The sequence below is a fragment of the Enterobacter cloacae complex sp. HYC042_NIDB genome, from assembly GCF_056673315.1.
In genome coordinates this window covers 4517435-4632518 of record NZ_CP109650.1, presented here as the reverse complement: position 1 = coordinate 4632518, position 115084 = coordinate 4517435, and the positions used below count along the sequence as shown (strand labels likewise).

At 57.2% G+C, this 115084-nt stretch carries 107 protein-coding genes (2 of these 107 cut by a window edge); 47 read left to right on the top strand and 60 right to left on the bottom strand.

Annotation, left to right across the window (positions count from 1 at the left end; translation table 11 throughout):
* The 3 genes from OKF39_RS22225 to OKF39_RS22215 form a co-directional block, all read right to left on the bottom strand.
* Positions 1 to 82, bottom strand: partial view of an MFS transporter gene (locus tag OKF39_RS22225; RefSeq protein ID WP_028014749.1) — the 5' end (the start) only. 1241 nt of this gene lie to the left of the window's left edge; 82 of the gene's 1323 nt are visible here — the first part of the coding sequence; its start codon is at positions 80 to 82; its stop codon lies off the left edge, out of view.
* A gap of 261 nt (positions 83 to 343) precedes the next feature.
* A complete protein-coding gene (yhjD, locus tag OKF39_RS22220) occupies positions 344 to 1369 on the bottom strand; it encodes an inner membrane protein YhjD (protein ID WP_041911856.1) in 1026 nt (341 codons plus the stop codon).
* A 51-nt stretch (positions 1370 to 1420) separates the two neighbouring features.
* Positions 1421 to 2320: a LysR family transcriptional regulator gene (locus OKF39_RS22215; protein ID WP_028014747.1), complete on the bottom strand. Its 900-nt coding sequence runs from the start codon at positions 2318 to 2320 to the stop codon at positions 1421 to 1423.
* A 119-nt stretch (positions 2321 to 2439) separates the two neighbouring features.
* Between OKF39_RS22215 and OKF39_RS22210 the strand changes: the two genes are divergently transcribed.
* Positions 2440 to 3198, top strand: coding sequence for an SDR family NAD(P)-dependent oxidoreductase (locus OKF39_RS22210; protein WP_028014746.1), 759 nt, complete (start codon positions 2440 to 2442; stop codon positions 3196 to 3198).
* A 173-nt stretch (positions 3199 to 3371) separates the two neighbouring features.
* A complete protein-coding gene (locus tag OKF39_RS22205) occupies positions 3372 to 3974 on the top strand; it encodes a response regulator transcription factor (protein ID WP_049000475.1) in 603 nt (200 codons plus the stop codon).
* Here OKF39_RS22205 and OKF39_RS22200 read toward each other — a convergent pair.
* Both OKF39_RS22200 and OKF39_RS22195 read right to left on the bottom strand, forming a co-directional pair.
* Positions 3953 to 4291 (bottom strand): lysozyme, encoded by a 339-nt coding sequence (locus OKF39_RS22200; RefSeq protein WP_028014744.1) that lies wholly within the window; start codon positions 4289 to 4291, stop codon positions 3953 to 3955. The genes OKF39_RS22205 and OKF39_RS22200 overlap by 22 nt on opposite strands.
* A gap of 71 nt (positions 4292 to 4362) precedes the next feature.
* On the bottom strand, positions 4363 to 4902 hold the full coding sequence (locus tag OKF39_RS22195; protein WP_063155478.1) for a GNAT family N-acetyltransferase: 540 nt from the start codon (positions 4900 to 4902) through the stop codon (positions 4363 to 4365).
* Positions 4903 to 5049: 147 nt separating this feature from the next.
* Between OKF39_RS22195 and OKF39_RS22190 the strand changes: the two genes are divergently transcribed.
* The gene (locus OKF39_RS22190) at positions 5050 to 6642 is read left to right on the top strand and encodes an STY4199 family HEPN domain-containing protein (protein WP_041911859.1); all 1593 of its coding nucleotides are present in this window, start codon (positions 5050 to 5052) and stop codon (positions 6640 to 6642) included.
* 48 nt (positions 6643 to 6690) lie between these two features.
* On the opposite strand, the gene OKF39_RS22185 is transcribed toward OKF39_RS22190, so the two are convergent.
* The 3 genes from OKF39_RS22185 to OKF39_RS22175 form a co-directional block, all read right to left on the bottom strand.
* A complete protein-coding gene (locus OKF39_RS22185; RefSeq protein ID WP_028014741.1) occupies positions 6691 to 8340 on the bottom strand; it encodes an alpha,alpha-trehalase in 1650 nt (549 codons plus the stop codon).
* A gap of 183 nt (positions 8341 to 8523) precedes the next feature.
* The gene (gene gorA / locus OKF39_RS22180) at positions 8524 to 9876 is read right to left on the bottom strand and encodes a glutathione-disulfide reductase (RefSeq protein WP_479983359.1); all 1353 of its coding nucleotides are present in this window, start codon (positions 9874 to 9876) and stop codon (positions 8524 to 8526) included.
* A 71-nt stretch (positions 9877 to 9947) separates the two neighbouring features.
* On the bottom strand, positions 9948 to 10790 hold the full coding sequence (locus OKF39_RS22175) for a 23S rRNA (adenine(2030)-N(6))-methyltransferase RlmJ (protein WP_046889498.1): 843 nt from the start codon (positions 10788 to 10790) through the stop codon (positions 9948 to 9950).
* A gap of 179 nt (positions 10791 to 10969) precedes the next feature.
* Between OKF39_RS22175 and prlC the strand changes: the two genes are divergently transcribed.
* The gene (gene prlC, locus OKF39_RS22170) at positions 10970 to 13012 is read left to right on the top strand and encodes an oligopeptidase A (RefSeq protein WP_047367223.1); all 2043 of its coding nucleotides are present in this window, start codon (positions 10970 to 10972) and stop codon (positions 13010 to 13012) included.
* A gap of 7 nt (positions 13013 to 13019) precedes the next feature.
* A complete protein-coding gene (gene rsmJ / locus OKF39_RS22165) occupies positions 13020 to 13772 on the top strand; it encodes a 16S rRNA (guanine(1516)-N(2))-methyltransferase RsmJ (RefSeq protein ID WP_045259400.1) in 753 nt (250 codons plus the stop codon).
* Between the two features lie 61 nt (positions 13773 to 13833).
* On the opposite strand, the gene uspA is transcribed toward rsmJ, so the two are convergent.
* Positions 13834 to 14271: a universal stress protein UspA gene (gene uspA, locus OKF39_RS22160; RefSeq protein WP_003861223.1), complete on the bottom strand. Its 438-nt coding sequence runs from the start codon at positions 14269 to 14271 to the stop codon at positions 13834 to 13836.
* 283 nt (positions 14272 to 14554) lie between these two features.
* Here uspA and uspB point away from each other — a divergent pair, with 283 nt between their 5' ends.
* On the top strand, positions 14555 to 14890 hold the full coding sequence (gene uspB / locus OKF39_RS22155; RefSeq protein ID WP_003861224.1) for a universal stress protein UspB: 336 nt from the start codon (positions 14555 to 14557) through the stop codon (positions 14888 to 14890).
* A 43-nt stretch (positions 14891 to 14933) separates the two neighbouring features.
* Here the strand turns inward: uspB and OKF39_RS22150 are convergent, their stop codons facing one another.
* The 3 genes from OKF39_RS22150 to pitA form a co-directional block, all read right to left on the bottom strand.
* Complete coding sequence (locus tag OKF39_RS22150; RefSeq protein ID WP_479983358.1) at positions 14934 to 15341, bottom strand: hypothetical protein; 408 nt, start codon at positions 15339 to 15341, stop codon at positions 14934 to 14936.
* Positions 15319 to 15708 carry a polymorphic toxin type 44 domain-containing protein gene (locus OKF39_RS22145; RefSeq protein WP_479983357.1) on the bottom strand — a complete coding sequence of 130 codons (390 nt, stop codon included), beginning with the start codon at positions 15706 to 15708 and terminating at the stop codon, positions 15319 to 15321. The genes OKF39_RS22150 and OKF39_RS22145 overlap by 23 nt, the downstream gene beginning before the upstream one ends.
* A 173-nt stretch (positions 15709 to 15881) precedes the next feature.
* Positions 15882 to 17381, bottom strand: a complete 1500-nt coding sequence (gene pitA / locus OKF39_RS22140) for an inorganic phosphate transporter PitA (RefSeq protein WP_028014734.1) — start codon at positions 17379 to 17381, stop codon at positions 15882 to 15884.
* 228 nt (positions 17382 to 17609) lie between these two features.
* Here pitA and OKF39_RS22135 point away from each other — a divergent pair, with 228 nt between their 5' ends.
* Complete coding sequence (locus OKF39_RS22135; protein WP_395278870.1) at positions 17610 to 18806, top strand: BaiN/RdsA family NAD(P)/FAD-dependent oxidoreductase; 1197 nt, start codon at positions 17610 to 17612, stop codon at positions 18804 to 18806.
* A 53-nt stretch (positions 18807 to 18859) separates the two neighbouring features.
* On the opposite strand, the gene OKF39_RS22130 is transcribed toward OKF39_RS22135, so the two are convergent.
* From OKF39_RS22130 to OKF39_RS22110, 5 genes are all read right to left on the bottom strand, one after another.
* On the bottom strand, positions 18860 to 20533 hold the full coding sequence (locus OKF39_RS22130; RefSeq protein WP_479983356.1) for an integrin alpha: 1674 nt from the start codon (positions 20531 to 20533) through the stop codon (positions 18860 to 18862).
* A gap of 257 nt (positions 20534 to 20790) precedes the next feature.
* Complete coding sequence (locus OKF39_RS22125) at positions 20791 to 21834, bottom strand: fimbrial protein (RefSeq protein WP_049138168.1); 1044 nt, start codon at positions 21832 to 21834, stop codon at positions 20791 to 20793.
* Between the two features lie 11 nt (positions 21835 to 21845).
* A complete protein-coding gene (locus tag OKF39_RS22120; protein ID WP_479983355.1) occupies positions 21846 to 24353 on the bottom strand; it encodes a fimbria/pilus outer membrane usher protein in 2508 nt (835 codons plus the stop codon).
* Positions 24354 to 24390: 37 nt separating this feature from the next.
* A complete protein-coding gene (locus OKF39_RS22115) occupies positions 24391 to 25074 on the bottom strand; it encodes a fimbrial biogenesis chaperone (protein ID WP_041911869.1) in 684 nt (227 codons plus the stop codon).
* A 55-nt stretch (positions 25075 to 25129) separates the two neighbouring features.
* Positions 25130 to 25684: a fimbrial protein gene (locus OKF39_RS22110; RefSeq protein WP_028014728.1), complete on the bottom strand. Its 555-nt coding sequence runs from the start codon at positions 25682 to 25684 to the stop codon at positions 25130 to 25132.
* A gap of 576 nt (positions 25685 to 26260) precedes the next feature.
* Between OKF39_RS22110 and OKF39_RS22105 the strand changes: the two genes are divergently transcribed.
* Complete coding sequence (locus OKF39_RS22105; RefSeq protein WP_479983354.1) at positions 26261 to 27286, top strand: TerC/Alx family metal homeostasis membrane protein; 1026 nt, start codon at positions 26261 to 26263, stop codon at positions 27284 to 27286.
* A gap of 60 nt (positions 27287 to 27346) precedes the next feature.
* Here OKF39_RS22105 and OKF39_RS22100 read toward each other — a convergent pair whose 3' ends face one another.
* Complete coding sequence (locus OKF39_RS22100; RefSeq protein WP_028014726.1) at positions 27347 to 28009, bottom strand: HAD family hydrolase; 663 nt, start codon at positions 28007 to 28009, stop codon at positions 27347 to 27349.
* Positions 28010 to 28249: 240 nt separating this feature from the next.
* Between OKF39_RS22100 and OKF39_RS22095 the strand changes: the two genes are divergently transcribed.
* The gene (locus tag OKF39_RS22095; RefSeq protein ID WP_047367219.1) at positions 28250 to 28777 is read left to right on the top strand and encodes an NlpC/P60 family protein; all 528 of its coding nucleotides are present in this window, start codon (positions 28250 to 28252) and stop codon (positions 28775 to 28777) included.
* A gap of 5 nt (positions 28778 to 28782) precedes the next feature.
* Here the strand turns inward: OKF39_RS22095 and OKF39_RS22090 are convergent, their stop codons facing one another.
* The gene (locus OKF39_RS22090) at positions 28783 to 29577 is read right to left on the bottom strand and encodes an SDR family NAD(P)-dependent oxidoreductase (protein WP_088205117.1); all 795 of its coding nucleotides are present in this window, start codon (positions 29575 to 29577) and stop codon (positions 28783 to 28785) included.
* A 32-nt stretch (positions 29578 to 29609) separates the two neighbouring features.
* Complete coding sequence (locus tag OKF39_RS22085; protein WP_069733654.1) at positions 29610 to 30491, bottom strand: LysR family transcriptional regulator; 882 nt, start codon at positions 30489 to 30491, stop codon at positions 29610 to 29612.
* 99 nt (positions 30492 to 30590) lie between these two features.
* Here OKF39_RS22085 and OKF39_RS22080 point away from each other — a divergent pair, with 99 nt between their 5' ends.
* The 8 genes from OKF39_RS22080 to arnF all read left to right on the top strand — a co-directional run bounded on the left by OKF39_RS22080 (position 30591) and on the right by arnF (position 38787).
* On the top strand, positions 30591 to 31097 hold the full coding sequence (locus OKF39_RS22080) for a phenolic acid decarboxylase (RefSeq protein WP_059357264.1): 507 nt from the start codon (positions 30591 to 30593) through the stop codon (positions 31095 to 31097).
* A gap of 323 nt (positions 31098 to 31420) precedes the next feature.
* Entirely contained in the window at positions 31421 to 32560 is a 1140-nt protein-coding gene (gene arnB, locus OKF39_RS22075) for a UDP-4-amino-4-deoxy-L-arabinose aminotransferase (RefSeq protein ID WP_479983822.1), read from the top strand.
* A gap of 1 nt (position 32561) precedes the next feature.
* Positions 32562 to 33545, top strand: coding sequence for an undecaprenyl-phosphate 4-deoxy-4-formamido-L-arabinose transferase (arnC, locus tag OKF39_RS22070; protein WP_041911876.1), 984 nt, complete (start codon positions 32562 to 32564; stop codon positions 33543 to 33545).
* Positions 33542 to 35524 (top strand): bifunctional UDP-4-amino-4-deoxy-L-arabinose formyltransferase/UDP-glucuronic acid oxidase ArnA, encoded by a 1983-nt coding sequence (gene arnA, locus OKF39_RS22065; RefSeq protein WP_041911877.1) that lies wholly within the window; start codon positions 33542 to 33544, stop codon positions 35522 to 35524. The genes arnC and arnA overlap by 4 nt, the downstream gene beginning before the upstream one ends.
* On the top strand, positions 35521 to 36423 hold the full coding sequence (gene arnD, locus OKF39_RS22060; RefSeq protein WP_048960807.1) for a 4-deoxy-4-formamido-L-arabinose-phosphoundecaprenol deformylase: 903 nt from the start codon (positions 35521 to 35523) through the stop codon (positions 36421 to 36423). The genes arnA and arnD overlap by 4 nt, the downstream gene beginning before the upstream one ends.
* Positions 36420 to 38075, top strand: a complete 1656-nt coding sequence (arnT, locus tag OKF39_RS22055; RefSeq protein ID WP_479983353.1) for a lipid IV(A) 4-amino-4-deoxy-L-arabinosyltransferase — start codon at positions 36420 to 36422, stop codon at positions 38073 to 38075. The genes arnD and arnT overlap by 4 nt, the downstream gene beginning before the upstream one ends.
* Entirely contained in the window at positions 38075 to 38410 is a 336-nt protein-coding gene (gene arnE, locus OKF39_RS22050; protein WP_041911880.1) for a 4-amino-4-deoxy-L-arabinose-phosphoundecaprenol flippase subunit ArnE, read from the top strand. The genes arnT and arnE overlap by 1 nt, the downstream gene beginning before the upstream one ends.
* A complete protein-coding gene (gene arnF / locus OKF39_RS22045) occupies positions 38407 to 38787 on the top strand; it encodes a 4-amino-4-deoxy-L-arabinose-phosphoundecaprenol flippase subunit ArnF (protein ID WP_126345952.1) in 381 nt (126 codons plus the stop codon). The genes arnE and arnF overlap by 4 nt, the downstream gene beginning before the upstream one ends.
* Here the strand turns inward: arnF and acpT are convergent.
* The 20 genes from acpT to OKF39_RS21945 all read right to left on the bottom strand — a co-directional run bounded on the left by acpT (position 38744) and on the right by OKF39_RS21945 (position 55791).
* Positions 38744 to 39352 carry a 4'-phosphopantetheinyl transferase AcpT gene (acpT, locus tag OKF39_RS22040; RefSeq protein ID WP_028014714.1) on the bottom strand — a complete coding sequence of 203 codons (609 nt, stop codon included), beginning with the start codon at positions 39350 to 39352 and terminating at the stop codon, positions 38744 to 38746. The two genes, arnF and acpT, sit on opposite strands and share 44 nt — an antisense overlap.
* 2 nt (positions 39353 to 39354) lie before the next feature.
* Positions 39355 to 40584 carry a beta-ketoacyl-ACP synthase gene (locus OKF39_RS22035; protein WP_028014713.1) on the bottom strand — a complete coding sequence of 410 codons (1230 nt, stop codon included), beginning with the start codon at positions 40582 to 40584 and terminating at the stop codon, positions 39355 to 39357.
* A complete protein-coding gene (locus OKF39_RS22030; protein ID WP_028014712.1) occupies positions 40581 to 41312 on the bottom strand; it encodes a 3-ketoacyl-ACP reductase FabG2 in 732 nt (243 codons plus the stop codon). Before OKF39_RS22030 ends, OKF39_RS22035 begins: the two co-directional genes overlap by 4 nt.
* Entirely contained in the window at positions 41309 to 41782 is a 474-nt protein-coding gene (locus OKF39_RS22025; protein ID WP_045259387.1) for a hotdog family protein, read from the bottom strand. The genes OKF39_RS22030 and OKF39_RS22025 overlap by 4 nt, the downstream gene beginning before the upstream one ends.
* Positions 41779 to 42948, bottom strand: coding sequence for a beta-ketoacyl-[acyl-carrier-protein] synthase family protein (locus OKF39_RS22020; protein ID WP_063155489.1), 1170 nt, complete (start codon positions 42946 to 42948; stop codon positions 41779 to 41781). The genes OKF39_RS22025 and OKF39_RS22020 overlap by 4 nt, the downstream gene beginning before the upstream one ends.
* 1 nt (position 42949) lies before the next feature.
* On the bottom strand, positions 42950 to 43528 hold the full coding sequence (locus OKF39_RS22015) for a DUF3261 domain-containing protein (protein WP_479983352.1): 579 nt from the start codon (positions 43526 to 43528) through the stop codon (positions 42950 to 42952).
* Positions 43525 to 45849 carry an MMPL family transporter gene (locus tag OKF39_RS22010; protein ID WP_479983351.1) on the bottom strand — a complete coding sequence of 775 codons (2325 nt, stop codon included), beginning with the start codon at positions 45847 to 45849 and terminating at the stop codon, positions 43525 to 43527. Before OKF39_RS22010 ends, OKF39_RS22015 begins: the two co-directional genes overlap by 4 nt.
* Positions 45818 to 46423, bottom strand: coding sequence for an outer membrane lipoprotein carrier protein LolA (locus tag OKF39_RS22005; RefSeq protein WP_045631452.1), 606 nt, complete (start codon positions 46421 to 46423; stop codon positions 45818 to 45820). The genes OKF39_RS22010 and OKF39_RS22005 overlap by 32 nt, the downstream gene beginning before the upstream one ends.
* Complete coding sequence (locus OKF39_RS22000) at positions 46420 to 46842, bottom strand: acyl-CoA thioesterase (protein WP_248223807.1); 423 nt, start codon at positions 46840 to 46842, stop codon at positions 46420 to 46422. Before OKF39_RS22000 ends, OKF39_RS22005 begins: the two co-directional genes overlap by 4 nt.
* A gap of 3 nt (positions 46843 to 46845) precedes the next feature.
* The gene (locus tag OKF39_RS21995) at positions 46846 to 48537 is read right to left on the bottom strand and encodes a glycosyltransferase family 2 protein (protein ID WP_479983350.1); all 1692 of its coding nucleotides are present in this window, start codon (positions 48535 to 48537) and stop codon (positions 46846 to 46848) included.
* Complete coding sequence (locus tag OKF39_RS21990; RefSeq protein ID WP_136344104.1) at positions 48528 to 48881, bottom strand: ApeI family dehydratase; 354 nt, start codon at positions 48879 to 48881, stop codon at positions 48528 to 48530. The genes OKF39_RS21995 and OKF39_RS21990 overlap by 10 nt, the downstream gene beginning before the upstream one ends.
* A complete protein-coding gene (locus OKF39_RS21985; protein WP_479983349.1) occupies positions 48868 to 50229 on the bottom strand; it encodes a class I adenylate-forming enzyme family protein in 1362 nt (453 codons plus the stop codon). Before OKF39_RS21985 ends, OKF39_RS21990 begins: the two co-directional genes overlap by 14 nt.
* The gene (locus tag OKF39_RS21980) at positions 50222 to 50809 is read right to left on the bottom strand and encodes a COG4648 family protein (RefSeq protein ID WP_479983348.1); all 588 of its coding nucleotides are present in this window, start codon (positions 50807 to 50809) and stop codon (positions 50222 to 50224) included. Before OKF39_RS21980 ends, OKF39_RS21985 begins: the two co-directional genes overlap by 8 nt.
* Before the next feature lie 6 nt (positions 50810 to 50815).
* On the bottom strand, positions 50816 to 51067 hold the full coding sequence (locus tag OKF39_RS21975) for an acyl carrier protein (RefSeq protein WP_063944099.1): 252 nt from the start codon (positions 51065 to 51067) through the stop codon (positions 50816 to 50818).
* A gap of 10 nt (positions 51068 to 51077) precedes the next feature.
* Positions 51078 to 51335, bottom strand: coding sequence for a phosphopantetheine-binding protein (locus OKF39_RS21970; RefSeq protein ID WP_028014701.1), 258 nt, complete (start codon positions 51333 to 51335; stop codon positions 51078 to 51080).
* Positions 51316 to 52131: a lysophospholipid acyltransferase family protein gene (locus tag OKF39_RS21965; RefSeq protein WP_048960820.1), complete on the bottom strand. Its 816-nt coding sequence runs from the start codon at positions 52129 to 52131 to the stop codon at positions 51316 to 51318. Before OKF39_RS21965 ends, OKF39_RS21970 begins: the two co-directional genes overlap by 20 nt.
* Entirely contained in the window at positions 52128 to 52850 is a 723-nt protein-coding gene (locus OKF39_RS21960; RefSeq protein ID WP_041911891.1) for a beta-ketoacyl synthase chain length factor, read from the bottom strand. Before OKF39_RS21960 ends, OKF39_RS21965 begins: the two co-directional genes overlap by 4 nt.
* Positions 52851 to 52897: 47 nt before the next feature.
* Positions 52898 to 53962: a class I SAM-dependent methyltransferase gene (locus tag OKF39_RS21955; RefSeq protein ID WP_041911892.1), complete on the bottom strand. Its 1065-nt coding sequence runs from the start codon at positions 53960 to 53962 to the stop codon at positions 52898 to 52900.
* A 68-nt stretch (positions 53963 to 54030) separates the two neighbouring features.
* Positions 54031 to 54420: a hypothetical protein gene (locus tag OKF39_RS21950; RefSeq protein WP_028014697.1), complete on the bottom strand. Its 390-nt coding sequence runs from the start codon at positions 54418 to 54420 to the stop codon at positions 54031 to 54033.
* Between the two features lie 321 nt (positions 54421 to 54741).
* Positions 54742 to 55791 carry an AI-2E family transporter gene (locus OKF39_RS21945; RefSeq protein WP_041911893.1) on the bottom strand — a complete coding sequence of 350 codons (1050 nt, stop codon included), beginning with the start codon at positions 55789 to 55791 and terminating at the stop codon, positions 54742 to 54744.
* 145 nt (positions 55792 to 55936) lie between these two features.
* Here OKF39_RS21945 and OKF39_RS21940 point away from each other — a divergent pair, with 145 nt between their 5' ends.
* The gene (locus OKF39_RS21940) at positions 55937 to 57154 is read left to right on the top strand and encodes an MFS transporter (protein WP_041911894.1); all 1218 of its coding nucleotides are present in this window, start codon (positions 55937 to 55939) and stop codon (positions 57152 to 57154) included.
* 4 nt (positions 57155 to 57158) lie between these two features.
* Here OKF39_RS21940 and OKF39_RS21935 read toward each other — a convergent pair whose 3' ends face one another.
* Positions 57159 to 57716, bottom strand: coding sequence for a DcrB family lipoprotein (locus OKF39_RS21935; protein WP_028014694.1), 558 nt, complete (start codon positions 57714 to 57716; stop codon positions 57159 to 57161).
* A 72-nt stretch (positions 57717 to 57788) separates the two neighbouring features.
* Positions 57789 to 58454, bottom strand: a complete 666-nt coding sequence (locus OKF39_RS21930) for a 7-cyano-7-deazaguanine/7-aminomethyl-7-deazaguanine transporter (protein WP_028014693.1) — start codon at positions 58452 to 58454, stop codon at positions 57789 to 57791.
* Between the two features lie 167 nt (positions 58455 to 58621).
* Between OKF39_RS21930 and tusA the strand changes: the two genes are divergently transcribed.
* Complete coding sequence (gene tusA, locus OKF39_RS21925) at positions 58622 to 58864, top strand: sulfurtransferase TusA (protein ID WP_032653764.1); 243 nt, start codon at positions 58622 to 58624, stop codon at positions 58862 to 58864.
* A gap of 64 nt (positions 58865 to 58928) precedes the next feature.
* Here the strand turns inward: tusA and yhgN are convergent, their stop codons facing one another.
* Complete coding sequence (gene yhgN, locus OKF39_RS21920) at positions 58929 to 59522, bottom strand: NAAT family transporter YhgN (protein ID WP_003861574.1); 594 nt, start codon at positions 59520 to 59522, stop codon at positions 58929 to 58931.
* Between the two features lie 177 nt (positions 59523 to 59699).
* Here yhgN and asd point away from each other — a divergent pair, with 177 nt between their 5' ends.
* The 6 genes from asd (at position 59700) to glgP (ending at position 70411) form a co-directional block, all read left to right on the top strand.
* On the top strand, positions 59700 to 60803 hold the full coding sequence (gene asd / locus OKF39_RS21915) for an aspartate-semialdehyde dehydrogenase (protein ID WP_022649649.1): 1104 nt from the start codon (positions 59700 to 59702) through the stop codon (positions 60801 to 60803).
* 239 nt (positions 60804 to 61042) lie between these two features.
* A complete protein-coding gene (gene glgB, locus OKF39_RS21910; protein ID WP_479983347.1) occupies positions 61043 to 63229 on the top strand; it encodes a 1,4-alpha-glucan branching enzyme in 2187 nt (728 codons plus the stop codon).
* Positions 63226 to 65199 (top strand): glycogen debranching protein GlgX, encoded by a 1974-nt coding sequence (gene glgX / locus OKF39_RS21905; protein ID WP_028014691.1) that lies wholly within the window; start codon positions 63226 to 63228, stop codon positions 65197 to 65199. Before glgB ends, glgX begins: the two co-directional genes overlap by 4 nt.
* 17 nt (positions 65200 to 65216) lie before the next feature.
* Positions 65217 to 66512 (top strand): glucose-1-phosphate adenylyltransferase, encoded by a 1296-nt coding sequence (glgC, locus tag OKF39_RS21900; RefSeq protein WP_028014690.1) that lies wholly within the window; start codon positions 65217 to 65219, stop codon positions 66510 to 66512.
* Positions 66512 to 67945 (top strand): glycogen synthase GlgA, encoded by a 1434-nt coding sequence (gene glgA / locus OKF39_RS21895; RefSeq protein ID WP_041911898.1) that lies wholly within the window; start codon positions 66512 to 66514, stop codon positions 67943 to 67945. The genes glgC and glgA overlap by 1 nt, the downstream gene beginning before the upstream one ends.
* Positions 67946 to 67963: 18 nt before the next feature.
* On the top strand, positions 67964 to 70411 hold the full coding sequence (gene glgP, locus OKF39_RS21890) for a glycogen phosphorylase (RefSeq protein ID WP_041911899.1): 2448 nt from the start codon (positions 67964 to 67966) through the stop codon (positions 70409 to 70411).
* 35 nt (positions 70412 to 70446) lie between these two features.
* On the opposite strand, the gene glpD is transcribed toward glgP, so the two are convergent.
* A complete protein-coding gene (glpD, locus tag OKF39_RS21885; protein ID WP_041911900.1) occupies positions 70447 to 71955 on the bottom strand; it encodes a glycerol-3-phosphate dehydrogenase in 1509 nt (502 codons plus the stop codon).
* Between the two features lie 188 nt (positions 71956 to 72143).
* Between glpD and glpE the strand changes: the two genes are divergently transcribed.
* From glpE to OKF39_RS21870, 3 genes are read left to right on the top strand one after another with little or no spacing between them, the layout of a single operon-like run.
* Complete coding sequence (gene glpE / locus OKF39_RS21880) at positions 72144 to 72476, top strand: thiosulfate sulfurtransferase GlpE (RefSeq protein WP_028014686.1); 333 nt, start codon at positions 72144 to 72146, stop codon at positions 72474 to 72476.
* 47 nt (positions 72477 to 72523) lie between these two features.
* Entirely contained in the window at positions 72524 to 73354 is an 831-nt protein-coding gene (gene glpG, locus OKF39_RS21875; protein ID WP_048960715.1) for a rhomboid family intramembrane serine protease GlpG, read from the top strand.
* Between the two features lie 16 nt (positions 73355 to 73370).
* A complete protein-coding gene (locus OKF39_RS21870; protein ID WP_028014684.1) occupies positions 73371 to 74129 on the top strand; it encodes a DeoR/GlpR family transcriptional regulator in 759 nt (252 codons plus the stop codon).
* 61 nt (positions 74130 to 74190) lie between these two features.
* Here the strand turns inward: OKF39_RS21870 and malT are convergent, their stop codons facing one another.
* On the bottom strand, positions 74191 to 76896 hold the full coding sequence (gene malT, locus OKF39_RS21865) for an HTH-type transcriptional regulator MalT (protein ID WP_045259369.1): 2706 nt from the start codon (positions 76894 to 76896) through the stop codon (positions 74191 to 74193).
* A gap of 585 nt (positions 76897 to 77481) precedes the next feature.
* On the opposite strand from malT, the gene malP reads away from it, so the two are divergent.
* Entirely contained in the window at positions 77482 to 79875 is a 2394-nt protein-coding gene (gene malP, locus OKF39_RS21860; RefSeq protein WP_028014682.1) for a maltodextrin phosphorylase, read from the top strand.
* A gap of 9 nt (positions 79876 to 79884) precedes the next feature.
* Positions 79885 to 81966, top strand: a complete 2082-nt coding sequence (malQ, locus tag OKF39_RS21855; RefSeq protein WP_479983346.1) for a 4-alpha-glucanotransferase — start codon at positions 79885 to 79887, stop codon at positions 81964 to 81966.
* A 59-nt stretch (positions 81967 to 82025) separates the two neighbouring features.
* On the opposite strand, the gene gntT is transcribed toward malQ, so the two are convergent.
* The 3 genes from gntT to gntX all read right to left on the bottom strand — a co-directional run bounded on the left by gntT (position 82026) and on the right by gntX (position 84969).
* A complete protein-coding gene (gene gntT, locus OKF39_RS21850) occupies positions 82026 to 83342 on the bottom strand; it encodes a gluconate transporter (protein ID WP_048960500.1) in 1317 nt (438 codons plus the stop codon).
* A gap of 306 nt (positions 83343 to 83648) precedes the next feature.
* Complete coding sequence (gene nfuA, locus OKF39_RS21845; protein WP_003861601.1) at positions 83649 to 84224, bottom strand: Fe-S biogenesis protein NfuA; 576 nt, start codon at positions 84222 to 84224, stop codon at positions 83649 to 83651.
* 61 nt (positions 84225 to 84285) lie between these two features.
* Positions 84286 to 84969 (bottom strand): DNA utilization protein GntX, encoded by a 684-nt coding sequence (gntX, locus tag OKF39_RS21840; RefSeq protein WP_045259366.1) that lies wholly within the window; start codon positions 84967 to 84969, stop codon positions 84286 to 84288.
* Positions 84970 to 85005: 36 nt separating this feature from the next.
* Between gntX and bioH the strand changes: the two genes are divergently transcribed.
* Complete coding sequence (gene bioH, locus OKF39_RS21835) at positions 85006 to 85779, top strand: pimeloyl-ACP methyl ester esterase BioH (RefSeq protein WP_028014677.1); 774 nt, start codon at positions 85006 to 85008, stop codon at positions 85777 to 85779.
* A gap of 111 nt (positions 85780 to 85890) precedes the next feature.
* Positions 85891 to 86160 carry a YdgH/BhsA/McbA-like domain containing protein gene (locus tag OKF39_RS21830; protein ID WP_028014676.1) on the top strand — a complete coding sequence of 90 codons (270 nt, stop codon included), beginning with the start codon at positions 85891 to 85893 and terminating at the stop codon, positions 86158 to 86160.
* A gap of 33 nt (positions 86161 to 86193) precedes the next feature.
* On the opposite strand, the gene feoC is transcribed toward OKF39_RS21830, so the two are convergent.
* The 5 genes from feoC to greB all read right to left on the bottom strand — a co-directional run bounded on the left by feoC (position 86194) and on the right by greB (position 92211).
* On the bottom strand, positions 86194 to 86430 hold the full coding sequence (gene feoC / locus OKF39_RS21825; RefSeq protein WP_048960506.1) for a [Fe-S]-dependent transcriptional repressor FeoC: 237 nt from the start codon (positions 86428 to 86430) through the stop codon (positions 86194 to 86196).
* Positions 86431 to 86442: 12 nt separating this feature from the next.
* The gene (gene feoB, locus OKF39_RS21820) at positions 86443 to 88761 is read right to left on the bottom strand and encodes a Fe(2+) transporter permease subunit FeoB (protein ID WP_479983345.1); all 2319 of its coding nucleotides are present in this window, start codon (positions 88759 to 88761) and stop codon (positions 86443 to 86445) included.
* A 30-nt stretch (positions 88762 to 88791) separates the two neighbouring features.
* Positions 88792 to 89019, bottom strand: a complete 228-nt coding sequence (gene feoA / locus OKF39_RS21815; protein ID WP_006177893.1) for a ferrous iron transporter A — start codon at positions 89017 to 89019, stop codon at positions 88792 to 88794.
* 301 nt (positions 89020 to 89320) lie between these two features.
* Positions 89321 to 91651 carry a Tex family protein gene (locus OKF39_RS21810; protein WP_479983344.1) on the bottom strand — a complete coding sequence of 777 codons (2331 nt, stop codon included), beginning with the start codon at positions 91649 to 91651 and terminating at the stop codon, positions 89321 to 89323.
* A gap of 86 nt (positions 91652 to 91737) precedes the next feature.
* Positions 91738 to 92211, bottom strand: coding sequence for a transcription elongation factor GreB (gene greB / locus OKF39_RS21805; RefSeq protein WP_014885539.1), 474 nt, complete (start codon positions 92209 to 92211; stop codon positions 91738 to 91740).
* A 228-nt stretch (positions 92212 to 92439) separates the two neighbouring features.
* Between greB and ompR the strand changes: the two genes are divergently transcribed.
* On the top strand, positions 92440 to 93159 hold the full coding sequence (gene ompR / locus OKF39_RS21800) for an osmolarity response regulator transcription factor OmpR (RefSeq protein ID WP_001157751.1): 720 nt from the start codon (positions 92440 to 92442) through the stop codon (positions 93157 to 93159).
* Positions 93156 to 94502, top strand: coding sequence for a two-component system sensor histidine kinase EnvZ (envZ, locus tag OKF39_RS21795; RefSeq protein ID WP_028014672.1), 1347 nt, complete (start codon positions 93156 to 93158; stop codon positions 94500 to 94502). The genes ompR and envZ overlap by 4 nt, the downstream gene beginning before the upstream one ends.
* An 88-nt stretch (positions 94503 to 94590) precedes the next feature.
* Here envZ and OKF39_RS21790 read toward each other — a convergent pair whose 3' ends face one another.
* The 6 genes from OKF39_RS21790 to OKF39_RS21765 form a co-directional block, all read right to left on the bottom strand.
* Positions 94591 to 95733 carry an IS481 family transposase gene (locus OKF39_RS21790; protein WP_479983343.1) on the bottom strand — a complete coding sequence of 381 codons (1143 nt, stop codon included), beginning with the start codon at positions 95731 to 95733 and terminating at the stop codon, positions 94591 to 94593.
* Positions 95734 to 95882: 149 nt separating this feature from the next.
* Positions 95883 to 97502 (bottom strand): phosphoenolpyruvate carboxykinase (ATP), encoded by a 1620-nt coding sequence (pckA, locus tag OKF39_RS21785; RefSeq protein ID WP_028014671.1) that lies wholly within the window; start codon positions 97500 to 97502, stop codon positions 95883 to 95885.
* A 356-nt stretch (positions 97503 to 97858) separates the two neighbouring features.
* Positions 97859 to 98743, bottom strand: a complete 885-nt coding sequence (hslO, locus tag OKF39_RS21780; protein ID WP_161495995.1) for an Hsp33 family molecular chaperone HslO — start codon at positions 98741 to 98743, stop codon at positions 97859 to 97861.
* 18 nt (positions 98744 to 98761) lie between these two features.
* Positions 98762 to 99163, bottom strand: a complete 402-nt coding sequence (gene hslR, locus OKF39_RS21775; RefSeq protein WP_028014669.1) for a ribosome-associated heat shock protein Hsp15 — start codon at positions 99161 to 99163, stop codon at positions 98762 to 98764.
* The gene (gene yrfG / locus OKF39_RS21770; RefSeq protein WP_028014668.1) at positions 99160 to 99843 is read right to left on the bottom strand and encodes a GMP/IMP nucleotidase; all 684 of its coding nucleotides are present in this window, start codon (positions 99841 to 99843) and stop codon (positions 99160 to 99162) included. The genes hslR and yrfG overlap by 4 nt, the downstream gene beginning before the upstream one ends.
* Positions 99844 to 99910: 67 nt before the next feature.
* Entirely contained in the window at positions 99911 to 102046 is a 2136-nt protein-coding gene (locus OKF39_RS21765; protein ID WP_207119893.1) for an intracellular growth attenuator family protein, read from the bottom strand.
* A gap of 322 nt (positions 102047 to 102368) precedes the next feature.
* On the opposite strand from OKF39_RS21765, the gene nudE reads away from it, so the two are divergent.
* Positions 102369 to 102929 carry an ADP compounds hydrolase NudE gene (nudE, locus tag OKF39_RS21760; protein WP_028014666.1) on the top strand — a complete coding sequence of 187 codons (561 nt, stop codon included), beginning with the start codon at positions 102369 to 102371 and terminating at the stop codon, positions 102927 to 102929.
* Between the two features lie 79 nt (positions 102930 to 103008).
* On the opposite strand, the gene mrcA is transcribed toward nudE, so the two are convergent.
* Positions 103009 to 105561 carry a peptidoglycan glycosyltransferase/peptidoglycan DD-transpeptidase MrcA gene (gene mrcA / locus OKF39_RS21755; RefSeq protein ID WP_028014665.1) on the bottom strand — a complete coding sequence of 851 codons (2553 nt, stop codon included), beginning with the start codon at positions 105559 to 105561 and terminating at the stop codon, positions 103009 to 103011.
* 120 nt (positions 105562 to 105681) lie between these two features.
* Between mrcA and OKF39_RS21750 the strand changes: the two genes are divergently transcribed.
* The 12 genes from OKF39_RS21750 to trpS all read left to right on the top strand — a co-directional run.
* The gene (locus OKF39_RS21750; RefSeq protein ID WP_088205102.1) at positions 105682 to 106458 is read left to right on the top strand and encodes a type IV pilus biogenesis protein PilM; all 777 of its coding nucleotides are present in this window, start codon (positions 105682 to 105684) and stop codon (positions 106456 to 106458) included.
* Entirely contained in the window at positions 106455 to 106949 is a 495-nt protein-coding gene (locus OKF39_RS21745) for a PilN domain-containing protein (RefSeq protein WP_479983342.1), read from the top strand. The genes OKF39_RS21750 and OKF39_RS21745 overlap by 4 nt, the downstream gene beginning before the upstream one ends.
* Positions 106950 to 106952: 3 nt before the next feature.
* Complete coding sequence (locus OKF39_RS21740; RefSeq protein ID WP_479983341.1) at positions 106953 to 107408, top strand: HofO family protein; 456 nt, start codon at positions 106953 to 106955, stop codon at positions 107406 to 107408.
* Complete coding sequence (locus tag OKF39_RS21735; protein WP_199887122.1) at positions 107398 to 107802, top strand: HofP DNA utilization family protein; 405 nt, start codon at positions 107398 to 107400, stop codon at positions 107800 to 107802. Before OKF39_RS21740 ends, OKF39_RS21735 begins: the two co-directional genes overlap by 11 nt.
* Complete coding sequence (gene hofQ / locus OKF39_RS21730) at positions 107714 to 108952, top strand: DNA uptake porin HofQ (protein ID WP_048998972.1); 1239 nt, start codon at positions 107714 to 107716, stop codon at positions 108950 to 108952. The genes OKF39_RS21735 and hofQ overlap by 89 nt, the downstream gene beginning before the upstream one ends.
* Positions 108953 to 109238: 286 nt before the next feature.
* Positions 109239 to 109760, top strand: a complete 522-nt coding sequence (gene aroK / locus OKF39_RS21725; RefSeq protein ID WP_003861630.1) for a shikimate kinase AroK — start codon at positions 109239 to 109241, stop codon at positions 109758 to 109760.
* Between the two features lie 57 nt (positions 109761 to 109817).
* Entirely contained in the window at positions 109818 to 110906 is a 1089-nt protein-coding gene (gene aroB, locus OKF39_RS21720) for a 3-dehydroquinate synthase (protein WP_041911921.1), read from the top strand.
* 92 nt (positions 110907 to 110998) lie between these two features.
* Positions 110999 to 112300: a cell division protein DamX gene (gene damX, locus OKF39_RS21715; RefSeq protein WP_041911922.1), complete on the top strand. Its 1302-nt coding sequence runs from the start codon at positions 110999 to 111001 to the stop codon at positions 112298 to 112300.
* 67 nt (positions 112301 to 112367) lie between these two features.
* Positions 112368 to 113180: an adenine-specific DNA-methyltransferase gene (dam, locus tag OKF39_RS21710; RefSeq protein WP_028014659.1), complete on the top strand. Its 813-nt coding sequence runs from the start codon at positions 112368 to 112370 to the stop codon at positions 113178 to 113180.
* A gap of 41 nt (positions 113181 to 113221) precedes the next feature.
* Complete coding sequence (rpe, locus tag OKF39_RS21705) at positions 113222 to 113899, top strand: ribulose-phosphate 3-epimerase (RefSeq protein WP_023333698.1); 678 nt, start codon at positions 113222 to 113224, stop codon at positions 113897 to 113899.
* Positions 113892 to 114653: a phosphoglycolate phosphatase gene (gph, locus tag OKF39_RS21700; RefSeq protein WP_028014658.1), complete on the top strand. Its 762-nt coding sequence runs from the start codon at positions 113892 to 113894 to the stop codon at positions 114651 to 114653. The genes rpe and gph overlap by 8 nt, the downstream gene beginning before the upstream one ends.
* Positions 114646 to 115084: the 5' portion of a tryptophan--tRNA ligase gene (gene trpS, locus OKF39_RS21695; protein ID WP_041911924.1), read on the top strand. Its footprint extends 566 nt past the window's final position; the window shows 439 of its 1005 coding nt (coding positions 1-439); its start codon is at positions 114646 to 114648; the stop codon falls past the right edge of the window. Before gph ends, trpS begins: the two co-directional genes overlap by 8 nt.

The following is a 115084-nucleotide window of genomic DNA, read 5'->3' as shown; positions in this document are numbered from 1 at the left end:
GCGATGCGACGACAACTTTATTGCGCGAGTTTACCGGGACGTTTTCCGCACCAGAGTCGAGTGTTGTGGCTGTTGATTGCATAATATTTTCTTATTTTTTGTCGAACGAAAGGCCATATTACGCACAGCAAAAGCGACATTTCAATCTGTAACAAAATAGCTTCCTGATTATAAAATCAACAAAAAGCGGATAATGTTCAGGCCAGCCAAAATGCTTCCATGAAATGCTTCACGTTTTTTAAATATTGGTGGATAAAACTGGTTTTCGGTTAAATAAAAGTTACGGACTGGATTTATATGCTGAAATGATGAGTCGGGCTGAAATATCAGCCCGAGAGCGGAATTAACGGTGTGTTTTTCCGGGCATTCGCGTGTCGCCTTTGTACTCGGCGGTGGCAATCCACGCCGCGCAGAACAGGGTTAAACGCGCGAAGAAGTAGAAGAACGCCATCAGCCCCAGCACCGAGCCAAATGCCGCGCCGGACGGGGATTTCACCAGCGACGGCAGAGTGTAGGTCATCACGATCTTAATCACTTCAAAGCCGATCGCCGCAATCAATGTGCCGCGGAGCAGCGCCTTCTTACGCGGACGATGCCGAGGCAAGCGCCAGAAAATCCAGAAGAACAGCAGGTAGTTGGCGAAGATAGAAATCGCCAGTCCGATGCCGCGCCAGGCGGGCTTCAGCCATTCGATGTAATCAAGATAGAGCGCAGAAATAATCATCTGCTGCGCGGAGCCCGCCACGGAGGTAATGGAGAGCGTGACGACGAGCGCGATAAGCAGGCCAATCAGCGAAATAAAGTCGCGGAAATATTTAACCCAAATTTTCTCCTGATCCTGCGGTTTACGCTCCCACACCTCGCGCGACTGGGCGCGAATAGCTTCGCGGAGGTTGCCCATCCAGTTAACGCCGGAGTAAAGGGCGATGAGCAAACCGACGATGCCGACGGTGGTGCGCTGCTGAACGGCGGTGTTAATCGTGCTTTTCAGCGTGGTGGCAAGGGTTGGGTCACTGACGTTATTCAGGATCTTATTGAAAATATCCTGCAGCAGCGTTGGATGCGACGCGAGTACAAAACCGGCCGCAGCAAACGACACCATCAGGATGGGGATCATCGACAGGAACGAAAAATAGGTGATCGCGGCACCGAACTGGTTCCCCATGCGGTCATTAAAGCGCTCGGTCGCACGTATTAGATGCGCAACCATGGGAAACTGCTGAATTCTCTCCGCCAGGCTGGTGACGGTGCCCAGCGCCTTGCTGGCGGTACCAGGGGCTTTAGCCTCTTCCGGCTCGGTTTCCATCTTCTTGATGGGTTCATAATCTAAATGTTGGGTGGGTCGTTGCGGGTTATTTTCCGGCGTCACGCGTCTTTTCCTTTTTCGTTTGGCTGGATGTTATTGAATTATAGCTTGCGACTAGTCCACGTAAGCTTTTGTGAGTTCGGTTAGCCACTCCATAAACAGGTGAACCCGGCGAGAGAGGTTGCGCCGGTGGGGGTAAATCAGGGAGACAGGCATCGGTTCCGCGCGATACTGCGGGAGGATCTCAATCAGTTTCTTGGCGCGCAGCAGGTCGCGCACCCCAACGCGCGGGGCCTGAATGATCCCCAGCCCGGCAAGGCAGGCGGCCTGGTAAGTTTCCGTGCTGTTGACGGTTAGCACCCCGCCCGTTTTTATCCACTGCGTCGTGCTGCCGTTATAAAATTCAAAGCCCTGAGGGCGGCTTCCCAGCATCGCGGCATAATGAATCACGGCGTGCGAGCCTAAATCGTCCAGCGTGTCAGGGTAGCCAAAACGCGCCAGATAATCCGGGCTGGCGCAGTTTATCACCGACAGCTTGCCCAGCGGACGGGCTATCAGCCCTGAGTCCTTCAGGGAACCCACGCGGACCACGCAATCAAACCCTTCCCGGACCACATCCACCAGACGATCGCTGCTGCTGAGCTCCAGTTCGATACCCGGATACTGCTGTAAAAACGCAGGCAGTTTGGGGATGACGACATTTCGAGCAACGCCAACGGGCATATCCACGCGCAGCCTTCCGCTGATGCTGGAGGGATCGTGCTGAAACATACCGTCCAGCTCATCCAGGTTCGCCAGCAGATCTTTTGCCCGTTCGTAATAGACCATGCCGTCCTGCGTCAGGCTGACGCGGCGCGTGGTACGGTGCAGTAGCTGGGTGCCAAGCCGGTTTTCCAGTGCCTGAATTTGCCGGGAAACGCTGCCTTTAGGCAGCGTTAATGTCTCTGCCGCGCGGGAAAAACTCTCCAGTTCCGCGACGCGAACAAACAGCTGCATTGCGTGAATTTTATCCATAGATGAAGCTCATTGTTGTTTGCACTGAAACAGTGAAGCGTTATTACCCATCTTTATTGATCTTCTATCACCTAATAAGCTCTTTCTCAATCTCCATAACAGCCAAAACGAGGTTTATGATGACTGAACGTATCGCATTAGTGACGGGTGGTAGCCGCGGCTTAGGTAAAAACGCTGCGTTAAAGCTGGCTGCTGACGGCACGGGAATTATCCTGACCTACAATCGTAGCCAGCAGGAAGCGCTGGAAGTTGTGCGCGAAATTCAGGAAAAAGGCGTCAAGGCGGCGGCATTAAAGCTCAACGTCGGGGATATCGCCAGTTTCGAAAATTTTGCTCAACAGCTTCAGGAGATCCTGAAGAGCGTCTGGCAGCGCGAAACATTTGATTATTTATTAAACAATGCCGGAACGGGTTTATACGCACCCTATACCGAAACGACGGAAGCCCAGTTTGATGAGGCGCTGAACATTCACTTCAAAGGGCCTTTCTTCCTGACGCAGCGCCTGCTGCCTCTGCTTAACGACGGGGGGCGGATCCTCAATGTCTCCAGCGGACTGGCCCGCTTCACCCAGCCAGGCTCAGGAACCTATGCGGCCATGAAAGGGGCGATGGAAGTGCTCACCCGCTATCAGGCGAAGGAGCTTGGAGCGCGCGGTATCTCCGTCAATATTATCGCACCAGGCGCGATCGAAACCGACTTTGGCGGTGGGCGCGTGCGCGACAACGCGCAGCTTAACCAGATGCTGGCGTCGCAGACGGCGCTGGGGCGGGTAGGTTTGCCGGACGATATCGGGGATGCCATTGCGGCGTTGCTTAGCGATAAGCTTGGCTGGATGAATGCGCAACGTATTGAAGTATCAGGCGGTATGTTTCTGTGATGTCTGATGTTAAGGGGAGGGAACCCCTTAAGGAAATCCTTAATATGGATGTGTCAAAATGCGGGTAAATATAAAAACCACTGGCGGATTTGTAACCTCTCCATTCATTGAGTTTTTTCTTAAATAGCGCCTATGTAGAATCCCCCTTCGCTATTCTCAGAGGGAGAAATACGATGCGAGTAATCATGTTTGACAGGCAGTCGATATTTATTCATGGAGCGATACACGGTTTGCAGAAATTAATTCCTGAAATAAATATAACGGGGGCTTGTCAGGCAGACGATTTATGGACGCAAATATCCGCGTCACCGTCTGCTATCGTCATGATTGACGGCAATTTAATTCAGGATGAGGGGAGTTCTTTCCTGGATGAAATCATGCATCGCTTCCCGTTGGTACGGGTGATGATGGTTCTGGCAAAAAAAGAGACCCGATGGGTTGAACAACTCATGCAGCGAAACGTGATGGCTATTATCCCCCGTAACGCCAACCCTGAGCGGTTTGCCGCCGTGCTGGATTCCGTGTCCAGAGGGATGGTCTGCTTTCCCGCTGAGTGGGTCAGCCAGCAATCGTCAGCGCAGGCGTTACTTTCCTTAAGCGAGCGTCAGCGTGAGGTGCTGAAGCTGCTGGCGGCGGGCGAATCAAACAAAGAAATTGGTCGCAATCTCAACATCAGTGCGGCCACGGTAAAAGCGCATCTGGAAGCGCTTTTTCGCCGGCTGGAGGTAAAAAACCGAACCCAGGCAGCCATGTACTACACCCGGGCGACGGCCTGAAGCAGCGCTTTCGGGAGTGAAGACGTCACGCCGAAACTCAGTATCATCAGTACCAGCGCGTCATGCTGCTGCTGGGTTAATGGATGTATACACTTTTCCCGCAGCAGCGTTTCACACAGCTGAATATCTTCATGGAGTAAATATTCCGCCTGAAGAGGCGTGATAAGGCCGTGAAAATTTTCCCGTTCGCGGATCACATGCCCATAGCCGATAACCCATACACCCTTTTCATCACGATATTTCTCTAGTGAAAGCCCTTGATGTTTCTTTATTAATTCTATGGCGGCAGAAGATATATTTAGCGCATGACCGTTCATATTTGTTTCCTCTTAATGGCGATACTGTAGAGGAATCGCGGTATGAGCAATATCCGCCAAATGGCTGTTGATCAGGAATTATTGTTCAGGTATTCCTGCCGTAATAACCCAAATAACCAGTCATTTTGCCAGCGACCGGAAAGGTAATAGCTTTCACGTAGCTCGCCTTCCAGCTGGAAGCGAGCTTTTTCCAGCAGGCGCCTGGAGGCGACGTTTCCCGCGGTGACGGTGGCGGTGAGCCGACGAATACCGCCCTGATGAAAGGCGTAATCGCAAAGCGCCTGCAGGGATTCGAAGCCGTAACCTTTGCCCTGCGCCTCGGGGGCAAAAAGAAAGCCCACTTCGGCGCAATCTTCTTCCCGATGAATATACCCGGTAACGCCCAGCGGGGCCTGTGAGAGGGCATCACGTACGACGAGGCACAGCCAGTGCGCGCTGCCTGGCGTCCAGGGCGTCAGGCGCGAATCAAACGCCTCCCGGATCGCTGCGACGGAGCGGTTCTCCGCCACAAAGCGCATGACTTCGGGGTGTTGCTGCAACGCCAGAAAAAAGGGCCAGTCTTGCTCCTGCAGGGGCGAGCAGTTCAGGCGTGAGGTCATTAAAACTGGCATTAAGATTCTCCTGAAGCATTTTAAATGATTTTAGGGTTGTCACTTTATTTCAACAGAAAGTCAGGTATGGTTAAGCGCGTATAAATAAAAAGAAAAACGGCCGTTAGTGCCCATTCCGGATGTCTTCGCTGTCGCTTAAGGAAAACAATGACTCTCAGCACATCACATCATATCCGCGAACAGTTTGAACACTGTCTGGCGGTCATTCGCCAGGCGTCGGTGGAAATCTTGCTTCTTCTGAATGTACATGTTTCTGAGGGGAAAGATCCACGCTGGTTTCTGGAACAGCTGGACAGCGCGCGTTTAGGCCTCGGGGGATGGGCTACGGTTGCGAAGAAGCTTAACCTGAATGATGCCGAGATGTCGGAATTTACGCTGCAGCTGCGCCTGCTGCAGCAGCGCGTCCCGCAGTACGAAAGCGGGCAGGATGTCAGTGAAAACCAGCTTATTGCGGCGATGCGGTTTGTGACTACGCTGGAACATCTTCGTCTGCAGCAGCCGCTTCTGACCTACAGCACCGAGCTGGCCCCGGGAAGCGAACTCCAGCAACAGCAGGCGCACAAGCAGGTACGCGCAATTGAGTTAATGATTAAAGGCCTCATTCAGCAGGCCTGGCCCGATCAGGTGCGGCTCAATAATCATCTTAAAACCTTATTTAACGCTGACCGCGTACGGCGCTGGCTGAAGCATGGCGAAATCAACGATGTCCTGAGCGGCATGATGTTCAGTGAACTGGCGCAAATGCTGGTGGATAAAAAAGAGTTCAGCCGCTATTACGCCTCGCTGTTTAACGACCCGTCCATGCTGACGCTCCTGGTGGAGCCGCGCAAAACGCTGCAAACCTTCCTTGACGACATTCGACAAATTCGCAACAGCATTACGGTGCAGAAAACGTTGAGTTCGGCGCAAATTCAGCTGCTGGATAACTACTACATGCAGATCTCCCGTCCGGTTCAACGCGCGTTTGAGGAGGGGAGAACGCGCGTCAACCCGGCCGGATTCATGGCGGTGGATGCCAGCGAGCTGCACGCGTTCTGGGAAAAGGCGCAAAAAATGGATCGGGTTACCGGTGGGGATCTATTTGAAGTCCGCGACACGATTGAAAAGCCGACCCAGCGCGCCCCGCGCACGCCCGAACAGCGTGAGCAGCTTATCTCCGGTGCGCTATGGGGAGCGGTCGGCGTGATGGTGATTGCCATCGTGGTAGGCGGCTTCTGGCTGGTGACCAGCAGCAAACCGCAGCCTGCGGCCGAAAATACGGCGCAAGCGGCGGCTCCGCCGCAGGAGATGCGCGAAACCCCTTCTTCGCGCGAGACGCTGACGCGCATGGGAGTGACCTGGGACGAGAGTAATTTCCGTTCGGCGATTAACCGCAACGATACCCGCGTGGCGCTGCTCTTTTTGCAGGGTGGGATGGACTGGAAGCTGTCATGGACCGAAGAGGCGATGTCGGCAGGCTATGACGACGTTCTGGAGCTTATGCTGCGCTATCGGCAGAACATGGCAGAAGAGAAGCCGTGTCGTCGTTTCATCAATACGCTCAGCCACGCCATGTCAAACGGCGAGTCCCTGACGTCAATACGTAAAGAGTATCTGAAAGCGTTCTGCACCGTGCCGGCCGTGGTGAAGCGCCAGAAGCACGATCTTGAGATGGCAACGCGACGGGCGCAGTCACAGCCGGATGCCACCACGAAAAAATGGCAGTCTATTCAGACCGCCATTTATGAGGTGATTCGTTAAAGTTTTCACCCTCTCCCCAGAGGGGAGAGGGGCCAGATCGCACCCTTCTCAAGGCTCCCCATACAACCCAATCAACCGTCGCACCACGCCGTTCGTCCAGCCGAAGCCATCCTGTAGCGGATACTCCCCGCCGCCCCCTTCGCGCGGCGTACTGCTGGCGATGTGGTACTTCTCAATCAGCTTGTGGTGCGTCTTGTAGAAGTGGTTCACCGTATGCAGCCAGCTCCAGGCGATTTCATCCCCCAGCGAGTCGTTGCCGTACTGCTTGAACCCCTGGATCGCCATCCACTGCAGCGGCGCCCAGCCGTTGGGTTTATCCCACTGCTCGCCGGTTTCGTATTCGGTTGCCAGAATCCCACCCGGCGTCAGCAGACGCGCTTTTACCGCGTCAGATAAACGTTCTGCCTGCTCGTGCGTCGCCATTCCAACATACAGCGGCACAATGCTGGCGGCAGAAAACAGCGCCATCTGCTCGCGTCGCCAGTCGTAATCGCGGTAACAGCCACTCTCCTCGTCCCACAGATAGCGGTTCACCGCCGCGCGGCGATCGGTGGCCTTCTGGCGGAACAGCTCGGCCGTCTCTTTATCCCCTTTCGACGCCGAGATATTGGCAATCGCGCTCTCCAGCTTAAAAAGGAAGGCGTTCAAATCGATGGGGATAAATTGCGTCGTGCGAATGCTGGCGAGCCGCGCCGGATCGCGCAGCCAGCGGGAGGAGTAATCCCAGCCAGACGCTGCACCCGCACGCAGATCGCGATAGACCTCATTCGGCGGACGGCCCGAGTGGCGGGCGGTTTCCACGTCCTCAATCCACGATTCGTCGCGCGGGGTGTCACGGTCGTCCCAGTAGCGGTTCAGCAATGAACCGTCCGGCATGCGCACCGCGCTGCGGTAGGCCTGATTAAGCAGTAGCGACTCCGCGCCGTCCATCCAGAAGGCATGCTCCATTTTGAGGTGGTCGAGGTAACGCTTCGCGCCGCGCACGCCGTCCTCTTCAAACAGCTCCACCATCAGGGCAAAGACCGGCGGCTGCGAGCGGCTGAGATAATAGGTGCGGTTGCCGTTAGGGATATGGCCGTAGCGTTCGATCAGCCACGCGAAGTTATCCGCCATGCACTTCAGCAGATCGTTACGGCCACTTTCCGCCAGCCCCAGCATGGAGAAGTACGAATCCCAGTAGTAGGTCTCGCTGAATCGCCCGCCGGGCACGATATAGGCCTGCGGCAGCGCCAACAGGGACGACCAGGGAATATGGTCCTGCGGTTCGCGCGTCAGGACGGGCCACAGGCTATCAATGTGCTCTTTCAGCGACAGTCCGGGGTCGGAGACATATTCCGTGCTGTAGGTTTCAGGCAGCCAGAAGTGGTTCTCAACGAACTGGCGCAGGTCGAAATCCCGGTGCCGTCTGACCTTACGGTAGCGGATCAGAATATCCAGCGGATCCATCTTCGGCGCGCAGTCGGGGAAGGTTTTGCTGTCCGCAAACAGCCGCGTCGACTGGACGTGCTCGAACAGTTCAAGGTAGCGATCGGCGGGCGTCAGGGCATCGGAGGCGGGTAGCCCCTCGATCATTTCGGGTTCCGGCTCCGCCTCAATCATCTCATCCAGTTTTAACTCGCAGGGATCGGTCTCGTAGCGCAGCTCTTCTGCAATCTCGAATTCGATGTTCTCGGTAGCCTGTAGTTTCTGGTTGAACATGGTGATAGGGACCTCCGGTTGTGTATTCTGAAGACAGGTTTCTCCGGGCGTCCTATAAGCGTAGACATTCGCTTCGGTAGATGTGGAGGGATATGTGCGGTAGATCACTCTTTTCGGAGCATTCGTTTTGCAACGATTTATGTATGTGAATAAAAAAAGCCCCTCCGGAGAGGGGCTTCTGCATTATCGCATGGTGACAAACTCTTCCGCCGCCGTCGGGTGGATCGCCACGGTGTTGTCGAAGTCTTTCTTGGTCGCCCCCATCTTCAGCGCCACCGCAAAGCCCTGCAGGATCTCATCCATGCCGAAGCCGATGCCGTGGATACCGACAATCTTCTCTTCCGGGCCCACGCAGACCAGCTTCATGCGGCACGGCTGACGGTGAGAGGTGACGGCGGTATACATCGCGGTGAACGCGGATTTATACACTTTCACCTGGTCGTCGCCGTACTGCTCACGGGCCTGCGGCTCGGTTAAGCCGACGGTGCCGATTGGCGGGTGGCTAAAGACCACGGTCGGGATGTTGCTGTAGTCCAGATGCTCGTCCGGCTTGTTGTTGAACAGGCGCTCGGAGAGACGACGGCCCGCCGCAACGGCCACCGGCGTCAGTTCGACCGCACCGGTGTTATCACCGACGGCGTAAATGCCCGGTACGCTGGTGTTCTGGAACTTATCGACGACGATGTAGCCTTTTTCGTCGGTTTTCACGCCGGTCACCGCCAGGTTAAAGCTGTCGTTCGCCGGTTCACGGCCAATCGCCCAGATCAGGCAATCAACGGTCTGGCTGCGGCCATCTTCCAGCTCAAGGGTCAGGCTGCCGTCCGCGTTTTTCACTACCGCTTTTGGCACGGCGTTGGTGTGCAGGGTCGGGCCTTCGGCGTTCATCACTTCAACCAGCGTATCGACGATCAGCGGGTCAAAGCTGCGCAGCGGTGCGTGTTTACGCACGAACAGGTGCGCTTCTGCACCCAGGCCGTTAATCACGCCAGCCAGCTCTACCGCGATATAGCCCGCGCCCACCACGGCAACGCGTTTTGGCAGGGCAGGCAGCTCGAAGAATCCGTCGGAGTCGATACCGTATTCCGCGCCCGGAATATTCGGGTGGCTCGGACGTCCGCCGGTGGCGATCAGGATATGATCGGCGGTGATCGTCTCGCCGTTCACTTCGATCGTTTTCGCGTCCACAAAGCGGGCGAAGCCGTGAATCACGTCGACGTTATTTTTGCCCAGCACGTTGTCGTACGAGGTGTGAATGCGGTCGATGTAGGCGGTACGGCTGGCGATCAGCTTGTCCCAGTCGAAATTGTTGATGGTGGTGTCAAAGCCGTAGTCCGGACCGTACATATGGATCGCTTCACGAATTTGCGCCGCGTGCCACATCACCTTTTTCGGTACACAACCCACGTTCACGCAGGTGCCGCCCAGCGCTTTGGCTTCAATCAGCGCACATTTCTGGCCGTACATGGCCGCGCGGTTGATGGAGGCGATGCCGCCGCTGCCGCCGCCGATGGCGATGTAGTCATAATGCTTAGTCATAGCTTTTGTCCTTAATCGTGAATTGCCGCGATTGTATACCTGAAATCAATAGTTTCCACCGATGGCTGCAATTACTCCGGCACGATCCAGCTGACGGTGGCGTGGCCCGTTCCGGCTGGCACCAGCGTTTTGTGCAGCCACGGCAGCACGTTGTTCATTTGCGCTTCGAGCTTCCACGGCGGGTTAATGACGATCATGCCGGAAGCGGTCATGCCGCGCTGGTCGCTGTCCGGGCGTACCGCCAGCTCAATCTGCAGAATTTTACGAATGCCGGTCGCCTCCAGATCTTTGATCATGCGCTTGATCTGCGCGCGCAGCACTACCGGGTACCACAGGGCATAGGTTCCGGTCGCAAAACGTTTGTAGCCTTCGTTGATGCCGGTCACCACCGCCTGATAGTCGGTTTTGATTTCGTACGGTGGGTCGATCAGCACCAGGCCGCGACGGGAAACCGGCGGCAGCTTGGCTTTCAGCTGCTGGTAGCCGTCGGCTTTGTCGACGCGGGCGCGGCTGTCTTTCTGAAATTCCGAACGCAGCAGCGGGAAGTCGCTCGGGTGCAGTTCGGTCAGCTGGAGGCTGTCCTGCTCGCGCAGCAGCTGGCGGGCAATCAGCGGTGAGCCAGGGTAGTAGCGCAGCTGGCCGTTGCGGTTGAAGTGATTCACCACGCCAATGTAAGGCTCCAGCTCGGCGGGCAGGTCGTCCTGCTGCCAGATGCGGGCGATGCCCTCAAGATATTCGCCGGTACGCTCGGCATGCTCGCCGCTCAGCTGATAACGGCCCGCGCCCGCATGGGTGTCCAGATAGAGAAACGGCTTCTCTTTCTCTTTAAGCGATTCAATGATCAGGCTCTGAACGGTGTGTTTGAGGACGTCGGCATGGTTGCCAGCGTGGAAGCTGTGGCGATAACTGAGCATGGGTAATGGTATTCCGCTGAATTGACGATTTGCCACAGTTTACAGCAGAACGGCACAGATTACCCGCAGGCCCGGTAAGCGCAGCTATTGAAATCCTCTACACTTAACCCCATTACTGAAAACAATATGCACAGCGCCGGATGCGCGCTTCATTCACCTATTTCAACAGGACAGCGTTTATGACCAATCCATTACTGACGCCTTTTTCGTTGCCACCGTTTTCTAAAATCCTCCCTGAGCATGTGGTTCCAGCCGTTACCCAGTCGCTGGACAACTGCCGCGCGGCGGTAGAAAGCGTGGTTGCGCAGGGCGCGCCGTACACCTGGGAGAATCTGTGTCAGCCGCTGGCCGAAGTGGACGACGTGCTGGGGCGTATCTTCTCCCCGGTGAGCCATCTGAACTCGGTGAAAAACAGCCCGGAACTGCGTGAAGCCTACGAACAAACCCTGCCGCTGCTCTCTGAGTACAGCACCTGGGTCGGCCAGCACGAAGGGCTGTACAAAGCCTACCGCGACCTGCGCGACGGCGACCATTATGCCGAACTGAACACGGCGCAGAAAAAATCGGTTGATAACGCCCTGCGTGATTTCGAACTGTCCGGTATCGGTCTGCCAAAAGAGAAGCAGGTTCGCTACGGTGAAATCGCTGCGCGCCTGTCCGAACTGGGCAACCAGTACAGCAATAACGTCCTTGACGCCACCATGGGCTGGACGAAGCTGATTACCGACGAAGCAGAGCTGGCGGGTATGCCGGAAAGCGCACTGGCGGCGGCGAAAGCCCAGGCCGAAGCGAAAGAGCAGGAAGGCTTCCTGTTAACGCTGGATATCCCGAGCTATCTGCCGGTGATGACCTACTGCGACAACCAGGCCCTGCGTGAAGAGATGTACCGCGCCTACAGCACCCGCGCCTCCGATCAGGGGCCGAATGCCGGTAAATGGGACAACAGTCCGGTGATGGCGGAAATCCTCGCCCTCCGTCACGAGCTGGCTCAGCTGCTGGGCTTCGACAGCTACGCGGATAAATCCCTCGCCACCAAAATGGCCGAGAACCCGCAGCAGGTGCTCGACTTCCTGACCGATCTGGCCAAACGCGCTCGTCCGCAGGGTGAGAAAGAGCTGGCCCAGCTGCGCGCCTTCGCGAAAGCGGAGTTTGGCGTGGACGAGCTGCAGCCGTGGGATATCGCGTACTACAGCGAAAAACAGAAGCAGCACCTCTACAGCATCAGCGACGAGCAGCTGCGCCCGTACTTCCCGGAAAACAAAGCCGTCAACGGCCTGTTTGAAGTGGTTAAACGCATTTACGGCATTACCGCTAAAGAGCGTACTGATATTGACGTCTGGCATCCGGACGTGCGCTTCTTTGAACTGTATGACGAGAAAAACGAACTGCGCGGCAGCTTCTACCTCGATCTCTACGCGCGTGAGAACAAGCGCGGCGGGGCGTGGATGGACGACTGCGTGGGCCAGATGCGTAAAGCAGACGGTTCCCTGCAAAAACCGGTCGCCTATCTGACCTGTAACTTCAACCGTCCGGTAAGCGGCAAACCTGCGCTGTTCACCCACGACGAAGTGATCACCCTGTTCCACGAGTTCGGTCACGGTCTGCACCACATGCTGACCCGCATCGAAACCGCCGGCGTCGCCGGTATCAGCGGGGTGCCATGGGATGCGGTCGAGCTGCCAAGCCAGTTTATGGAAAACTGGTGCTGGGAGCCGGACGCGCTGGCGTTTATCTCCGGCCACTATGAGACCGGCGAACCGCTGCCGAAAGAGCTGCTGGATAAAATGCTGGCGGCGAAAAACTACCAGGCGGCGATGTTCATTCTGCGTCAGCTGGAGTTCGGACTGTTCGATTTCCGACTGCACGCCGAGTTCAGCCCGGAGCAGGGGGCGAAAATCCTCGAAACGCTGGCCGAGATTAAAAAACAGGTTGCCGTTATTCCAGGGCCAACCTGGGGCCGATTCCCGCACGCGTTCAGCCACATTTTCGCGGGCGGCTACGCGGCGGGCTATTACAGCTACCTGTGGGCCGACGTGCTGGCGGCGGATGCCTTCTCTCGCTTCGAGGAAGAGGGGATCTTCAACCGCGAAACCGGCCAGTCGTTCCTTGACAACATCCTGACCCGCGGCGGTTCTGAAGAGCCAATGGTGCTGTTCAAACGCTTCCGTGGCCGCGAGCCGCAGCTGGATGCGATGCTTGAGCATTACGGGATCAAAGGCTGATTGTTACGTGAAGATCTGCTTAGTGGATGAAACGGGCGCCGGAGACGGCGCCTTATCTGTTCTGGCGGCCCGCTGGGGGCTGGAGCACGATGAAGAGAACCTGATGGCGCTGGTAATGACGTCAGCACATCTCGAATTACGCAAGCGCGATGAACCGAAGCTCGGCGGGATTTTTGTCGACTTCGTTGGCGGCGCGATGGCGCACCGGCGTAAGTTCGGCGGCGGTCGCGGCGAAGCGGTGGCCAAAGCGGTCGGCATTAAGGGGAGCTATCTCCCGGACGTGGTGGACGCCACGGCGGGGCTGGGACGCGATGCGTTTGTGCTGGCGTCGGTGGGCTGTCATGTGCGGATGCTGGAGCGTAATCCGGTTGTCGCCGCGCTGCTCGACGACGGGTTGACGCGAGGCTATGCGGACCCGGAAATCGGCCCGTGGCTGCAGGAGCGTTTGCAGCTTATCCACGCGTCAAGCCTGACGGCGCTGACGGACATCACCCCGCGTCCGCAGGTGGTCTACCTCGACCCGATGTTCCCGCATAAGCAGAAAAGCGCGCTGGTGAAGAAAGAGATGCGGGTATTTCAGTCGCTGGTGGGGCCGGATTTAGACGCAGACGGCCTGCTGGAGCCGGCTCGTCAGCTCGCGACGAAGCGGGTGGTGGTGAAGCGCCCGGACTACGCGCCGCCGCTGGCGGACGTTGCTACGACCAACGCGGTGACCACGAAAGGGCATCGGTTTGATATTTATTCGGGGACGCCGGAATAAAAAAAGCCGGGTGGCGGCTTCGCCTTACCCGGCCTACTTTCAGTGCCGCTTTTTTTTGCACTTACTCGTCTTCTTCGTCGCGCAGCGGAACAATCAGCATGTCCACGTGAACGGTGTTAATCAGCTGGCGTGCTGAAGACATCAGCTTGCTCCAGAAGTCCTGATGGTGACCGCATACCACCAGATCCATATCGTATTTCTTAATCGCATCAACCAGCACCTGACCCAGGTCGCCGCTGCCGCTCAGGGTTTCGGTGATCGGATAGCCCGCGTTGGTGGAGAGCTCGCTCAGCGCGTGATGCGTTTCTTCAGAGATGCGTTTCTGCATATCGCCCAGATTGACGTCGATCAGACCGGTGTAGAGGTCGGAGTAATTCACATCAACGTGAATCAGGGAGACTTTCGCGTTGTAGGGACGTGCCATAGATACCGCTTTATCAACCAGCACTTTGCTCTCCGGGGAGAGATCTACCGCGATAAGAATGTGTTTGTAAGCCATAGTGTTACTCCTTCCTTAAGTTATCGATGACTAAATGGGAAAGCCGTCGTCTGATGCTTTCATTACGGCCCAGTTAAACATATTTTTCAAGCTTTGGTGTTGATAACGATTAACCTTGTGGCAAAAAAATTAACGGATCTCCTACACTATTTAATGAGCCGTTCGGATATTAAAACGCGAACCGGATCGACTTTTAGTCATTCTTTCACTGAACTGTCTGTCAGGGCATTGGGGTGCGGTAGCTCAGGAGCCTTGCTTCGTGGGCGGACGCCGGGGAGGATGTATGATTAGCACCGTCGCATTGTTTTGGGCGTTATGCGTAGTTTGCATAGTGAATATGGCGCGCTACTTCTCATCGTTACGTGCGCTGTTAGTGGTACTTCGTGGTTGCGATCCGTTGCTGTATCAGTATGTGGACGGTGGAGGGTTCTTCACCTCGCATGGACAGCCCAGCAAGCAGATGCGTCTGGTGGGGTATATCTACTACCAGCGCTACCGCGATCATCACGATGAAGAGTTTATCCGTCGCTGCGAGCGTCTGCGTCGTCAGTTCATTTTAACCAGCGCCCTGTGTGGGCTGGTCGTGGTCAGTATGATTGCGTTGATGATTTGGCACTGAGTACCTCAGCAGGCGGGGATAACCCCGCCTGCTTTCCTCTGGTTCAGGGCTTCACTGAGAACCGCAGATTGGAGATATTGGTCTCAATCGAAATAACCTTCCCGCTATAGGCGATATTAACGTGTCCGTTTGTATCAATGCTGGCCGCAGTGATTGTACCCGTACCTTCAATGACAGGATGCTTCATTGCCAACTGATGGATAATGTCGATGTCTTTTCCTGTTATCTTTTCCGAGAGATAGTAACGGTAGATTGTGGGTACGGTGGCGCCACCCTGATTGTTCACGGTCATATAGAGCCAGACGCTGTCAGATAATTTATAAACGCGTTGAAGTTTATCGCCCTCTTGCTGGTTGGGCTGGTGGTTGAGCCACACAAATCCAATGACCAGAGCCAGAAGCGAAACAGTAACAAGGCGATGAATCCATTTAGCAGCCGTTTTGAATGGCATACTCTATTCCTTCTCTGATATTGCGTTGGTCCGTTGGATCGTCCCCGTAAGGCGGCTTTTCGTGCCATTTTCCCCATTCAGGTTTTGACGTGCCAGCACGGCCTTGAGCCCAACCAGCGCCCATAAGAAGGATGTTTGCAGGTATGCCTGCTGCAGTTCCGGCGGCTCCGAAGTTGAAATTACCAAATGCAGCAAAATAAGGGTCGAATTTTTTGTAATCCCAGGGACCACCATTTCGGACTTTTTGGTAGAACCAGTAATACGTTGAGGGAGTGGCCATGTTACGCGACATGCCATGGAGACGTGCTTCACGCATATTATTTGCTATAACTATTGAGCCAGGTCCTGAAATTGGGACAGAAGCCATACATTCTCCTTTGCCTGGTTTTTCTTCTGGCCGTCATCATAGTGTTATTTTCGCAACTCTTTTGAGCAAAAAATGTTCAGAAAATCCTAATGTTATAAACTGTTGGATTGCAAATAACAGCCATAAAAAAAGCGGGTCAGTTTCCTGACCCGCTTTTTGTCGCCTTCAGCCAATCAAATCAGCTTCAGCGAAATCCAGTACAACCCGCCTGACAGCAGGATAGAAGCCGGAAGGGTAAACACCCAGGCCATCAGAATGTTGGTCACGGTTTTGCGCTGCAGACCGCCGCCGTCAACAATCATGGTACCTGCCACGGACGAGGAGAGTACGTGGGTGGTGGATACCGGCATACCGGTGTAGCTCGCCAGACCGATAGACACTGCTGCCGTCATCTGCGCGGACATACCCTGCGCATAGGTCATGCCTTTCTTACCGATCTTCTCGCCGATGGTGGTCGCCACACGGCGCCAGCCAATCATCGTACCGATACCCAGCGCCAGCGCGACGGCCATGATGATCCAGATTGGCGCGTACTCAATGGTATTGAGCATATCACTTTTCAGTTTCTTCAGCAGACGCTTGTCGTCACCATTCACCTCTGGCAGCTTCGCGACTTTATCGGTCACGTCGGAGATACAGAGCATGATACGACGCAGCTGACCACGCTGTTCAACGGCCAGTTTATCGTAGCTTTCGATGTTGCCCAGCATACCTTTGGCACGTTCCAGCGCGTTAATCGCGTTAGCCGGATGGCAGTGGAATTCGCCAGGCGCGGTGGTGGCACCGGCTTCCGGAGAAGGGATCAGCTGGTCAACGCCGGTCGCTTTTTTCAGCAGCTCAGGGTGCTGCTGGAAATAGGTTTCAACGTTGTTGACCGCATCACGGGTACGGGTGATTTCGTAACCCGAGGCGTTCATATTCACCACGAAGCCCGCCGGTGCGACACCGATCAGAACCAGCATCACCAGACCAATGCCTTTCTGCCCGTCGTTCGCGCCATGAGAGAAGGCCACGCCGATAGCAGAAATGATCAGGGCGATACGCGTCCAGAATGGCGGCTTTTTCTTGCCGTCTTTCTTCTCACGCTCTGCTGGCGTCAGGTGGATACGCGCACGTTTCTTCGTGTTGCTCCAGTAGCGACGCAGGATGAAAATCAATCCACCCGCAACCACCAGACCCACGATAGGGGAGACGATGAGAGAAGCGAAAATGCCCAGTACTTTAGGCAGATTCAGCGCATCAACAACCGATGTCCCGGTCATCAGGGCGTTGGTTAACCCGATACCGATAATCGCGCCAATGAGAGTGTGAGAGCTGGATGCAGGCAGGCCGAAATACCAGGTACCGAGGTTCCAGATAATGGCAGCAAGCAGCATTGAGAACACCATGGCGAGGCCATGACCGGAACTCACGTTAAGCAGCAGATCCGTTGGCAGCATATGCACGATCGCATACGCAACGCTCAGTCCGCCCAGGAGGACACCAAAAAAGTTAAATACCGCCGCCATAACAACCGCAAGCTGCGATCGCATTGCGCGAGTGTAGATAACCGTTGCTACTGCGTTTGCAGTGTCGTGGAAGCCGTTGATCGCTTCGTAAAACAGTACAAAAACCAGAGCAAGCAATAGTAAAAGCCCGGTATGTAAATCCAGGCCGGCAAACAAATGTAGCATAGGACGTTACGCCATTTTGAGGACATGAACGCGGCGCATTATCCAGGACAAATGCGCAACGGGCAAAGTGAAATATAGACTTTTTTTGACATACCACCTGATTTGGGAAAAGTGCCTGAAAGGATAATCGTTAAATTTCAATGGAATGGCTTTGTAATATCTTTTTACGCTGGTGTGACCACAGAGGAAACTTTACAATCCGCGGCAGTTAACGAAGAGGGTTTTGACGTGGAAAGGTTTGATGCCGTGGTTATTGGCGCCGGTGCGGCGGGTATGTTTTGTGCGGCGATGGCCGGACAGGCGGGTCGTCGCGTGCTGTTGCTGGACAACGGGAAAAAGCCAGGCCGCAAGATCCTGATGTCAGGCGGCGGGCGCTGCAACTTCACCAATCTTTATGTCGAACCCGCGGCCTATTTGAGCCAGAACCGTCATTTTTGTAAATCTGCGCTGGCGCGTTACACCCAGTGGGACTTTATCGACCTGGTGGGTAAGCATGGCATCGCGTGGCATGAAAAGACGCTCGGGCAACTCTTCTGCGACGACTCCGCGCAGCAAATTGTCGATATGCTGGTGGCCGAGTGCGAGAAGGGCGGCGTGGTCATGCGCCTGCGCACTGAAGTGCTGGAGGTCGCCCGCGACGAGCAGGGCTACACGCTGCTGCTGAACGGTGACACCGTCAGCGCCGATAATCTGGTCATCGCCAGCGGCGGTCTGTCGATGCCCGGGCTGGGCGCGTCACCGTTCGGCTACAAGATTGCCGAGCAGTTTGGCCTGAAGGTGCTGCCCACCCGCGCCGGGCTGGTGCCGTTCACGCTGCATAAGCCGCTGCTGGAGCAGCTTCAGACGCTGTCCGGCGTCTCTGTTCCCTCCGTCATTACCGCCGAAGACGGGACGGTATTCCGCGAAAACCTGCTCTTTACCCACCGCGGTCTCTCCGGCCCGGCGGTCCTGCAAATCTCCAGCTACTGGCAGCCGGGGGAATTTGTCTCGGTGAATCTGGTGCCGGACAGCGATCTGGACGCGTTCCTCAACGAACAGCGCGCCGCGCACCCGAATCAGAGCCTGAAAAATACCCTGGCGATGCAGCTGCCGAAGCGTCTGGTGGAGTGTTTGCAGGGGCTGGGGCAGATCCCCGACGTGTCGCTCAAGCAGCTTAACAGCCGCGAGCAGGATACGCTGGTGGATACGCTGACGAACTGGCGCGTTCAGCCAAACGGTACCGAGGGGTATCGCACGGCGGAAGTGACGCTGGGCGGCGTTGATACGAATGAGCTTTCTTCACGCACGATGGAAGCGCGTAACGTACCGGGGCTCTACTTTATTGGCGAGGTAATGGACGTGACCGGCTGGCTCGGCGGATATAATTTCCAGTGGGCGTGGTCGAGCGCCTGGGCGTGCGCGCAGGCGCTGCAAAATGCGCAATAAATTGCCGGGGAGTCTCTTCCCCGGCGGTGTTGCCCATTCAGATGATGTAAGCATTAATCCGGTATAGCGTAATCCGCAATGCGGAAGGTGACCTTACCCGTCCAGGTGTTATCACGGTAAGAACCAATGGCGAGACTGTCCTGAGTGAAGCCATTGAAGCTCCCGGCCGCAATGGACGCGCCGAATTTTTCATACTGATTTTTACCCCAGTAGACTTTCGCAACGCCTTCTCTCACCAGCGTATTAATATTGATCATGCCTTCTTCATCGTCAGCGTAGTCATCCAGGCTTTTACCGCCGTTGATGACGTACACGGCGCCCACCTGCGTGCCGCTGCCGTTTACCGCATTCGGATCGCCGATCACCAGGTCTTTTTTACCGTCGCCGTTCAAGTCCACATTACCGAGAATGCTGTTCCCGAACCCTGCCAGCTTGCTGCCAGGCCTTTCGGCGTAAATAGCATAGCCATCATGTACGCTAAATGTTTTGTTGTAGTTCAGCCGGGTGTGCGCCGCATCGAGGAACAGAGACGATGGCAGCTTACTGCCGTCGGCCTTACCTTTAATAATCCAGACCAGCCCGGAACGTTTTTTATCAATACCCATGTCGGCAGGGGCGCTAATCGCAAAAGCGTTAGCGTGAGCATTCAGGAAATTACCTAATGGCGTAATGGTGCCGTTATTGGGCTTATCCTGCGTATACGCGCTATGATCGTTACTTCCTTCACCTCCGCCGGACTGACCACCCAGGAACGCCGCCCCCATACCGTGAATGCGGGTTGCCTGCGTCGCGTTTAGCGAGGCGATGTCGAGATTCCCCTGGTTGAAGCTGCTGCCGTAGACGAGATAGGCCGTGCCGCGTCCATCAGTGCCGCTGTTCTCTGATTTACGGCCTTCATTGACCGATTCCGGGTCGACGATCAGGTAATCACTGAAGCCGTCGCCGTTAATATCCCCGACATCGCTGATCTGCTGCCCAAGGTTGTAGTTAAGGGGTTTATCCGGACCGTTGGTGGCGGTCATCTGCGGACGAATATAGGCACCGGTCGCGGCAGGGATCTCCCAGTCGCCCAGGTTGTTGCGCTTAATATCAATGTTCTGCCACTGATCGCCTGGCTTTTGAGCACCGTAGATAATGACGGCGCCGCCGCGTCCGCCCGTGCCTTCGATATCGCCGATAGCAAGATCGACCATCTTGTTAGCCACGGCAGAATTTTTATATTTAATTGGGCCTACCGCGGCGCCAAACCAGCCGCCGGTATTCGCATTGCCTGAAGAATTCACCGTACGGATGCGAATACCCAGGCGAGCGTCGCCGTTGTCGATATCATTGAGGTCAATCTGATTAGAAAGACGCGCGCCGGTACGGTGATGCGGTCCGCCCCAGATAATATAGACCTGATCATGCCAGTGGGAGGCGATGACTAAATCATCATATCCATCGCCGTTAATATCACCTATTTTACGTACCGCGACGCCCATCCATTTTGTCGTCACTGAGCCAGGCTTATTCGCTTTATTGCTGTGGATAATTTTAAGCGCGTTTTGCGGATCGAATTCACCTACGTTATTGACTTGCTGCATGGGTTTCCCACCGGAAGTCCCGAAAATGACGTACGCGATCCCTTTTGCGCCATCCCCCCAGGGAGCCGTAATGACAATATCTTCACCCGCGATATGCGAACCATTGTCCTTATCGGAAAACTTACCGATCGTGGTCATCGTCATACCGAAATAGTCTTTTTGTTTTTCACCCTTAATAGATACAGGGACAGAATAAGGCTCGATATCGCTAGCGATAACCTGTGATGCCGTGATGCCAGTACCTGATAAAGCTGCAACGCAAAGCGCTACACGCGTTTTCGTTTTGAGTTTCATAGTATATATCCTTATACAAATCCATTTTTCATACCCGGCAACTCATTTGTATAGCGCTATGTGTTGCCGGGAAATAAGAGGTTTCTACGCTGTATTAAGTTTTTTCTTTATTTAAACTCGAAATCCAGCGTGGATGTGGCTTCAAATTTTCCCGGTTGTGGAGACTTTTCTCCTTGTTGGACAGGTGTTGCTATAATAGTGACATTCCCCTCCTGCGTTGGTACGGCCGAACTGCTGCCATCAATTTTATTCCCGTTGTGTTCAAGTTTTATCCCTAAATCATTGCGCTCACCTTCATCATTATGGGTCTTGATAAAACCAGAGCCATTAAAATCGGACGCGCGGAACTTAATACTCACCTTGCTTTCATCTTCAGGATTTTTGCAAGTCACACGAATATCCACGTTTTTTTGCTTACCGGTGGCCTCGGGCTTAAATTCATTCGCGGTAATACTGCCAAACGGGACCTTGATGGTTTGCCCGTCATTAATCATGCATTGTGGTGGAATATCAATTGACAGTTGGAAATTAAGTGTGACAAAAGGTCTGGAGGTGTCATAACTCCCCGTCTGTTTTTTGGCAAAAATGGTCACTAATTCCTGCATAGGAATATCAATGCGGCCTGAAGGAAGCGGTTTAGTTAATTCCAGAGAGACAGTCCCGCTGGAGCCGGTTGCGAACAGAGTATGGTCGTTTTTATCATCACAGTTATTTGTCGCAGGACGTCCATTATCAACACCGGCGGTATTACTCAAATCAACCGGGATATACCGCAATTCATCCTCGCCACCAAGAACGACATTTATACCGATATTAATACCCTTTTCCGCATCCAGAGGATAATAGATAAAGTCTGCGTTACGTTTGCCGCCTCCTGTGCCCAGTTTCGTACTGGTAAATCGAAATAAGATACTTTCTGGCACGCTGGAGTCCTGACAGAGGCAGATACCATTAAAATTACCTTTATTATTCCATGTGGATTGGGTTGTGCCGGGTACGTCGTCGGCAGTAAGGTTTTCGATAATATCAAACTTGTGCGCCTGACCAGATACGGTTGATGTCGGCCAGCAGCTTCCTACAACATCAGCATAAGCTGGCGCGCCCATCAATCCCCCTGCTGCCAGGCACGCGAGTAACGTTAATTTTTTCATTTTTAATTCCTTTATTTATTAACGGATGATTTGCAGGTCTGCGTTAACTGCACAATTCCGCTAATCGTGGGTTCCTGGCCAGAAAGCTGATAGTGAACCTGGCAACGCTGATCGGGTTTCTTACCCCAGCTCACGTCTAACGTCCCTTTTTCTGCCATCCCGGTGAGGAATACGCTGCCTTCATCACCCACAATGCTGCTGGTGGTATTCTGAGAAACAATGGCACCGAACGGAACGGGTTTGCCCTGCGCATCTTTCAGCGTCATCATCAGGCGTTTACCCACCGCCGTGGTGAAACGTGCCCGAACGATAGCCCCCCGGGTGGGAACGACTTTATGGCTGTTACTTTCCAGCTCGACATCGTCAGGTAATGTATCGGGACGCAGCTGGATATTGCTCTCCTGATAAGGTGTCAGGTAAGGCACCACCGCATAGCCCCAGGGGTCGGTGCGCACGCCAGTGTGGTTACGGACGCTGACACCTGCGGCATCCGGCGCTTCAACCAGAGCGACCGTTTCACCCAGCGACTGCGCCAGCGTGACGCCATGAGGATGAACCAGCACGCCCCCGCGCAGGCTGTAATTCAGCCGCTGCGCGTCCCGGCTATAGCCATACCCGGCGCCAACCTGCGCATAGCGTCCGTTATAGCTAAGCGAGGCATCGCTGCTGTTTGCCTGGCTCCCTGGGTTGATATTCTGCTGTACGCTCCAGTTCAGGTTATTGTCCTCAAGGGCGCTGCCGCTCAGGGAAACACTGTGGCCTGGCGAGCGTTTTTCCGCCGCAGAGAAGGTGTAACCGGCACGCGTGGAGCGGAGCCATTTGTCCAGAGGGACGCTCACGCTCAGGCTGAACAGATTGTCCTGGTTATAGAGACGCTGGTTATCCTCTTTTGTCACGTTCAGATAGTGGTTGTAATTCAGGCTATAGCTGATCCCGTTCCAGCTGTTGCCATAGCCCAGCGTGGCGGAGGTCGTGCGTTTTTGGCTCGTGTGGTAGTCCTCGCTGACCAGCATGGCGGAGAGATAGCCGAGGTTTTCTCCCAGGTTTTGGTTTAGCGTCAGTTCTGTACGGCTACGGCGTCGATCCAGGCGCGAGGGTTGCGAGTGATAGCTGCTCAGGGTTTCACCGAGCGTGTAGAAATCGGACGTCGAGTAGCGATAGCCCGCAATCGCAACGTTAGTGCCGGTAGACAGCAAATTTTTGTTATAGCGCAGGCGTAGCGACTGTCCCCGGTTTTTCTCTGTCTGTTTAGTGGTGGCCCAGGCCTGGGTAATATCAAATGACAGTGCGCCAAAATCGCCCATGTTTTTACCCATGCCAAAAAGCAGGGACTGATATTGGCTGGCAGCCTGCATGCCTCCGTATATCGAGGTTTCCCACGGCAGACCGTAAATCAGGCTCCCTTGTGAAAACAGGGCATTCTCAGCATCGCTGCTGCTGGAACGATAGCTGCCGCTAATGACTTCATATTTGTATTGCCCTTCCCGCTGCATAACCGCTAACGACGCGTAAGGCACTAAAGAGACTTGTTCGCTGCCATCCGCCTCTTTCACCACAACTTTCAGCTCGCCGCTGCTGCCGAGGTAAAGATCGTTGATGACAAATTCACCGGGCGGGACATAGCTTTGATAAATGCTGTAGCCGTTCTGAAAAATAGTGATCTGGGCATTAGTACGAGCAATACCGCGGATCACCGGCGCATAGCCTCGCAGGCTGCCCGGAAGCATCTGTTCATCCGAGTAAAGCTGAACGCCGCGAAACGGGGTGCTATCAAAGACTTCTGCGGTAGAACTGTTATCCCCGACAATCAGCTGGCTATTCAGGGCGCTGATATCACGCTGCAGATAGGTATAAACCGATTCCCAGTGCCCAGCTTGTCCCTGGCTGTTACTCCAGGTCGAGAAATTGCGTAAACGCCAGGGTCCAACGTTCAGTCCCGGACGCAGGCTGAGGTACTGGCTATCGGTTCCCGTCCCGTTGTGCGAGGTCCACGTGGCGCCGCTGTAGTTGTAGCTGAGCATCAGGCCCGGAATACCCTGTTCCCGGCGCGCAGGATCGATGTAGCCGTGAGCGTGGCTGTCCAGGGCCGCCTGGGGAATGCTGAGCCTTAACGCCTGCTCGCTGAAGTCAAATTCGCTGCTTGCGAGAGGGATCGCCGACAGATTCGCGCAGCCCTGGGTATCGTCCCGGAGCAACGGGAATGCCGCCGTTTTAACACCAAACGACTGGAGCGTCTCCTCACTGAGGCACGGTGCGAGGATATTTTTATGCTGCGCGTTCTCTTCGAGTCGAAACGTGATATCGCGCGTGTCGAACATTTTATTGTTAAAAAACAGGTCAACACGATAAACGCCGGGTGTCTGGCTCTCTTTGTTCTCAAAGAGAGAAAGATCGACGGCGGTACGCGGCGCGCCACCCGTTTCCAGAAAGGCCGGGTCGAAGTAATCACTGGCGTATAATGCGCTGGGTAAAATCCAGGCAAAGCAAAGCGCTGGACGAATGCCCCAAAATATAGTCATGAAAAAATACCCCTGTGAGGTTATTGTTTTAAAATCATTATTCTATTTTTTGTGTGATTAACTGGCTGTTGCCGCCATAATCATTGATATATTTCCATTGCACGGTGGCATTGTTTTTCAAAAGCGTGTTCCTGAGCGTGAATGTTGTGCTGCTTTTAGGCGCGAGCATGTCAATCTCTGACCATGCTTTGTTATTGATCTTCACCTCCGCAAAGGAAATGTAATAAGACGAGTTGTTGCGTACAATGAGTTCGTTATTTTTAACAGACCATTGCACATTCTTACTAATATCCGTGGGTTCATCCATTAAATTTGACGGACGATAAAATAATTTGATCCGGGTATTTACCGCTATCTGCAGTTTATTAATATCCTCTCTGGAAGAGGAGGGGATCGATTTTACGTTGATCCAGAAAAGCGACTCGCGATCCTGCGGTAAAGGCGCGCCGTTATAGATAATACGTAGCGCGTTGGACTTACCTGCATCCATGCGAAAAAGCGGTGGCGTCACAATAAACGGGGCTTTGGTGCCCTGTGAATCTTTGCCCTGTACCCAGCTCTGTACCAGGAACGGGCTGGCAGTATTATTTCTGACTGTAATATTGCTCTCTTTCTTGTCCGCATGATATACCACCCGCGTATTGGATAAGGTCACACTGGCGTGTGACATACAAGAGCCAAAGAGCAGAGCCAGCAGCGTCAGATAGCGTTTCCTTAACATAAAACGTCCTTGCGTTCCGGGCTGTTATTCATTGCCCGGAACTGAGTTGAATGATTTATTTATAGATAATGGTGTAATCCGCAACCGCATCTGCCTTACCGGCGGTCACAGCATCCAGGGATGATTTATAACGGGCTGAATACAGCAGGGTGGCTGCCCCCGTGGTGCCATCACCGGTAATAGGAACAAATTTATTCGGGTTGTCGCCCAGTTTTAACGATGTTCCATCTTCATTCAGGAATTCAATACCCAAACCCGTTGCGGCGTCGCCACCGGTTTTAAGCGCGAGCAGATTATTATCATTAGCATCATAGGCACCGCCAAATCGTGCTCCGGCTGATTTAAGGACGGCGGTATCGCAGTTAGACAGTTCTATCTGGATACGGTGAATACCCGCAACGTCACCTTTTTCTTTAAATGCTGAAGACGAGATGGTACCCATATCGATCGTTGGGTTCCCCCCCTGACCGTTAATATCGACATCACAGGTGCTCGCGGTAATCATACCCGTGAATTCAATGGTCCCTGCGCCTTTACCTGGCGCTGCATGGCTGGAAGGACTGGCAATTGCAGCCAATAAAAATCCCATGGTAATAACGGATTTATTCATTTTTTAAAATATTCCTCAGTGTGTAAAAGGTAGAACAGTATTATTTCGGGTTAGTCACTCGAAAGCGTTGTTATGGTCACGGGATGTGGATATTCCGTTAATATGAAACATTAAGGTGGATATTCATCATCGCTTACCAGTCCATGTGAAAAACTTCCATCACAAGAAGTCTGAATATTTTTCTGGGTCAGGTTAACAAGCGTTTAAAAAAAATAAAGTGAGAACGTCATGATTTGTCTTTGGTTGTTTTAAAATCAATGATTTAGGTTGTTTTTATCAGGGTTTTATCAGCAATTCAGTGTGAGAATTTTACGGCTTATTTACTACTTGCCGTATGTCAGGTTCAGCTCAGATAATAAAACTTTCATAATAATGAAAGAATAATCTCCGGAAGAACACGTTGCCTTCCCGGAAGACGTAAGAGAAATCCTGGTACTTTTAACATCACATTTACATTGCCGGGCTGGCGTCAAGAAGTGTTATTATTATTCTCTTGCCCGGTGATACGGGCGTTTTCTTTTTTTTGTTGCAAACGTTGCCTCTGCCAGCGCGCAGATGAAGGTTAAGGATAGATTCATGGCTTCTGCTCATCTCGGTTTCCCGACTGAAACCGTTGTTGTCTTTGTGGTGATGGCCGTTGGGGCGATGTTTATCGACCTCTTCATGCACCGTCACGATAAACCTGTTTCGCTGAAAAGTGCGGCCATGTGGTCCGTTTTCTGGTTCTCGATGGCGATGGCCTTCGCCGGTTTTCTGTACATCCACCACGGCGCCGAGATGGCGAGCCTGTTCCTCACCGGTTACGCGCTGGAAGAGGTGCTCTCCATTGATAACCTGTTCGTGATGATGGCGATCTTTGCCTGGTTCGGCGTGCCGGATAAGTACCGTCACCGTGTGCTCTACTGGGGCGTGCTTGGGGCGATTGTCTTCCGCGGTATTTTCGTGGCGATCGGCACCAGCCTGCTGAGCCTGGGGCCTTACGTGGAGGTTATTTTTGCGCTGGTCGTCGGCTGGACGGCGGTGATGATGCTCAAGCGCAATGAAGAGAGTGACGAAGTGGAAGATTACTCGGGTCACCTTGCCTATCGCCTGGTGAAACGCTTCTATCCCGTCTGGCCCAAAATCAGCAGCAACGCGTTTATCCTGACGCAGAAAGAGGTGGATGCGGAGCTTGAAAAGCCGGAAAACCAGGACGTAACGGTTGGCCGCGTGAAGAAGGCGAAGCGCTATGCAACGCCGCTGCTGCTCTGCGTGGCGGTGGTGGAACTCTCTGACGTAATGTTCGCGTTTGACTCCGTACCGGCGATTATTGCGGTAAGCCGCGAGCCGCTGATTATCTACAGCGCCATGATGTTCGCCATTCTCGGCCTGCGTACCCTCTACTTTGTGCTGGAAGCGCTCAAGCAGTATCTGGTGCACCTGGAGAAAGCGGTGGTGCTGCTGCTGTTCTTCGTGGCGTTCAAGCTGGGTCTGAATGCGACCGATCACTTCTGGCACCACGGTTATAGCATTGGCGCGACGGCCAGCCTGTTTGTGGTGTTAGGCGTGCTGGCGCTGGGGATTATTGCGAGCGTGTTGTTCCCGGGGAAACGTGAGGTCTGATGCACCGCTTTTCTCCCTCTCCCTGTGGGAGAGGGCTGGGGTGAGGGCAACAGAACGCACCTAACCCTTAATCGGTGAATTCCGGCGCTTGCGTGGGTGATGGAAGTGCCGCCAGTGTGGATCCTGCGCCGCGGCCAGCAGTTCGTGGTCGCCGCGGGTGTCGCCCCAGGCTCGCAGATGATAGTCGTTCAGATCGCCATACACCTTCTCCAGCCTTGCCACTTTCTGGGCGCAGCGGCAGTTATTGCCCGTAATGCGTCCCGTCAGCTTGCCGTCCTTCACTTCCAGCTGCGTGCCAATCAGCTTAATGCCGAGCCTGTCCGCCCACGGCTGGAGCACCAGCGCCGGCGACGCAGAGCAGATCGTCACTTCCGCGCCGGAATTTACCTCAGCCGCCACCGCCAGAACCCCTTCGGGGCGCATCAGCTTGTTCCAGTATTTTTCGCAAAAGGCTTCCGCCTGCTGGCGTAGCCAGTGTTCGTCCACGCCCGTCAGGAACGTTTTAATCAGCACTTCCTTCAGCTCATCACGCGTCAGCTTGCGGCGCACGCAGTGGAGCGTGGGCAGCGCCATGCGCACCAGACGACCCGCAAAGTAGCGTTTCCCAAAGGCAAAACGCAGGAAAGGGATAAAGCTGTCGTGGTGCGTGAGCGTCCCGTCAAAGTCAAAGACAGAGAGCACGCTGGATTTCGCCACCGTCTCGTCGGCAATCATATTGGTCATAAATACGTCTTAGCTGAATTACACATTCTGTCGATCAGTTTACCTGCTTTATCTGAACAGTCCTTACATCACCACCCTTTTTTTTCTCAATCTTGCGATCTGAAAGTGAGTCCAATTTTGGCCTCAATAATGATTGGTGAAAAAGTGAGCAGTCTATATTATCGCCACATCGAAAGATATTTCGGGGGAACGTTGGCCTCCACAGGTAAGGAAAAATTCACTCTTAGCTCCTGTTTAGATATGACATTCAGATCGCTTATTTCAATCCTCACGTTAAGTTTTGCTTCGTTTTCCGCACTGAGTTTTCAGTTGCCCGCATCGATGATCTCCGCCGATAGCACATTTGCGGAATCGTCGGTGAAATCGGCCCTGCTTCACCAGGAGACAGGCCCACTCCGCTCCCGGATACTGGATCAATACCAGAAATGGAAAGGGACTCACTATCAGTGGGGCGGCACCACGCACCGCGGAGTGGATTGCTCCGCGCTTATGCAGCATCTGTTCAGCGATGCGGCGCATCTTTATCTGCCGCGCACGACGAGCGAGCAGATCCATCGCGGTGTACAGGTAGCGCAATATCGTCTGAAGGCGGGAGATTTGGTCTTCTTCCAGACGGGCCCGAACCGCAGGCACGTTGGCGTGTATATCGGTAACAGCCAGTTTATTCATGCCTCCAGCAGCCAGGGCGTAACGGTATCAACCCTGACTGATGACTACTGGCAGGATCGTTACATTACCGCCCGTCGTGTCGCGGGCAGCGCCGCCTGACGACATTAAATAATGTCATCCACCACGCCACCATCGACGCGCAATGCCGCGCCTGAGGTGGCGGAGGCCTGCGTCGAACAGACATAAATCACCATATTAGCCACCTCTTCAACGGTGGCGGCGCGCTGGATAACCGAGCTGGGGCGGTTGGTCATGACAAATTCTTTCGCCAGCTGCTCCAGCGATTTACCGGTTTTCTCGATCTCATCTTTCATCATTTCAGCGAAACCGTCGGACATCGTCGGGCCCGGCAGCACGCTGTTCACCGTCACACCGCTTCCCGCCACGAACTTCGCCAGCCCGCGCGCCAGCGAAAGCTGTGCCGTTTTGGTCACCCCGTAGTGGATCATGTCTGCCGGGATATTGCAGGCTGACTCGGAGGAGATAAACACCACGCGGCCCCAGCCTTTTTTCACCATGCCCGGCAGCAGGGCGCGGGAGAGGCGCACGCCGGACATCACGTTGGTCTGCCAGTAGCGCTCCCAGGTTTCATCGTCGGTGCCATAGAAATCCTGCGGGCCGTAAATCCCGGCGTTGTTCACCAGAATATCGACGTCGCTCGCGACCTTCAGCAGCGATTCAACCCCTTCCGCGGTGCTGAGATCGGCAATGGCGGCACGCACCTGCACGCCAGGCACAACCTGCTGCAGCTGCTGAATACCTTTGTTCACCGAGTCGGTGCTGCGGCCATTAACGATCACTTCCGCGCCGCTTTCTGCCAGGCCTCTGGCAATGGCAAACCCGATCCCGCCGGTTGAGGCGGTGACCAGGGCCACTTTCCCCGTAAAGTCGATTTTCATCATCAGCTCCTTATCGTTTTAACGTTCGGACCTTAAAGCGTAGCAGGTGATGATGACGGCTCCTGGCTAAAAAGGCGCAGCAGGGTTTCAACCTGCTCATCCAGCGGGGCGAGGGTGCGCTTCACGATCAGATGCAGCGGTGTGGCCCGACGAACGCCGTGGCTCAGCGGGAGGAGTTTCAGTACGCCTTGCTCCAGCTGGGGCTGAATGCGTTCCTCTGGCAGCCAGCCGTAGCCGACCTGCGAGACGACCGCCTCTATGGCAGCGTCGATGGTCGAGAACGTCCACGACTCGCCGGCAGCCCGCGTGGCGTTCTGGCTGTCCGCAATCTGGATTAGCGGCCACGGGCGCAGCATCTCATCATTCAGCGGCGCGTCGAGGCTAAAGAGGGGATGCCGGTGATGCGCCACGGCGACAAAGTCAATGTTCATCAGCCATTCGCCGAGCCCGGTAATGTCCTGGCGGCGGGTTAAAACCATCACATCGGCCTCGTTGTTCATGGCATCGGCGCGGGTATTTTCCAGCACCTCCGTGAGGCGGACCTGAGTTTGCGGATACTGCTGCTGGAACTGACGCAGAATGGCGAACAGGCGGCGGCGTGGGAAAATCGAGTCCACCACCAGGTCCAGCCGCGTGCGCATCCCGTTACGAAGGGTCGCCGCGCGCGTCTCGACATACGAAAACGCTTTCAGCAGCGGTTTCACCTGGCCGAGAAGCAGTTCACCGGCCGGGGTCAACACCGCCCTGCGCCCCTCCGGCGCCAGCAACGCCACGCCCAGCCGCTCCTGCAGCAGCGACAGGTTATAGCTCACCGAGGACTGACTGCGGTGGGTTTCTTCTGCAGCTTTGGCAAAGCTGCCCGCATCCACCACTTTTTCCAGTAAAGCCCACTGTTCCAGCGTCGTCTTGTGCATAATTTATCTAAAATTTGGATGAATTTGATTAAAACATAGCGTTATTCATTCATTTTTTGAAGACTTAAGATCGTCTCATCAAAACGAAGGAGACATCTTATGAACACATTCGACAAACACGACTTAAGCGGATTCGTTGGCAAACATCTGGTTTATACCTATGACAACGGCTGGAATTACGAAATTTACGTCAAAAACGAGACTACTCTCGACTACCGTATTCACAGCGGTCTGGTGGCGAACCGTTGGGTTAAAGATCAGCAGGCTTACATCGTGCGGGTAGGGGAGAGCATCTATAAAATCTCCTGGACCGAGCCAACCGGTACGGACGTTAGCCTGATTGTGAACCTGGGCGACAAACTGTTCCACGGCACCATCTTCTTCCCGCGTTGGGTCATGAACAATCCGGAAAAAACCGTCTGCTTCCAGAACGACCATATTCCGCTGATGAACAGCTATCGCGATGCGGGGCCGGCCTATCCAACAGAAGTGATTGACGAATTTGCCACCATCACCTTTGTACGCGACTGCGGTGCGAACAACGAAAGCGTGATTGCCTGCGCGGCCAGCGAGTTACCAGAAAACTTTCCCGATAACTTAAAATAAGCGCGACAGTTAACTAAAAAGAAAAGTTCCCGGTTATTTCTGCTTTTACAGAAATAACCGGTATTTTTTTTGTTTGTTGATGTTTGGTTTAAAATAACATTTTGTAAAAATTGAGTTTGATCACGAAATAAATAATTCATAATTACATAAGCTATTGTTTATAAATGAATTAATATTGATTTAGTTACATCTTAATTACGCATCTTAATTTTTCCCTAAGAAATGAACGATACCTTGATATGAGTTTATGGTTCGTTGAAATAAACGAAAAAGTAATTGGTTAATATCAAGCGCGTGCCATTCTTATTGCAAGGAAATTAATGATGAGTGATTTTTTGCCTTTTTCCCGCCCGTCGATGGGTAGTGAGGAATTAGCGGCGTTGCAGGAGGTTATAACCTCCGGCTGGATCACCACAGGACCTAAAAATCAGGAACTTGAAGCGGCATTTTGTCAGCTGACGGGGAACCAGCACGCGATTGCCGTCTGCTCGGCGACGGCGGGCATGCACGTCACGCTGATGGCGCTGGATATTGGTCCGGGCGATGAGGTCATTACCCCCTCTCAAACCTGGGTCTCCACGCTGAATATGATCGTGCTGCTGGGCGCCACGCCGGTCATGATCGATGTGGACAAAGAGACATTGATGGTGACACCGGAAGCGGTTGAAGCCGCCATTACCCCGCGTACCAAAGCGATTATTCCCGTGCATTACGCCGGCGCGCCGTGTGATATCGACGCCATTCATGCCGTCGGTGAGCGTCACGGTATTTCGGTGATTGAAGACGCGGCCCATGCCGCCGGAACGTACTATAAAAACCGTCACGTGGGCTGGAAAGGCACGGCGATTTTTTCCTTCCACGCCATCAAAAACATGACCTGCGCGGAAGGTGGTTTAGTCGTCACGGATAACGCCCGGCTTGCCGCGCGGATCCGCAGCCTGAAATTCCACGGCCTGGGCGTGGATGCCTATGACCGCCAGACGCACGGCCGCGCGCCGCAGGCCGAAGTGATCTCCCCGGGCTTTAAGTACAACCTCGCAGATATCAACGCCGCGCTGGCGCTGGTACAGCTGGGTAAGCTGAAAGAGGCCAACCTACGCCGCGAGGCAATCGCGCAACGCTACCTGCGCGAGCTTGCCGATACGCCGTTCCTGCCGCTGAGCATTCCGTCATGGCCACACGTTCACGCCTGGCACCTGTTTATTATTCGCGTTGATGAAGCGCGCTGCGGGATCTCACGCGACAACCTGATGGCGGCGCTGAAGGTGCAAGGCATCGGCACCGGCCTTCATTTCCGCGCGGCACACACCCAAAAATACTACCGCGAGCGTTTTCCTGATGTATCGCTTCCGAATTCGGAATGGAACAGCGCGCGTATTTGTTCTCTCCCTCTTTTCCCGGACATGACTCATGACGACACAACCCGCGTCATTACCGCGCTCCATCAGCTTGCAGGACATTGATATGTTCAGCGCACCGCCTGTACAAAAAGTTTCTGTGGTCATCCCAGTTTATAACGAGCAGGAGAGCCTGCCCGAGCTGATCCGCCGCACCACGGCAGCCTGCGATACGCTGGGCAAAGCCTATGAAATTCTGCTGGTGGACGACGGCAGCAGTGATGATTCCGCGCTGATGCTGACCGAAGCCGCCCAGGCCGAAGGCAGCCATATTGTCGCCGTGCTGCTCAACCGTAACTATGGCCAGCACTCCGCCATTATGGCCGGGTTCAGCCACGTTACGGGCGATCTGATTATCACCCTGGACGCGGATCTGCAAAACCCGCCGGAGGAGATCCCGCGCCTGGTGGCGAAAGCCGACGAAGGCTATGACGTGGTCGGCACGGTGCGTCAGAACCGCCAGGACAGCCTGTTCCGCAAGCTGGCGTCACGCACCATCAACCGCCTTATTCAGCGCACCACCGGTAAAGCAATGGGCGATTACGGCTGCATGCTGCGCGCCTACCGCCGCCATATTGTCGACGCCATGCTGCACTGCCATGAGCGCAGCACCTTTATTCCGATCCTCGCCAACACCTTTGCCCGCAAGGCAACGGAAATTCCGGTCCTGCACGCCGAGCGCGAGCACGGGGAATCGAAGTACAGCTTTATGCGTCTCATCAACCTGATGTACGACCTCGTCACCTGCCTGACCACCACGCCGCTGCGCCTGCTGAGCGTGTTCGGCAGCATCATCGCCCTGGCCGGTTTTACGCTGTCCGTCCTGCTGGTGGTGCTGCGGCTGGTCTTTGGCCCGCAGTGGGCGGCGGAAGGGGTCTTCATGCTTTTTGCCGTGCTGTTTATGTTCATCGGCGCCCAGTTCGTCGGAATGGGCCTGCTCGGTGAATACATAGGCCGTATCTATAACGATGTTCGCGCACGTCCGCGCTACTTTATTCAACGTGTTGTCCGTCAGGAACACAAAGCATCTCAAGAGGAAAACCACCCATGAAAGCCGTTGTATTTGCCTATCACGATATGGGGTGCGCGGGCACGCTGGCCCTGCTGGAAGCGGGCTATGACATTGCTGCAATCTTTACCCATCCGGATGCGGCGGGGGAGAATCACTTCTTCGGCTCCGTGGCGCGTATCGCCGCCGAGCGCGGTATTCCGGTGTATGCCCCGGACGACGTCAACCACCCGCTGTGGGTGGATCGCATCCGCGCGCTCGCGCCTGATGTCATCTTCTCGTTCTACTATCGCAACCTGATCTGCGACGAGATCTTAGGCCTGGCCGCAAAAGGGGCGTTTAACCTTCACGGCTCTCTGCTGCCCGCCTACCGTGGCCGCGCGCCTCTGAACTGGGTGCTGGTCAACGGCGAAACGGAAACGGGCGTGACGCTGCACCGCATGGTGCGCCGCGCGGATGCCGGGGCCATCGTCGCCCAGCAGCGCGTGGCAATCGACGCGGATGAAACCGCGCTTGAGCTGCATCATAAACTCTGCACCGCGGCGCAAAGCCTGCTGCGTGACGCGCTGCCAGCCATCCTCAACGGCACCTTCAGCGAGACCGAGCAGGACGAAAGCAAGGCCAGCTGCTTTGGCCGCCGCGCACCGGAAGATGGTCGCCTGGACTGGAATAAACCCGCCCGCCAGCTGCACAACCTGGTGCGCGCCGTGACCGACCCGTGGCCGGGCGCGTACAGCTTTGCGGGCGTAAGCAAATTTATCGTCTGGAAATCCCGCGTGCGTGACGATATCCCGGCCGCTAAGCCGGGCACCGTCGTCTCCGTCTCCCCGCTGATTGTGAGCTGCGGCGAGCAGGCGCTGGAGATCGTCACCGGGCAGACCGACAACGGCCTGTACGTTCAGGGCACGCAGCTGGCGCAGTCTCTGGGTCTGGTAGCCGGGGCGCTGATCACCAGCGCCCCGGTGGTTGCCATCAAGCGCCGCACGCGCGTGCTGATCCTCGGCGTGAACGGCTTTATCGGGAACCACCTGACCGAACGTCTGCTCAAAGACGATAACTACGAGATTTACGGTCTGGATATCGGCTCTGACGCCATCAGCCGTTTCCTCAACAACCCGCGCTTCCACTTTGTGGAAGGGGATATCAGCATTCACTCCGAGTGGATCGAATATCACATTAAAAAATGCGACGTGGTGCTGCCGCTGGTCGCCATCGCCACGCCAATCGAGTACACCCGTAACCCGCTGCGCGTGTTCGAGCTGGATTTCGAAGAGAACCTGAAGATCATCCGCGACTGCGTGAAATACGACAAGCGCATCATCTTCCCGTCCACCTCTGAAGTGTACGGCATGTGTACCGACAAAAACTTCGATGAGGATGCCTCCAGCCTGGTGGTCGGGCCGATCAACAAGCAGCGCTGGATCTACTCTGTCTCCAAGCAGCTGCTGGACCGCGTAATTTGGGCCTACGGCGAGAAAGAGGGTCTGCGCTTTACCCTGTTCCGTCCGTTTAACTGGATGGGTCCGCGTCTGGATAACCTGAACGCGGCGCGAATCGGCAGCTCCCGCGCGATCACTCAGCTGATCCTGAACCTGGTCGAAGGCTCGCCTATCAAGCTGATTGAAGGCGGGAGTCAGAAACGCTGCTTTACGGACATCAGCGACGGTATCGAAGCCCTGTTCCGCATCATTGAGAACAAAGATAACCGCTGCAACGGTGAGATCATTAACATCGGTAACCCGGAAAACGAGGCGAGCATTCGCGAGCTGGCAGAGATGCTGCTGGCCAGCTTTGAGCGCCACCCGCTGCGCGATCGCTTCCCGCCGTTTGCCGGTTTCCGCGAAGTGGAAAGCAGCAGCTACTACGGAAAGGGCTACCAGGACGTCGAGCACCGTAAGCCAAGCATCCGCAACGCGAAGCGCTGCCTGAACTGGACGCCGACGGTGAAGATGGAGCAGACCATTGATGAAACGCTCGACTTCTTCCTGCGCACCGTGGAGCTGTCGGAACAGGCCTCATGAAAAAAGTCGGTTTACGCATTGATGTCGACACCTTCAGGGGAACGCGTGACGGCGTGCCCAGACTGCTGGAACTGCTGAGCAGGCACGGCGTGCGTGCCAGCATTTTCTTCAGCGTGGGGCCTGACAACATGGGACGCCATTTATGGCGTCTGGTTAAACCGGCATTTCTGTTCAAAATGCTGCGCTCGCGCGCGGCATCCCTCTACGGCTGGGATATTTTGCTGGCCGGCACCGCCTGGCCCGGCAGACGCATCGGCGCGGGTAATGAAGCGGTTATCCGCGCGGCGGCGCAGCAACACGAGGTCGGCCTGCATGCCTGGGATCATCACGCCTGGCAGGCGTGGGCGGGCGTCTGGGATATCCCGCGCCTGTCCCGTGAGGTCGAGCGTGGAATGCTGGAGCTTGAGGCCATCATCGGTCAGCCCGTGCGTTGTTCCGCCGTGGCGGGATGGCGTGCCGACCAGCGGGTGGTCAAAGCCAAAGAGCATTTCGCGTTTCGCTACAATAGCGACTGTCGTGGAACCGGGCCGTTTTTGCCGCTGTTGGGCGAAAATCGCTACGGTACGGTGCAAATTCCGGTCACGCTTCCCACGTGGGATGAGGTGGTGGGGCGCGAAGTGAAGGCGGAAGCATTTAATCGCTACATTCTGGACCGCATCCATCGTGACGCCGGAACGCCGGTCTATACCATCCATGCCGAAGTGGAAGGGATTGCGTATCAGCATGATTTCGATGCGCTGCTGACGATGGCCGCTCAGGAAGGCATTGCGTTCTGTCCGTTGAGCGAGCTGCTGCCGGACGACCTCAGCACCCTGCCCGTGGGTAAAGTCGTCCGTAATGAACTGGCTGGCCGGGAAGGCTGGCTTGGCTATCAACAAACCGTGAGTCCGGTCCCATGAAAACAGCCCGTTATGGCGTAGCGCTTTTCGCACTGTTTATCGTTTATTACTTCATTCCGGTCGATATTCGCCTGCTGTGGCAGCCTGATGAAACGCGCTATGCGGAAATCAGCCGCGAAATGCTGGCATCGGGTGACTGGGTTGTCCCGCATTTCCTCGGGCTGCGCTACTTTGAAAAGCCGATTGCCGGCTACTGGATCAACACTATCGGACAATGGCTGTTCGGGCACACGAACTTTGCCGTACGCGCCGGGTCGATCTTCTCCACCGGGCTCGCGGCGCTGCTGGTGATCTGGATGGCCTGGCGTCTCTGGCGGGATAAGCGTACGGCCATTTTCTCCGGCCTGATCTTCCTGACCCTGTTCCTGGTGTATGGCATCGGCACCTATGCGGTGCTGGACCCCATCGTCACTCTGTGGCTGGTGGCGGCGATGTGCAGCTTCTGGCTCGCCTCACAGGCGCGCACCGTGGCCGGAAAAGCGGGCGGCTATGTGCTGCTTGGGCTGGCCTGCGGCATGGGGGTGATGACCAAAGGCTTTCTGGCGCTGGCGGTACCGGTGATCGGCGTGCTGCCGTGGGTGATTGCCCAAAGGCGCTGGAAAGAGGTGCTGATTTTTGGCTGGCTCGCGGTCCTGAGTTGCGTGCTGATTGTTCTGCCGTGGGGGCTGGCCATTGCGCACCGCGAGCCTGATTTCTGGCGCTACTTCTTCTGGGTTGAGCATATTCAGCGTTTTGCCCAGAGCGACGCGCAGCATAAAGCTCCGTTCTGGTATTACCTGCCGTTCCTGCTCGCGGGCAGCCTGCCGTGGCTGGCGCTGCTGCCAGGCGCGCTGCGTCTTGGCTGGAATGACAGACAAAACGCGGGCGGCGGGTTCTACCTGCTGGGGTGGGTGGTGATGCCGCTGCTGTTTTTCAGCATCGCTAAAGGCAAGCTGCCGACCTATATCCTGCCCTGTTTTGTCCCGCTGGCTATCCTGATGGCGCGCTATGCCTGCCTCGCGGCGGAAAAAGGGGCCAGAGCGTTGCGCATTAACGGCGGCATTAACCTGGCGTTTGGCGCTATCGGCGTGGTGGCGGCGCTGGCGGTCTCGCCGTGGGGGCTGGCTAAGCATCCGGTCTGGACATCGGTCGAACTGTATAAAGTCTTCTGCGCGGTGGTGGCGTTCCTCATCTGGGGCGCGGTAGGCTGGTTTACGCTGCGGCAGAGCCAGCGGCGCTGGTGGCTGGCGGCGCTGTGTCCTGCGGGTCTGGCGTTGTTGATTGGTTTTGCCATTCCGAACCTGGTGGTGGATTCCAAGCAGCCGCAGTCGCTGGTGGATACCGTGCGCGAGCCGCTTCAGGGCAGCCGCTTTGTGCTGACCAATAACGTTGGCGTGGCCGCGGGTCTGGCGTGGGAGCTGAAGCGCAGTGACATCACGCTGTTTGCTCAGAGCGGCGAGCTGCGCTACGGGCTGGATTATCCCGATGCGAAAGATCGCTTTGTCAGTGAAGACGACTTCGCGCAGTGGCTGGCAACGCATCGTAAGCAGGGAAGCGTGTCGCTGGTGATGCTGCTGTCTAAACGTGACGATATTGCAGAGGCGAATTTACCGCAGCCGGACAATCTCTATATCCAGGGGCGTCTGGCCCTGCTGGAGTATCTGCCGAAGTGATGACCTGGACCTGGCTCATACTGGCAAGCCTGCTGAGCTGCGCGGGACAGCTGTGCCAGAAACAGGCTACCCGTCCGGCGAAAGGCGGACGGCGTGGCGCGCACATCATGCGGTGGCTTGGCCTGGCGATGCTGGCGCTGGGCTGCGGAATGCTGGTCTGGCTGGTGGTGCTGCAGCGCCTGCCCGTCGGCGTAGCTTACCCTATGCTGAGCCTCAATTTTGTCTGGGTGACGCTGGCGGCGAAGGTCTTCTGGCGCGAGCACGTTGCTGTGCACCACTGGCTGGGGGTTGGGTTCATTATCATGGGGATTATCGTGCTGGGAGGAAGCCTGTGAAAGGCGCGTTCTGGGCGTTATGCAGCGTGCTGTTAGTCAGCGCCGCACAGCTGTTGCTGCGCGATGCCATGCAGGCTCTGCCGCCGGTCAGCGATTTTCTGATGTTTATCTCCGCGCTGTGGCACGTTTCGTCCGGCACGGGCGCGCTGGTGCTGGGGTTAACGGGATACGTTGCCTCCATGGGCTGCTGGTATCTGGCGCTGCATCGCATGGCGCTCAGCAAAGCGTATGCCTTGCTGAGCCTCAGCTATATCCTGGTGTGGGGCGCGGCAATCCTGCTGCCCGGCTGGGGGGAGCACTTCTCCTGGCATGGGCTGCTGGGCGTCGCGTTGATTATGCTGGGTGTACTGGTGATTTTCCTGCCCCGACGTGAATAATCGACTCGGTGGTCAGGGTGTAAGGGGTCGAGGTACAGACGGCAAGGCTCAGAGAACCGAGCTGCAGCTGGCTGACCGAGTGCGACTGCGCCGTGCTGTCGATGCTGACAATCTGCCAGGCGCTGCCGCCGCGCTGTTTCACAATCGCTTCTTTGCGCGTCCAGATACGCCAGAAGGCAGAAAGCTGTTCCTCGGGCGCTTCACGCTCCAGCTCGTCATGCTCTGTCAGGCTGAAAACGGCGTTGGCCAGCGCCTGCCAGTTCTTGCGGGGGCGAATCACTTCGATATCGCAGCCCACTTCGCCTTCATCGCTCATCAGCAGGGCGATATCATCACCGCTATGGCTCAGGTTGAACCACAGCGGATCCCCCTTCGCAAATGCCGGCTTCCCCTGCTCGCCGTAAATGATGTCGGGGAGCGGGTGAGGGGATAATGTTCTGGCGAGCAGCGTCCGGCCTGCCAGCCAGGAGGCCTGTCGTGCACCCTGAGGTGCCTTATCTGCAAGCGTTGACGCCAGCGGGTCCGCGCAAAGGGTGGAAATTTTTCCCAGTACAAACCGGTACATAGTTACGCCCAGCGTTTAATGATAATCGAGGTATTGATGCCGCCAAACGCGAAGTTATTGCTCTGCAGATACTCGCAGTCAATCTGACGGGCTTCTCCCATAATATAATCTAAAGCCCCGCATTGCTCATCCGGCTGCGTTAAATTGAGCGTCGGGGCAAACCAGCCTTCGCGCATCATCTGCAGGCTCATCCACGCTTCCAGCGCGCCGCAGGCCCCCAGCGTGTGGCCAAAATAGCTCTTCAGCGAAGAAACCGGCACGCTGTCACCGTAGATGGCGGCCGTGGCCTGGCTTTCGGCGATATCGCCGCGGTCGGTGGCGGTACCGTGCGCGGAGATATACCCCATATCCCGGGCGCTTAACCCCGCCATCGCCAGCGACTGCTCCATGCATATCTGCATGGTGTCACGCTGCGGCTGGGTGATATGGGCCGCGTCACAGTTGGTGGCAAAGCCCACGATCTCACCGTAGATGGTGGCCCCGCGCGCTCTGGCGTGCTCCAGCTCCTCCAGAATCAGGGTGCCTGCGCCTTCCCCAATCACCAGACCATCGCGCTGCGTATCGAACGGCGAGGGGGTGGTTTTGGGTTCGTCGTTGCGCTGGCTGGTGGCAAACAGCGTGTCAAACACCGCCGCTTCAGACGGACAAAGCTCTTCCGCGCCCCCCGCGACCATCACGGTCTGATACCCGTGGCGAATTGCCTCCCAGGCGTAGCCAATCGCCTGGCTGCCGGAGGTACAGGCGCTCGACGTTGGGATCACGCGGCCACGTAGTCCAAAGAACAGGCCGGTATTCACCGCGGTGGTGTGCGGCATCATCTGGACGTAGGTTGTCCCGGTGATGTTATTGGTGTGCTTTTCGGTAAGCATGGTCGCGAATTCGCTGACCGGGCCGGTGCTGCCTGTCGAAGAACCGTAGGCGATGCCGGTTTGCCCGTTGGTGAGCACCGCTTCGCCAATCAGCCCCGCCTGCTCCAGCGCCAGCTCGGTGGCGCGGGTCGACATCAGCGACACGCGGCCCATGGCGCGAATACGCTTGCGGGTATAGTGTTCCGGCAGCGCGAAATCGTCGATCGGCGCGCCCAGCAGGGTGTGCAGGCCATCATAAACCTGCCATTCCGGCATTTTACGCACGGCGTTTTCATACGCCAGCAGCCGGCTGGAAACGGACTGCCAGTTCTCGCCAAAGGCGGTGACGCCGCCCATGCCCGTAATCACCACGCGACGCGTCATAGCATTCCTCCGTTAATCGAAATGACCTGGCGGGTGACGTAGCCCGCGATATCCGACATCAGATAGCTTGCCAGCCCGGCGACCTCCTCAGCCTGGCCCATACGTTTCATTGGGATGATGGACATCGCTTCCTTCAGCGCGGCCTCCTCCATTTCAATCATGCCGGTATCAATCAGCCCTGGCGCAATGCAGTTCACGGTGATTTTGCGTTTTGCCAGTTCGATCGCCAGCGCTTTGGTGGCGCCGATAATGCCCGCTTTGGCCGCGCTGTAGTTCACCTGGCCGCGGTTGCCCATCACGCCGGAGACGGAGGATAAGGTAATAATGCGCCCGCCCTGACGGGTGCCGATCATGGGCATAATGCAGGGGTGTATGACGTTATAAAAGCTGTCGAGATTGGTGTGGATCACGCTGTCCCAGTCGTCTTCACTCAGTGCCGGAAAAGCGCCATCGCGGGTAATTCCGGCGTTGCTAACCACGCCATACCATGCGCCATGGGCATCAATTTCCTGCTCAAGCACTTCACGGCACTGCTCGCGGTTGCCTACGTCAAACGAGAGTAAACGGCCGCTGCCGCCCGCCTGCGTGATGGCGTCCAGCGTCTCCTGCGCGCCTGCGGCATCGCGATGGTAATGCACGCCGACGGTGAACCCGTCAGCGGCAAGCTGGCGGGCGATGGCGCGACCAATGCCTTTGCTGGCCCCTGTGACCAGTACGGAACGACTCATGCGTGGGATCCCTGATTAAAAAGCGATGTTAATTCTTCTGCAGTCGGCTGGAAGGTATTGACCCGGCCCGTGGCCAGCGTCTCTTCACCTGCGCAAATCGTGCATTCAAAACTGCCGAAGCGTTCGTCCTGCATCAGCAGCTTAACGGTAATGTCCAGCGTTAAGCCTTTGGCGAAACGCCCGCTGGCGCAGACCAGCTCGCGCGCGCCGAGCACCATGCCCAGCGCGATATGTTCCTGCCCCTGCTGCTGACGATGCCAGCCCGACCAGACGCCAACGGTCTGCGCCATTAGCTCGAGCGCGTACCAGCCCGGCAGGTCGCCATCGGCATTGAGAAACGGCGCCAGCACGCTTTGCCTGTCAACCGCCACGCGGCAGACCGCCATGTCATCCGTCACATTTTCAACGGACCCCAGCAGCATCATGGGCGCATCGTGCGGCAAATAGGCTTCGGGTGATAGATAGCTCATGACGTTCTCCCCAGCAGAATGCTGGCGTTATTGCCGCCAAACGCGAACGAGTTAGACAAAATCACCGGCTTTTTCAGGGCGGTGCTCTGGTGCAGCAGGCCGCACGGCGCCAGCGTCTCGTCCGGAGCGTAGCGGGAAAAATCCTGCGGCGGCAAGGGCAGATCGCGCGTCAGGATAAGCCAGCTCAAAGCCGCTTCGGTAATGCCGGCAGCGCCCAGCGTGTGGCCGGTAAGGTGTTTGGTTGAACTGCACGGCACGCTTTCCCCGAAGAGATCGTGAACCACCTGTGATTCAATCTGATCGTTGAGCGGCGTGGCCGTGCCGTGCAGGTTGATGTAGCCGATGTCGTCCGGCTGCATGCCCGCTTCGCTGAGCGCCTGAGTGATAGCCCTTATCGCCCCGTCGCCCTGCGGATGCGGGGCGGAAATATGGTACGCATCGCTGGATTCGCCCGTGCCGAGCAGCGCCACGTCCGCGGGTTCCCGGCTTAATACCATCAGCGCCGCCGCTTCACCGATGGTGATCCCCCGGCGGTCCCGGCCAAACGGCTCGCAGAGCGTGGGGGAGAAGGATTCAAGACTGTTAAAGCCGTTCACGGGCATCCGGCTCAGGGTGTCTGCTCCGCCGACAATGGCGATATCCACCAGCCCGGCTTCAATCAGGCGTTTGCCGCCGATCATCGCCCGCGCGCTGGAGGAGCAGGCGGTGGAGATCGTATAAGCCGGGCCTTCAAGCTGCAGCCAGTTGGCGAGAAAGCGGGACGGATCGCCCAGCTCCTGCTGCGGATACTGCCAGCGCGTGCTGGTCTCGCCGTCGGTCATGAGACGCACGTGCTCATCGCCTTCATCCAGCCCGGAGGTGCTGGTTCCCAGCACCACGGCCACCCGGTCGCGACCAACGCGGGCGATGGCCTCGTCAACGGCGGGCTGAATCTGCGCCAGCGCGGCCAGCAGCAGCTGGTTGTTGCGGGTGCGGTGTGCAGAGAAGGTGTCCGGGATGAGCGGCAGTTCGCCTTCCACCCCGCCCAGTACCGCTTCGGGCATTCCCTGCAGCCAGCCGGTCCGGGCGTGCATGCCCGGCGCCACGCCCGCAGCCAGGTTGGCGGCAATTTCATCAGGCGAGTTTCCCAGCGCGTTGACCATGCCAACAGCGGATATATAAATCATCTCAGTCACCCAGATATTGAATGGTGATGTGGTATTTGAATACGTGTTGCTCGATGCTGATCGGCTCGCGCTTGCCTTTGCGCTGGAGGTAGACAATCTCCGTCACCAGCTTGCCGCTGGCGTTACGCAGCTCGCGCCGATCGCCATTGTCCGTTAACGTCCAGCCCTTCGGCAACTGCGGCTGCCAGGCGCTAATCGGCCAGTGGCTGAGCATCACGTCGGCCAGCACCTGGCTGGCGGGCGGCAGCTGCGGCACGACGATCGACTGCTCGGTATGAATACCGCTCTCGTCGTACGTTGCCAGGAACAGGCGAATGCCCACGGAAGAGAGGCCGGCCAGCGTGACCTTATGCGCATCCGCGTTGAGCATCACCAGCAGGGACTGCGTTTGCCCGTTAAAGCTGCCGGTCAGCAGTTGCTGGGAGCTTACCGCCGGGCTGATGCCGGGCGGCGGCAGAGTGACTTTGGTGCCAGGCTGAAGCCAGGCCTGAGGCCGCGTCTCTTTGGTATCGGTCGAATGGCTGCAGCCTGTCAGCAGCAGCGCCGCGGCCAGCGCGACGGCGCGATAAACAGCGTTCATTTACGTTTTCTCTCTTTCTTATCCGGCATCGCCAGCGGTGCCAGCAGGAAGGCGGTGAAAATACCGCTCACCAGCACAATACCAAAGCTGCTGATGGCCTGGGTGGCGCTGAAGACGAGCATGCCCAGCGTCAGCAGGGTGGTCATCATGGCCAGGGTAATCGCCAGCATCGAAGTCAGCGGCGTACCGCGCGGGTTGCTGAAGAACAGCGTGTAGTTAATGCCAATGCCGAGCACCAGTACCAGCGCCAGCAGTGAAAACAGATTTACCGGGTGGCCCGTTGCGGCCAGCGCGGCCAGCCCGCAGCTCAGCGACAGTGCGGACGGCACCAGGCTTATCAGCCCTTTGCGCCAGCCGAGGCGCAGCATCGCCCCGCAGGCAATCACCGCCAGCGCCGCAAACAGTAGCCCCGTCAGCAGCGTGCGGTAGAGGGCAAACAGGCTGTCAAAGCTGGCCTTGCGGTCCACCCAGACGACGCCGTCATGGCGCGCGGCCAGCTCACCGAGCGCCGCGCTGTTTTTTGCGCCGTCCACCGGCACGAGCACGCCGCTTTCCCCGCCCGGCAGGGTCAGCCAGAGCAGACGCCAGCCCTCGCTGGCCGGACTTTCAAGCCACGCGTCCACGCTGACCGGCATGGCGTCCAGATTGGGGGAAACGGCGTTGAGCCCTGCGCTTTTCAGCACGTTCGTCACCGCAGGCGCGGCGTTCCGCAGCAGCGCAAGGTCGCTTTTCTGGCGGGCCAGCGAGTTCAGCGGCAGGGTGCGCCAGCGGGTGAGATCCCCCGCTTTTTGCGCCTCGGCCAGCGCGGGAGTAAAGGCTTCCAGCCGCTCCAGCGTTTGCTGGGGCGAAGCGCCGTGCACCACAAACCATTTCTGATCGACGCTTTGGCCGGTCAGGGCGGTAATGGTTTTCTCCTGCGCCAGAATATCTTTCGGCAGCGCCTGCAGCTGGGCGATGTCGTCGTCCACCTTCAGGGTGCTCATTCCCACGGCGGAGAGCAGCGCCAGCGCGACGGGCAGACCAACGGACAGTTTTTTACTGCGTCGCCAGGCGGCCAGCCAGCGCAACATCAGGACCATAAAGGGAACCGGGCGCACCGGCAAACCCCGGCACAGCCACGGATGCCAGAAAACTACCGTCAGGCAGGAGGCGCTCAGCCCCGTCGCGGCAAATACCGCCATCTGGCGGATCCCGGGGAAGGGGGCCAGCATCATAATCAGGTAGGCGGCGACGGTCGTCAGCAGCGCCAGCAGCAGCGCATTGCGCACTTTGGCCAGGCTTTGCCAGGGGGAGTGATCCGCGCCGTGCACCATCCGTTCGGTCAGGTAGTAAAGCGTATAGTCGGCCGAAATACCGATGATGCTCATGCTCATCACCAGCGTCATCAGGTGCAGTTCGCCAAAGAGCAGCAGCGTCACCACCGTGCCCGCCAGCGCGCCGATGGCAATGGAGAGCACGCTCAGCAGCAGCGGGCGCAGAGAGCGGAACACCGCCACGATCAGCAGGAACACCCCAAGCAGGGTGGCGATGCCCAGCGTTGAGACGTCGCGTTTAGCCTGCTGGCTGGCATAATCGCTGTAGAACACCGTCCCGCGCGAAAGCAGCTGCGCCTGCGGGTAACGCGCTTTCAGCGTCTGTTGCAGCGCGTTAAGCGTCGTCACGAGCCGGTGGGTCTGCTTCATATCAAATGACGAGCCCGCCAGTTCGCCGTGCAGCAGATACCAGTAGTTTCCCGCTTCATCTTGCGTGACCAGCCAGCCGTCCATCAGCCGCAGCTTCTGGCCGTTTTGCGCCAGGGCGAGCTGCGAGCCGCGCATCAGCATCAGCGGATCGTTTTGCAGCTCTTTACCGCTGACGCCGGAGAAGGCGGAGTAGAGCTGGGATAAAATCCACTGCGCCTGCGCTTCTCCGCCGTTTTGCAGGCGGGCGCGGGTGGCCGGATCAATCAGCCCGTTGCGGTGCTGCCAGAAGAATTCTCCCCAGGCCTTTTGCCCGGCGGCGTCCATCGGGCCTTTGACCTCGCTGAGCGCGTCGCTGCCGTGCAGCAGTTCAAGCCACTGCTGCGCCACGCGCGGATCGGGTTCTTTGCCGGGGCTGACCAGCCAGACCAGCTGGCAGTCGAGACGCTGCATAAACCCGTCGTTGAGCGCCGGAGGGATCGCCCCCAGCGTCTGCTTCGGCAGCATGGCCAGCACGCTGCTGTTCAGCCGCGCGCCGGGCAGCAGCGACAGCAGCACGCCCAGCATAACCAGACATACCGTGGCCCACAGCAGCGCCGGGCGCAGGGATTTACGGTGCGGCAAAGCGTTGGCGTTCGTCATCGGTCAGGCTGGCGGGCGTCAATTGGTGGTTTGAAAGGGCGATATCGGTACGGTCGCCCTGCCTGTCGTTCAGGCGGATCGTCTCAAGATAGGTCGCGCCGCCCAGATCGAGGGTGGCGAAAATCTTGTCCAGCGGCGTCGTTTTTGGGGTAAGCACCAGCGACCAGCGGCCCGCGCCCAGGTCTTTAAAATCGATGCGGAAGTTCTCTTCCAGCACCTTGCGGTCGGCCTGGAACAGGGCCCGCAGCAGGTGGTTGAACTGGAACATCTGCGGATTATTGTCGGCGGTGATGGTCTGCGGCGGCTGGCCGTTGATCGCCTGTACCATCCGCTTGTCGTCCAGCAGCAGCGTCATCGGAAACGGTGCTTTTTGATCCCACAGCAGGCCGCTGTCGCGGGCGATCAGCATCTCGCCCTGCGAGCGCAGCGGCTGCGGCATATCTTTTATCGTGCGGACCTGTTCGAAGTGCGCGCGCACCACGGGCTGCTCGGTGAAACGCTGCTGCAGTTCATCCAGCGTCACGGCGCTGACCAGCGGGCTGACGATCAGCGCCAGCAAAGGCAACCATTTCATGGCATGACTCCCATACGTTCAAACAGTACTGCCGGACTGACAAAGCACATTTCGCGGGTGGCTTCTTCCACCGCCACCTGGATGGTGTATCCGGTGGTGGTGCGTTTGCCGGTCTGCGCATCGAAAATTTGATAGGCAATGCGCAGGCGGTTTTCATACTCTTCAATCTGCGCGCGGACGCGAATGCGCTGCTCAAAGGTCACCGCATCGCGGTATTTCACCCGCGTGTCGACAACGGGCCAGACGTAGCCGGAGGCCTTCATCTGGCGATAGCCATAGTCAAACTGATTGAGCAGCGCCTCGCGGGCGATCTCAAAGTAGCGGAAATAGTTGCCGTGCCAGACCACGCCCATCATATCGACGTCGTGGAACGGAACGGTGATCTCAACTTCAGTCGTAAAGCGGGGATCGGTCAGCACCCTTTACTCCTTCTCTCTGGACTCTGGCAGATGCCAGAAATCGAAAAAATTAAACCAGTCGAGCGGCGACATCAGGGCGTAATGCTCCAGCCGCTGCGCGTAGCGATCGACGGTAGCCTGCAGCGCCTGCTGGCGTTCCCCGCGCGGCAGGATCAGCGGGTCGGCAAACGGCTCGCTGTGCAGGACGAGCTTACCCTGCTGGCGCAGGGCGAAAATCAACACCACCGGACAGCGCAGGATGGAGGCCAGGATAAACGGCCCCTGAGGGAACGGTGCGGGCTGGCCCATAAACTGGCTCCAGATCACCCGCCACTCGCCGCCACGCTGCGGGTTGACGGCGATGCGGTCGCCCACGATCGCGACCCATTCTCCGCGCTCAAGCTTCTCTTTGATGGCAATGGCGGTGTCCGGGCCGATGTCGGTGACCGACATCAAATTCACGCCGGCCTGGGGCGCCATTTCGCTCATAATTTGCTTAAAACGCCGGGCGTTCTCGCTGAAGACCAGGGCGGTGATGGTTTTGCTGCCGTCCAGCTGGGCCAGCGCCCGGCAGGCTTCTACGTCGCCAAGATGCGAGGCCAGCAGCAGCTTGCCCTGCGGCGCCGCGATATTAAGCGTTTCGCTCGCGCCGGGAGCAAAGACCACGTCGCGCTTAAACTTCAGCTCGCCGCGCCAGCTGGCGACTTTGTCCAGCATCGCGTTGCCGAAGCGCATGAAATGGAAAAAGCTGTTGAGACGTGCTGGAACAGGCATGTTCCGCTGCATCAGCACCTGCTTCACGCGTGCAATCCACTGCCGCGAAGCCTGCCGCGCCGGACGCGCGATCAGCCAGTAGACGCCGATAACCGGCCACAGCAGCACGGTAAACGCCCGCCGCCCCAGCAGCTGCCAGACGCGCAGCATCAGGCGCATGCCCCACAGGCCTTTAACCTCGTCCTGCTGCGCCCAGTGCTGGCCGCGTCGACGGAAGAGCAGGCCGGGAATGCGCGGAAGCATGCCGAAGAACAGCCGGGTATGCATCAGGGAGATCCGCACGTTATCTTTCAACGCGTCGAAGTGGGACAACCCGTCCTGCGGATAGGTCACGTGGGTGGGCAGAAAGACGCTGGTGTTGCCCTGCCAGTAGAGACGGACCATCACTTCGGTGTCAAAGTCCATCCGTTTACCGAGCGTTTCACGCGCGGCGAGCCGCAGCGTGGGCGAGACCGGGTAGACCCGAAAGCCGCACATACTGTCTTTAAGCTGCAGGGATAAGGTCTCAATCCATACCCAGACGTGGGTGACCCAGCGCCCGTAGAGCCGCGAGCGCGGGATGGAATCATCGTAAACGGGCTGGCCGGAAATCAGCGCGTCCGGGTGGCGCTCCGCCAGCGCCAGCATTTTGGGAATATCTTCGATGGCATGCTGGCCGTCCGCGTCCACCTGCAGGGCGTGGGTATAGCCCGCACGCGCGCACTCCTCCAGCCCCCTGATGACCGCGGCACCTTTGCCGGCGTTTTGCGCCAGACGGACCAGCGTCATCTGCGGCTGCTCCGCCGCCAGCCGCTCAAGCTCCTGGCGGGTGGCGGCTTCGCTGCCGTCATCCACCACCAGGCACGGCAGGCCAAACGGGGAGAGGCGCGACAGCACGCTGGACATCGTGGCGCCGTGGTTGTAGCACGGGATCAGCACGCAGGGGCGGAAGGTTACTGACATAGACGAATTTTCCCGCTGCTGGCGGTATGGCGTTCAGTCCCGTCATGACGCAGGTAGCTGAAGGTCAGCAGTTTGCGCCCGGCATGCCACTCAAGCACCAGCGTCACCGTGGTTTCCGGCAGCAGAGGCGCCTGGAACTTCACGTTTTGAATGCTGTGAAAGCGGTAGCCCGGTGCCAGTAAGGTCGTTGCGTAGTGCATCACCCAGTCAAGCTGCGCAACGCCGGGCAGCAGCGGCTGTACGGCAAAATGGCCCTGAAACCAGAACAGAGAGGCGTCGAGATGCAACACGATCTCCAGCTTCTCCGGCTGTGCCTGATGGCGCTCGATTTCATGAATTTTCATGAAATAACTCCTCTAACTGCGCATAGACACGCTTGTTCATACTGTTTACCGGCAACTCATCGACAATGCGCCAGTAGCGTGGAACGGCGACCGGCTCAAGCCACGGCAGCAGGGCGCGTCGCCAGGCGAACTCCTGCGCTTTTTTATCCTGCAGATGCCAGCGCTGACGAACCGCCTCATCCAGCACCAGCAGGACGCCAATCCCCTGACGGCCCCCGCGCGTAACCGGCAGCGCAGCCGCCTCGCAAACGCCGTCGAGCTGCAGCAGGCGACGCTCAATCTCGTTAAGCGAGATGCGCTTTTCTTCAATTTTGACCACCCGCCCGCGACGACCGGCGATGCTAAACAGCCCCTCACTGTCGAAGTGGAGGATATCGTCCAGCTGGAGTCCTTCAGCCTCATGGATAAGCGGCGAAGTGACGCGGCAGGCGTCATCTTCCTGATGGAAGTTTACGCCGGGGAAGGGTAGCCACGGCAGGTTATCTTCCACGCGATGGCGCCAGGCGAGGATCCCGGTTTCGGTGCTGCCATAAATTTCGTCCGGCCAGATGTTAAGCCAGCCAACCGTGGTGGAGACGTCACGCCAGGGCAGCATTCCGCCCGCGGAAATCAGCATCCTGACGGGCGGCGCGGCCAGTTCGGTATCCAGGCGCTTCAGGAACGCCGGGCTGCTGATGAACAGGTAATGCCGGTCATGAGGAAGGGCGGCCAGCTGCTCTGCGTAGTAGAGCATCGCGGCATGCAGCGGCAGGCCCATCGCCATCGGCAGTACGATGCGAAATGTCAGGCCGTAGAGATGTTGCGGGACGACGGAGGCCACAACGCTACAGCCAGCCAGACGTTCACCGAAGCGGTCAGCCAGCAGGCGGGCTTCGCGATCCAGGCTGACGATGTGCTTAACCACCCGGCGCGGCGTTCCCGTGGAGCCGGAGGTGAACAGCTCGACGAAGCGGTTTTCGTTAATCTCCGGCAGGGGTACCCAGCGGGAGATCGTCTGGTGGCGGGAGGCTACCACAATCAGCTGCCCGTCAATATCGAGGGACCGATCGCTCAGGACGCCGCTAAACAGCGGCTGCTGCTCCTCAAGCAGCGAAACGCGGCTATGGCCAGGAATGACCGGCGTTTTACCAGCATGCAGCGAGGCCAGCAGCGCAACGATAAACAGGTAGCTGTTTTCAAAGCACAGCGCCCAGCGCTCGCCTTCCTGCTGACGCAGGGTGTCGACCAGTAACGTCACGTCGTGGCGCAGCTGGCCCAGCGTCCAGGTACGATCGTCGAGCCAGGCGACGGGCGTGTCGTCAGGGCGGGGCGCGTTTAACCACTGGCCCAGCGGAAGGGGGTTAGTCATTCTGCATCTCTTTTTTTATCACCCGCTGGCGCACCAGCCACTCTGCCGCCATCAGCGTCCCCATCAGGATGTAAGCCACCATACCGTTCCACAGCGTCCACAGATGAATGTCGCCGTGCAGGACGGTATACAGCGCCATCGCCCCGTTGCCGATGAAAAAGCCGCACCAGACGAGGGTCACCCTGCGGGTATAGCGCACACCCTCCGGCGGCAAATTTGGCTCTCGCAGGCGCGCCAGGCGTTCGACCAGCGGCATCGCTGTCCAGAGCGAACCGCCGAACACGGCGAGCATCACAAGATTAACGACCACAGGGTAAAACAGCAGCCACTGGTGGGTTTTCAGCAGGTAGCTTGCCGCGCAGAGCGCGATCCCCGCCAGCGCCACGCACTGCACCACATACCGCATCGGGCCGATGTTACGCCGCGCCTGACGCAGCCGCAGCAGCAACAGCAGCGCCATCACCGGCAGCAGCCACGGCAGGCTGTTATGCGTTAGCCCAAATCCAATCAGGAAGGGCCACGCCAGCAGCATCAGCCCCGTCAGGAGTGGGATGACCGGGAACGTCCGTCCACCACGCACGGTGTCTTACTCTTCGCGCAGCAGCTGTTCGACGGCGTCTACCACATCCTGAACGGTACGAACCGATTTGAAGGTTTCCGGCTTGATTTTCTTACCGGTTTTCTTCTGCAGATGGACAATCATGTCCACCGCGTCAATGCTGTCCAGCTCCAGGTCTTCGTAAAGACGGGCTTCGGGCGTAATGTCCTGCGGGTCGATTTCAAAGAGTTTGGTCAGAAGGTCGCAGACTTCCTGATAAATGGTTTCTTGTTCGGTCATAGTTCACATCTCAGGCGCGTTGGGCGTGGATAAAGGACGCCAGGGTGGCGACGGAAAAGAAGTGCTGGCGCATCTCTTCGCTTTCGGCAGAAAGCACCACGCCATACTGGTTTTTCACCGCCAGACCCAACTCCAGCGCGTCGATAGAGTCGAGACCCAGCCCGTCGCCAAACAGCGCGGCATCGGTATCAATATCCTCTGCGGTAAGCTCGTCCAGATTCAGCGTGGTGATAATGAGATTCTTAATTTCAAGATAAAGCGCTTGCATCATTAATTCCTGACAAAGATTGAAGGCCTGATGTTAATCGATGCTGCAGGTGCCGGTTTAACTGCCTTGCCGCCAGTGCCGGTTCTTGTTGCCTTGCATCGTAAAATTCGTCGATGTTCACGCGATCGCGCACATCGACGGTAAAGACAGGTTTTGCGGGCGGTACATCATACCAGCGGCTTTTTTTATCCAGCAGGTGCTCACTGCAGTGGATGAGTACGATCCGCAGATCGCTGCCGCAGCGCACGGCGATATTTGCCGCGCCACGCTGGAGGGACATCGCCTCACCTGGGCGGGTACGTGTGCCTTCCGGGAAGATTAACAGCGTGTCGCCCTGGGCCAGACGCTGCTGGCTGGCGGCGAGCAGAGGCTCGGCTTCGCTGTTAATCAGATAATCTGCCGCGCGGATAACGCCGCTGACAAACGGATTGCGCAGCAGCGCGCTTTTCACCAGACAGTCGGTTTCGGGCATTACCGACGCCAGAATCACGTAGTCAATTAACGTAGGGTGGTTAGCCACCACCAGGCAGCCCCGATCGCCGCGCAGGGCATCAAGATTGTGGATGCGATAGTCCAGCACCCCGGTGCCGCGGGCAACGGTTAAGAAGAAGCGGAAGCTGGCCGCGATGCTGCGGCGCGCCAGGCGACGGCGTTTGGCGCGATCGCGCTGGGCAATCAGCAGCAGGTTGAACCAGACCAGCGACAACAGCAGCCCGCCCGCGCCAAACAGCACGAAGCAGAATCCGGTCATGACCAGACGCCATAGCCAGTTGATCCGGGCGGTCAGGCGGTTCATTGGCGCGCCCACTGCCACAGCAAACGTTCGCCGGGCACCACAAACTGCCGTTCCTCACGGAGATAGCGTTGCAGGAACATCAGGCTTTGCGGCAGGGCGGCTTCCTCGCCCGTGCTGCCGCTGCGGGTTTCGCACTGCCATTCGCTGCCGGCTTCAATCACCAGCGCCACCGCGTACGGCCAGGTAGGCATCTGCGGCGGTAACGCCGGATGGTAAAATTCCGGCAGCGCGCCGTCAAAATCCACCAGCAGGACGCGGGAGTAGCCCGCATGCAGCAGGCTCAGCACTTCACACAGGGCCTGCTGGAAGGTGTCCAGCCCGGCGGAAATGGATGATGAGACAACAGGCTGGCGAGCGGCGATCGTGAGATTGCCCACCGCGGAATTGTGCACGGACATGGCGAAGTCGGTAGGCGAGACGGCCTGCCCGGTCGCCAGCGTATGCAGAATACGGTAATTGCGCTCCAGCTCGCCGTGGCGGCTGGAATAGACGACGGCGTCTATGGCGTGGCTTTGCAGCATGGCAAGACCAATATCCACCGCCAGCTTACTGCCTGAGTTAAGGCGGCGCGCGGTCATCATGGGTAACGCGGTCAGGCGGGGTAGAGGAGCCGTCGGGTCGATGGTCGACTGCAGGCGCGACCACGCCTGCCACTCTGCGGCATCGCTTAGTCCTGGCGCTCTTGCCTGCCAGTCAATAATGTTCAGTGAAAATTTCATCTACGCGCGTCCGCGGAATACCGTATTCAAAGGGCAGCCAGGCTGCGCTATTGTTCACGTTTGGTGCAAATTAACAGGGTATGACCTACCCCAAGGTTATCCAGCCGCTGTGCTATGCTGAAGCCCGCCCTTTCCAGGTAGTGATAAAACTTCTCTACGCTGTAAAACCGGCTATTGCCATTCGCCATACAGGTGAAATAGAGCGAGGTGGCATTCAGGCTGAAAGCCGCCGCTTCATATTTCTGGGCATCCCAGAAAAGCTCCATGATGCACAACCGTGCGCCAGGCTTCATGACCTCTGCGACGCGCGTCAGCATGGCGACAATCTGATCCGGAGAGAAACAGTCGAGGAACTGGCTCATCCACCAGACGTCGGCATCTCCCGGCAATGCCGACGGACTAAGCATATCGACAGCATGGAATCCAATACGATGAGAAAAACCTGCTTTTTCGATGTTTTCCTGCGCCAGCGCTATCTGCTGCGGGAGATCGAGGATCGTCACGGCAACATTGTCGTCATAGCGGCAGCAGCGTAACGACCATTTACCTGTATTTCCGCCCACATCGTACAATTTTGTCGGCGAGCTTGCGAATATATATGGCAACGCAGCGTCAAAAGCGGCGTCGGAATAGTAATGATCGAAGGCAAACCAGCTCTCTTTTGCCGGGGCAGGAAGCTGGGATAAAGCCGGATAGATGGTTGGCCAGTCGCCAAACACGGATAATCCAGCCGGTTTTTCTTTCTGCAGGGCATCGGCCAGATGAAATAACCCCTGGTAACAGACGTCCTGCGTGAAATCCATATTAACGCGGGTCATGGTATCGTGGAGTAAGAAATGGCCCACTTTCGCCAGGAAATAACGACCTTCTTTATAAGTAATTATCCGCCCGCTTAATCCCATGTCTAACAATACGCTGACGGCATAACTGCTCAGGGTACTGTTTTCGGTTATTTCGTCGAGGCTCGCCCCCTTATTACCCTGTTTATCGAGCCAGGCGAGAACGCCCGAGTTACGCAGACAAAGCGCGGTCTGAAATAACATCGGCGCAAAAGCGATGCGTTGCGCTTCGGTAATGGCATCCAGCGCGCTGAGCGTGTCCTTTTCGTACATTGTTGCGTAACCTTTCAGGGTAAGAAATGAGGTTATCGGGCCATGTCCGGCCCGACTTTAGAAAAATATTACAGCGCGGCACCCGCAGAAAGGTTCAGCTGAATATCGTGGTCGAGGTTGTTCACCCAGCGGTTATAATTTTTGTGAATTTTACCGTCTGCCGCTTTCAGGTTCAGGCTGCTTTCGTAATTAATTGAATAACTTGTCGCAGAGTAGGGAATACGCACCTGGACCGAGTGATCGCGTGCCTGCAGACGGCCCTTAATCACGCCCGGGCCCGCTTCCGTCATGATCCAGTCACGCTTCTGGCCTGCTTTCAAAATGGCTGTTTTCACCTGATCGGCAGTATGACCCGCGCTCACGACAGAGTGAACCTGAGCAATAGGGGCGGTACGCGCACAGCCAGCCAGTGCGCCAACGAATACGGCGGCAGTGCACCATTTAACGAGCTTTTTCATCAACAACTCCATATCAATAATAACAATTAAAGGTAGTGTTTTTTACAAATAAGCATCACCAGGCTTAGGGATTAAGTCAGGTGTGTTTTTAATCAATATTAATGTTTACATTACGTCGTCGCTAAGGCGGGGTATAATATCACGCAAAATAATTAATCATTCCGTTTTTTTTAATTTACATTAAGGGGGTGTTGCATTTAAGCGAAATCCGGGTGAGTTGATAAAAACGGAAGAAATAAGCCTTAACGCAAATAAAAAAATACCGCGACGGTGAGCGTCGCGGTATTTGACGGTATAAACCCGTTTACACAGACAGATACGTTACCCCGGCAACCGGCTTTTCGGCCGCCCTGGCCCAAGCAGGATCGCCAGCTTGCTGCCCCCTTTGGTGGTTTCCATCCAGATTTTACATACGCTGGTCAGCGGGACCGACAGCAGCATGCCGACAGGGCCCAGCAGCCATCCCCAAATCAGCAAGGATAAAAACACCACCAGCGTCGACATGCCCAGCCGGTGCCCCATCATGCGCGGTTCAAGAATGTTGCCCAGCACCATATGCACGACGAGGAACAGCGCCCCGACCAGCATACATTCGTAGAAACCGTTAAACAGGAACGCCTGAATCATCGGCGGCACGGCAGAAAGCACCGCGCCAATATTCGGCACGTAGTTCAGCAGAAACGCCAGCACCCCCCACATCAGCGCGAACTGAACATCCATCAGCATCAGCCCCAGCCAGACAATAATCCCGGTCCAGACGCTTAGCAGCGTTTTCAGCGCCAGATATTTGGAGACGCCCTTTAAGGCGCGGTGTAGGCCGGCAATGTGTATTTGCGGGTTATTTAAAGCAAAGCGCAGCTTATACGGAACATGGCGCACTTCGAACAGCATAAACACCACCGTCATGACCAGCAGCAAAATGCTGGCCATCGCGCCGGAAAGACCGGTCATCAGCGTGGTGGCGTAGGTCATGACCTTCTCGGAATCCATCCTGCGCAGCATCCGTTCTGGCGAAATATGCAGGTTAAGAAAGGGCATCATCTCCTGCAGCGCGACGATTTTACGTGTCAGCTCTTTATTGTACTGCGGCAACATGGTGGAGAATTCGCTCAGCGATGCCGCCAGTACGCCGAAGAGCGCCGTCAGGCCAATCAGCATCACGATAACCACGATGGTGATGGCCACCGGGCGGCTCACGCCCCGGCGTAAAAACCAGGTCACCAGCGGATTGAGGACAATGGCAAAAAAGAGCGCCAGCAGGAGCTGGACGATAATGTCAGCGGCAGCATGTATACCCGCAAGGATAACCACCAGACAGGCGAGTTTTAATAAGATGTGGAGTCCTGCTTTATCGGGCTGGGGAGCTAACATGCGCGTTCCTTAATAAGATGACCCGATAAGTGTAGTGCCTTAGGGCCGCTTCGTCTGGCACCGATAATCTGAAAGTCGGGGCTGATTTTCTTATTGCTCCGTGGTAATAGTGAAACACTGTTGCAAAAAATTCAGGTAGAACCCCATGCCAGAACCTGCCGCCGAACCGGCGCTGAGCGGATTGCGCCTCAATCTGCGCATTGTTTCCGTCGTTATCTTCAACTTTGCCAGCTATTTAACGATCGGCCTGCCGCTGGCGGTTCTGCCGGGCTACGTCCATGACGTGATGGGTTTTAGCGCGTTCTGGGCGGGGCTGGTCATCAGCCTCCAGTATTTCGCCACGCTCCTTAGCCGCCCGCACGCCGGGCGCTACGCCGACCTGTTCGGTCCCAAAAGCATTGTGGTAGTAGGATTGTGCGGCTGTTTCCTCAGTGGTCTGAGCTACCTGCTGGCTGCCGCTACCAGCCACTGGCCGCTGGTCAGCCTGGCGCTGCTTTGCCTGGGCCGCGTCATTCTCGGGATTGGGCAAAGCCTGGCAGGAACCGGCTCGACGCTATGGGGTGTGGGGGTTGTCGGTGCACCACACATTGGCCGGGTTATCTCGTGGAACGGGATCGTCACCTACGGGGCGATGGCGCTCGGCGCGCCGCTTGGCGTGGCCTGTTACGCCTTTGGCGGTCTGTATGGACTGTCGCTGACCATTATAGCGGTCGCGCTTGTGGCGATACTGTTTGCGCTGCCGCGCCCGAAGGTGAAGGCCAGCAAGGGCAAGCCGCTGCCGTTTCGGGCCGTGCTGGGGCGCGTCTGGCCGTACGGCATGGCGCTGGCCCTGGCGACCACCGGCTTCGGCGTCATTGCGACCTTCATTACCCTGTTTTATGACGCCAAAGGCTGGGAGGGCGCGGCCTTTGCGTTAACCCTCTTCAGCGGTGCGTTTGTTGGCGCACGCCTGCTTTTCCCGAACGGTATCAACCGTCTGGGCGGGCTGAACGTGGCGATGATTTGCTTTACGGTAGAGATTGTCGGGCTGCTGTTAACCGGCATCGCCAGCGCGCCCTGGATGGCGAAAATTGGCGTCTTCCTGGCGGGAGCCGGTTTCTCGCTGGTCTTCCCGGCACTGGGCGTGGTGGCGGTTAAAGCGGTGCCGCAGCAGAACCAGGGGGCGGCGCTGGCGACCTATACGGTATTTATGGATATGTCTTTAGGCATAACCGGGCCGCTGGCGGGGCTGGTGATGGCCTGGGCGGGGGTACCGGTGATCTATCTTGCCGCGGCGGGTCTGGTGATAATTGCCCTGCTGCTGACGTGGCGGCTAAAAAAATGGCCCCCGGTGCAGGCACCGGAGGCCACGTCATCGTCGTGAAGGGTTACTGGATCACGATGGTGTTAATGATGTTTTCAGCAGCCGTCTGCGCTTTCTGCTGATCTTCCGCTGGCAGGGTGATCTGCAGGGTCAGCAGTTTGTTATCAACCTTGCCCAGCACCACAGAAGACCAGGCGGTCTGGCCTTTCGCGGAGATGATGCTGTCCAGCTGCTGCAGCTTATGGCCTTTCAGCTCGATGGATTTATTGGTCACGACCTGCAGCTGCGGGTCGCGGCCGCGCTGCTGGTCTTCCAGACGTTTGGACAGGACGGCCAGGTCTTCGCTGGTGTCGTCGCCCACAATCACAATGACCGCTTTCTGGCCGGTTGCGTCGGAGTAAACGTGCATGTTATTCGCCTGGGTGCCCAGCTTGCCGCTCTGGTCAGTCATATCGGCTGGCAGAGAGAAACTGAGTTTGCCATCCATCAGATTCACCGGCTGACCGGTCGCGTTGCTTTCTGCGGATGCGCCCTGAGCAGGCGTTTTCGTGTCGCTGTTATCACAGGCTGCAAGACCCACAACCAGCAGGCCAATCCCGACATATTTAACCAGATTGCGCATTGACTTCTTCCTTTCGATAAACGGCCATAGCGGCTCATTCACCCATCTTATCACAACTGATAAAGCGAACCCTTAACCAGCCTGCAATGCCGTGATTTCAGATTTATCTGCCAGCCTTTTCAGCAGCATATTCAGCAGCACGCCGTACATCGGCAGGAAGAAAACAATGCTGATGAGCACCTTGAAGCAGTAGTCCACCAGCGCGATCTCCATCCAGTGTTCGGCCATAAAGGCATCCGGGCTGCGCCAGAAGGCGATGAAGAAGAAGGCCAGCGTATCGCTTACGTTGCCGAACAGCGTGGACGCGGTCGGCGCCATCCACCAGCGGTGATTCTGACGCAGGCGGTTAAACACGTGCACGTCGAGGATCTGCCCCAGCGCGTAGGCCATAAAGCTTGCCGCTGCGATACGGGCGACAAACAGATTGAAGTGTGTCAGCGCCTCAAAGCCCTGCCAGCTACCCATGTAAAACAGGGAGGAGATCACGTACGAGATGAACAGCGCCGGAAGCATGACCGCAAAGATAATGCGGCGTGCCAGCGGTGCGCCGAAGATACGCACGGTCAGATCGGTGGCGAGGAAAATAAACGGAAAGCTGAACGCGCCCCAGGTGGTATGAAAACCAAAAATGGAGATCGGGAGCTGCACCAGGTAGTTGCTGGAGGTGATCACCAGCAAATGGAAAAGCGAAAGCCAGAACAACGCTTTTACGCGCTGTGATTCAGAGAACTGCGTCATATTGTGACCTTTTTATACGTTGGGGTGAGGGAACCCAATAAAAACCGCAGCATGATACTGCTTTGGCTGGACATTGCAATGGTTAGTTTTTGCGCAATCGTTAACCTGGTTTGCATTGCCCGCGCCGGGGCGTAAACTACAGCCGTTTTTATCTGACCGAGAAGATCATGACCGACCTGTTTTCCAGCCCAGACCACACCCTTGATGCCCAGGGCCTTCGCTGCCCGGAGCCGGTAATGATGGTACGTAAGACCGTGCGTAACATGCAGACCGGTGAAACGCTGCTGATTATTGCCGACGATCCGGCCACCACGCGCGATATTCCCGGTTTTTGTACCTTTATGGAGCATGAGCTGGTGGCGCAGCAGACGGAAACGCTGCCGTATCGGTATTTGATTCGTAAGGGGTAGGTGGGCTGTCCTCTGCGGCCTGATGCCCTCACCCCGGCCCTCTCCCACGGGGAGAGGGAGAAAGTCATCCTTTCATCCACGCCCTGATCCCGTCCAGGAACATCTGCGTCGCCATCATTACCAGAATCAGCCCCATCAGACGCTCCAGCGCGTTCACCCCTTTCTCACCCAGCAGGCGCAGGAACAGCGACGACTGCAGCAGAATAATAAACGTTCCGCCCCAGGCAATCAGCAGAGCAATGACCAGATGACTCATCTGATTCGGATACTGATGCGACAACAGCATCAGCGTCGCCAGAATGGTTGGCCCCGCGACGAGGGGAATCGCCAGCGGCACAATAAACGGCTCTTCGCCCGCGGGCAGGCCGCTGCTGCTGCCTTCGGCGCTCGGGAAGATCATCTTAATGGCAATCAGGAACAGAATAATCCCGCCGGAAATGGAGACCGTTTCGGCGCGCAGGTTCAGGAACGCGAGGATTTTTTCACCGGCAAACAGGAAGATAAACATCACCAGCAGGGCAATAAGCAGCTCGCGGATCATGATCGCCCGGCGGCGCTTCGGCTCGGTGTGCTTCAGCACCGACATGAAGATGGGCAGGTTGCCCAGTGGATCCATTATCAGGATCAATAAAACCGCTGCTGAAATGATTTCACTCATGTAAATTATCCCTGAAACTCTCTATGGTTATTATGATAATTAGCTGTATTTCTGATTGCCGGGCAATCATCGATTAATTTCGCTTGCGACTTTGGCAGCATTTTGTAATGTGAAGCATATCCCAGTTCAATACTGGCTTGCACAATCAGCACACACCCTCAGCAGGAAAAAAATGCTATGAAAAACGTTGGTTTCATCGGCTGGCGCGGTATGGTCGGCTCTGTACTCATGCAACGCATGGTTGAAGAGCGCGATTTCGACGCTATCCGCCCGGTCTTCTTCTCCACTTCCCAGCTCGGCCAGGCTGCTCCGTCCTTTGGTGGTACCACAGGCACGTTGCAGGACGCTTACGATCTGGAAGCGCTGAAGGCACTCGACATTATTGTGACCTGCCAGGGCGGCGATTATACCAACGAAATCTATCCAAAGCTGCGTGAAAGCGGCTGGCAGGGCTACTGGATTGACGCGGCCTCTTCACTGCGCATGAAAGACGATGCCATCATTATTCTCGACCCGGTTAACCAGGACGTCATCACCGACGGCCTGAACAACGGCGTGAAAACCTTTGTTGGCGGCAACTGCACCGTCAGCCTGATGCTGATGTCACTCGGCGGCCTGTTCGCGCAGGACCTGGTGGAGTGGGTCTCCGTGGCGACCTACCAGGCCGCGTCCGGCGGCGGCGCGCGACACATGCGCGAGCTGCTGACCCAGATGGGCCAGCTGCACCAAAGCGTCGCGACCGAGCTGGCAAACCCGGCGTCCGCCATCCTCGACATCGAGCGCAAAGTCACTCAGCTGACCCGCAGCGGCGAGCTGCCGGTGGATAACTTTGGCGTACCGCTGGCTGGCGGCCTGATCCCGTGGATCGACAAACAGCTGGATAACGGCCAGACCCGCGAAGAGTGGAAGGGCCAGGCGGAGACCAACAAAATCCTCGCCACCGCGAATACCATTCCGGTTGACGGTCTGTGCGTGCGTATCGGCGCGCTGCGCTGCCACAGCCAGGCCTTCACCATTAAACTGAAAAAAGATGTGTCTATTCCGACCGTGGAAGAGTTGCTGGCCGCGCACAACCCGTGGGCGAAAGTGGTACCAAACGATCGCGATATCACCATGCGTGAACTGACCCCGGCTGCCGTTACCGGCACGCTGACCACACCGGTTGGCCGCCTGCGCAAGCTGAACATGGGGCCGGAGTATCTCTCCGCGTTCACCGTCGGCGACCAGCTGTTGTGGGGGGCCGCCGAGCCGCTGCGCCGCATGCTGCGCCAACTGGCGTAATAATTTGTTAAACACGGGGGGTGATTGTCACCCCCTTTTTTTGCGTACTACATGGAGTAAAACGCAGATGTCTTATTTTTTATCAGGAGGAACCACGACGTTGGCTATGCTTTAAGGAAGATTTATTTCTCACCTGAGGGTAGGGCGGAGCAGAGAGGATCAACTGCACCGTTTAGGTCACATTAAAAGTCGTCCCGGAGCGCGTAAAAAGGGCGACATAAAAAAACAGGATGAATACCATGTCCGATCGTATTTCGAGAGACGTGATTAATGCGCTTATTGCGGGTCATTTTGCTGACCCCTTTTCTGTGCTAGGGATGCACCGTACAGAGGCCGGACTGGAAGTTCGGGCGCTGTTGCCGGATGCGACAGAAGTGTGGGTTATCGAACCCAAAACCGGCCGCAAGGTGGGTAATCTGGAATGCCTCGACTCGCGCGGCTTCTTCTCGGGCGTCATGCCCCGCCGTAAAAACCCCTTTCGCTATCAGCTCGCCGTTATCTGGCACGGCCAGCAAAACCTGATTGACGATCCCTACAGCTTTGGGCCGCTCTTAAAAGAGATGGATGCCTGGCTGCTGTCCGAAGGGACCCATTTACGCCCCTACGAAACGCTGGGTGCCCACGCGGATACCATGGACGGTATCACCGGCACGCGCTTTGCCGTATGGGCGCCAAACGCCCAGCGCGTCTCCGTCGTTGGGCAGTTCAACTACTGGGACGGTCGCCGCCACCCGATGCGCCTGCGCCGTGAGACGGGCATCTGGGAGCTGTTTATCCCCGGGGCGCATAATGGCCAGCTCTACAAATTTGAGATGATCGACGCGCACGGCAAGCTACGCATTAAAGCCGACCCGTACGCCTTCGAGGCGCAGATGCGCCCGGATACCGCATCGCTGATCTGCGGCCTGCCGGAGAAGGTCGTTCAGACCGAGGAGCGCAAGCAGGCCAACCGCTTTGATGCGCCGATCTCCGTTTACGAAGTGCATCTCGGCTCCTGGCGCCGCCACACGGACAACAACTTCTGGCTCAGCTACCGGGAGCTCGCCGACCAGCTGGTGCCGTACGCCAAATGGATGGGCTTTACCCACCTCGAACTGCTGCCGGTTAACGAGCACCCGTTCGACGGCAGCTGGGGCTATCAGCCCACCGGGCTGTATGCGCCCACGCGGCGCTTCGGCACGCGCGATGATTTCCGCTATTTCATTGATGCCGCGCACGCCGCCGGGCTGAACGTGATCCTCGACTGGGTGCCGGGCCATTTCCCGTCGGACGATTTTGCGCTGGCAGAGTTCGACGGCACGAAGCTGTACGAGCACAGCGACCCGCGCGAAGGCTATCACCAGGACTGGAACACGCTGATCTACAACTACGGTCGCCGTGAAGTGTCAAACTACCTGGTGGGGAATGCGCTGTACTGGATCGAACGCTTCGGCATTGACGCCCTGCGCGTGGATGCGGTGGCCTCGATGATCTACCGCGACTACAGCCGCAAAGAGGGGGAGTGGATCCCGAACGAGTATGGCGGCCGTGAAAACCTCGAAGCGATTGAATTTCTGCGCAACACCAACCGCATCATCGGCGAGCAGGTGGAAGGCGCCGTGACCATGGCGGAAGAGTCGACGGACTTTGCGGGCGTCTCCCGCCCTCCGTCATCAGGCGGCCTGGGGTTCTGGTACAAGTGGAACCTGGGCTGGATGCACGACACGCTCGACTACATGAAGCTCGACCCGGTTTATCGTCAGTATCACCACGATAAGCTCACCTTCGGGCTGCTCTACAACTACACAGAAAACTTCATGCTGCCGCTGTCGCACGATGAAGTGGTGCACGGCAAAAAATCCATTCTCGACCGCATGCCGGGCGACGCGTGGCAGAAGTTTGCCAACCTGCGCGCCTACTACGGCTGGATGTTTGCCTTCCCGGGCAAAAAGCTGCTGTTTATGGGCAATGAGTTCGCCCAGGGTCGCGAGTGGAACCACGACACCAGCCTCGACTGGCATCTGCTGGAGGGCGGCGACAACTGGCACCACGGCGTACAGCGTCTGGTGCGCGACCTGAACCTGACCTACCGCCACCACAAAGCGCTGCACGAGCTGGACTTCGACCCGTACGGCTTTGAGTGGCTGGTGGTGGACGACCACCAGCGCTCGGTGTTTGTCTTTGTACGTCGTGACAAAGCGGGTAACGAGATTATCGTCGCCAGCAACTTCACGCCGGTGCCGCGCGAACACTACCGCTTCGGCATTAACCAGCCGGGCAAATGGCGCGAGATCCTGAATACCGACTCCATGCATTACCACGGCAGTAACGCCGGTAACGGCGGGCTGGTGCAGAGCGATGCGATTGAAAGCCACGGGCGTCCAAACTCCCTGAGCCTGACGCTGCCGCCGCTTGGCACCATCTGGCTGATGCGGGAGGGAGAATGACGCAGCTTACGGCAGGTAAACCCGAACCGCTCGGCGCGAGTTTTGATGGAAAGGGGGTGAACTTCACGCTCTTTTCTGCTCACGCGGAGCGGGTGGAGCTCTGCGTGTTTGACGGGGAGGGTAACGAGCACCGTTACGATTTACCGTCCCGCACGGGAGACATCTGGCACGGTTACCTGTCCGGCGGGCGTCCGGGAATGCACTACGGTTTTCGCGTACACGGCCCGTGGGAGCCTTCTCAGGGGCACTGGTTTAACCCGGCGAAGCTGCTGATTGACCCGTGCGCGCGCCGCGTGGACGGCGAGTTTAAAGACGACCCGCTGTTCCACGTCGGCTACGGCGAACCGGACCACCGCGATAGCGCGCCCGTCGCGCCGAAAAGCGCGGTGGTGCACGATCTCTACGACTGGGAAGACGATGCCCCGCCGCGCACGCCGTGGGGTAACACCGTCATCTATGAAGCGCACGTCAAAGGGCTGACCTACCTGCACCCGTCGATCCCCAAAGAGATGCGCGGCACCTACAAAGCGCTGGGGCATCCGACCATGGTCGCTTACCTGAAGCATTTGGGCATCACCGCGCTGGAGCTGCTTCCGGTGGCGCATTTCGCCAGCGAGCCGCGTCTTCAGCGTCTTGGGTTAAGCAACTACTGGGGCTACAACCCGCTGGCGATGTTCGCTCTCGACCCGCGCTACGCGGTGCATCCGGAGAAAGCGCGGGACGAGTTTCGCGACGCGGTGAAGGCACTCCACGCCGCGGGCATTGAGGTCATTCTGGACGTGGTGCTGAACCACAGTGCGGAAAGCGATCTTGACGGCCCGACGCTCTCACAACGCGGAATCGATAACCGTAGCTATTATTGGATCAGGGAAGATGGCGATTACGAGAACTGGACCGGGTGCGGTAACACCCTCAACCTCAGCCATCCGGCCGTTACGCATTACGCGTACGAATGCCTGAAATACTGGGTAGAGACGTTCCACGTTGACGGTTTTCGTTTCGACCTGGCGCCGGTGATGGGGCGCACTCCAGCATTTAGCCAGCAGGCGCCGCTGTTTGAGGCGATAAAAAACTGCCCGGTGCTCTCAACGGTGAAGCTCATCGCAGAGCCGTGGGACATCGGTGAAGGCGGTTATCAGGTGGGGAACTTCCCGCCGCTGTTTGCCGAGTGGAACGACCACTACCGCGATGCCATCCGTCGCTTCTGGCTGGCGCGCGATCTGTCGCTGGGCGAGTTCGCCGGACGCTTTGCCGGCTCCAGCGATCTCTTTAAGCGCGACGGAAAACGTCCGTCGGCCACCATCAACCTGGTGACGGCGCATGACGGTTTTACGCTGCGCGACTGCGTTTGTTTCAATCAGAAACACAATGAGGCCAACGGCGAAGAGAATCGCGATGGCACTAACAATAACCATAGCTTCAATCATGGTATAGAAGGGTTAGGCGGAAGTCTGGATGTGATCGAGCGGCGACGCGCCAGCGTTCATGCGCTGCTGACGACGCTTTTGCTGTCTCAGGGCACGCCGATGCTGCTGGCGGGCGACGAGCACGGCCACAGCCAGCACGGCAATAACAACGCCTATTGCCAGGACAATACCTTAACCTGGCTCGACTGGGGGGAGGCGAACAGCGGGTTGACCCATTTCACCGCGGCGCTGATCCACCTTCGCCAGCAGATCCCCGCCCTTACCGCCGACAGCTGGTGGGAAGAGGGCGACGGCAACGTTAGCTGGCTGAATAAAGACGCGCAGCCGTTGAGCGCGCAAGAGTGGCAACACGGCATCACCTGCCTGCAAATCCTGCTTTCGGATAAGTGGCTGGTGACGCTGAACGCGACGGACGACGTCGCAGAGATTGTTTTACCTGACGGGGAGTGGCGAGCTGTTCCCCCCTTTGCCGGAGCGGATAATCCGGTAGTAATGGCTGTCTGGCACGGGCCTGCGCACGGAGTGTGCGTATTCCAAAGATGATAAAAAAGGAGTTAGTCATGGTTAGATTAGAGAAGAACGATCCGTTAATGTTGGCGCGCCAGCTACCATTAAAAACCGTTGCCCTGATACTTGCGGGCGGGCGTGGTACCCGTCTGAAAGATTTGACCATCAAGCGCGCCAAGCCGGCCGTTCACTTTGGTGGTAAGTTCCGCATTATCGACTTTGCGCTCTCAAACTGCCTGAACTCGGGCATTCGCCGCATTGGCGTCATTACTCAGTATCAGTCGCACACCCTGGTGCAGCACATTCAGCGCGGCTGGTCATTCTTCAGCGAAGAGATGAACGAGTTTGTCGATCTGCTCCCGGCGCAGCAGCGTGTACACGGGGAAAACTGGTACCGCGGCACGGCGGATGCGGTGACCCAAAACCTCGACATTATTCGCCGCTACAGCGCGGAATACATCGTGATCCTCGCGGGTGATCACATCTACAAGCAGGATTACTCGCACATGCTGATCGACCACGTCGAAAAAGGGGCGCGCTGCACCGTGGCGTGTCTGCCGGTGCCCGTTGCCGAGGCGACGGCGTTTGGCGTGATGCACGTGGATGCGGACGACAAGATTATCGACTTCGTTGAAAAACCGGCGAACCCGCCAACCATGCCGGGCGATGACACCAAATCGCTCGCCAGCATGGGGATCTATGTCTTTGATGCAGATTATCTTTATGAGCTGCTCGAAGAAGACGACAAAGACGAAAGCTCCAGCCACGACTTCGGTAAAGACATCATCCCGAAAATTACCAAAGCTGGCATGGCCTATGCACATCCCTTCCCATTGTCCTGCGTGCAGTCCGATCCGAATGCGGAGCCATACTGGCGTGATGTGGGAACCCTGGAAGCGTACTGGAAAGCCAACCTCGATCTGGCGTCCGTGACGCCTGAGCTGGATATGTACGACCAGAACTGGCCGATTCGTACCCACATGGAATCACTGCCGCCGGCGAAGTTCGTGCAGGACCGCTCCGGCAGCCACGGCATGACCCTGAACTCGCTGGTCTCCGGCGGGTGCATCATCTCCGGTTCGGTGGTGGTGCAGTCCGTGCTGTTCCCGCGCGTGCGTATAAACTCATTCTGTAATATCGATTCGGCGGTTCTGCTGCCGGATGTCTGGGTAGGGCGTTCGTGTCGTCTGCGTCGCTGCGTGATCGACCGCGCCTGCGTCATTCCTGAGGGAATGGTGATTGGTGAAAACGCGGAAGAAGATGCGCGTCGCTTCTACCGTTCTGAAGAGGGGATCGTGTTAGTCACACGGGAAATGTTGCGGAAGCTGCAGATCAAACAGGAGCGATGATGCAGGTTTTACACGTATGTTCTGAGATGTTCCCGTTGTTAAAAACGGGCGGCCTGGCGGATGTTCTTGGTGCATTACCGGCGGCGCAAATCGCCGGTGGAGTCGATACCCGCGTCCTGCTGCCCGCCTTCCCGGATATCCGGCGCGGCATACCTGATGCAAAGGTGGTGACCCGCCGTGAAACGTTTGCCGGACGCATCACCCTGCTGTTTGGGCATTACAACGGCGTAGGGATCTACCTGATCGACGCGCCGCACCTGTACGACCGTCCGGGCAGCCCGTATCACGATACCAACCTGTTCGCCTATACCGACAACGTGCTGCGCTTTGCGCTGCTCGGCTGGGTGGGGGCGGAGATGGCCGTCGGGCTGGATCCATTCTGGCGTCCGGATGTGGTCCACGCGCACGACTGGCACGCCGGGCTGACGCCAGCGTATCTGGCGGCAAAAGGGCATCCGGCAAAATCGGTGTTTACGGTGCACAACCTGGCGTATCAGGGCATGTACTATGCGCATCATATGAATGACATCGATCTGCCATGGTCGTTCTATAACATGCACGGGCTGGAGTTCAACGGGCAAATTTCGTTCCTGAAGGCCGGGCTGTACTACGCCGACCACATCACGGCGGTGAGCCCCACCTACGCGCGTGAAATTACCCAGCCGGAGTTTGGCTACGGTCTGGAAGGGCTGCTGCAGCAGCGCCATCGTGAAGGCCGCCTGTCGGGCATTCTGAACGGCGTGGATGAGCAGATCTGGAGCCCTGAAACCGATCTCCTGCTGGCCGCGCGCTATGGCCGCGACTCGGTGGAAGATAAAGCCGAGAACAAGCGCCAGCTGCAAATTGCGATGGGGCTGAAGGTTAACGACAAGGTGCCACTGTTTGCGGTGGTCAGCCGCCTGACCAGCCAGAAAGGGCTGGATCTGGTGCTGGAGGCGCTGCCCGGTTTACTGGAGCAGGGCGGACAGCTGGCGCTGCTCGGCGCGGGCGACCCGGTGCTGCAGGAAGGTTTCCTCGCCGCTGCCGCGGAACATCCGGGGCAGGTGGGCGTGCAGATTGGCTATCACGAAGCATTCTCGCACCGCATTATGGGCGGAGCTGACGTGATTCTGGTGCCAAGCCGTTTCGAACCCTGCGGCCTGACGCAGCTCTACGGTCTGAAATACGGCACGCTGCCGCTGGTGCGCCGCACGGGCGGGCTGGCGGATACGGTGTCGGATAGCTCTCTGGAAAACCTGGCGGACGGTATCGCCAGCGGGTTTGTCTTTGAAGACAGTAATGCCTGGTCGCTGCTTCGGGCGATTCGGCGTGCGTTCGTCTTGTGGTCCCGTCCATCCCTGTGGCGTTACGTTCAGCGTCAGGCGATGTCCATGGACTTTAGCTGGCACGTTGCGGCGCAGTCGTACCGCGACCTTTATCAACGCTTGATGTAACGAGGCGAAGTTACTGATATGAACGCTCCATTTAGCTACTCTTCCCCCACGCTCAGCGTTGAGGCGTTAAAGCACTCCATCGCCTACAAGCTGATGTTTACCATCGGGAAAGATCCGGTCATCGCCAACAAGCACGAGTGGCTGAACGCCACCCTGTTTGCGGTGCGTGACCGCATGGTCGAACGCTGGCTGCGCTCTAACCGCGCCCAGCTTTCGCAGGAGACGCGGCAGGTTTACTATCTGTCGATGGAATTTTTGATTGGCCGCACCCTCTCCAACGCGCTGCTGTCGCTCGGTATCTACGACGACGTCAAAACCGCGCTGGAAGAGATGGGGCTGGATTTAGAAGAGCTGATTGACGAAGAGAACGACCCGGGGCTGGGTAACGGTGGTCTCGGGCGTCTTGCCGCCTGCTTCCTTGACTCGCTGGCAACGCTGGCGCTGCCGGGGCGCGGCTACGGTATTCGCTACGACTACGGCATGTTCAAGCAGAACATCGTTGACGGCCGCCAGAAAGAGTCCCCGGACTACTGGCTGGAATACGGCAACCCGTGGGAGTTCAAGCGCCACAACACGCGCTACAAGGTGCGCTTTGGCGGACGCATTCAGCAGGAAGGGAAAAAGTCCCGCTGGGTGGAAACCGAAGAGATCCTCGCCGTGGCCTATGATCAGATCATCCCCGGCTATGACACCGATGCGACCAATACGCTGCGCCTGTGGAATGCCCAGGCGAGCAGCGAAATCAACCTCGGTAAATTTAACCAGGGCGACTACTTTGCGGCGGTGGAAGATAAAAACCACTCCGAGAACGTCTCCCGCGTGCTGTACCCGGATGACTCAACCTACTCCGGGCGCGAGCTGCGCCTGCGTCAGGAGTATTTCCTCGTCTCCGCGACGATTCAGGACATCCTCAGCCGTCACCATCAGCTGCACAAAACCTACGCCAACCTGGCGGAGAAAACCGCGATTCACCTTAACGACACCCATCCGGTGCTCTCCATTCCCGAGCTGATGCGCCTGCTGATCGACGAGCACAAGTTCAGCTGGGACGACGCGTTTGAAGTGACGTGCCAGGTGTTCTCCTACACCAACCACACCCTGATGAGCGAAGCGCTGGAGACCTGGCCGGTGGACATGCTCGGCAAAATTCTGCCGCGCCACCTGCAAATCATCTTCGAGATCAACGACTACTTCCTCAAGACGCTGCAGGAGCAGTACCCGAACGATACCGGGCTGCTGAGCCGCGCGTCTATCATTGATGAGTCGAACGGTCGTCGCGTGCGCATGGCCTGGCTGGCGGTTGTCATCAGCCACAAGGTCAACGGGGTGTCCGAGCTGCACTCGAACCTGATGGTGCAGTCCCTGTTTGCGGACTTCGCGAAGATCTTCCCGACGCGCTTCTGCAACGTCACCAACGGCGTTACGCCGCGCCGCTGGCTGGCGCTGGCCAACCAGCCGCTCTCTGACGTGCTGGATGAGAATATCGGCCGCACCTGGCGCACCGATTTGAGCCAGCTGAGCGAGCTTAAGCAGCATATTGATTTCCCGACGGTGAACAAGGCCGTGCGGGAAGCCAAGCTGCTGAACAAGAAACGTCTGGCGGTCTGGCTGGCGATGCACCTCAACGTGGTCGCAAACCCGAAAGCGCTGTTTGACGTGCAGATCAAGCGCATCCACGAGTACAAGCGTCAGCTGATGAACGTGCTGCACGTGATCACCCACTACAACCGCATTAAGGCCGATCCAACCGCAGAGTGGGTGCCGCGCGTGAAGATCTTCGCCGGTAAGGCGGCTTCCGCCTACTACATGGCGAAGCACATTATTCACCTGATCAACGACGTGGCGAAGGTGGTGAACCAGGATCCGGAGATTGGCGACAAGCTGAAGGTGGTATTCATCCCGAACTACAGCGTCAGCCTGGCGCAGCTGATCATCCCGGCGGCAGATCTCTCCGAGCAGATCTCCACGGCGGGAACGGAAGCGTCCGGCACCAGCAACATGAAGTTTGCCCTCAACGGCGCGCTGACCATCGGCACCCTGGACGGGGCGAACGTCGAGATGCTGGAGCACGTAGGAGAAGAGAATATCTTTATCTTCGGCAATACCACCGAAGAAGTGGAGGCGCTGCGCAGGAAAGGCTACTCCCCGCGTGAGTTCTATGAAGGGGATGAAGAGCTACGTCAGGTCCTGACGCAGATTGCGACCGGTGTGTTCAGCCCCGACGAGCCGGGCCGCTATCGCGATCTGGTGGATTCGCTGATTAACTTTGGCGACCACTATCAGGTGCTGGCGGATTATCGCAGTTACGTGGACTGCCAGGATAAAGTGGATGAGCTGTACCGTCAGCAGGAGAAGTGGACCAGCGCGGCGATGCACAACATCGCCAACATGGGGTATTTCTCGTCTGACAGGACCATCAAGGAGTATGCCGAGAACATCTGGCATATTGATCCGGTGCGGTTGTAAAAACAAAGCCCGGTGGCGCCACCGGGCTTTTTACATCACGACGCCAGCGACAGCTCACGCTTCCCCGCATGCTGCTGCAGCCACTGCGCCACGCGAGACTGCTGCTCGGCGTTAAGCCACATCCCTTCTTTGGTACGACGCCAGATGGCATCTTCAAGGCGGCGAACCCACTCGTGCTCAACCAGGTAGCGCAGCTCGGCCTCGTACAGCTCGTGGCCGAAATGTTCACCCAGATCGGCAAGCGATTTCGCGTCGCCCAGGAACAGCTCGGTATTGCTGCCGTAGGTGCGGGCGTAGTGGCGCGCCATCCCTTCGGTAATGAACGGGAAGCGACGGCGCAGCTTCGCGGCGTAATCGTCGCGGTTTCCGCCAATATCTCCGCCGGGCAGCACTGCCTCTTTGGTCCACGCCGGGCCAATACCTTTGTAGTACGGCGCCAGTTTTTCCAGCGCGTGCTCGGCCAGCTTGCGGTAGGTAGTCAGCTTGCCGCCAAACACCGACAGCAGCGGTGCCTGACCGTCTACGTCGTGGATATCAAGCGTGTAGTCGCGGGTGATGGCCTGCGGTGAGTCAGACTCGTCATCGCACAGCGGACGCACGCCAGAGTAGGTCCAGACCACGTCGTCGCGCGACAGCTGTTTCTTAAAGTGCGCGTTATACACTTTCAACAGGTAGTTCACTTCGCTCTCGTCGATCTCGACGTTCTTCGGATCGCCTTTGTACTCCACGTCGGTGGTGCCGATGATGGAGAATTCGTCCATCCACGGGATCACAAACACGATGCGTTTATCTTCGTTTTGCAGGATATAAGCCTGCTTCTGGGTATGCACGCGCGGCACCACAATGTGGCTGCCTTTGATCAGGCGGATGCCGTACGGGGAAGGCAGGTGCATGCCGTCGTCGAAGAACTGCTTCACCCACGGGCCGGTGGCGTTCACCAGGCCGCGCGCTTTCCAGCTGAACTTCTCGCCGGTATCCACGTCTTCTGCTTCCACAATCCACAGGCCGTTTTCACGACGGGCGGCGGTCGCGCGGGTCCGGGTTTTCACCTCGCCGCCTTTCTTCTCGACCATCTGTGCATTCGCCAGCACCAGACGCGCATCGTCCACCCAGCAGTCTGAATATTCGAAACCGCGCACGATTTCCGGCTTAAGGACCGATTCTGAGCCAAAACGCAAACCGTTCGAACCCGGCAGGCTGGTGCGTTTGCCCAGATGATCGTACATAAACAGGCCGATGCGGATCATCCACGCCGGACGCAGGTGCGGACGGTGCGGCAGGCGGAAGCGCATCGGGATCGCCAGATGCGGGGCCATTTTCAGCAGCACTTCGCGTTCGGCCAGCGCTTCGCTGACCAGGCGGAATTCGTAGTGTTCCAGGTAGCGCAGGCCACCGTGGATCAGCTTGGAGCTGGCGGACGACGTCGCGCAGGCGAGATCGTTAGCTTCCAGCATCAGCACGGATAAACCGCGTCCTGCGGCATCAACCGCAATACCGGCACCGTTGATGCCACCGCCTATCACAATCAGATCTTTGGTTTCCATAACACCCTCATGCACTTTCGTTAAAGCTCAAAAATGTTCGATATCGCTCATAATAGCAAAGGAACGCGCTTTTGGTAACATCAAAAAAACAATTTAGAGTGATATGGATAACATAATGGCGTTTACCCGCCGCCAGGACGTACACTACGGGGTAAAATCTTGTCGTTGACCACTGTAAAGAGAACACCATGGATCAGTTTGAATGTATTAACGTAGAAGAAGCCCACCAGAAGATGCACCAGGGAAAAGCGGTGCTGGTGGACATCCGCGACCCGCAGAGTTTTGCTATGGGCCACACGCCGGGCGCGTTTCATCTGACCAACGACACGCTGGGCGCGTTTATGCGCGATAACGACTTCGAAACGCCCGTTATGGTCATGTGCTACCACGGCAATAGCAGCAAAGGCGCGGCGCAGTATCTGATTCAGCAAGGCTATGACGCGGTATACAGCGTCGACGGCGGCTTTGATGCCTGGCATCGTCATTTCCCGGCAGAAGTGGAATACGCGTTTGAGCGCTAATCCCGCTATACTGTCCCCTTTTGTGTGGAAATAAGCGACCGCTGCCCATGTTGATGATCACCTCTTTTACCAACCCGCGCGTCGCCCAGGCGTTTGTCGACTATATGGCGACGCAGGGCGTTATTCTGACCATTCAGCAACATACTCAGACCGACATCTGGCTGGCCGATGAGAGCCAGGCAGGGCGGGTCAACGAGGAGCTGGCGCGTTTCCTTGAGAACCCCGGCGACCCGCGTTATCTGGCGGCCAGCTGGCAATCCGGGCAGACCGGCAGCGGACTGCATTACAGCCGCTTTCCCTTCCTTGCCACGATTCGCGAGCGCGCGGGCCCGTTTACGCTGCTGCTGATGGCGGCCTGCATTATTGTCTTCATTATTATGAACGTGGTGGGCGACCAGAGCGTGATGATCGCGCTGGCGTGGCCGTATGATCCGTCGCTGGATTTTGACGTCTGGCGCTACTTTACCCACGCGCTGATGCATTTCTCGGTGATGCATATCCTCTTTAACCTGCTGTGGTGGTGGTATCTCGGCGGTATCGTTGAGAAGCGGCTCGGCAGCGGCAAGCTGATTGTCATCACCGTAATCAGCGCCCTGCTGAGCGGCTATGTACAGCATAAATTCAGCGGCCCGTGGTTCGGCGGGCTGTCGGGTGTCGTCTACGCTTTGATGGGCTACGTCTGGCTTCGCGGGGAGCGCGACCCGGAAAGCGGCATCTATTTACAACGCGGATTAATAGCCTTTGCGTTAATATGGCTAATTGCCGGATGGTTTGATCTGTTTGGTATGTCTATCGCCAATGGTGCGCACGTCACCGGCCTCGCCGTCGGTCTTGCAATGGCGCTTGCCGACACGCTCCATGCGCGAAAACGAACATAATTCTCAGGGATAATTGATGAAACAAACACAACGTCATGACGCCATTATCGAACTGGTCAAAAAACAGGGATACGTCAGCACCGAAGAGCTGGTCGAGCAGTTTGCCGTCAGCCCGCAAACCATCCGTCGTGACCTGAACGATCTGGCCGATCAGAACCGTATTTTGCGCCACCACGGCGGCGCGGCGCTGCCGTCCAGCTCGGTCAACACCTCCTGGCATGACCGTAAAGCGACGCAGACGGCGGAGAAAGAGCGCATTGCCCGCAAGGTCGCCAGCCAGATCCCGAACGGGGCGACGCTGTTTATCGATATCGGCACCACGCCAGAAGCGGTCGCTCATGCGCTGCTGGATCACGAGAACCTGCGCGTGGTGACCAACAACCTGAACGTGGCCAACACGTTGATGCAGAAAGATGATTTCCGCATCATCCTCGCGGGTGGCGAACTGCGCAGCCGCGACGGCGGGATTATCGGCGAAGCGACGCTCGACTTTATCTCTCAGTTCCGCCTCGACTTCGGCATCCTGGGGATCAGCGGCATCGACACCGACGGCTCACTGTTGGAGTTTGATTATCACGAGGTGCGCACCAAGCGCGCGATTATTGAGAACTCGCGCCACGTAATGCTGGTAGTGGACCATTCGAAGTTTGGTCGTAACGCGATGGTGAACATGGGCAGCATCAGCATGGTGGATGCGGTCTATACCGACGTGATGCCGCCAGCAGGCGTGATGCAGGTGATTAAGGATAATAATTTGCAGTTAGAGTTGTGTTGAAAAGCCGTTCTCCCTCTCCCCGTGGGAGAGGGCCGGGGTGAGGGCATCAGGCCGCACAAAACTAAACTCCGTACCCCATCATCTTCAACAGCTGCTGCGCATGCTGTACCGCGTCCTGACGGTGCGCCACGCCCAGCTTCTGATACAGATTGCGAATGTGCGTTTTGATGGTGGTTGCCGCCACCGCCAGCTCACCGGCAATCTGCTCGTTGCTATAGCCTGAATAGATCAGCCCCAGCACCTGCCATTCGCGCTGGGTGAGCGGGCTGGTGCGAATAAGCTCCGGCACTTCCGGGTGGTTCAGCAGGCGTTCAACAAAGTTCTCGTCGAAATGCGCAAACTTGTGGCGATGATGCTGATTAATTTCGCGCAGAATGCGCTGAGCGCGATGCTGATCCAGCTCCGGCAGCGTGTTGAGCTGAATCAGCTGGCGCAGCTGCTGCGCCATCACTTCACCTTCAATCACGAAGTGGCTAATAAACCCGGTGCGGTTCGCCAGCTGCAAGGCTTCCAGCAGCACGCGCTGGGCGTCATTTTTGCGGCCCGCCTGCCAGTAAAGCTGGTTGAGCAGCAGCAGGTTGCGGTTCAGATCGCTCATCAGACGCAGGTTGCGGGCGTTTTCGTTTAACTCTTCCAGCACAATTTCGGCAGGCTCAAAGTCACCCAGCAGGATCTGCACGCGGGCGATGTTGCGCCACTGGCTTTGCAGGAAGTGGTTATTGGCAAATTCCGGTTTAGGCGTCTGGCGCAGCCAGTTGGCGGCGGATTTTTTGTCCCCCGTCATCTGCCAGTAAATCACCCGAACCTTGTCGGCGTTCGATACCCAGTCGCTGTGGTACTGACCGTTGCCGAGCAGGTTTTCCAGACGGTTAAGGTGATTGCGGGCGTTATCCAGATCGCCACGCGCCAGCGAGCACTGCACCAGCAGGGCCAGACACTGCAATTGCTGCTGAGGCTGGAAGCCAGAGAGCACGTTCACACCCTGACGGGCGCAGCTTTCTGCTTCATCCAGACGCGACCATGCCCACAGCAGTTGAGCGCGAATACGCAACAGGAACTCGTGCATCGGCAGCTGTTCCAGGTGCTGTTCACGAATCAGCTGGAACGCTTTTTCCTGATTTTCCCAGGCGGCCTGCAGGAACCCCTGTGCGAATAAAATCTCGCTTTGCTGGATCAGGCTCCACAGGGCGTAGTGCCACACATCATGGCGGCGCGCCATCTGCTCGGTTTGCTGCATCAGCGAAAGGGAGCGCGTCAGTTCGCCCTTGCAGTGCAGCACTTCGCCGTGCACCGAGGTAGCCACAATCCGGCTGTAGAAATTCGCCAGCGGCAGTTCATCCAGCGCGACCATCGCCAGCCGTTCCGCTTCATCCGCATCGCCGTCGTTAATCGCGACCTGTGCCCGCAGGGCGTTAAATTCGCCGTGCAGGGTGATATCCATTTCGCTTTCCATCTCCTGCTCGGCGCGCGCCAGCAGGGTATTCACTTCGCTGTAGCGGTGCTGGCTCTGCATCAGCCAGGCCTGGAGCAGCACCAGGCGCGGGTTCTCCAGCAGGCTCTCCCACGGCAGGGCTTTCAACGACTCTTCCAGCAGCGTCAGTTCGCTGTGGTTAAACAGCCCCCACGCGTGGTTAAGCAGGATATCGCGCAGCATGCTGGCGTCACCGGCGGCAAGCGCGTGGTGAATGGCCTCGCTCGGGAAGCCTTGCGCCATCCAGCTTTCAGCGGCGGCGCGGTGGATTTCCGGCAATTCCGTTGCCAGCTCCCACTGGCAGCGCTGGCGCAGGAAGCTGCCAAACAGCGGGTGATAGCTGAACCACTCGCCGGGGTCGTCCATGCGCGTCAGGAACAGGCCCTGACGTTCAATCTCTTCCAGCTGCAGCTGACCGTTCTCACAGCCTGTTACGCGCACAATCAGCGCGTCGTTCATGGAGCGCAGCAGGGAGCTTTTCAGCAGGAAATTGCGGGTGGAGGGATCGACGCTGTTCAGCACCTCATCCACCAGGTAATCCGAAAGATGGCTGGCGTTGATGCCGGCCAGACGGCGCGCAGACTGGTGCGTCGGGCTGTTGTTTTGCCGGGCAGAAAGGGCAATCAGCTGTAGCGCCGTGGCCCAGCCTGCGACATCATCACACAAGCGGCTGCTTTCGGAGGCCTCAATGGGTGAGGTCAGGCGGCAGTCAAAGAACTGTTTCGCTTCCTGGTGGGTAAAGGCCAGCTGCTGGCTGCCCACTTCCAGAAGCTGATCGCGCACGCGCAGGTTGGCAATACCGAGCTGCGGCAGGTTGCGTGACAGCACGACCAGGGTCAGGTTTTCCGGCTGGTGGCGCAGGAAGAAGCGCATCGACTCATGGATAACCGGGTTCGTGATCAGATGATAGTCATCAATCACCACGTACAGCGGGCGATGCCATTCGGCCAGTTCGATAAACAGCTGAGAGAAAAGGGAGGACAGGCTGGCGTACTGGCGCTTTTGCACCATTGCCTCGCTGGCGACGCAGTGTCCGTTGGTTGCCTGTTGAATAGCGGCAATCAGATAGCTGGCAAAACGCTCTTGCTGGTTATCGCCCTCGTCGAGGGAGTACCAGCCAAGATCGCTCTTACCTGCGGCCCATTGTGAAATGAGCGTTGTTTTTCCATAACCTGCAGGGCTCGTAACCAGCGCCAGTCGGAAATTATGCGCGCCGGAAAGTTTAGCCAGCAGACGCTCGCGGACCACTGTATGGTCAAGACGAACCGGGCGACTTAATTTTGACGGAATCAACATAGGTTTCACTTCACTGTGGGGAACGAGAGAATTTATTTTTTTTGCGCTTCGTAATTAATAGCTATAAGGTCGGTCAGAAAGAGAACTATTGCAAGTTATGTCTGGCTTTTGTGGCTCTGAATTTGCACTCTGTCACAAAACATTCCGGCCAGTGCTGGAACTTTTTTGAAAAGGCTTTGATGCCGCGTCAATGCTGGCTTGTATGGATGTCACGAGGCTGGGCTGAAACTGGTTTCAGAAAGGTATAATGACGTCGAATTTAATAAACTTCGGGTAAAGTTGAGTGAGATTAATAATCTCCTTAGGCAGGACCCGATTGCTGAAATATTATTCTCCGTAAGCAATCATTTCCGCGTGGATTAATTTCATCCAAAACCGCATTTCATTTCTTTGACATTCTCCCCGGTTACTTTTTTATCTTCCGGGCACACTCCAGCTATGCTCTCAGAGTGGCCTCGATCACACTTTTACGCTCATCCCCGCTACTCCTCCCTGTCTAATCCCCCACGGGAGGAGGAAGAGGTGAAATGAGCCAGGCACACTAGCGCCAACTTGTGTTTTTTTTCTAAAGGATGCCGATCCCCTATGTCACAGCCTACCTTCAACAAAGCTCAATTCCAGGCTGCCCTGACGCGTCAGTGGCAGCGTTTTGGCCTTCATGCTGCAAACGAGATGACGCCTCACCAGTGGTGGCAGGCGGTGAGCGGGGCGCTCGCAGAGCAGCTGGATGCTCAGCCCGTGGCGAAGCCCGTCAAAGGCCAGCGTCACGTTAACTATATCTCGATGGAGTTCCTGATTGGCCGCCTGACCGGCAACAACCTGCTGAACCTCGGCTGGTATCAGGAGGTGGGTGATGTGCTGAAAGAGCACGACATTAACCTGACCGACCTGCTGGAAGAAGAGATCGACCCGGCGCTGGGCAACGGCGGACTGGGGCGTCTGGCGGCCTGTTTCCTTGACTCTATGGCAACGGTCGGCCAGTCGGCGATTGGCTATGGCCTGAACTACCAGTACGGCCTGTTCCGTCAGTCGTTTGCCGACGGCCACCAGATGGAAGCGCCGGACGACTGGCATCGCAATACCTACCCGTGGTTCCGCCACAACGCGCAGCTGGACGTGCAGGTCGGCATCGGCGGGAAAGTGACGAAGCAGGGGCTCTGGGAACCGGCGTTCACTATTACCGGTGAAGCCTGGGATCTGCCGGTGCTCGGCTACCGTAACGGCGTGGCGCAGCCGCTGCGTCTGTGGCAGGCGAAGCACGCGCATCCGTTCAACCTGACCAAATTCAACGACGGCGATTTCCTGCGCGCCGAGCAGCAGGGCATCGACGCCGAGAAGCTGACCAAAGTCCTCTATCCGAACGATAACCACCTGGCGGGTAAAAAGCTGCGCCTGATGCAGCAGTACTTCCAGTGCGCCTGCTCCGTGGCGGATATTCTGCGTCGCCATCACCTGGCGGGCCGCAAGCTGGCGCAGCTGCCGGACTTCGAAGTCATTCAGCTTAACGATACGCACCCGACTATTGCCATCCCGGAACTGCTGCGCGTGCTGATTGACGAGCATCAGCTGAGCTGGGACGACGCCTGGGCCATCACCAGCCGCACCTTCGCCTATACCAACCACACCCTGATGCCGGAAGCGCTGGAGTGCTGGGATGAGAAGCTGGTGAAAACGCTGCTGCCGCGCCACATGCAGATCATCAACAAGATTAACGACCAGTTCAAAACGCTGGTGGAGAAAACCTGGCCGGGCGACAAAGCCGTCTGGGCGAAGCTGGCGGTGGTGCACGACAAACAGGTGCGTATGGCGAACATGTGCGTGGTGAGCGGCTTTGCCGTTAACGGCGTGGCGGCGCTGCACTCCGATCTGGTGGTGAAAGATCTGTTCCCGGAATATCACCAGCTGTGGCCGACCAAATTCCACAACGTGACCAACGGCATTACGCCGCGTCGCTGGATCAAGCAGTGCAATCCGCTGCTGGCCGGCCTGCTGGATAAGACCCTGAAGAAAGAGTGGGCCAACGATCTGGACCAGTTGATTAACCTGGAAAAATACGCCGACGATGCGAAATTCCGCGAGCAGTACCGCGCGATCAAGCTGGAGAACAAGGTTCGCCTGGCGGAGTTTGTGAAAATGCGTACCGGGATTGAGATCAACCCGAACGCCATTTTCGATATCCAGATCAAACGCCTGCACGAGTACAAGCGTCAGCACCTGAACCTGCTGCATATTCTGGCGCTGTACAAAGAGATCCGCGAGAACCCGCAGGCCGACCGCGTGCCGCGCGTGTTCCTGTTCGGTGCGAAGGCGGCGCCGGGCTACTACCTGGCGAAAAACATTATCCTCGCCATCAATAAAGTGGCGGCGGCGATCAACAGCGATCCGAAAGTGGGCGATAAGCTGAAGGTCGTGTTCCTGCCGGATTACTGCGTCTCGGCGGCGGAAATGCTGATCCCGGCGGCGGATATCTCCGAGCAGATCTCGACCGCAGGGAAAGAAGCGTCCGGTACCGGCAACATGAAGCTGGCGCTCAACGGCGCGCTGACCGTCGGCACGCTGGACGGTGCGAACGTCGAAATCGCCGAGAAGGTCGGTGAAGAGAACATCTTTATCTTCGGCCATACTGTTGAAGAAGTGAAAGCCATCAAGGCCAAAGGCTACGACCCGGTGAAATGGCGTAAAAAAGACAAAGTGCTGGATGCGGTGCTGAAGGAGCTGGAAAGCGGCAAATACAGCGACGGCGACAAGCACGCGTTTGACCAGATGCTGCACAGCATGGACAAACACGGCGGCGACCCGTACCTGGTGATGGCGGACTTCACGGCCTACGTTGAAGCGCAGAAACAGGTCGACGTGCTGTACCGCGACCAGGAGGCGTGGACCCGGGCGTGCATTCTGAACACCGCGCGCTGCGGCATGTTCAGCTCTGACCGCTCAATCCGTGATTATCAGGCCCGTATCTGGCAGGCAAAACGCTAAGGAAGCGCGATGGAGAGTAAACGTCTGGACAGTGCCGCGCAGGCGGCGGGAATTAGCCTCAGTTACATCAATGCGCACGGCAAACCGCAGTCTATTGGTGCGGACACCAAAAGACGTTTGCTGGATGCCATGCACAAAACCGACGCGAACGCGTCGGTTGCTCCGGTGCCAAACGTGAAGGTCTTTACCGCAGGCAAAAAGATGCCGCTGGCGGTGGAGGGGCGCGGCGAGTATAGCTGGCTGCTCACCACCGAAGAGGGGCATCAGCATAAAGGCCACGCCACCGGCGGCAAAACGTTAAACCTTCCGGCAAAGCTGCCGGAGGGCTACCACAGCCTGACGCTCACCCAGGACGAACAGCGTTTTCACTGCCGGGTGATCGTCGCGCCAAAACGCTGCTATGAGCCGCAGGCGCTGCTCGAAGGCAAAAAACTGTGGGGCGCCTGCGTGCAGCTCTATACGCTGCGTTCAGACAGCAACTGGGGCATCGGCGATTTTGGCGATCTGAAAAAGATGCTGGCATCTGTTGGTGAGCGCGGCGGCGCGTTTATCGGCCTCAACCCGATCCACGCGCTCTATCCGGCCAACCCGGAAAGCGCCAGCCCGTACAGCCCGTCTTCCCGACGCTGGCTAAACGTGATTTACATCGACGTTAACGCGTTAGACGATTTCAAAAACAGCAAAGAGGCACAGGCGTGGTGGAAGCTTGAGACCACCCAGCAGCTGCTGAAGCAGGCCCGCGATGCGGACTGGGTAGATTATGCCTCCGTGACCGCGCTGAAAATGGCGGCTCTGCGCCTGGCGTGGAAAGGCTTTGCGAAGCGCGACGACGAGCAGATGGCGGCCTTCCGCCAGTTCGTGATGCAGGAAGGTGAAAGCCTCTACTGGCAGGCGGCATTTGATGCGCTGCACGCGTATCAGGTGAAAGAGGACGAAATGCGCTGGGGCTGGCCGGTCTGGCCGGAAGCGTATCAGACCGTGGATACCCCTGAAGTCAAAGCCTTCTGTAAAAATCATGCCGACGAGGTGGACTTCTACCTATGGGTGCAGTGGCTGGCGTACAGCCAGTTTGCCGCCTGCTGGCAGGTGAGCCAGGGCTATAAAATGCCGATCGGCCTGTATCGCGATCTGGCCGTGGGCGTGGCGGAAGGCGGCGCGGAAACCTGGTGTGACCGTGAGCTTTACTGCCTGAAAGCATCCGTCGGCGCGCCGCCGGATATCCTCGGCCCGCTCGGTCAGAACTGGGGCCTGCCGCCGATGGATCCGCACGTGATGGCGGCGCGCGCCTACGAGCCGTTTATCGACCTGCTGCGCGCGAACATGCAGAACTGCGGGGCGCTGCGCATTGACCACGTGATGTCCGTGCTGCGCCTGTGGTGGATCCCGTACGGTGAAACGGCCGATCACGGGGCGTACGTGCAGTATCCGGTGGACGATCTGCTGTCGATCCTGGCCCTGGAGAGTAAACGTCATCAGTGCATGGTGATCGGTGAAGATCTCGGTACCGTACCGGTGGAAATTGTCAGCAAGCTCCGCGACAGCGGGGTTTATTCCTACAAAGTGCTCTATTTTGAGAACGACCATGAGAAAACCTTCCGCGCGCCGAAAGCGTACCCTGAACAGTCAATGGCAGTCGCGACGACGCATGATCTTCCTACGCTCAGAGGCTACTGGGAAAGCGGCGATCTGACCCTCGGCAAAACGCTGGGCCTCTATCCAGATGAAGAGGTTCTGCGTGGACTGTATCAGGACCGCGAGCTGGCGAAGCAGGGGCTGCTGGACGCGCTGCACAAGCATGGCTGTCTGCCGAAGCGTGCCGGACATAAGGCGTCGCTGATGGCAATGACCCCAACGCTCAACCGTGGCCTGCAGCGCTATATTGCCGACAGCAACAGCGCTTTGCTCGGCCTGCAGCCGGAAGACTGGATTGATATGGCGGAGCCGGTGAACGTGCCGGGCACCAGCTATCAGTACAAGAACTGGCGCCGCAAGCTGTCCACAACGCTTGAGACGATGTTTGCCGATGACGGGGTGAACAGGCTGATTAAAGATTTGGATAAGCGCAGAAGGGCGGTGGGTAAGAAGTCGTAATTTGCCCCTCACCCTAGCCCTCTCCCCAAAGGGGAGAGGGAACCGATCGAGCAGGAGATTCAGAGAGCCATATTCAACAGCAGACACCCTACCAGGCCGCAGACCGAAATAATGGTTTCCAGCATTGACCAGGACTTGATGGTCTCACCGATGGTCAGGTTGAAGTACTCCTTGAACAGCCAGAAGCCCGGATCGTTCACGTGAGAGAAAATCACGCTGCCGGAGCCTACCGCAATAACCATCAGCTCAGGGCTGACGCCCGTGGTGGCAATCAGCGGCGCAACGATACCGCCCGCTGTAATCGCCGCAACGGTTGCAGAACCCAGCGCGATACGCAGCACGGCAGCAATAGACCACGCCATCAGGATTGGAGAGATATTGGTTTCATGCATCATGGAAGCGATGTATTTGTCCACGCCGCTGTCGACCAGCACCTGCTTGAACGCACCGCCACCGCCGATAATCAGCAGCATCATGGCAATGATTTTGATGGACGAGGTCAGCGTGTCGTTGATCTGATCCATGGAGCGGCCACGGTTCAGGCCGAAGGTGAACATCGCAATCAATACCGCAATCAGCGTTGCCATCACCGGGTCGCCGAGGAACTCGGCAACGGCCAGGAAAGCGTGGCCTTTCGGCAGGATCATCTCCGCCACGGCGCGCATTGCCATCAGGATCACCGGTACCAGCGAGGTCCAGACGCTGACGCCAAAGCCTGGCATCTCTTCTTCAGTGAAGGTTTTGGCGCTGTACAGGCCTTCCGGAATAGGCTTATCAATGCCTTTCAGGAAGCGGGCATACACCGGGCCTGCCAGAATTACGGTCGGGATCGCCAGAATCGTACCGAACAGCAGGGTTTTACCCATATCGGCGTGGAAGATGGTGGCGATGGCGGTTGGACCCGGGTGCGGCGGCAGGAAGCCGTGGGTCACGGACAGCGCAGCAGCCATTGGTACACCCACGAACAGCAGCGGGATGTTGGCCGCGGCGGCGATGGTGAACACCAGCGGCAGCATCAGCACGAAGCCCACTTCATAGAACAGCGCGAAACCGACGGTAAAACCGGTTAACACCACCGCCCACTGGATGTGCTGTTTACCGAATTTGGCAATCAGGGTGGTGGCAATACGCTGCGCGCCACCGCAGTCCGCCAGCATTTTGCCGAGCATGGCGCCGAAGCCCATGATCAGCGCCAGGCTGCCGAGCGTGCCGCCGACACCGGCTTTGATAGAGCTGATAACTTTAACCAGCGGCATCCCCTGCATCAGACCGACTGCAAGTGCCACCAGAACCAGAGCGATAAATCCGTTCATTTTGAAGCGGATCATCAAGAGCAGTAATAACACAACACCGATAGCAACGATGACTAATGGCATGATTTACCTGGCCTTTGAATTGTTATGGGTAACGTCATTGTTTCAACGACAAATTCCGGTTGTCCCAACTGGGAACAGAGTGGTTAACGGCACTCATACTGATGCCTGCGAAACAGTTAAGTTTAGTCGGCTGTTATAAGGGTGTTGAGTGCCCACGAGAATGATACGGGTAACATATCGTGGTTGAGAATCACCCGGTGAGGCAAAATTTGAATTATGAGACGCAGGTCAACATATAGAGGGGGAAGGCAAGGGAGTCAGGCCCGGTAAGCGCAGCGCCACCGGGCAATACAGACGGGTACTGAATTAGTAGTAAGAGTGCTCGCCGCGCTGGTGCTCTGTCAGGTCGCGCACGCCTTTCAGTTCCGGGAATTCGTTCAGCAGCTGCTTCTCGATCCCTTCTTTCAGGGTCACGTCGACCATGGAGCAACCGTTACAGCCGCCGCCAAACTGCAGGATCGCCAGGCCGTCTTCCGTGATTTCCATCAGGGAAACGCGACCGCCGTGGCCGGCCAGTTGTGGGTTGATCTGGGACTGCAGCAGATACTCAACGCGTTCCATCAGCGGCGCATCGTCAGAGACTTTACGCATTTTGGCGTTTGGCGCTTTCAGGGTCAGCTGAGAACCCAGCTGGTCGGTGACAAAGTCGATTTCCGCATCTTCAAGATACGGCGCGCTCAGTTCATCGACGTAAGCGGTGAGCTGTTCAAATTTAAGGGCAGTGTCAGTTGCTTCCACAGCGTCCGGAGGACAATAAGAGACACCACATTCTGCATTCGGAGTGCCTGGATTGATCACAAACACGCGGATCTGCGTCCCTTCTTCCTGATTTGCCAGCAGTTTGGCAAAGTGCGCTTGTGCAGAATCGGAAATACGGATCATAGCTTTGGCCTAATAGTTGACTAAATTACCTGGGTATAATCATACGCCCATTGAAGAAGGGCTACAAGGTACGGCACAGACACCATACCTGAACCGACGCGGCGCCGCTTTGCAAAAGCAGTCGGGAAAGTTCAGCAACGGTACTGCCTGTGGTGACGACGTCATCCACGATGGCGATATGGAGGCCGTGGACTGGCAATTCAAGGCGAAAGGCGTTTTTCAGGTTCCTTTTGCGAAGCCGGGCGTTGAGCTGATGCTGGATGGCGGTGGCATGAACGCGGGTAAGCGCGCTGGCATCGTAGCGACAACCCAGCCACCGGGCGAGCGGGCGGCAGAGCAGGTCGCTTTGATTATAGCCGCGCCGCCAGTGTCGGCGTCGGTATAAGGGGACATTCACCACCATGTCGATTTTCGGCAAAGCGCGGGTTCGTCGCGCCTGTAAAACGGCCAGCAAAAGCAGGCGGGCAAGGGGCTGCGCCAGCGAACTCTGGCCGGAAAACTTCAGGGCGTGAATAAGCCCGCTCAGCGGCGGAACATAATCATCCACGGCCACCAGCGCGCTCCACGGCGGGGATTTTTTCAGGCAGCGGCCGCAGGGCAAATCGCGGTTCGCCGCCGGTAAACCACATTGCGGGCAGGTTGTGATACGCCTTTCCAGCGAACGCGTGCAGACGGAACAGACGCCCCACGCGCTGAGGGCAAGCGGCATTTTGCATAGCCAGCACAAGCCAGGCACTGTTAGCATGTGCAACCTCCATGTGAAAAAAGAGAACAGTAACTGATGAAGACGCTGTGGTGGCAGACCGTAGGGACAGGAAATTGCCATCTTGTGCTGCTGCACGGATGGGGCCTGAATGCGGAAGTGTGGCATTGCATAAGCGAGGAACTTGCCTCGCAATTTACGTTACATCTGGTTGATCTGCCGGGCTATGGTCGCAGCCGTGGCTTTGGCGCGATGTCGCTTGATGAAATGGCGCAGCACGTTGTAGACGCCGCGCCGCAAAATGCCATCTGGCTGGGCTGGAGTCTGGGCGGGCTTGTGGCAAGCCAGATTGCGCTCTCCTGGCCCGAGCGCGTTAGGGCGCTGGTCACCGTGGCCTCGTCGCCATGCTTTAGCGCGCAAGAGGCGTGGCCCGGCATCAAACCTGATGTTCTGGCGGGCTTCCAGCAGCAGCTGAGCGACGATTTCCAGCGGACCGTCGAGCGATTCCTCGCCTTGCAGACGATGGGCACCGAAACCGCGCGTCAGGATGCCAGAGCGTTAAAGCAGGTGGTGCTCTCCCTGCCGATGCCGGACGTTGAGGTGCTTAACGGCGGTCTGGAGATCCTGAAAACGGCCGATCTGCGCGAGCCGCTGGCCGGGCTGAGCATGCCGCACCTGCGCATCTATGGCTATCTCGACGGGCTGGTGCCGCGCAAAGTGGTCCCACTTCTGGATTCCCTCTGGCCGGACAGCGAATCACAGGTCATAGCAAAAGCCGCGCATGCGCCGTTTATCTCTCATCCGACGGAGTTTTGTTCAGCGTTGGTTGCGTTAAGTCAACGTTTAGACTGATTATTTTCTATCCAGCCTGGAAAAAGTTACACACCGCAACCATACTCCAGATGTCGTTGCGGTTGTTCTGCCTACGATGATCAAAACAACAATCCTATGGAGAGTCAGGCTATGAAACTTGTTACAGGTATTGTCACTTCTCTGGTTATTGGGTCACTGTCATTTGGCGTTTTTGCGGCAAAAGAGCTGGAAAAAGATAAAGTTGCCGGGATGAATTTGACGAAAATTGGTGAGATTTCTACGTCTGACACCACCGCGCCGATGGATGCAAGAAAAGAGCTGTCGAAGAAAGCGGATGAGCTGGGCGGGACATACTTCGTCGTCACCAGCGCAGAAAAACAGACCAAAAACGTACGCGCTACTGCGGACGTCTATAAGTAATACGATAAAACCGGGCAGCAATGCCCGGCTTTATTAGCGCAGTGCCCACCACTCCCTGAGACAGGCCTTTCCTTCCGGACAGCTTTTACAACTGCCGGAGAGGCAACCCTCCGCTTCGTCCTGAATCCGCACGGCTTTACCCATGGCTTCCAGGCGCTCCAGCATGGCATCGATCATCGGCTGCGGCGTATGCAGGCTAAGGCTGAGCTGTTTTGCCTCCATGCGTCCCTGCAATGCCAGTAAGTCACGAACCTGGATCAACGATGCCATCTGTTTTTCCCCTTAGTGACAGTCGCCAGCCGGGCTGTTGCAGCAGGTGCCCGGGGTTTTACGCGTCGCCAGCAGGTTGATATCAACGCGGCTTCGCGCCCGGCGCAGCAGGCCAATCACAATCACGTTAAACAGGATGACCGCCAGGATGCTGACCAGGCTGTAGCGCGGATGCTGGCTGAAGTTAACGGTCTGGTAAAACAGCGTCGCCAGCGAGTAGGCGATATTCAGCCCCCACAGAATGGAGAAGCCCATCCAGCCGCGGCTGGACTCACGGGCAATCGCCCCCATCACCGAGATGCACGGAATATAGAGCAGAACGAAGATCAGGTAGCTGTAGGCTGCGGACGCGCTGCCAAACTTCTCGCCCATCACGCCCATGGCACCGGTCGCCATTTCGCCGTCGCCTTTGCTGGCCTCAATCGGGTTAGCCAGCACGCTCAGGCTGAAGGTGTCTTTCAGGCTCTGCCAGGTCTCCTCTACGGCACCCAGCAGTTCGTCACCGAGGTGAAACTCCGCCGGGTTAAATTCCTGCTCCTGAATGTTCTCTGCGGTGTAGAGCGTGTTCAGGGTCCCGACGACCACCTCTTTCGCCATCGCACCGGTGAACAGGCCCACGGTCGCCTGCCAGTTATCCTCCTGTACGCCAATCGGTTTGAAGACCGGCGTGATGACGCGGCTGACGGAGGCGAGGGCAGAGTCGTTGATGTTATCTGCCGCCTGACCGGTGAGGGTGAAGCTGTTCAGCGCGCTCAGGAAAATACTGACAATAACAATCATCTTACCGGCGCGCAGCACAAAGCCTTTCAGGCGCTGCCAGGTCTGGATCGCCAGGCTTTTCAGATGCGGGACGTGATAGACCGGAAGCTCCATTACAAACGGTGACGCTTCACCACGCATGATGGTGTGCTTGAGCATTAAGCCGGTCAGGATCGCCATCACGATGCCCAGCACGTACAGCGAGAAGACCGCCAGCGCTCCCTGCTGGCCAAAGAAGGCTGCCGCGAAGACGGCAAAGATTGCCAGACGCGCACCGCAGGACATAAACGGCGCCATCATAATGGTCATCAGTCGTTCACGCGGTGCATCCAGGGTGCGCGCGCCCATAACCGACGGCACGTTACAGCCGAAGCCGACGATCAGCGGGACGAACGATTTGCCCGGCAGCCCCAGCGCCTGCATCAGGCGGTCCATCACGAAGGCGGCGCGCGCCATGTAGCCTGAATCTTCGAGGAACGAGAGGAACAGATACATCATGCCGATCTGCGGTACCAGCGGCAGCACGGTGTTGATACCGCCGCCAATCCCCTGGGCAAGGAAGATGGTCAGCCATTCCGGGAAGTGCAGGGTGTAACCTACCCACTGAATACCGTGTACGAAGACCGCGACAGAACCGGCGTCAAAAATCGGCTGCAGCGCGCCACCGATGTTAATCGCGAGCAGGAACATCACGTACATCACCAGCAGGAAGATGGGCAAACCGAGGAAGCGGTTGAGCACAATCTTATCCACCGCCGCCGTAAAGCGGCTGGGCTCTGCGGTAAGGGCGTTGCTGACCACGTCGCAAATTGACGCAATGGCCTGATAACGCGCATCGGCGATGTGCAGCGCCGGATCGTCCAGCTCGTCGCTGAGACGGGCGAGGGCCACGTCCAGCTTATCCGCCGCATGTCCGGCATAGGCGCGGCTGTAGATATCCCCTTCCAGCATCTGCAGGCCGAGCCACAGGCGCTGTTTTGCAGGCATGCTGCTGTCCATCTCCTGCGCCAGCCGTTCGGCTTCGCGCAGCAGCGGCTGGGCGTAGTGCACCAGCTCAACGTCGCGGTTTCCCGCGTGGCGGTCAATCGCCAGCTTCAGGGCGTCGATACCGCGAGCGCGGGTCGAGACCAGCGGAACCACCGGACAGCCCAGGCGCGCGGAGAGCGCATCGACGTCGATGCGCAGCTTTTGTTTTTCCGCAATGTCGAGCATGTTGAGCGCCACGATGCAGGGGATCCCCAGCTCCAGCAGCTGTAGCGTCAGGTAAAGGTTTCGCTCGAGGTTCGAAGCGTCGACCACGTTGATCAGCAGATCCGCGTCGCCGCCTAGAATGTAGTGGCAGGCAATTTGCTCATCGAGCGAAGTCTGGGATGAAATCGTGGTTAAGGAGTAGGTGCCGGGAAGGTCAACCAGGGTGACCTGATTGTCCGTTGTCGCGAACTGGCCTTCTTTACGTTCAACCGTTACGCCTGCCCAATTTCCCACGCGCTGGCGCGCGCCGGTTAACTGATTAAATAAGGTTGTCTTGCCGGAATTAGGATTGCCAATTAAGCCAATAGTTAATTTTTTCATTGTATTAGACCCACCGAAACCGCTGGCTTGTTAACGGGATAAAGATTCAACTTCAATTAATGCGAGGTCTTTTTTGCGCAGAACCAGATTTACGCGCCGGGTTTCGATATGAACTGGATCGCCCAACGGCGCCACACGCACGACCTGGAATGATGATCCGGGCAGCATGCCAAGTGACAGCAGCTTCTGCCGATAGGCCGGGCTAATTTCGCGGGTAAAACCGGTAATTTTCCATGCACTGTCTGGAGTGAATTGCATAATGCCTGATTCCACGAGAGGTTAAATAATCTACACTGCGATGATAATGAGAATAGTTTTTATCAGCAATAATAAAAATGTGACGGGATGTTGTTAATCGTATTAATTTGCGGTCTGATTGACCTTGCTCAATATTTGCAGAATTACCCGGGAAGGAATAAAAAGCGTATTTGTTAATGGAGTGATAAATAGCGGTTTAAATATGGGTGTGCAATCGGTTTCATATATTTCGAGATGATTTTATTCCCCTCATCCCGGCCCTCTCCCCTTTGGGGAGAGGGTTAGGGTGAGGGGGGTGACCTTAGCGTTTCTTACCCATCGCCGCCGCCAGCGCGTCCATCATCGCGCTGTTGCCCGCAGGCTGCGCGTCACGCCCGCGCGGTTTTGTGGCTTTCGTGGCCGGACGCTGCTGCTCGCGGCCTCCGCCGTTGCCGCCACGGCGCGAGCTGGTGTCGCCCGGCTGCTCATCCAGACGCATGGTCAGGGCGATACGCTTGCGCTGCAGATCCACCTCCAGCACTTTCACCTTCACGATGTCGCCCGCTTTGACCACGGTGTGCGGGTCTTCAACGAACTTGTCGGCAAGGGAAGAGATATGCACCAGACCGTCCTGGTGCACGCCGATATCCACAAACGCGCCGAAGTTGGTGACGTTGGTCACCGCGCCTTCCAGCACCATGCCCGGCAGGAGATCGTTCATGGTCTCGATGCCGTCAGCAAAGGTCGCCGTTTTGAACTCAGGACGCGGATCGCGGCCCGGTTTTTCCAGCTCTTTGATGATATCGGTGACGGTTGGTACACCAAATTTGTCGTCGGTGAAATCAACGGCTTTCAGGTTACGCAGAGCGCTGCTGTCGCCCATGAGATTCTTCAGCGCCTGCTGGGTGGCGGTCAGGATGCGTTCCACCACTGGATACGCTTCCGGGTGAACGGTAGAGGCATCCAACGGGTTATCGCCGTGGTTGATGCGCAGGAAGCCCGCGCACTGCTCAAACGCTTTCGGCCCCAGGCGGCTCACTTTGAGCAGCTGCTGACGGTTCTGGAACTGGCCGTTCTCATCGCGCCAGGCGACGATGTTCTGTGCCATCATGCGGGTTAAGCCCGCCACGCGGGTCAGCAGGGGAACGGAGGCGGTGTTCAGGTCCACGCCGACGGCGTTTACGCAGTCTTCCACGACCGCGTCCAGCTTGCGCGCCAGCTGCGTCTGGCTCACGTCGTGCTGATACTGGCCCACGCCGATGGATTTCGGATCGATCTTCACCAGCTCCGCCAGCGGATCCTGCAGACGACGGGCGATGGAGACCGCGCCGCGCAGGGAAACGTCCAGGTCAGGGAATTCCTGCGCCGCCAGCTCAGAGGCGGAATAGACCGATGCGCCCGCTTCGCTGACGATCACTTTCTGTGCCGTCACTTTCGGGAACTGCTTCTGCACGTCGAGGTAGAAACGCTCGGTTTCGCGTGATGCGGTGCCGTTACCGATGGCAACCAGCTCCACGTTGTACTTCTCGCACAGCGCCGCCACCACGACGGCGGCTTTCGCTGCCTGGCCGGTGTGCGGGTAAATGGTATCGGTGGCGACCAGCTTGCCGGTGCCGTCAACGACCGCCACTTTCACGCCGGTACGCAGGCCCGGATCGAGCCCCATGGTGGCGCGCAGGCCCGCAGGAGCGGCCATCAGCAGGTCATGCAGGTTACGGGCGAAGACGTTGATCGCTTCGTCTTCCGCGCGCTCGCGCACGGTGCCCATCAGCTCGGTTTCCAGGTGCATCAGCACCTTGATGCGCCACGTCCAGCTCACCACGCCTTTGCGCCAGCTGTCCGCCGGGGCGTTGTTCAGGCGCAGGCCGAGATGGTCGATGATAATCTGCTCGCAGTGGCTCTCTTTCGGCGGCTCGTCAAACTGTGGGTCGGCGTTCAGGGAGAGCTGGAGCACGCCTTCGTTGCGGCCGCGGAACATCGCCAGCGCGCGGTGAGACGGGGTGGTCGAAATCGGTTCGTGGTGATCGAAGTAGTCGCGGAACTTCGCGCCTTCTTCCTCTTTGCCCGCGACGACGGTAGAGACGATGTGGGCGTTCTTCCACAGGTAATCACGCACTTTGGCCAGCAGGGCGGCGTCTTCCGCGAAGCGCTCCATCAGGATGTAGCGCGCGCCGTCCAGAGCGGCCTTGGTGTCAGCGACACCTTTGTCGGCGTCGACGAATTTTGCCGCTTCGGTTTCCGGGTCGTGAGATGGCTCATTCCACAGCAGCTCTGCCAGCGGCTCAAGGCCCGCCTCAATCGCAATCTGCCCGCGGGTACGGCGCTTCGGTTTGTACGGCAGATAGAGATCTTCGAGTTCGGTTTTGCTCAGGGTGCCGTTAATGGCGCTTTCCAGCTCGCTGGTCAGCTTGCCCTGTTCGCCGATGGATTTGAGGATCGCCTGACGACGTTCTTCCAGCTCGCGCAGATAGCCCAGGCGGGTCTCCAGGTTACGCAGCTGCGTGTCATCCAGACCGCCTGTGACTTCCTTACGATAACGTGCAATAAACGGCACGGTGTTCCCTTCATCAAGCAGGCGAACGGCAGCTTCTACCTGTTCGGCTCTGGCCTGAAGTTCACCCGCAATAATGCGGCAGAGCGAATCTTTCATCATGGCTTTATCATCTTGTGGGTCAAAAATCAGGGGATAGTTATACGGGCTGACACGGCAAAATGCCAGCCGGGGAGGGCGCTCTCGGACTATTTTACGTAGACGATCTCATTGACGTACCAGCTGGCTTCACCGGCTGGGGTCTGAACGACGGCTAAATCGCCCACTTCCTTTTTCAGCAGCGCGCGGGCCATCGGGGAGTCGATAGAAATGTAATCTTTACGGCCAAAAATTTCATCGTAGCCGACGATGCGAAAACGCAGGGTGTCCCCATCGTCGTTTTCAATCTCCACCCACGCGCCGAAGAACACTTTGCCCTCCTGCTGCGGGGAGTAATCGACAATTTTAAGATTTTCGAGACACTTCGTGAGATAGCGTACCCGGCGGTCAATTTCACGCAGCCGCTTCTTGTTGTACTGATAATCAGCATTTTCGCTGCGATCGCCCAGGCTGGCCGCCCAGGTCACCTTTTTGGTTACTTCAGGACGCTCTTCGCGCCACAGGTAATCCATCTCTTTTTTGAGCTTTTCGTACCCTTCGCGGGTGATCAGGGGCGTTTTCATGGTGCTGCCTTTGCTGCCGGTTCTCTGTTTTGCGCACAATACGTACCACACAGTGTAACAGACAGGATTAATAATGATTTATGTGATGAAATGAACAGATAAGCTGCTGTTAAATATGCTTTGTAACAATTTCGACTAGAATTTATACCAGAATTAACTGGTCGAATACGTGCACTTTTTTAGAATACGCTGTTACAAAGACTATCCGAACCTTTGGGAGTACACACAATGCAAGAAAACTACAAAATTCTGGTCGTGGATGACGACATGCGCCTGCGCGCGCTGCTTGAGCGTTATCTGACCGAGCAGGGCTTCCAGGTTCGTAGCGTCGCGAACGCTGAGCAGATGGACCGTCTGCTGACCCGCGAATCTTTCCATCTGATGGTTCTCGACCTGATGCTGCCGGGTGAAGACGGGCTTTCTATCTGCCGCCGTCTGCGCAGCCAGAGCAACCCGATGCCGATCATCATGGTGACGGCGAAGGGCGAAGAAGTTGACCGTATCGTGGGCCTCGAAATCGGCGCCGACGACTACATTCCAAAACCGTTTAACCCGCGCGAGCTGCTGGCGCGTATTCGTGCCGTGCTGCGCCGTCAGGCGAATGAACTGCCGGGCGCGCCGTCCCAGGAAGAAGCCGTCATTGCCTTCGGCAAGTTCAAGCTGAACCTCGGCACGCGCGAGATGTTCCGTGAAGATGAGCCAATGCCGCTCACCAGCGGCGAGTTTGCCGTACTGAAAGCGCTGGTCAGCCACCCGCGCGAGCCGCTTTCCCGCGACAAGCTGATGAACCTGGCGCGCGGTCGCGAATACTCCGCAATGGAACGCTCCATCGACGTGCAGATCTCCCGCCTGCGCCGCATGGTGGAAGAAGATCCGGCGCATCCTCGTTATATTCAGACCGTATGGGGTCTGGGCTACGTGTTCGTTCCGGACGGCTCTAAAGCATGAGGCGAATGCGCTTCTCGCCGCGAAGCTCGTTTGCCCGCACCCTCTTACTGATCGTCACCCTGCTGTTCGTCAGCCTGGTGACGACCTACCTGGTGGTGTTGAACTTTGCGATTCTGCCGAGCCTCCAGCAGTTTAATAAGGTCCTGGCCTACGAAGTGCGTATGCTGATGACCGATAAGCTGCAGCTGGAGGACGGCACGCAGCTGGTTGTTCCCCCGGCATTTCGCCGTGAAATCTACCGTGAACTGGGCATTTCGCTTTACTCCAATGAAGCGGCGGAAGATGCTGGCCTGCGCTGGGCGCAGCACTATGAATTCCTCAGCCAGCAGATGGCGCAGCAGCTGGGTGGCCCGACGGAAGTGCGCGTTGAGGTCAACAAAAGCTCGCCCGTCGTCTGGCTGAAAACCTGGCTGTCACCCAACATCTGGGTACGCGTTCCGCTGACTGAAATCCATCAGGGCGATTTCTCGCCGCTGTTCCGCTACACCCTTGCCATTATGCTGCTGGCGATAGGCGGCGCGTGGCTGTTTATCCGTATCCAGAACCGACCGCTGGTCGACCTGGAGCACGCTGCGCTGCAGGTCGGTAAAGGCATTATTCCTCCTCCACTGCGTGAATATGGTGCCTCTGAAGTGCGTTCAGTAACGCGCGCGTTTAATCATATGGCGGCAGGCGTTAAGCAGCTGGCGGATGACCGTACGCTGCTGATGGCCGGGGTCAGTCATGACCTGCGCACCCCGCTAACGCGTATTCGTCTGGCGACGGAGATGATGGGTGAAGAGGACGGTTATCTCGCCGAGTCTATTAACAAGGACATCGAAGAGTGCAACGCCATCATCGAGCAGTTCATCGACTACCTGCGCACCGGTCAGGAGATGCCGATGGAAATGGCCGATCTGAATGCGGTGCTGGGCGAAGTGGTGGCCGCAGAAAGTGGTTATGAGCGTGAAATTGATACTGACCTTCAGGACGGTGAAATTCAGGTTCGTATGCACCCGCTTTCCATTAAGCGTGCGGTGGCCAATATGGTGGTTAACGCGGCGCGCTACGGTAACGGCTGGATTAAGGTTAGCAGCGGGTCTGAACTCAACCGCGCCTGGTTCCAGGTGGAGGACGACGGCCCGGGCATTAAGCCCGAGCAGCGTAAGCATCTGTTCCAGCCATTTGTGCGCGGCGATAGCGCGCGCAGCACCAGCGGTACGGGCTTAGGCCTGGCGATTGTGCAGCGTATTGTGGATAACCATAACGGGTTGCTGGAGATTGGTACCAGCGAGCGGGGTGGGTTGAGTATTCGCGCCTGGTTGCCGGTTCCGGTGACGCGGGGGCAGGTGAAAGAGGGATAGTGCGGTCTGATGCCCTCACCCCGGCCCTCTCCCACTGTACAGTCCGGGGACATGGTAGACAGGTGTTCGGGGACATGGTGAACACTTTTTAACATCCTTTACCCATGGTGATCGACTTTTTCTTCAGGTCGATCATCCCCACTTTTGTGCTGTACCACCACACTTCATAGCAGCCGTCATCCTGCGTCTCCCTCAGCCCGACCCGTTCTCCCCTGAACGCCTTGCCTGCGCTCAGACTGACACCCTGTATGCTCAGCTTTCCGCTGACATCCACTTTCCTGACCTTCACCCCTTCATCGTATTCAGGTGGCGTTACGCTGCCGCTGTACTGCCGGGCAGACGGCTGATAACGCGAGGCCGGTACCGCCATACCCAGCGCCTCGTGCGGGCGTTCAAGGTTGTACACCGTGCGCCAGTGATCGAAAGCGCGTTGCAGCTCTCCGCTGTCCGCGAACCATTTTCCCTGCAGCACTTCCGCCTTCAGGCTGCGGTGAAAACGCTCCAGCTTGCCCTGCGTCTGCGGATGATAAGGCCGGGAGTGCCCCACCCGGATACCGTGGCGCATCAGCCACAGCTCCAGCGCCGTCCAGGTGCCGGTGGTGTCGCCCCACGGTGAGCCGTTGTCCATCGTCATCCTGTCTGGCAGGCCGTAGCGTTCAAACGCGCTGACAAGCTGCTGCTGCACGGTCTCGCGCCGTTCATCGGTACAGTGCGCCAGGCACAGGGAAAAACGGGAGTGGTCGTCCAGCAGGGTGAGCGGATGGCAGCGGCCACCGCCAAAGGGAAAGTGGCCCTTAAAATCCATCTGCCAGAGCCGGTTCGGCGCGTCATGTTCGAAGCGTCCCGTAGCCGGAACGCCCGGTGATGCGCCCGGCAGCAGACCGTGACGGGCCATCAGATTATGGACGGTGCTGAAGGCGGGCATACGGTGCCCCTGGTCTTCAAGCCAGCGCTTAATCTTGCGGGCGCCCCAGCGTTGATGACGGTCATGCGCCATGCGCAGCAGGGCCGTGATGTCGTCAGATGAGCGGTTCGGGGAATGATGAGGTGCGCGGGAGCGGTCCTGAAGACCGGAGGCACCTTCCTCAGCCCAGCGCTGAAGCCACTTGTAGCCGGTGGCAGGAGAAATGCCGAACTGACGGCAGAGGAAACGGATGTTCGCCCCGTCCTGCGAGGCGAACAGCACAAACTCGGTACGTAATGACATGGTATCTCTCGCATCCCAGGGCATAAGCGACTCCATAAACGGGTTCTTATGCCTCAGTTGTAAGTGTCTACCATGTCCCCGAACAAGTGTTCACTATGTCCCCGGACCGTACACCCACGGGGAGAGGGAGAAAACATTAAAAAAGGCAACTTTCGTTGCCTTTTTGCTTTTACCTACAGCTTCGGACCCGCACTCACCAGCGCAGCACCCGCCGGGGTATCGGTGTACTTCTCGAAGTTCTCGATAAACAGCTTCGCCAGCGATTCCGCCTTCTCGCGCCACTGTTCCGGCGATCCGTAGGTATTGCGCGGGTCGAGGATACGCGTGTCCACACCCGGCAGTTCCGTCGGAATGGCCAGATCGAACATCGGCAGCGTGAAGGTTTCGGCATTATCCAGAGAACCATCCAGAATGGCGTCGATAATGGCGCGGGTATCTTTGATGGAGATACGTTTGCCGGTACCGTTCCAGCCGGTATTCACCAGGTAGGCCTGCGCGCCGGATGCCTGCATGCGTTTCACCAGCACCTCAGCGTACTGCGTCGGGTGAAGCGACAGGAAGGCTGCACCGAAGCAGGCGGAGAAGGTTGGGGTTGGCTCCGTGACGCCACGCTCGGTACCCGCCAGCTTGGCGGTAAAGCCAGAGAGGAAGTGGTACTGCGTCTGGCTGGCGGTCAGGCGGGAAACCGGTGGCAGCACGCCGAACGCATCCGCCGTCAGGAAAATCACCTTCGTGGCATGGCCCGCTTTTGACACCGGCTTCACGATGTTGTCGATGTGGTAGATCGGGTAAGAGACGCGGGTGTTTTCGGTTTTTGACGCATCGTCGAAGTCGATAGAGCCGTCGGCACGTACGGTGACGTTTTCCAGCAGCGCGTCGCGGCGGATCGCGTGGAAGATATCCGGCTCGGCCTCTTCAGACAGGCGAATGGTCTTCGCGTAGCAGCCGCCTTCGAAGTTAAACACCCCGTCATCGTCCCAGCCGTGTTCGTCATCGCCAATCAGACGGCGTTTTGGATCGGTGGAGAGCGTGGTTTTCCCGGTGCCGGAAAGACCGAAGAACACCGCTACGTCGCCTTTCTCGCCGACGTTCGCCGAGCAGTGCATAGAGGCAATACCGCGCAGCGGCAGCAGGTAGTTCATGACCGAGAACATCCCTTTCTTCATCTCGCCGCCATACCAGGTACCGCCGATCAGCTGAATACGTTCGGTCAGGTTGAAGGCAATGAAGTTTTCGGAGTTCAGACCCTGCTCTTTCCACTGTGGGTTAGTGCATTTCGCACCGTTCATCACGATGAAGTCAGGTGTGAAGTCCTGCAGCTCTTCGTCGGTCGGACGAATAAACATATTCTTAACGAAATGCGCCTGCCAGGCCACTTCGGTAATGAAACGCACGGAAAGGCGGGTGTCGGCGTTAGCGCCGCAGAAAGCGTCGACAATGAACAGACGCTTACCGGAAAGTTGATGGGTGACGAGCCCTTTCAGATGCTGCCAGGTTTCCGGGGAGAGCGGTTTGTTGTCGTTCTTCCCTTTGCCCTTGTCAGCCCACCACAGCGTATCGCGGGTAGTTTCGTCTCGGACGATATACTTATCTTTCGGCGAACGACCGGTAAAGATACCGGTATCGACGGCGATAGCACCAAGGTTCGTCAACACACCGCGCTCGTATCCTTCCAGTGCTGGATTGAGCTCTTCCTGATACAGCGTATCGTAATCGGGGTTGTAGACCACTTCCTGGACGTCGTGAATACCATAAGCCTTGAGATCTTGCGGGGTTAAACCAGTAACACGCATATCACTGCTCCTTAGCCAATATGTACTGCCTGAAATTGTAGGGTTTTTCTGGGGATGTTAACCGCGACGGGGCTCATAGATTTGTGCATCTGGATAAAACCCTTACTAACGGAAAACGCTGCGACTCCAGTCACAGTGCAGGCGGATTATCGCAGGAATCGCTTTTTGGTTGGGGAAAATGTTCCGAAAAGGTTAAGGGGTGGTGATTTTATCGGAGAGAATGTGAATGTAATCGCATACATGTAAGAAAATTACGTAAGAGTTACACAGGGAAAACGATTCAGCTTTCGGGAGATTTTTGCCCCTCACCCTAACCCTCTCCGCAAAGGGGAAAGGGCAGGGTTAGGGGTAGCGTATTAATGAACCTGCGGATCCGCCGGAGAGGCATTATTGCGGATTTCAGCGATATCCATTGAATTGAACACGTAGTGCGTACCGCAGTAGTCACAGTGCATATCAATTTCGCCGTCTTCAGCCATGATGCTGTCGATCTCTTCATCCGGCAGAGTTTTCAGTGCGCCAGCGCAGCGCTCGCGCGAGCAGGTGCACTTAAACTCCACGGACTGCGGATCGTACACGGTCACTTCTTCTTCGTGGTACAGACGCCACAGCACGTCGGTCGCCGACAGGTTGAACAGCTCTTCCGCCTTGATGGTTTCGGTCAGCGTCGCCAGATGCTCAAAGTCATTGGTCTGCGCGTCCTGCGCTGGCAGAACCTGCAGCAGCATGCCGCCCGCAGCAGGCTGGCCGTCCACTTCACCGGTACGGATGAACAGACGCGTCGGCAGCTGTTCGGAGCGCATGAAGTAATCTTCCAGGCAGGCTGCCAGGGTATCGCCTTCCAGACCGACCACGCCCTGATAGCGTTCACCTTCCTCCGGGGAGATGGTGATCACCAGGTAGCCATTGCCCACCAGCGTTTTGAGATCAGCATTTTCAGGAACGTCGCCCTGAACGCGCGCTACGCCGCGCATCTGCTGCTGGTTATTGCCGTTGATCACCGCCAGCGTCATCGGGCCGTCACCCTGCAGCTGCACGGTGATATCACCGGCAAACTTCAGCGTTGCGGTCAGCAGGCTGGTGGCAACCAGCAGTTCGCCCAACAGGGTCTTCACCGGCAGCGGGTAGTTGTGGTTTTCCAGAATCTGTTTCCAGGTTTCGGATACGGTGACCAACTCGCCGCGCACGGCGAATTGTTCAAACAGATAGCGGTGTAATTGGTCGTGTTGGGCCATTTTCATCTCTCGTGCGGGTGAGGGTTACTCGCTCTCACCGTGTTTAAATTTCATCAGATCGCGGCGCTCTTTTTTATCCGGTCGCCGGTCCGGGTGGGGCATGGTCAGCGCATTCATTTTGCGCGCCAGCGCGGTCTTCTCGCGCTTTTCAACGCTTTCAGCCGTCTCTTCGTAAAGCAGTACGGCTTCCGATGCGGGCCGCCGCTGTTCGGTAATGGCTTTAATCACTACCGTACGTTCGTCGTTGCCCTGGCGCAGCGTTAAGGTGGCGTTCAGCTCAACCAGCTTGCTCGGCTTGCTGCGCTGGCCGTTGTAATGCACTTTACCGCCGTCAACCATTTCACGGGCAAGGGCGCGCGTTTTATAAAAACGGGCTGCCCACAGCCATTTATCCAGTCTTACCCCATCTGAGGGCTTTTCTTTCATGGCGTCTCCTTCACGGTCAGTGAGGGGATCATCTGGCGGTAGTCGTTCAGTCCCGGATGGCGCAGATAGCTTTTTTCAGCCAGGCCAGAGTCAGGATTAGTGACACCCAGACAGTAGCGAATGCCAAACGTTGCCGCAGAATCCAGAATAGGCTCGCTGTCGTCAATGAACAGCGTGCGCTCCGGCTGCAGGCCGGTCTCTTCCTTCACCGCATGCCACAACCGCTGATCCTCTTTCGGATAACCAAATGTGTGGGTGGAAAGTAATAAATCAAGGTGCGACGCCAGCCCCGTATGCTCCAGCTTCACGGCCAGGTTATGTGGATGCGCGTTAGTCAGCAAAATACGGCGCTTGCCGCTTGCTTTCAGCGCGTCCAGGAAGGGAACCGTATCTTCGCGCAGCACGGCGCGTGGTCCCTGGGCAGTGGTCATGGCACAAATATCCAAACCGAGGCGCTCGCTCCAGTAGTCCAGACAGTACCAGTTTAGCGTATGTTGCACCGCGCTATATTGCGAACGAATGAACGCCTGCGCTTCTGCCGGGGAGATACCCTGCTGCTCACCATAGGTTTCCGGCACCAGCTTTTGCCAGAAATAGTTATCAAAGGCGAGATCGAGCAGCGTGCCGTCCATATCCAGCAGAACGGTGTCGACCTGCTGCCAGTCGATATCAAGATGCATAGGGGGGAACTCCAGCCAGAAGAAACGTGCGCGACAGGGTAGCACATCTTGTCGCGCAACGACGTTATCAGATCAGGCTCTCAGAGGAGGGGATCAGCTTAGGATTGAGGCAATTCTCATAATATTGCTGGATCTCAGCCAGACGCGTGCGGGAGCGCTGGTAGCGGCGCAGGGCCATAAAACCGTTCCAGAAAATGGCGATCAGCATGGCCATCATCAGCAGAGAGGTGCCAATGTAACGCCACAATCCTGCGCTGTCCGGCATCCGGTGCAGGCCGATATGGCGCGTGCCGTTGGCGTCGGTGTAGATGCTTGTGACAATCCCTTCGGCACTGAACGGCGTTTGCATCAGCATCTGCGCCAGACGCTGGAACTGGCTCCACTGCTCCTGGGCCGGGTAGTCATAAAGCGCTACCTGCGGGTAAGGCTGATCGACCAGGTCGCTGCCTTCATCGCTGGCAATCACAAAGCCGCCCGGTGCCGGACTGTTGAGCGCCTGAGCCGCCCGGGTGGTTTCGCGCATCATAAACGGCGATGTCGAGGTGGCGACCAGGTTATCAAGCGATTCCGCGCTGACCGGACGCAGCAGCACGTTGACGCCATCCAGTCGTCCCGCCTCGGCGCGTTTCACCAGCGAGTCCCAGTCTTTACTGTTCCCGAGGTTAACCAGCGCGTTCTTGAGGCGTATGCACTCATCCTGCGAGGAGCATAAGTCCTGGGTTTTCAGGACAATGTCGCCAAAATCATCCAGCAGAATCATGCCTGATTTCTGGATGGCGGAACGCAGCGCGGGGCTGACGCGTGAATCATCGTCCGGTTTCGGGTGCAGCTGGCGGTTGACCGTCTGGGTCAGCGCCGTGGCTTTATTCACCACTTCGGATTCCGGTAGCGGCAGCGGCGGCGCGTCGTTCCAGATAATTTGCGAACAGTCGAACGGCGTGAACGGTGAATTCTGGCGCGTGTTCCACGCCCCCGGGGTATGGATATTACACATTCCGGTGCCTTTCAGGCGCAGCGTATCGCCCACCCGTACACCCGCTTCATCGAGCTGGTTGACGCTGGTCGCCTCGATGGTCTGCGCGCCTTTGATCCACGACAGGGTAAATTTGATGGGCATATCCAGCGGCACGAAAAGCAGCAGCATGATAAACACCAGCCCGGCGCCGGCGGCGATGACCGTGCTGCGGAGCCAGTGCTGAAGCGGGAAATTTTTCACTTCATCATGCAGAGACAGGAAGCGCCCCTGTCGCACAACGTGGCGGTCAAGATAGATATCAATATCGGTTTTCTGCCCTAAATCCTGCGCAATCCACGGTTGCCAGTGGCGCGGGTAGATCAGGTCAATGATCCCGAGTGAGATATTGTTGAGATGCTCCTGATCGTTCTCACCGAACAGGCCCCAGCGCTTTGGCGTGCCGCGCAGGCAGTGGATCTCCCGCAGCGAGGTTTTGGCCGGCGGGGCAAAGAGCCCCCACAGCCCGGCCGCAAGAAGCAACACCGCGCCACCCGCCAGCCATGGGACAAAGACGTCCGGCGTCAGCAGGCAGACAAAAAAGAGCAGGAAAGCGGCAACGATCAGGATGGCTTCACGAATACCGTCCGGACGGCTCAGGGCGTACTCTTCATGCGTCTCCTGACGAATATTCAGCAGCTCAATCTGCTCGGTCTCTTCACCACGAATAGAGGCCTGCGTTGAACTCGCGCGTTCCAGCGCAAAGCGCGGGGCTTCATGAAGATAGTCATTCAGGGTATGGCCGTTGAGCGAGATTACCAGCGGCAGCGAATCGGTGTGAATCAGCTCAACGCTGTTTTCGTCGTTAATGTACTGCTCCCAGGACGGAGGCAGATGCACCTCAACCGAATCCAGGTAGTAGCGCCACTTGTTGGGGTCGTCAGTCGTAATGCCGTAGCGCGTGATGGAGCGCGTCACGCAGAGCACGGTGTCACTTTGCGCGTTAAGCTTAAGCGCGACAGGTGCAGTCGTGGCTCCCGTCGGCCCAGGCGTTAACTGAGAACGGTTCAGCGTTTCGAGATAGTTTTCAACTGCATCGCGCTCGTCTTGCGTGAGTTTACGCGTTGTCGCACCCGCGAAGGCATTTAAAAAGGGCAGCCGGTAACGGCGCTGTATGCGTCGCCTGTACAGCCACCCTGCAATCAATGCGCTGACCAGCATAGCAGCGAGAACAATCAAAATGGTGCTCATGCTTTCCCCATCTTACTTATCTTACAGGTGTAGTCAGTAGCACCTTTACATTGAATGAGAGTCTGTGGCTGGCTATCGGCAAGTATGGAGTCGAACTTGAGCATTCTAAAGCGCATCCCAGTGACCGGTGATGATAGCAAAGCCTGTCATGGCGCGATATCAGCAAATTCCTGGAAACATTTCAACCTCTTGACATTTGTTTTGAATTGAGGATTGATCCCTGCTGCGTTGCATAAATGTAAATAAAGAACAATTGACATTGCCGAAACCGTGCGGCATATCGCACAATAACGCCAGTTCACACTGCTAAGACCCCATCAAGATGAGCAAACCACTACAAAAACCCACCATTCTGCACGTTGAAACTGTCGCCAAATCGCGCCTGTTTAACGTCGAGAGTGTGGATCTGGAGTTCAGCAACGGTGTGCGTCGTGTTTATGAGCGTATGCGCCCCTCTTCGCGCGAAGCGGTGATGATTGTCCCTATCGTCGACGATCATCTGATTTTGATCCGCGAATACGCCGTGGGGACGGAATCTTACGAGCTTGGGTTCTCGAAAGGGCTCATCGATCCGGGTGAAACGGTCTTTGAAGCAGCAAACCGCGAGCTGAAAGAAGAGGTGGGTTTTGGCGCGAACGAACTGTCGTTCCTGAAAAAGCTGAGCATGGCGCCGTCCTATTTTTCCAGCAAAATGAACATTGTGGTGGCTGAAGATCTCTATCCTGAATCGCTGGAGGGAGATGAACCAGAGCCGCTGCCGCAGGTTCGCTGGCCGCTGGCGCATCTGATGGATCTGCTTGAAGACCCTGACTTTAACGAGGCTCGCAACGTGAGCGCGCTGTTCCTGGTTCGCGAGTGGCTGAAGGGGCAAGGGCGGCTGTAGGCCATAAAAAAGCCGAGTGGCGGCTTCGCCTTACCCGGCCTGCAATTCTTTGCCCGGTTTTTACCGGGCATTTTTATGCTTAAAACAGCTCGTGCGTCTCGCCGTTATCAATAATCTCTGTACCCACCTCATGCACCGCCTGTGTGGTTGGCTGCGTACCTTCGATGAAATACTCGGCACGGCTATTACCGCCGTTAGCGAGCTGGCCGGTGCTGCGGTCAATATTGACCGTCACCACGCCCGGTGGCGGCGTCAGCGGCTGCTCCGGCACGCCTTCAAGAACGGATTTCATGTAGGCATCCCAGGCCGGCTGCGCGCTTTTGGCACCGCCTTCGTAGCCGGAAATCTGATCTTTAATCGCGCCGGATGCCGTGGTACGGCCTAAATCACGGCGATGATCGTCGAAACCGATCCAGACTGACGTCACCACGCCCGGCCCATAGCCGGAGAACCACGCATCCTTCGAGCTGTTAGTTGTCCCGGTTTTACCGCCGATATCATGGCGCTGCAGATCGCGCCCTGCTCGCCAGCCGGTACCCTGCCAGCCGGGTTCACCGAAGATGTTGGTGTTCAGCGCGCTCTTGATCAGGAACGCCAGCGGCGTGTTGATCACGTGCGGGGCATACTCCTGCGCGCCGGTTTGCGCCACCAGCGACTGATTAGCCTGCTCCAGTTGCGGCTGCGGCAAGACGATATTTGGCTGCTCCTGAGAAACGGCAGGGTCTTCCATGTCCTTGTTTTCGAGCACCTCGGATTTCGGCGTATTGCCGTAAATGACCGGAATATCACACTCAGGGCAGGCAATTTTCGGCTTCGCTTCAAACAGCACGCCGCCCTGGTCGTTCTCGATTTTGCTGATGAAGTACGGGTCAACCAGGAAGCCGCCGTTGGCCATCACCGAGTATCCGCGGGCGACCTGAAGCGGCGTAAAGGAGGCTGAGCCCAGCGCCAGCGACTCGGTGCGAACGATGTTCTGAGCCGGGAAGCCGAAGCGCTGCAGGTACTCTGCCGCATAGTCGACGCCCATCGCGCGCATGGCACGCACCATCACCACGTTTTTCGACTGCCCCAGACCCTGGCGAAGACGAATAGGACCGGCATACTCCGCAGGAGAGTTCTTCGGCTGCCAGTCGGAACCGGCACCGGCATCCCAGCGGGAGATCGGCACGTCGTTTAGGATGCTGGCAAGGGTCAGTCCCTTATCCATCGCTGCCGTGTAGAGGAACGGCTTGATGTTGGAACCCACCTGACGCAGCGCCTGCGTGGCGCGGTTAAATTTGCTCTGGTTGAAATCGAACCCGCCGACCAGCGCCATTACCGCCCCGTTCTGTGGGTTGATGGAGACCAGAGCCGAGTTCACATCCGGTACCTGCGCCAGCCACCAGGCATCGCCTGACTTGCGCACCCAAATCTGCTGCCCGGCCTGTACCACGTCGGTCACCTTGCGCGGCGTTGGCCCCTGCAGGGTGTCCGAACGGTATGGACGCGCCCAGCGAATACCGTCCATGCGCAGGGAGACGGACGTGCCGTCCGCCAGCGTCGCAACGGCTTCCTGAGGATCGGCCTGCGTCACTACGGCTGGAAGGAGCGGACCATAGGTTGGCAGCGCTTTCAGCGTGCTGGTGATTTTTTTGCTGTCCCATGCGCTTTCGCCCACTTTCCAGAGCACGTTCGACGGTCCGCGATAGCCGTGACGCATATCGTAGTCCATCACGTTATTGCGCACCGCGTCCTGAGCCGCCTGCTGCACTTTACGGGTAACGGTGGTGTACACGCGATAGCCATCTTCATAGGCCTTGTCGCCATAACGACTCACCATCTCCTGGCGCACCATTTCGGTCAAATATGGGGCAGAGAAGGCGATCTCAGGGGCGTGATAATTGGCGTCAATGACGTCGTTACGCGCCTGGTCGTACTCGCTCTGGCTGATATAGCCTTCGCTCAGCATACGTGACAGGACGACATTACGACGTGAGGTAGCGCGATCGAGCGAGTAAAGCGGGTTAAACGTGGACGGCGCTTTTGGCAGACCGGCAATGGTTGCCATTTCGCTTAGGGTGAGCTGTTCAACAGGCTTACCGAAGTACACCTGCGCGGCTGCCCCCACGCCATAGGCACGGTAGCCCAGGTAGATTTTATTGAGGTACAGCTCAAGGATCTCGTCCTTGTTCAGCAGTTGCTCAATACGGATCGCCAGGAACACCTCTTTGATCTTACGCGTCAGCGTCTTTTCAGGGCTGAGGAAGAAGTTACGCGCCAGCTGTTGCGTAATGGTGCTCGCCCCCTGGGAGGCGTGACCGGAGAACAACGCAATGCTTGCGGCACGGAAAATCCCGACCGGATCGACACCGTGGTGCTCGTAGAAACGGCTGTCCTCCGTGGCGATAAAAGCTTTCACCATCACGGGGGGAATTTGGTTTAAGGTCAGCGGGATACGACGCTTCTCGCCATACTGCGCCATCAGCTCGCCATCGGCGCTATAGACCTGCATTGGGATCTGGAGACGCACATCGCGGAGCGTGGCGACATCAGGTAGCTGTGGCTCAATATATTTGTACAAACCGTAAATCGAGCCTGCTCCCAGCAGAATGCAACAGACTGCAAGGATGAATAAATACTTTACGAACTTCACCGGAGATTTCCCATTTGGTTTCACTTGGGCAGTTTCTAAACAATCGCGCGGTAGTATAAAGGCAAGCCTGATTCATTGATATAGCCGTCAAGGCGACGGGCGATAAGGAGATCGTGAAGCATGGCTTTCAAAACATGGCAAACGGGCGTTCATATTCAACAGGATAAGGTGCTGATTACGGCACTGGTCCGGGAGAGAGGCGGCTGGTGCTTACGCCGCTGGTGGGCCATTTCTCTGGCCGAAGGCATCATTCGTGACGGCAAAATTTGTCAGCCAGAAGCGCTGGCCGATGCCTTACGCGACTGGCGAAAAGCGCTCCCGCACTACCACCGGGTATTTCTCTCCTTTCCTGCTGCACGGACTCTGCAAAAAACGTTGCCCCGACCGGCTCTTGCATTGCGCGACAGCGAGCAGCTCTCGTGGATGGGGGCGGCGCTTTCGCGCGAACTGGAGATGTCGACAGAGTCCCTCTGTTTCGACTACACCCAGGACACCTTCAGCAATACGTTTCACGTGACTGCTGCACAAAACAAAGAGGTTGAAACGCTTCTTGATCTGGCGAAAACGCTACGTTTGCGGCTGGCGACCATCACCCCGGATGCCAGCGCGCTGGCGAACCTGCTGCCTGCGTTAGCGCCGACGCAGTGCGTCGCCTGGCGGGATGCGCATCACTGGCTGTGGGCTATGCGCCATCAGTGGGGGCGTCGTTATACCACTGAAGCAGAAAACGTCACTGAGCTGGCGGCGCTGCTGGCCCTTAACCAGAATGACATCGCGTTCTTTGATGCCGAACGAACCCCATGGGAAACGCTGCAGCGCTGGCATGCGCCTCTTCCCGAATGCGGGGCTGACTATACCGTCGCGCTGGCGCTGGCCATGAGCGAGGTGCCTGAATGAACGTGACCAACTTCCTGCCCTGGCGTCAGCAGCGGCGCGCGCGATGCCTGCGTTTCTGGGGCGGCGTATTTGTCGGCGCATTGCTGCTCATGCTGGTGACCGTTTTTAGCGTAAGGATGAATCATCTGGTAACGCTGCGCGCGCTGCAGGCTCAGCTGGCGGGCACGCAGTCCGTGCAGCGTGGTCTTGTGTCTCGCCAGCGACCCACCGCAGAGGTGCAGAACCCTGCGGGCACGCCGCAGCACCGCGCATGGCAACCGGTGCTGGAGTCACTTTCTGAGGCCATACCTGCGCAGGTATGGCTGACAGAGCTGCGTTATCAGCCTCCTGCTCTGATGTTGATCGGATATGCCACTACCCTGCAGGCGCTTTCTGCCTTGCGTAATGGGCTGGAGCACATAGACGGCTTTACGCCCGGTTCTGAGGGGGAACTCCGGCAGGATAGCCAGGGGCGCTGGATGTTCACTCTGCACCTGAAAAGCGAGGGGTAATGCGTGGAGACCTTGCCAGAACGCTGGTGTGAAAGTCGTCCCTGGTGTCGGCTGGTCTGCGGGGGGCTGTGTATTCTCCTGATGGGCCTGACAGCATGGGGTGTATTGCTCCGGCCAGCAGAGAGGCAGTGTGCGGATCAGCGGCAGCAGTTGAGCCAGGCGGCCAGGACTAACGCGTCGCTGTGGCCCACCGCCAGTCAGGTGCCGTTTAGCCCGCAAACCCGGACGGCACTGGAGATAAAGCCCTTTTCACCGCTCGATTTTCAGGGAGAGGGCACAAAGCTTCTTCACTGGAAGCCGTTGCAAAACGGCGGTGAACTGGCGCTGGAGGCGGAGTGGCAGGCGATCCCGCCTCTTTTTTCCCGGCTGGCGCAGCGGGATGTGCGGGTCGCTGCTTTTACGCTTGAGCCACAAAGTACGGCGTTACGCCTGAGGCTGGAGCTGGAATATGCGAAATAGCGCGAGATACCTGCTGGTTTGCTCGGCGCTGCTGTTGACCGGCATGCGCGATCCGTTTCGCCCGCCGGACGACCCCTGCGCCACAGCCGAACTGGCACAGTGGCACTACCGCGGAATGGTGGGAGGGCAGCAGCGCGTTGGTATTTTGCTGGATGGGCAACGGCGCTGGCATCGTCTGAAAGAGCACGATCGTTTCCCAGCGGGCTGGCAGATAACGGCCATCAATGAAACGGAACTGGTTGTTGATGTGGGTGACACATGCGATCCCGAAGAATGGGCGTGGCAACGAGAAGGAAAGGATAAAAATGAAGTTAAGGATAGTGCTGTTGCTGCTGGCGTTCAGCCGCCCGCTGTGGGCAGTCGCGCCAAAGCCGGTCACGCTGGTGGTGGATGACGTGCCGGTGGTTCAGGTGCTACAGGCGCTGGTTGCGCAGGAGAACCGTAATCTGGTGGTATCGCCGGATGTCGGCGGCACGCTCTCGCTTAACCTGACGCGCGTTCCCTGGCGGCAGGCGTTACAGACGGTAGTCACCAGCGCCGGACTCGTTTTACGAGAGGAGAGCGGTATTTATTATGTCCATACCGCAGCCTGGCAGCGTGAACAGCGGGAACGTTTAGAGCAGGAGCGAGCGCGTCGACAGCTTGATGCTCCGCTGGTCTCGCACAGCATCCCATTTTCTTATGCGGATGCCGGAGAACTGCAAAAAGCGGCTGAAAAGCTCCTGAGCCCAAAGGGGAGTTTATCTGTCGACAAACGCACCAACCGTCTACTGGTCAGGGATAGCCAGGTGGTACTGGAGGCGCTGCAGCAGTGGGCGGCTCAGATGGATATTCCCGTCGAGCAGGTCGAACTGGCAGCGCACATTGTCACCATTAATGAAAAAAGCCTGCGGGAGTTGGGGGTGAAGTGGAATCTTGCCGAGGCCACTGAGGCGGGCAAGGTTGGACAGCTCACGACGCTTGGCAGCGATCTTTCCGTGGCCAGTGCTACCACGCATGCGGGGTTTAATATCGGGCGAATTAACGGCAGGCTGCTGGATCTGGAGCTCTCTGCGCTGGAGCAAAAACAGCAGGTCGATATCATTGCCAGCCCGCGGCTGCTGGCCTCGCACATGCAACCGGCCAGCATTAAGCAGGGGAGTGAGATCCCGTATCAGGTTTCAAGCGGTGAAAGCGGGGCGACCTCGGTGGAGTTCAAAGAGGCGGTACTCGGAATGGAGGTCACGCCGGTAGTATTGCCCGGTGGGCGCGTGCGCCTGAAGCTACACATCAGTGAAAACATGCCGGGACAGGTGCTGCAGCAGGCCGATGGCGAAACGCTTGCCATCGATAAACAGGAGATAGAAACCCAGGTGGAGGTAAAAAGTGGAGAAACGCTGGCGCTGGGGGGAATTTTCTCGCAAAAGAACAAAACCGGCAGTGACAGCGTGCCCGGGCTTGGGAGCATCCCCTGGTTGGGACACCTTTTTCGCCATGATGGAAAAGATAATGAGCGGCGTGAGTTAGTGGTGTTTATTACGCCACGTCTGGTCGGTATTCACTAACGGGTAACGATCCCCGCAATGATTTTGCATTCAGTTTGTTGCAGATGTTTGACGTGGGGCATGAATTAGCATACAAGGAGTACCGATTTGAGTTGGACTTACGTCTTATTACCTTATGCGTCCGGCGCGGTGATTTAATCAGTTGCCAAACAAGCCGGAGTATTGAGATAATTTTTAGTCTGACTCTCGCTCTATTGCATATGAGGTTTCAGTTCATGTCCTGCTACGCCGGGTGTCTGCGAAGCGGGGATTACCATTAACGAATAGTCTTAGTAGTACCGATAAAATGGCAGAGAAACGCAATATCTTTCTGGTTGGGCCTATGGGTGCCGGCAAAAGCACTATTGGGCGTCAGTTAGCTCAACAACTCAATATGGAATTTTACGATTCTGATCAAGAGATTGAGAAACGAACCGGAGCTGATGTGGGCTGGGTTTTCGATGTAGAAGGCGAAGAAGGTTTCCGTGACCGAGAAGAAAAAGTGATCAACGAACTCACGGAAAAACAGGGCATCGTACTGGCAACAGGCGGCGGCTCTGTGAAATCTCGCGAAACCCGCAACCGTCTCTCCGCCCGTGGCGTAGTGGTCTATCTTGAGACGACCATTGAGAAACAGCTGGCACGTACGCAGCGCGATAAAAAGCGCCCGCTGCTGCAGGTTGAAACGCCACCACGCGAAGTTCTGGAAGCGTTGGCCGACGAACGCAATCCGCTGTATGAAGAGATTGCCGATGTGACCATTCGTACTGACGATCAGAGCGCTAAAGTGGTTGCAAACCAGATTATTCATATGCTGGAAAGCAACTGATTCTGGCTTTATATACACTCGCCTGCGGGTAAAAGCATTAAAGGTGGATGTCGCGTCATGGAGAGGATTACAGTTACTCTCGGGGAACGTAGTTACCCTATCACCATCGCGGCTGGTTTGTTTAACGACCCAGCTTCCTTTTTACCACTAAAAGCGGGTGATCAGGCGATGCTGGTCACCAATGAGACGCTGGCTCCGCTTTATCTCGACCGAGTGCGCCACCTGCTTGAGCAGGCAGGCGTAAAAGTCGACAGTGTGATTCTGCCCGATGGCGAGCAGTATAAAAGCCTGACGGTACTCGATACCGTCTTTACCGCATTGCTGCAAAAACCGCACGGTCGCGATACAACACTGCTTGCCCTGGGCGGCGGTGTTGTGGGCGATCTGACCGGCTTTGCGGCCGCAAGCTATCAGCGTGGCGTCCGTTTTATTCAAATCCCGACCACGTTGCTGTCTCAGGTCGACTCCTCTGTCGGTGGCAAAACGGCAGTCAACCATCCCCTCGGCAAAAACATGATTGGCGCGTTCTACCAGCCTGCGTCGGTGGTGGTGGATCTCGACTGCCTGAAAACCCTGCCGAAACGCGAGCTGGCCTCTGGCCTGGCTGAAGTGATCAAATACGGCATTATTCTGGATGGCGAGTTCTTTAACTGGCTTGAAGAGAATATGGATGCGCTGCTGCGCCTGGATGAGGCGAAACTGGCATACTGCATTCGTCGTTGTTGTGAGCTAAAAGCAGAAGTTGTCGCGGCAGACGAGCGTGAAACCGGCTTACGTGCTTTACTGAATCTTGGGCATACGTTTGGCCACGCCATTGAAGCCGAAATGGGTTATGGCAACTGGCTGCACGGTGAAGCCGTCGCGGCTGGCATGGTCATGGCAGCCCGCACCTCTGAACGTCTTGGGCAGTTTAAACCGGAAGAGACGGCACGTATCATTGCGCTACTTGAACGTGCAGGTTTGCCGGTAACCGGGCCGCAGGAGATGTCGGCGCAGGCGTATTTACCCCACATGATGCGCGATAAAAAAGTATTGGCAGGTGAGATGCGTCTTGTACTCCCGCTTGCAATAGGGAAGAGTGAAGTGCGCGGCGGAGTGTCGCACGATGTCGTTCTTGGCGCCATTGCTGATTGCCAGCAGGCGTAACAACTAGAAAGGTCAGGCCACTGTTATCGGTGGTCGTTTAGCTTCAGGCGAAATGCAAAGACGTAGGCATAAGCCTTTGAGTGGGGTGTTAAATGGATGAATTCAAACCAGAAGACGAGCTGAAACCCGATCCCAGCGATCGTCGTACTGGTCGTTCTCGTCAATCTTCAGAACGTGATAACGAGCCGCAGATCAACTTTGACGATGTTGATCTGGATGCAGACGATCGTCGCCCTTCGCGCAGCCGCAACGCGCGTGATGAGCGAGAAGAAGAGGATTATGAGTCCGAAGAAGATTCAATGGACGAACAGCCTGTAGAGCGTCGCCCGCGTAAACGTAAAAAAGCCGCTGCGCAGAAACCGGCCTCCCGTCAGTACATCATGATGGGACTTGGCGTTCTGGTGCTTGTGCTGCTGATTGTTGGCATTGGCTCTGCGCTGAAAGCACCGTCCACCAACTCAACCGAACAAACCGCCTCCGCAGAGAAGAGCATCAACCTCTCCGGTAATGATGCGACGGATCAGGCGAATGGTGCACAGCCAGCGCCGGGCACCACTTCCGCTGAGCAGACTGCCAGCAACACAACGACGCCGCAGGATGTTTCTCTGCCGCCCGTTTCATCAACGCCTGCTCAGGGCCAGGCACCTGTCACGCCCGAAGGCCAGCAGCGTGTTGAAGTTCAGGGAGACCTGAACAATGCGCTGATGCAGCCGCAAAACCAGCAGCAGGTTGATAACGTTGTGGTTAACTCTACGCTGCCAACTGAACCTGCAACCGTCGCGCCGATCCACGGTGCTACCGCGCAGCCGCAGACGGCAGCAACGGAAACTAAACCGCGCCAGACGCAAACTGCGACGCGTCCTGAACGTAAGCAGGCGGTCATTGAGCCGAAGCGTGAAACCAAGCCTCAGGCCGTGGTAAAAGCGCCTGAAGTGAAAGCCGCACCGGCACAGCCGAAACGCACTGAAACGGCTGCCGTGAGCGAGCCGGCCAAAGCGCCAGTCACGCAGACTGCGCCGAAAGCGACGGCAACCACAACGGCACCTGCTGCCACCGCTGCGCCTGCCGCAACGGCGACGGCTTCCAGTGCTGCAGCAGGTAAAACAGCTGGCAACGTCGGTTCGCTGAAATCTGCACCGTCCAGCAACTACACGCTGCAGTTGAGCAGTTCGTCTAACTATGACAACCTCAACGGCTGGGCGAAGAAATCGAATCTGAAAAACTACGTGGTTTATCAGACGACCCGTAACGGACAGCCGTGGTACGTGCTGGTGAGCGGTGTGTATGCTTCTAAAGATGAAGCGAAGCGCGCCGTGGCGACACTGCCAGCAGACGTTCAGGCGAAAAACCCGTGGGCGAAGCCGATTCATCAGGTGCAGGCCGATCTGAAGTAATGTTTAAAGCGCAGGATGCTGTCGGAGCTTTCTCCACAGCCGGAGAAGGTGTAATCAGTTAGTCAGCATGAAAAAAAATCGCGCTTTTCTGAAATGGGCAGGGGGGAAATACCCCCTGCTCGATGATATTAAAAAGCACCTGCCAAAAGGCGAGTGTCTTATCGAGCCCTTCGTGGGTGCGGGATCGGTGTTCCTGAACACCGATTTTTCTCGTTATATCCTGGCGGATATCAACAGCGACCTTATCAGCCTTTATAACATCGTTAAGCTGCGTACCGATGAGTATGTGGAAGAGGCGCGCAAGCTGTTTACGCCAGAGAACAACAGCCCTGACGTTTACTATCAGTTCCGCACGGAATTTAATCAGAGCCAGGATCCGTTCCGCCGCGCGCTGCTGTTCCTTTACCTCAACCGTCATGGTTACAACGGCCTGTGCCGATATAATCTGCGCGGCGAATTTAACGTGCCGTTTGGTCGTTATAAGCGCCCGTACTTCCCGCAGGACGAGCTGTATCATTTTGCGAAGAAAGCGCAGAATGCAGAGTTCCACTGCCTCTCCTATGAAGAGTGCATGGAACTGGCAGGCGTAAACTCGGTGGTTTACTGCGATCCGCCTTATGCGCCGCTGTCTGCGACGGCGAACTTCACCGCCTACCACACCAATAGCTTCAGCCCGGCCGAACAGGCCCGCCTGGCGGAGATGGCGGAAAAACTGGTCAGCAAAAGAATTCCGGTGTTAATTTCAAATCACGATACCCCTGATACGCGCGAATGGTACAAAGCCGCGAAGCATTTTCAGGTTAAGGTGCGGCGTAGCATTAGCAGCAACGGCGGCACACGTAAAAAGGTGGACGAACTCCTGGCTCTTTATCGCCCCTGAGCCGTTTTGCCCGCCGGTAAACATATTTCAAGGAGATGCGGATGAAACAGTTTTTGATTGCCCCCTCAATTCTGTCGGCCGATTTTGCCCGCCTGGGTGAAGACACGGCGGAAGCTCTCGCAGCTGGCGCAGATGTCGTCCATTTCGACGTTATGGATAACCACTACGTTCCCAATCTGACCATCGGTCCGATGGTGCTCAAGGCCCTGCGTAACTACGGTATTACCGCACCGATCGACGTTCACCTGATGGTGAAGCCTGTCGATCGCATCGTGCCTGACTTTGCCGCAGCGGGCGCCAGCATTATCACTTTCCATCCGGAAGCCTCCGAGCACGTTGACCGCACGCTGCAGCTGATCAAAGAGAACGGCTGTAAGGCGGGGCTGGTGTTTAACCCGGCAACACCGTTGAGCTATCTCGATTACGTGATGGACAAGCTGGACGTGATTTTGCTGATGTCCGTTAACCCGGGCTTTGGCGGCCAGTCGTTCATCCCTCACACGCTGGATAAGCTGCGCGAAGTGCGCCGTCGCATTGACGAGTCTGGCTATGATATTCGTCTGGAAGTGGACGGCGGTGTGAAAGTGAATAATATTGGCGAAATTGCGGCAGCGGGCGCGGATATGTTCGTTGCAGGTTCGGCAATTTTCGACCAACCGGATTACAAAAAAGTCATTGATGAAATGCGCCGCGAGCTGGCGAAGGTAAGTCATGGATAAATTGCAGGCAATTCGGGGTGTGGCATTCGACCTCGACGGCACGCTGGTGGACAGCGCGCCGGGCTTAACGAGCGCCGTCGATCAGGCGCTGTATGCACTGGAACTGCCCGTTGCGGGCGAAGATCGTGTGATTACGTGGATTGGCAACGGTGCCGATGTCCTGATGGAGCGCGCGTTGACGTGGGCTCGTCAGGAACGCGCGTCGCAGCGTTCCGCGCAGGGGAAACCAAGCGTCGATCACGCCGATATCCCTCAGGATGAGCAGCTGCGTATTCTGCGCAAGCTGTTCGATCGCTTCTACGAAGAGACCGTCGAGGAGGGGAGCTTCCTTTTCCCGGACGTCCAGGAAACCCTGAGCGCGCTGCACGCGAAAGGCATCCCGCTGGGACTGGTGACCAACAAGCCGACGCCGTTTGTTGCGCCGCTGCTGGAAGCGCTCAATATCGCGAAATATTTCTCCGTGATTGTAGGCGGGGATGACGTGCAGAACAAAAAGCCGCATCCGGAGCCGCTGTTGCTGGTGGCAGGAAAATTATCCTTAACGCCTGCGGAGCTGCTCTTTGTCGGGGATTCGCGTAATGATATTCTGGCTGCCCGAGCGGCGGGGTGTCCTTCCGTCGGTTTAACCTATGGCTACAACTACGGTGAGGCCATTACGCTGAGTGAGCCGGATGTTGTGTTCGACCACTTCAAAGATTTGTTGCCCGCACTCGGGCTTTCGCACAGTGAACATCAGGAATTGAATAATGACTAAGCCCATCGTTTTTAGTGGCGCACAGCCTTCAGGTGAATTGACCATTGGTAACTACATGGGTGCGTTGCGTCAGTGGGTCAGCATGCAGGATGACTACCATTGCATTTACTGCATCGTAGATTTGCACGCTATCACCGCGCGTCAGGATCCTGAGAAGCTGCGCAAAGCCACCCTGGACACCCTGGCCCTCTATCTGGCCTGCGGTATCGATCCTGAAAAGAGCACCATTTTCGTTCAGTCTCACGTGCCGGAGCATGCGCAGCTGGGCTGGGCGCTGAACTGCTATACCTATTTCGGCGAGCTGAGCCGCATGACCCAGTTCAAGGATAAATCTGCCCGTTACTCTGAAAACATCAACGCCGGTCTGTTTGACTATCCGGTGCTGATGGCGGCCGACATCCTGCTGTACCAGACCAACCAGGTGCCGGTGG

Bases quoted from the DNA above. Each gene is read 5' to 3' on its own strand.
- OKF39_RS22215 (WP_028014747.1), bottom strand. From the start codon at position 2,320: ATGGATAAAATTCACGCAATGCAGCTGTTTGTTCGCGTCGCGGAACTG.
- OKF39_RS22210 (WP_028014746.1), top strand. From the start codon at position 2,440: ATGACTGAACGTATCGCATTAGTGACGGGTGGTAGCCGCGGCTTAGGT.
- OKF39_RS22205 (WP_049000475.1), top strand. From the start codon at position 3,372: ATGCGAGTAATCATGTTTGACAGGCAGTCGATATTTATTCATGGAGCG.
- OKF39_RS22200 (WP_028014744.1), bottom strand. From the start codon at position 4,291: ATGAACGGTCATGCGCTAAATATATCTTCTGCCGCCATAGAATTAATA.
- OKF39_RS22195 (WP_063155478.1), bottom strand. From the start codon at position 4,902: ATGCCAGTTTTAATGACCTCACGCCTGAACTGCTCGCCCCTGCAGGAG.
- OKF39_RS22190 (WP_041911859.1), top strand. From the start codon at position 5,050: ATGACTCTCAGCACATCACATCATATCCGCGAACAGTTTGAACACTGT.
- OKF39_RS22185 (WP_028014741.1), bottom strand. From the start codon at position 8,340: ATGTTCAACCAGAAACTACAGGCTACCGAGAACATCGAATTCGAGATT.
- gorA (WP_479983359.1), bottom strand. From the start codon at position 9,876: ATGACTAAGCATTATGACTACATCGCCATCGGCGGCGGCAGCGGCGGC.
- OKF39_RS22175 (WP_046889498.1), bottom strand. From the start codon at position 10,790: ATGCTCAGTTATCGCCACAGCTTCCACGCTGGCAACCATGCCGACGTC.
- prlC (WP_047367223.1), top strand. From the start codon at position 10,970: ATGACCAATCCATTACTGACGCCTTTTTCGTTGCCACCGTTTTCTAAA.
- uspA (WP_003861223.1), bottom strand. From the start codon at position 14,271: ATGGCTTACAAACACATTCTTATCGCGGTAGATCTCTCCCCGGAGAGC.
- uspB (WP_003861224.1), top strand. From the start codon at position 14,555: ATGATTAGCACCGTCGCATTGTTTTGGGCGTTATGCGTAGTTTGCATA.
- OKF39_RS22150 (WP_479983358.1), bottom strand. From the start codon at position 15,341: ATGCCATTCAAAACGGCTGCTAAATGGATTCATCGCCTTGTTACTGTT.
- OKF39_RS22145 (WP_479983357.1), bottom strand. From the start codon at position 15,708: ATGGCTTCTGTCCCAATTTCAGGACCTGGCTCAATAGTTATAGCAAAT.
- pitA (WP_028014734.1), bottom strand. From the start codon at position 17,381: ATGCTACATTTGTTTGCCGGCCTGGATTTACATACCGGGCTTTTACTA.
- OKF39_RS22130 (WP_479983356.1), bottom strand. From the start codon at position 20,533: ATGACGATGACCACGATCGGTAAGTTTTCCGATAAGGACAATGGTTCG.
- OKF39_RS22125 (WP_049138168.1), bottom strand. From the start codon at position 21,834: ATGAAAAAATTAACGTTACTCGCGTGCCTGGCAGCAGGGGGATTGATG.
- OKF39_RS22120 (WP_479983355.1), bottom strand. From the start codon at position 24,353: ATGACTATATTTTGGGGCATTCGTCCAGCGCTTTGCTTTGCCTGGATT.
- OKF39_RS22115 (WP_041911869.1), bottom strand. From the start codon at position 25,074: ATGTTAAGGAAACGCTATCTGACGCTGCTGGCTCTGCTCTTTGGCTCT.
- OKF39_RS22110 (WP_028014728.1), bottom strand. From the start codon at position 25,684: ATGAATAAATCCGTTATTACCATGGGATTTTTATTGGCTGCAATTGCC.
- OKF39_RS22105 (WP_479983354.1), top strand. From the start codon at position 26,261: ATGGCTTCTGCTCATCTCGGTTTCCCGACTGAAACCGTTGTTGTCTTT.
- OKF39_RS22100 (WP_028014726.1), bottom strand. From the start codon at position 28,009: ATGACCAATATGATTGCCGACGAGACGGTGGCGAAATCCAGCGTGCTC.
- OKF39_RS22095 (WP_047367219.1), top strand. From the start codon at position 28,250: ATGACATTCAGATCGCTTATTTCAATCCTCACGTTAAGTTTTGCTTCG.
- OKF39_RS22090 (WP_088205117.1), bottom strand. From the start codon at position 29,577: ATGAAAATCGACTTTACGGGGAAAGTGGCCCTGGTCACCGCCTCAACC.
- OKF39_RS22085 (WP_069733654.1), bottom strand. From the start codon at position 30,491: ATGCACAAGACGACGCTGGAACAGTGGGCTTTACTGGAAAAAGTGGTG.
- OKF39_RS22080 (WP_059357264.1), top strand. From the start codon at position 30,591: ATGAACACATTCGACAAACACGACTTAAGCGGATTCGTTGGCAAACAT.
- arnB (WP_479983822.1), top strand. From the start codon at position 31,421: ATGAGTGATTTTTTGCCTTTTTCCCGCCCGTCGATGGGTAGTGAGGAA.
- arnC (WP_041911876.1), top strand. From the start codon at position 32,562: ATGTTCAGCGCACCGCCTGTACAAAAAGTTTCTGTGGTCATCCCAGTT.
- arnA (WP_041911877.1), top strand. From the start codon at position 33,542: ATGAAAGCCGTTGTATTTGCCTATCACGATATGGGGTGCGCGGGCACG.
- arnD (WP_048960807.1), top strand. From the start codon at position 35,521: ATGAAAAAAGTCGGTTTACGCATTGATGTCGACACCTTCAGGGGAACG.
- arnT (WP_479983353.1), top strand. From the start codon at position 36,420: ATGAAAACAGCCCGTTATGGCGTAGCGCTTTTCGCACTGTTTATCGTT.
- arnE (WP_041911880.1), top strand. From the start codon at position 38,075: ATGACCTGGACCTGGCTCATACTGGCAAGCCTGCTGAGCTGCGCGGGA.
- acpT (WP_028014714.1), bottom strand. From the start codon at position 39,352: ATGTACCGGTTTGTACTGGGAAAAATTTCCACCCTTTGCGCGGACCCG.
- OKF39_RS22035 (WP_028014713.1), bottom strand. From the start codon at position 40,584: ATGACGCGTCGCGTGGTGATTACGGGCATGGGCGGCGTCACCGCCTTT.
- OKF39_RS22030 (WP_028014712.1), bottom strand. From the start codon at position 41,312: ATGAGTCGTTCCGTACTGGTCACAGGGGCCAGCAAAGGCATTGGTCGC.
- OKF39_RS22025 (WP_045259387.1), bottom strand. From the start codon at position 41,782: ATGAGCTATCTATCACCCGAAGCCTATTTGCCGCACGATGCGCCCATG.
- OKF39_RS22020 (WP_063155489.1), bottom strand. From the start codon at position 42,948: ATGATTTATATATCCGCTGTTGGCATGGTCAACGCGCTGGGAAACTCG.
- OKF39_RS22015 (WP_479983352.1), bottom strand. From the start codon at position 43,528: ATGAACGCTGTTTATCGCGCCGTCGCGCTGGCCGCGGCGCTGCTGCTG.
- OKF39_RS22010 (WP_479983351.1), bottom strand. From the start codon at position 45,849: ATGACGAACGCCAACGCTTTGCCGCACCGTAAATCCCTGCGCCCGGCG.
- OKF39_RS22005 (WP_045631452.1), bottom strand. From the start codon at position 46,423: ATGAAATGGTTGCCTTTGCTGGCGCTGATCGTCAGCCCGCTGGTCAGC.
- OKF39_RS21995 (WP_479983350.1), bottom strand. From the start codon at position 48,537: ATGTCAGTAACCTTCCGCCCCTGCGTGCTGATCCCGTGCTACAACCAC.
- OKF39_RS21990 (WP_136344104.1), bottom strand. From the start codon at position 48,881: ATGAAAATTCATGAAATCGAGCGCCATCAGGCACAGCCGGAGAAGCTG.
- OKF39_RS21985 (WP_479983349.1), bottom strand. From the start codon at position 50,229: ATGACTAACCCCCTTCCGCTGGGCCAGTGGTTAAACGCGCCCCGCCCT.
- OKF39_RS21975 (WP_063944099.1), bottom strand. From the start codon at position 51,067: ATGACCGAACAAGAAACCATTTATCAGGAAGTCTGCGACCTTCTGACC.
- OKF39_RS21970 (WP_028014701.1), bottom strand. From the start codon at position 51,335: ATGCAAGCGCTTTATCTTGAAATTAAGAATCTCATTATCACCACGCTG.
- OKF39_RS21965 (WP_048960820.1), bottom strand. From the start codon at position 52,131: ATGAACCGCCTGACCGCCCGGATCAACTGGCTATGGCGTCTGGTCATG.
- OKF39_RS21960 (WP_041911891.1), bottom strand. From the start codon at position 52,850: ATGAAATTTTCACTGAACATTATTGACTGGCAGGCAAGAGCGCCAGGA.
- OKF39_RS21955 (WP_041911892.1), bottom strand. From the start codon at position 53,962: ATGTACGAAAAGGACACGCTCAGCGCGCTGGATGCCATTACCGAAGCG.
- OKF39_RS21950 (WP_028014697.1), bottom strand. From the start codon at position 54,420: ATGAAAAAGCTCGTTAAATGGTGCACTGCCGCCGTATTCGTTGGCGCA.
- OKF39_RS21945 (WP_041911893.1), bottom strand. From the start codon at position 55,791: ATGTTAGCTCCCCAGCCCGATAAAGCAGGACTCCACATCTTATTAAAA.
- OKF39_RS21940 (WP_041911894.1), top strand. From the start codon at position 55,937: ATGCCAGAACCTGCCGCCGAACCGGCGCTGAGCGGATTGCGCCTCAAT.
- OKF39_RS21935 (WP_028014694.1), bottom strand. From the start codon at position 57,716: ATGCGCAATCTGGTTAAATATGTCGGGATTGGCCTGCTGGTTGTGGGT.
- OKF39_RS21930 (WP_028014693.1), bottom strand. From the start codon at position 58,454: ATGACGCAGTTCTCTGAATCACAGCGCGTAAAAGCGTTGTTCTGGCTT.
- tusA (WP_032653764.1), top strand. From the start codon at position 58,622: ATGACCGACCTGTTTTCCAGCCCAGACCACACCCTTGATGCCCAGGGC.
- yhgN (WP_003861574.1), bottom strand. From the start codon at position 59,522: ATGAGTGAAATCATTTCAGCAGCGGTTTTATTGATCCTGATAATGGAT.
- asd (WP_022649649.1), top strand. From the start codon at position 59,700: ATGAAAAACGTTGGTTTCATCGGCTGGCGCGGTATGGTCGGCTCTGTA.
- glgB (WP_479983347.1), top strand. From the start codon at position 61,043: ATGTCCGATCGTATTTCGAGAGACGTGATTAATGCGCTTATTGCGGGT.
- glgX (WP_028014691.1), top strand. From the start codon at position 63,226: ATGACGCAGCTTACGGCAGGTAAACCCGAACCGCTCGGCGCGAGTTTT.
- glgC (WP_028014690.1), top strand. From the start codon at position 65,217: ATGGTTAGATTAGAGAAGAACGATCCGTTAATGTTGGCGCGCCAGCTA.
- glgA (WP_041911898.1), top strand. From the start codon at position 66,512: ATGCAGGTTTTACACGTATGTTCTGAGATGTTCCCGTTGTTAAAAACG.
- glgP (WP_041911899.1), top strand. From the start codon at position 67,964: ATGAACGCTCCATTTAGCTACTCTTCCCCCACGCTCAGCGTTGAGGCG.
- glpD (WP_041911900.1), bottom strand. From the start codon at position 71,955: ATGGAAACCAAAGATCTGATTGTGATAGGCGGTGGCATCAACGGTGCC.
- glpE (WP_028014686.1), top strand. From the start codon at position 72,144: ATGGATCAGTTTGAATGTATTAACGTAGAAGAAGCCCACCAGAAGATG.
- glpG (WP_048960715.1), top strand. From the start codon at position 72,524: ATGTTGATGATCACCTCTTTTACCAACCCGCGCGTCGCCCAGGCGTTT.
- OKF39_RS21870 (WP_028014684.1), top strand. From the start codon at position 73,371: ATGAAACAAACACAACGTCATGACGCCATTATCGAACTGGTCAAAAAA.
- malT (WP_045259369.1), bottom strand. From the start codon at position 76,896: ATGTTGATTCCGTCAAAATTAAGTCGCCCGGTTCGTCTTGACCATACA.
- malP (WP_028014682.1), top strand. From the start codon at position 77,482: ATGTCACAGCCTACCTTCAACAAAGCTCAATTCCAGGCTGCCCTGACG.
- malQ (WP_479983346.1), top strand. From the start codon at position 79,885: ATGGAGAGTAAACGTCTGGACAGTGCCGCGCAGGCGGCGGGAATTAGC.
- gntT (WP_048960500.1), bottom strand. From the start codon at position 83,342: ATGCCATTAGTCATCGTTGCTATCGGTGTTGTGTTATTACTGCTCTTG.
- nfuA (WP_003861601.1), bottom strand. From the start codon at position 84,224: ATGATCCGTATTTCCGATTCTGCACAAGCGCACTTTGCCAAACTGCTG.
- gntX (WP_045259366.1), bottom strand. From the start codon at position 84,969: ATGCTAACAGTGCCTGGCTTGTGCTGGCTATGCAAAATGCCGCTTGCC.
- bioH (WP_028014677.1), top strand. From the start codon at position 85,006: ATGAAGACGCTGTGGTGGCAGACCGTAGGGACAGGAAATTGCCATCTT.
- OKF39_RS21830 (WP_028014676.1), top strand. From the start codon at position 85,891: ATGAAACTTGTTACAGGTATTGTCACTTCTCTGGTTATTGGGTCACTG.
- feoC (WP_048960506.1), bottom strand. From the start codon at position 86,430: ATGGCATCGTTGATCCAGGTTCGTGACTTACTGGCATTGCAGGGACGC.
- feoB (WP_479983345.1), bottom strand. From the start codon at position 88,761: ATGAAAAAATTAACTATTGGCTTAATTGGCAATCCTAATTCCGGCAAG.
- feoA (WP_006177893.1), bottom strand. From the start codon at position 89,019: ATGCAATTCACTCCAGACAGTGCATGGAAAATTACCGGTTTTACCCGC.
- OKF39_RS21810 (WP_479983344.1), bottom strand. From the start codon at position 91,651: ATGATGAAAGATTCGCTCTGCCGCATTATTGCGGGTGAACTTCAGGCC.
- greB (WP_014885539.1), bottom strand. From the start codon at position 92,211: ATGAAAACGCCCCTGATCACCCGCGAAGGGTACGAAAAGCTCAAAAAA.
- ompR (WP_001157751.1), top strand. From the start codon at position 92,440: ATGCAAGAAAACTACAAAATTCTGGTCGTGGATGACGACATGCGCCTG.
- envZ (WP_028014672.1), top strand. From the start codon at position 93,156: ATGAGGCGAATGCGCTTCTCGCCGCGAAGCTCGTTTGCCCGCACCCTC.
- OKF39_RS21790 (WP_479983343.1), bottom strand. From the start codon at position 95,733: ATGCCCTGGGATGCGAGAGATACCATGTCATTACGTACCGAGTTTGTG.
- pckA (WP_028014671.1), bottom strand. From the start codon at position 97,502: ATGCGTGTTACTGGTTTAACCCCGCAAGATCTCAAGGCTTATGGTATT.
- hslO (WP_161495995.1), bottom strand. From the start codon at position 98,743: ATGAAAATGGCCCAACACGACCAATTACACCGCTATCTGTTTGAACAA.
- hslR (WP_028014669.1), bottom strand. From the start codon at position 99,163: ATGAAAGAAAAGCCCTCAGATGGGGTAAGACTGGATAAATGGCTGTGG.
- yrfG (WP_028014668.1), bottom strand. From the start codon at position 99,843: ATGCATCTTGATATCGACTGGCAGCAGGTCGACACCGTTCTGCTGGAT.
- OKF39_RS21765 (WP_207119893.1), bottom strand. From the start codon at position 102,046: ATGAGCACCATTTTGATTGTTCTCGCTGCTATGCTGGTCAGCGCATTG.
- nudE (WP_028014666.1), top strand. From the start codon at position 102,369: ATGAGCAAACCACTACAAAAACCCACCATTCTGCACGTTGAAACTGTC.
- OKF39_RS21750 (WP_088205102.1), top strand. From the start codon at position 105,682: ATGGCTTTCAAAACATGGCAAACGGGCGTTCATATTCAACAGGATAAG.
- OKF39_RS21745 (WP_479983342.1), top strand. From the start codon at position 106,455: ATGAACGTGACCAACTTCCTGCCCTGGCGTCAGCAGCGGCGCGCGCGA.
- OKF39_RS21735 (WP_199887122.1), top strand. From the start codon at position 107,398: ATGCGAAATAGCGCGAGATACCTGCTGGTTTGCTCGGCGCTGCTGTTG.
- hofQ (WP_048998972.1), top strand. From the start codon at position 107,714: ATGAAGTTAAGGATAGTGCTGTTGCTGCTGGCGTTCAGCCGCCCGCTG.
- aroK (WP_003861630.1), top strand. From the start codon at position 109,239: ATGGCAGAGAAACGCAATATCTTTCTGGTTGGGCCTATGGGTGCCGGC.
- aroB (WP_041911921.1), top strand. From the start codon at position 109,818: ATGGAGAGGATTACAGTTACTCTCGGGGAACGTAGTTACCCTATCACC.
- damX (WP_041911922.1), top strand. From the start codon at position 110,999: ATGGATGAATTCAAACCAGAAGACGAGCTGAAACCCGATCCCAGCGAT.
- dam (WP_028014659.1), top strand. From the start codon at position 112,368: ATGAAAAAAAATCGCGCTTTTCTGAAATGGGCAGGGGGGAAATACCCC.
- rpe (WP_023333698.1), top strand. From the start codon at position 113,222: ATGAAACAGTTTTTGATTGCCCCCTCAATTCTGTCGGCCGATTTTGCC.
- gph (WP_028014658.1), top strand. From the start codon at position 113,892: ATGGATAAATTGCAGGCAATTCGGGGTGTGGCATTCGACCTCGACGGC.